This window comes from Achromobacter sp. MFA1 R4 (assembly GCF_900156745.1).
Classification (GTDB): domain Bacteria; phylum Pseudomonadota; class Gammaproteobacteria; order Burkholderiales; family Burkholderiaceae_B; genus Achromobacter.
In genome coordinates this window covers 2,381,809-2,493,887 of sequence record NZ_LT707065.1, presented here as the reverse complement: position 1 = coordinate 2,493,887, position 112,079 = coordinate 2,381,809, and the positions used below count along the sequence as shown (strand labels likewise).

Annotated in this window: 109 protein-coding genes (1 of these 109 running past the window's edge); 44 read left to right on the top strand and 65 right to left on the bottom strand. The window is 66.6% G+C overall.

What is annotated here, in order from left to right; all coding sequences use genetic code 11:
- Positions 1–64, top strand: the 3' portion of a protein-coding gene (gene dapD, locus BXA00_RS11415) for a 2,3,4,5-tetrahydropyridine-2,6-dicarboxylate N-succinyltransferase (protein ID WP_076518592.1). The gene continues 914 nt to the left of window position 1, outside the view; the window shows 64 of its 978 coding nt (coding positions 915–978); its start codon lies off the left edge, out of view; the stop codon is at positions 62–64.
- Between the two features lie 19 nt (positions 65–83).
- Here dapD and BXA00_RS11410 read toward each other — a convergent pair whose 3' ends face one another.
- From BXA00_RS11410 to BXA00_RS11330, 18 genes are all read right to left on the bottom strand, one after another.
- The gene (locus BXA00_RS11410; RefSeq protein ID WP_076518591.1) at positions 84–701 is read right to left on the bottom strand and encodes a hypothetical protein; all 618 of its coding nucleotides are present in this window, start codon (positions 699–701) and stop codon (positions 84–86) included.
- A 124-nt stretch (positions 702–825) separates the two neighbouring features.
- On the bottom strand, positions 826–1,680 hold the full coding sequence (locus BXA00_RS11405; protein ID WP_076518590.1) for a class II glutamine amidotransferase: 855 nt from the start codon (positions 1,678–1,680) through the stop codon (positions 826–828).
- A gap of 120 nt (positions 1,681–1,800) precedes the next feature.
- Positions 1,801–3,864 carry a UvrD-helicase domain-containing protein gene (locus BXA00_RS11400; protein ID WP_076518589.1) on the bottom strand — a complete coding sequence of 688 codons (2,064 nt, stop codon included), beginning with the start codon at positions 3,862–3,864 and terminating at the stop codon, positions 1,801–1,803.
- Positions 3,865–3,879: 15 nt separating this feature from the next.
- A complete protein-coding gene (locus tag BXA00_RS28830; RefSeq protein WP_156902788.1) occupies positions 3,880–4,032 on the bottom strand; it encodes a hypothetical protein in 153 nt (50 codons plus the stop codon).
- A gap of 40 nt (positions 4,033–4,072) precedes the next feature.
- On the bottom strand, positions 4,073–6,163 hold the full coding sequence (locus BXA00_RS11395; RefSeq protein WP_076518588.1) for a primosomal protein N': 2,091 nt from the start codon (positions 6,161–6,163) through the stop codon (positions 4,073–4,075).
- A gap of 351 nt (positions 6,164–6,514) precedes the next feature.
- Positions 6,515–7,588, bottom strand: coding sequence for a uroporphyrinogen decarboxylase (hemE, locus tag BXA00_RS11390; protein ID WP_076518587.1), 1,074 nt, complete (start codon positions 7,586–7,588; stop codon positions 6,515–6,517).
- 193 nt (positions 7,589–7,781) lie between these two features.
- Positions 7,782–8,642, bottom strand: coding sequence for a helix-turn-helix domain-containing protein (locus BXA00_RS11385; RefSeq protein ID WP_231952242.1), 861 nt, complete (start codon positions 8,640–8,642; stop codon positions 7,782–7,784).
- A 201-nt stretch (positions 8,643–8,843) separates the two neighbouring features.
- Positions 8,844–9,269, bottom strand: coding sequence for a F0F1 ATP synthase subunit epsilon (locus BXA00_RS11380; RefSeq protein ID WP_056327609.1), 426 nt, complete (start codon positions 9,267–9,269; stop codon positions 8,844–8,846).
- A gap of 9 nt (positions 9,270–9,278) precedes the next feature.
- Entirely contained in the window at positions 9,279–10,679 is a 1,401-nt protein-coding gene (atpD, locus tag BXA00_RS11375; protein WP_054455184.1) for a F0F1 ATP synthase subunit beta, read from the bottom strand.
- A 43-nt stretch (positions 10,680–10,722) separates the two neighbouring features.
- Complete coding sequence (atpG, locus tag BXA00_RS11370) at positions 10,723–11,628, bottom strand: F0F1 ATP synthase subunit gamma (protein WP_076518586.1); 906 nt, start codon at positions 11,626–11,628, stop codon at positions 10,723–10,725.
- Between the two features lie 98 nt (positions 11,629–11,726).
- A complete protein-coding gene (gene atpA, locus BXA00_RS11365; protein WP_076518585.1) occupies positions 11,727–13,268 on the bottom strand; it encodes a F0F1 ATP synthase subunit alpha in 1,542 nt (513 codons plus the stop codon).
- A gap of 28 nt (positions 13,269–13,296) precedes the next feature.
- Complete coding sequence (locus tag BXA00_RS11360) at positions 13,297–13,836, bottom strand: F0F1 ATP synthase subunit delta (protein ID WP_076518584.1); 540 nt, start codon at positions 13,834–13,836, stop codon at positions 13,297–13,299.
- A 12-nt stretch (positions 13,837–13,848) separates the two neighbouring features.
- Positions 13,849–14,319 carry a F0F1 ATP synthase subunit B gene (locus BXA00_RS11355; RefSeq protein ID WP_008167494.1) on the bottom strand — a complete coding sequence of 157 codons (471 nt, stop codon included), beginning with the start codon at positions 14,317–14,319 and terminating at the stop codon, positions 13,849–13,851.
- A gap of 144 nt (positions 14,320–14,463) precedes the next feature.
- The gene (gene atpE / locus BXA00_RS11350; protein ID WP_003815363.1) at positions 14,464–14,706 is read right to left on the bottom strand and encodes a F0F1 ATP synthase subunit C; all 243 of its coding nucleotides are present in this window, start codon (positions 14,704–14,706) and stop codon (positions 14,464–14,466) included.
- Between the two features lie 118 nt (positions 14,707–14,824).
- Positions 14,825–15,706: a F0F1 ATP synthase subunit A gene (atpB, locus tag BXA00_RS11345; protein WP_008167481.1), complete on the bottom strand. Its 882-nt coding sequence runs from the start codon at positions 15,704–15,706 to the stop codon at positions 14,825–14,827.
- Between the two features lie 83 nt (positions 15,707–15,789).
- Complete coding sequence (locus tag BXA00_RS11340) at positions 15,790–16,203, bottom strand: ATP synthase subunit I (RefSeq protein WP_369825611.1); 414 nt, start codon at positions 16,201–16,203, stop codon at positions 15,790–15,792.
- A gap of 428 nt (positions 16,204–16,631) precedes the next feature.
- A complete protein-coding gene (locus BXA00_RS11335) occupies positions 16,632–18,194 on the bottom strand; it encodes a DUF1254 domain-containing protein (protein ID WP_076518583.1) in 1,563 nt (520 codons plus the stop codon).
- 254 nt (positions 18,195–18,448) lie between these two features.
- The gene (locus BXA00_RS11330) at positions 18,449–19,225 is read right to left on the bottom strand and encodes an enoyl-CoA hydratase (RefSeq protein ID WP_076518582.1); all 777 of its coding nucleotides are present in this window, start codon (positions 19,223–19,225) and stop codon (positions 18,449–18,451) included.
- A gap of 27 nt (positions 19,226–19,252) precedes the next feature.
- On the opposite strand from BXA00_RS11330, the gene BXA00_RS11325 reads away from it, so the two are divergent.
- Positions 19,253–21,025, top strand: a complete 1,773-nt coding sequence (locus BXA00_RS11325; RefSeq protein ID WP_076521910.1) for a M61 family metallopeptidase — start codon at positions 19,253–19,255, stop codon at positions 21,023–21,025.
- A gap of 106 nt (positions 21,026–21,131) precedes the next feature.
- Here the strand turns inward: BXA00_RS11325 and BXA00_RS11320 are convergent, their stop codons facing one another.
- From BXA00_RS11320 to gpmA, 7 genes are all read right to left on the bottom strand, one after another.
- On the bottom strand, positions 21,132–22,544 hold the full coding sequence (locus BXA00_RS11320; RefSeq protein WP_076518581.1) for an FAD-binding oxidoreductase: 1,413 nt from the start codon (positions 22,542–22,544) through the stop codon (positions 21,132–21,134).
- Positions 22,541–23,260: a FadR/GntR family transcriptional regulator gene (locus BXA00_RS11315; protein WP_076518580.1), complete on the bottom strand. Its 720-nt coding sequence runs from the start codon at positions 23,258–23,260 to the stop codon at positions 22,541–22,543. The genes BXA00_RS11320 and BXA00_RS11315 overlap by 4 nt, the downstream gene beginning before the upstream one ends.
- A gap of 138 nt (positions 23,261–23,398) precedes the next feature.
- Positions 23,399–24,589 carry a GGDEF domain-containing protein gene (locus BXA00_RS11310; RefSeq protein ID WP_076518579.1) on the bottom strand — a complete coding sequence of 397 codons (1,191 nt, stop codon included), beginning with the start codon at positions 24,587–24,589 and terminating at the stop codon, positions 23,399–23,401.
- A gap of 104 nt (positions 24,590–24,693) precedes the next feature.
- Positions 24,694–25,452 (bottom strand): molybdopterin-synthase adenylyltransferase MoeB, encoded by a 759-nt coding sequence (locus tag BXA00_RS11305; protein ID WP_076518578.1) that lies wholly within the window; start codon positions 25,450–25,452, stop codon positions 24,694–24,696.
- Positions 25,449–26,894, bottom strand: coding sequence for a S41 family peptidase (locus BXA00_RS11300; RefSeq protein ID WP_076518577.1), 1,446 nt, complete (start codon positions 26,892–26,894; stop codon positions 25,449–25,451). The genes BXA00_RS11305 and BXA00_RS11300 overlap by 4 nt, the downstream gene beginning before the upstream one ends.
- Positions 26,895–27,012: 118 nt before the next feature.
- On the bottom strand, positions 27,013–28,614 hold the full coding sequence (locus BXA00_RS11295) for a murein hydrolase activator EnvC (RefSeq protein WP_076518576.1): 1,602 nt from the start codon (positions 28,612–28,614) through the stop codon (positions 27,013–27,015).
- A gap of 7 nt (positions 28,615–28,621) precedes the next feature.
- Positions 28,622–29,374: a 2,3-diphosphoglycerate-dependent phosphoglycerate mutase gene (gene gpmA, locus BXA00_RS11290; protein WP_076518575.1), complete on the bottom strand. Its 753-nt coding sequence runs from the start codon at positions 29,372–29,374 to the stop codon at positions 28,622–28,624.
- 188 nt (positions 29,375–29,562) lie between these two features.
- Here gpmA and BXA00_RS11285 point away from each other — a divergent pair, with 188 nt between their 5' ends.
- The 5 genes from BXA00_RS11285 (at position 29,563) to BXA00_RS11265 (ending at position 33,011) form a co-directional block, all read left to right on the top strand.
- The gene (locus BXA00_RS11285; protein WP_076518574.1) at positions 29,563–29,985 is read left to right on the top strand and encodes a rhodanese-like domain-containing protein; all 423 of its coding nucleotides are present in this window, start codon (positions 29,563–29,565) and stop codon (positions 29,983–29,985) included.
- Positions 29,986–30,038: 53 nt separating this feature from the next.
- Positions 30,039–30,296, top strand: a complete 258-nt coding sequence (grxC, locus tag BXA00_RS11280) for a glutaredoxin 3 (protein WP_076518573.1) — start codon at positions 30,039–30,041, stop codon at positions 30,294–30,296.
- A gap of 36 nt (positions 30,297–30,332) precedes the next feature.
- On the top strand, positions 30,333–30,869 hold the full coding sequence (gene secB / locus BXA00_RS11275) for a protein-export chaperone SecB (protein WP_076518572.1): 537 nt from the start codon (positions 30,333–30,335) through the stop codon (positions 30,867–30,869).
- Positions 30,870–30,886: 17 nt separating this feature from the next.
- The gene (locus tag BXA00_RS11270) at positions 30,887–31,954 is read left to right on the top strand and encodes an NAD(P)H-dependent glycerol-3-phosphate dehydrogenase (protein WP_076518571.1); all 1,068 of its coding nucleotides are present in this window, start codon (positions 30,887–30,889) and stop codon (positions 31,952–31,954) included.
- Between the two features lie 64 nt (positions 31,955–32,018).
- A complete protein-coding gene (locus tag BXA00_RS11265; RefSeq protein WP_076518570.1) occupies positions 32,019–33,011 on the top strand; it encodes a tripartite tricarboxylate transporter substrate binding protein in 993 nt (330 codons plus the stop codon).
- 31 nt (positions 33,012–33,042) lie between these two features.
- Here the strand turns inward: BXA00_RS11265 and BXA00_RS11260 are convergent, their stop codons facing one another.
- Both BXA00_RS11260 and BXA00_RS11255 read right to left on the bottom strand, forming a co-directional pair.
- The gene (locus tag BXA00_RS11260) at positions 33,043–33,513 is read right to left on the bottom strand and encodes a tRNA (cytidine(34)-2'-O)-methyltransferase (RefSeq protein WP_076518569.1); all 471 of its coding nucleotides are present in this window, start codon (positions 33,511–33,513) and stop codon (positions 33,043–33,045) included.
- A gap of 189 nt (positions 33,514–33,702) precedes the next feature.
- Positions 33,703–34,437 carry a ComF family protein gene (locus BXA00_RS11255; protein WP_369825605.1) on the bottom strand — a complete coding sequence of 245 codons (735 nt, stop codon included), beginning with the start codon at positions 34,435–34,437 and terminating at the stop codon, positions 33,703–33,705.
- Between the two features lie 90 nt (positions 34,438–34,527).
- Between BXA00_RS11255 and BXA00_RS11250 the strand changes: the two genes are divergently transcribed.
- A complete protein-coding gene (locus tag BXA00_RS11250; RefSeq protein WP_076518567.1) occupies positions 34,528–35,463 on the top strand; it encodes a methyltransferase domain-containing protein in 936 nt (311 codons plus the stop codon).
- 51 nt (positions 35,464–35,514) lie between these two features.
- On the opposite strand, the gene BXA00_RS11245 is transcribed toward BXA00_RS11250, so the two are convergent.
- The 7 genes from BXA00_RS11245 to rsmB form a co-directional block, all read right to left on the bottom strand.
- Complete coding sequence (locus BXA00_RS11245) at positions 35,515–36,753, bottom strand: YbdK family carboxylate-amine ligase (RefSeq protein WP_076518566.1); 1,239 nt, start codon at positions 36,751–36,753, stop codon at positions 35,515–35,517.
- A 373-nt stretch (positions 36,754–37,126) separates the two neighbouring features.
- Positions 37,127–38,596: a TrkH family potassium uptake protein gene (locus tag BXA00_RS11240; protein ID WP_076518565.1), complete on the bottom strand. Its 1,470-nt coding sequence runs from the start codon at positions 38,594–38,596 to the stop codon at positions 37,127–37,129.
- 53 nt (positions 38,597–38,649) lie between these two features.
- On the bottom strand, positions 38,650–40,029 hold the full coding sequence (gene trkA, locus BXA00_RS11235; protein WP_076518564.1) for a Trk system potassium transporter TrkA: 1,380 nt from the start codon (positions 40,027–40,029) through the stop codon (positions 38,650–38,652).
- Positions 40,026–40,721 (bottom strand): response regulator, encoded by a 696-nt coding sequence (locus tag BXA00_RS11230; RefSeq protein WP_076518563.1) that lies wholly within the window; start codon positions 40,719–40,721, stop codon positions 40,026–40,028. The genes trkA and BXA00_RS11230 overlap by 4 nt, the downstream gene beginning before the upstream one ends.
- 11 nt (positions 40,722–40,732) lie before the next feature.
- Positions 40,733–43,048 carry an ATP-binding protein gene (locus tag BXA00_RS11225; protein ID WP_076518562.1) on the bottom strand — a complete coding sequence of 772 codons (2,316 nt, stop codon included), beginning with the start codon at positions 43,046–43,048 and terminating at the stop codon, positions 40,733–40,735.
- Positions 43,045–43,635 (bottom strand): DUF4390 domain-containing protein, encoded by a 591-nt coding sequence (locus BXA00_RS11220; RefSeq protein WP_083714243.1) that lies wholly within the window; start codon positions 43,633–43,635, stop codon positions 43,045–43,047. The genes BXA00_RS11225 and BXA00_RS11220 overlap by 4 nt, the downstream gene beginning before the upstream one ends.
- A 39-nt stretch (positions 43,636–43,674) precedes the next feature.
- Entirely contained in the window at positions 43,675–45,012 is a 1,338-nt protein-coding gene (gene rsmB, locus BXA00_RS11215) for a 16S rRNA (cytosine(967)-C(5))-methyltransferase RsmB (protein ID WP_076518561.1), read from the bottom strand.
- Between the two features lie 96 nt (positions 45,013–45,108).
- Between rsmB and BXA00_RS11210 the strand changes: the two genes are divergently transcribed.
- Positions 45,109–45,741 carry a LysE family translocator gene (locus BXA00_RS11210; protein WP_076518560.1) on the top strand — a complete coding sequence of 211 codons (633 nt, stop codon included), beginning with the start codon at positions 45,109–45,111 and terminating at the stop codon, positions 45,739–45,741.
- Between the two features lie 94 nt (positions 45,742–45,835).
- Here BXA00_RS11210 and BXA00_RS11205 read toward each other — a convergent pair whose 3' ends face one another.
- Together BXA00_RS11205 and BXA00_RS11200 are read right to left on the bottom strand one after the other, a co-directional pair.
- Positions 45,836–46,261, bottom strand: coding sequence for a hypothetical protein (locus tag BXA00_RS11205; RefSeq protein WP_083714242.1), 426 nt, complete (start codon positions 46,259–46,261; stop codon positions 45,836–45,838).
- A complete protein-coding gene (locus BXA00_RS11200; RefSeq protein WP_076518558.1) occupies positions 46,249–46,986 on the bottom strand; it encodes a LysM domain-containing protein in 738 nt (245 codons plus the stop codon). The genes BXA00_RS11205 and BXA00_RS11200 overlap by 13 nt, the downstream gene beginning before the upstream one ends.
- Positions 46,987–47,262: 276 nt before the next feature.
- Here BXA00_RS11200 and BXA00_RS11195 point away from each other — a divergent pair, with 276 nt between their 5' ends.
- Positions 47,263–47,508: a DNA-binding transcriptional regulator gene (locus BXA00_RS11195; protein ID WP_076518557.1), complete on the top strand. Its 246-nt coding sequence runs from the start codon at positions 47,263–47,265 to the stop codon at positions 47,506–47,508.
- Positions 47,509–47,656: 148 nt separating this feature from the next.
- On the top strand, positions 47,657–49,003 hold the full coding sequence (gene rimO, locus BXA00_RS11190; protein ID WP_076521908.1) for a 30S ribosomal protein S12 methylthiotransferase RimO: 1,347 nt from the start codon (positions 47,657–47,659) through the stop codon (positions 49,001–49,003).
- Positions 49,004–49,095: 92 nt separating this feature from the next.
- Here rimO and BXA00_RS11185 read toward each other — a convergent pair whose 3' ends face one another.
- Positions 49,096–49,656 (bottom strand): bacterioferritin, encoded by a 561-nt coding sequence (locus tag BXA00_RS11185; RefSeq protein WP_076518556.1) that lies wholly within the window; start codon positions 49,654–49,656, stop codon positions 49,096–49,098.
- 236 nt (positions 49,657–49,892) lie between these two features.
- On the opposite strand from BXA00_RS11185, the gene BXA00_RS11180 reads away from it, so the two are divergent.
- The 5 genes from BXA00_RS11180 to BXA00_RS11160 all read left to right on the top strand — a co-directional run bounded on the left by BXA00_RS11180 (position 49,893) and on the right by BXA00_RS11160 (position 52,953).
- A complete protein-coding gene (locus BXA00_RS11180; RefSeq protein WP_076518555.1) occupies positions 49,893–50,483 on the top strand; it encodes a TIGR00730 family Rossman fold protein in 591 nt (196 codons plus the stop codon).
- Between the two features lie 35 nt (positions 50,484–50,518).
- Positions 50,519–51,085, top strand: coding sequence for a hypothetical protein (locus BXA00_RS11175; protein WP_076518554.1), 567 nt, complete (start codon positions 50,519–50,521; stop codon positions 51,083–51,085).
- Between the two features lie 67 nt (positions 51,086–51,152).
- Positions 51,153–51,779: an HAD hydrolase-like protein gene (locus BXA00_RS11170; RefSeq protein WP_076518553.1), complete on the top strand. Its 627-nt coding sequence runs from the start codon at positions 51,153–51,155 to the stop codon at positions 51,777–51,779.
- A 12-nt stretch (positions 51,780–51,791) separates the two neighbouring features.
- The gene (locus tag BXA00_RS11165) at positions 51,792–52,418 is read left to right on the top strand and encodes a pyridoxamine 5'-phosphate oxidase family protein (protein ID WP_076518552.1); all 627 of its coding nucleotides are present in this window, start codon (positions 51,792–51,794) and stop codon (positions 52,416–52,418) included.
- Between the two features lie 13 nt (positions 52,419–52,431).
- The gene (locus BXA00_RS11160; RefSeq protein ID WP_076518551.1) at positions 52,432–52,953 is read left to right on the top strand and encodes a class IV adenylate cyclase; all 522 of its coding nucleotides are present in this window, start codon (positions 52,432–52,434) and stop codon (positions 52,951–52,953) included.
- Between the two features lie 19 nt (positions 52,954–52,972).
- On the opposite strand, the gene fmt is transcribed toward BXA00_RS11160, so the two are convergent.
- Both fmt and def read right to left on the bottom strand, forming a co-directional pair.
- Complete coding sequence (fmt, locus tag BXA00_RS11155; protein ID WP_076518550.1) at positions 52,973–53,920, bottom strand: methionyl-tRNA formyltransferase; 948 nt, start codon at positions 53,918–53,920, stop codon at positions 52,973–52,975.
- Positions 53,921–53,936: 16 nt separating this feature from the next.
- Positions 53,937–54,449: a peptide deformylase gene (gene def / locus BXA00_RS11150; protein ID WP_076518549.1), complete on the bottom strand. Its 513-nt coding sequence runs from the start codon at positions 54,447–54,449 to the stop codon at positions 53,937–53,939.
- A 231-nt stretch (positions 54,450–54,680) separates the two neighbouring features.
- On the opposite strand from def, the gene dprA reads away from it, so the two are divergent.
- The 3 genes from dprA (at position 54,681) to BXA00_RS11135 (ending at position 57,279) form a co-directional block, all read left to right on the top strand.
- A complete protein-coding gene (gene dprA / locus BXA00_RS11145; RefSeq protein ID WP_076518548.1) occupies positions 54,681–55,793 on the top strand; it encodes a DNA-processing protein DprA in 1,113 nt (370 codons plus the stop codon).
- Between the two features lie 93 nt (positions 55,794–55,886).
- A complete protein-coding gene (locus BXA00_RS11140) occupies positions 55,887–56,795 on the top strand; it encodes a hydroxymethylglutaryl-CoA lyase (RefSeq protein ID WP_076518547.1) in 909 nt (302 codons plus the stop codon).
- Between the two features lie 10 nt (positions 56,796–56,805).
- Positions 56,806–57,279, top strand: a complete 474-nt coding sequence (locus tag BXA00_RS11135; protein WP_076518546.1) for a hypothetical protein — start codon at positions 56,806–56,808, stop codon at positions 57,277–57,279.
- 24 nt (positions 57,280–57,303) lie between these two features.
- On the opposite strand, the gene BXA00_RS11130 is transcribed toward BXA00_RS11135, so the two are convergent.
- Positions 57,304–58,320, bottom strand: a complete 1,017-nt coding sequence (locus tag BXA00_RS11130) for an amino acid ABC transporter substrate-binding protein (protein WP_076518545.1) — start codon at positions 58,318–58,320, stop codon at positions 57,304–57,306.
- Positions 58,321–58,523: 203 nt separating this feature from the next.
- Positions 58,524–59,765, bottom strand: a complete 1,242-nt coding sequence (locus BXA00_RS11125; protein ID WP_076518544.1) for a PLP-dependent aminotransferase family protein — start codon at positions 59,763–59,765, stop codon at positions 58,524–58,526.
- A gap of 226 nt (positions 59,766–59,991) precedes the next feature.
- Between BXA00_RS11125 and BXA00_RS11120 the strand changes: the two genes are divergently transcribed.
- The 3 genes from BXA00_RS11120 (at position 59,992) to BXA00_RS11105 (ending at position 63,192) form a co-directional block, all read left to right on the top strand.
- A complete protein-coding gene (locus tag BXA00_RS11120; protein WP_076518543.1) occupies positions 59,992–60,711 on the top strand; it encodes a YggS family pyridoxal phosphate-dependent enzyme in 720 nt (239 codons plus the stop codon).
- A gap of 161 nt (positions 60,712–60,872) precedes the next feature.
- Positions 60,873–61,841 carry a tripartite tricarboxylate transporter substrate binding protein gene (locus BXA00_RS11115; protein ID WP_076518542.1) on the top strand — a complete coding sequence of 323 codons (969 nt, stop codon included), beginning with the start codon at positions 60,873–60,875 and terminating at the stop codon, positions 61,839–61,841.
- 122 nt (positions 61,842–61,963) lie between these two features.
- Positions 61,964–63,192 (top strand): IS3 family transposase gene (locus BXA00_RS11105; RefSeq protein WP_092582907.1). Its coding sequence is split into 2 segments (ribosomal slippage): positions 61,964–62,311 and positions 62,314–63,192, totalling 1,227 coding nucleotides; the frame shifts between segments, so codons are not numbered across the junction.
- Positions 63,193–63,274: 82 nt separating this feature from the next.
- Here the strand turns inward: BXA00_RS11105 and BXA00_RS11100 are convergent.
- The 4 genes from BXA00_RS11100 to BXA00_RS11085 all read right to left on the bottom strand — a co-directional run bounded on the left by BXA00_RS11100 (position 63,275) and on the right by BXA00_RS11085 (position 68,963).
- Positions 63,275–63,670: an Hsp20/alpha crystallin family protein gene (locus tag BXA00_RS11100; protein WP_076518541.1), complete on the bottom strand. Its 396-nt coding sequence runs from the start codon at positions 63,668–63,670 to the stop codon at positions 63,275–63,277.
- A 29-nt stretch (positions 63,671–63,699) separates the two neighbouring features.
- Positions 63,700–64,143, bottom strand: a complete 444-nt coding sequence (locus BXA00_RS11095) for an Hsp20/alpha crystallin family protein (protein ID WP_076518540.1) — start codon at positions 64,141–64,143, stop codon at positions 63,700–63,702.
- 191 nt (positions 64,144–64,334) lie between these two features.
- Positions 64,335–68,294: an FAD/FMN-binding oxidoreductase gene (locus BXA00_RS11090; protein ID WP_076518539.1), complete on the bottom strand. Its 3,960-nt coding sequence runs from the start codon at positions 68,292–68,294 to the stop codon at positions 64,335–64,337.
- 132 nt (positions 68,295–68,426) lie between these two features.
- Positions 68,427–68,963: a YqaA family protein gene (locus BXA00_RS11085; RefSeq protein ID WP_076521907.1), complete on the bottom strand. Its 537-nt coding sequence runs from the start codon at positions 68,961–68,963 to the stop codon at positions 68,427–68,429.
- Positions 68,964–69,058: 95 nt separating this feature from the next.
- On the opposite strand from BXA00_RS11085, the gene ilvA reads away from it, so the two are divergent.
- The gene (gene ilvA, locus BXA00_RS11080) at positions 69,059–70,567 is read left to right on the top strand and encodes a threonine ammonia-lyase, biosynthetic (protein WP_076518538.1); all 1,509 of its coding nucleotides are present in this window, start codon (positions 69,059–69,061) and stop codon (positions 70,565–70,567) included.
- 161 nt (positions 70,568–70,728) lie between these two features.
- Here the strand turns inward: ilvA and BXA00_RS11075 are convergent, their stop codons facing one another.
- Positions 70,729–71,841, bottom strand: coding sequence for a porin (locus BXA00_RS11075; RefSeq protein WP_076521906.1), 1,113 nt, complete (start codon positions 71,839–71,841; stop codon positions 70,729–70,731).
- A 448-nt stretch (positions 71,842–72,289) separates the two neighbouring features.
- A complete protein-coding gene (locus BXA00_RS11070; RefSeq protein WP_076518537.1) occupies positions 72,290–72,676 on the bottom strand; it encodes a DUF4148 domain-containing protein in 387 nt (128 codons plus the stop codon).
- Positions 72,677–73,069: 393 nt separating this feature from the next.
- Between BXA00_RS11070 and BXA00_RS11065 the strand changes: the two genes are divergently transcribed.
- A complete protein-coding gene (locus BXA00_RS11065; RefSeq protein ID WP_076518536.1) occupies positions 73,070–73,960 on the top strand; it encodes a LysR family transcriptional regulator in 891 nt (296 codons plus the stop codon).
- Between the two features lie 50 nt (positions 73,961–74,010).
- Here the strand turns inward: BXA00_RS11065 and BXA00_RS11060 are convergent, their stop codons facing one another.
- The 8 genes from BXA00_RS11060 to purT all read right to left on the bottom strand — a co-directional run bounded on the left by BXA00_RS11060 (position 74,011) and on the right by purT (position 83,147).
- Entirely contained in the window at positions 74,011–74,565 is a 555-nt protein-coding gene (locus tag BXA00_RS11060; protein WP_056319625.1) for an adenine phosphoribosyltransferase, read from the bottom strand.
- 56 nt (positions 74,566–74,621) lie between these two features.
- Positions 74,622–76,319: a thiol reductant ABC exporter subunit CydC gene (gene cydC, locus BXA00_RS11055; protein ID WP_076518535.1), complete on the bottom strand. Its 1,698-nt coding sequence runs from the start codon at positions 76,317–76,319 to the stop codon at positions 74,622–74,624.
- Positions 76,316–78,073 carry a thiol reductant ABC exporter subunit CydD gene (gene cydD, locus BXA00_RS11050; protein WP_076518534.1) on the bottom strand — a complete coding sequence of 586 codons (1,758 nt, stop codon included), beginning with the start codon at positions 78,071–78,073 and terminating at the stop codon, positions 76,316–76,318. Before cydD ends, cydC begins: the two co-directional genes overlap by 4 nt.
- Positions 78,070–78,195, bottom strand: coding sequence for a cytochrome bd-I oxidase subunit CydX (gene cydX, locus BXA00_RS11045; RefSeq protein WP_043546919.1), 126 nt, complete (start codon positions 78,193–78,195; stop codon positions 78,070–78,072). The genes cydD and cydX overlap by 4 nt, the downstream gene beginning before the upstream one ends.
- Before the next feature lie 16 nt (positions 78,196–78,211).
- A complete protein-coding gene (cydB, locus tag BXA00_RS11040; protein WP_076518533.1) occupies positions 78,212–79,366 on the bottom strand; it encodes a cytochrome d ubiquinol oxidase subunit II in 1,155 nt (384 codons plus the stop codon).
- 14 nt (positions 79,367–79,380) lie between these two features.
- Positions 79,381–80,955: a cytochrome ubiquinol oxidase subunit I gene (locus tag BXA00_RS11035; RefSeq protein WP_076518532.1), complete on the bottom strand. Its 1,575-nt coding sequence runs from the start codon at positions 80,953–80,955 to the stop codon at positions 79,381–79,383.
- Between the two features lie 126 nt (positions 80,956–81,081).
- Positions 81,082–81,627 (bottom strand): GbsR/MarR family transcriptional regulator, encoded by a 546-nt coding sequence (locus BXA00_RS11030; RefSeq protein ID WP_076518531.1) that lies wholly within the window; start codon positions 81,625–81,627, stop codon positions 81,082–81,084.
- A 302-nt stretch (positions 81,628–81,929) separates the two neighbouring features.
- Positions 81,930–83,147, bottom strand: coding sequence for a formate-dependent phosphoribosylglycinamide formyltransferase (purT, locus tag BXA00_RS11025; RefSeq protein WP_076518530.1), 1,218 nt, complete (start codon positions 83,145–83,147; stop codon positions 81,930–81,932).
- 103 nt (positions 83,148–83,250) lie between these two features.
- On the opposite strand from purT, the gene BXA00_RS11020 reads away from it, so the two are divergent.
- The 9 genes from BXA00_RS11020 to BXA00_RS10980 all read left to right on the top strand — a co-directional run bounded on the left by BXA00_RS11020 (position 83,251) and on the right by BXA00_RS10980 (position 90,749).
- The gene (locus BXA00_RS11020) at positions 83,251–84,240 is read left to right on the top strand and encodes an SIS domain-containing protein (protein WP_076518529.1); all 990 of its coding nucleotides are present in this window, start codon (positions 83,251–83,253) and stop codon (positions 84,238–84,240) included.
- Positions 84,237–84,845, top strand: a complete 609-nt coding sequence (locus BXA00_RS11015; protein WP_083714241.1) for an HAD family hydrolase — start codon at positions 84,237–84,239, stop codon at positions 84,843–84,845. The genes BXA00_RS11020 and BXA00_RS11015 overlap by 4 nt, the downstream gene beginning before the upstream one ends.
- A 37-nt stretch (positions 84,846–84,882) precedes the next feature.
- Entirely contained in the window at positions 84,883–85,515 is a 633-nt protein-coding gene (gene lptC, locus BXA00_RS11010) for an LPS export ABC transporter periplasmic protein LptC (protein ID WP_076518527.1), read from the top strand.
- Positions 85,512–86,135: a lipopolysaccharide transport periplasmic protein LptA gene (gene lptA / locus BXA00_RS11005; RefSeq protein ID WP_076518526.1), complete on the top strand. Its 624-nt coding sequence runs from the start codon at positions 85,512–85,514 to the stop codon at positions 86,133–86,135. Before lptC ends, lptA begins: the two co-directional genes overlap by 4 nt.
- A 33-nt stretch (positions 86,136–86,168) precedes the next feature.
- A complete protein-coding gene (gene lptB / locus BXA00_RS11000) occupies positions 86,169–86,963 on the top strand; it encodes an LPS export ABC transporter ATP-binding protein (protein WP_076518525.1) in 795 nt (264 codons plus the stop codon).
- A gap of 229 nt (positions 86,964–87,192) precedes the next feature.
- Positions 87,193–87,531 carry a ribosome hibernation-promoting factor, HPF/YfiA family gene (gene hpf, locus BXA00_RS10995; protein WP_006216296.1) on the top strand — a complete coding sequence of 113 codons (339 nt, stop codon included), beginning with the start codon at positions 87,193–87,195 and terminating at the stop codon, positions 87,529–87,531.
- 343 nt (positions 87,532–87,874) lie between these two features.
- The gene (locus tag BXA00_RS10990; protein ID WP_076518524.1) at positions 87,875–88,330 is read left to right on the top strand and encodes a PTS sugar transporter subunit IIA; all 456 of its coding nucleotides are present in this window, start codon (positions 87,875–87,877) and stop codon (positions 88,328–88,330) included.
- A 21-nt stretch (positions 88,331–88,351) separates the two neighbouring features.
- Positions 88,352–89,278, top strand: a complete 927-nt coding sequence (gene hprK / locus BXA00_RS10985) for an HPr(Ser) kinase/phosphatase (protein WP_006216298.1) — start codon at positions 88,352–88,354, stop codon at positions 89,276–89,278.
- Positions 89,279–89,303: 25 nt separating this feature from the next.
- Positions 89,304–90,749 (top strand): PLP-dependent aminotransferase family protein, encoded by a 1,446-nt coding sequence (locus BXA00_RS10980; protein WP_076518523.1) that lies wholly within the window; start codon positions 89,304–89,306, stop codon positions 90,747–90,749.
- On the opposite strand, the gene BXA00_RS10975 is transcribed toward BXA00_RS10980, so the two are convergent.
- Together BXA00_RS10975 and BXA00_RS10970 are read right to left on the bottom strand one after the other, a co-directional pair.
- The gene (locus tag BXA00_RS10975) at positions 90,715–91,998 is read right to left on the bottom strand and encodes a cytochrome c (RefSeq protein ID WP_076518522.1); all 1,284 of its coding nucleotides are present in this window, start codon (positions 91,996–91,998) and stop codon (positions 90,715–90,717) included. The genes BXA00_RS10980 and BXA00_RS10975 overlap by 35 nt on opposite strands.
- Before the next feature lie 13 nt (positions 91,999–92,011).
- On the bottom strand, positions 92,012–92,770 hold the full coding sequence (locus tag BXA00_RS10970) for a c-type cytochrome (RefSeq protein ID WP_156902787.1): 759 nt from the start codon (positions 92,768–92,770) through the stop codon (positions 92,012–92,014).
- A 215-nt stretch (positions 92,771–92,985) separates the two neighbouring features.
- Between BXA00_RS10970 and rapZ the strand changes: the two genes are divergently transcribed.
- Together rapZ and BXA00_RS10960 are read left to right on the top strand one after the other, a co-directional pair.
- Positions 92,986–93,858, top strand: coding sequence for an RNase adapter RapZ (rapZ, locus tag BXA00_RS10965; RefSeq protein WP_076521905.1), 873 nt, complete (start codon positions 92,986–92,988; stop codon positions 93,856–93,858).
- Positions 93,855–94,814, top strand: a complete 960-nt coding sequence (locus BXA00_RS10960; protein ID WP_076518520.1) for a septal ring lytic transglycosylase RlpA family protein — start codon at positions 93,855–93,857, stop codon at positions 94,812–94,814. The genes rapZ and BXA00_RS10960 overlap by 4 nt, the downstream gene beginning before the upstream one ends.
- Before the next feature lie 12 nt (positions 94,815–94,826).
- On the opposite strand, the gene BXA00_RS10955 is transcribed toward BXA00_RS10960, so the two are convergent.
- Positions 94,827–95,411 (bottom strand): methylated-DNA--[protein]-cysteine S-methyltransferase, encoded by a 585-nt coding sequence (locus BXA00_RS10955; RefSeq protein ID WP_076518519.1) that lies wholly within the window; start codon positions 95,409–95,411, stop codon positions 94,827–94,829.
- Positions 95,412–95,414: 3 nt separating this feature from the next.
- A complete protein-coding gene (gene rsmI / locus BXA00_RS10950; protein ID WP_076518518.1) occupies positions 95,415–96,350 on the bottom strand; it encodes a 16S rRNA (cytidine(1402)-2'-O)-methyltransferase in 936 nt (311 codons plus the stop codon).
- 67 nt (positions 96,351–96,417) lie between these two features.
- Between rsmI and BXA00_RS10945 the strand changes: the two genes are divergently transcribed.
- From BXA00_RS10945 to BXA00_RS10930, 4 genes are all read left to right on the top strand, one after another.
- Complete coding sequence (locus tag BXA00_RS10945; protein WP_076518517.1) at positions 96,418–96,897, top strand: YraN family protein; 480 nt, start codon at positions 96,418–96,420, stop codon at positions 96,895–96,897.
- Positions 96,898–97,042: 145 nt separating this feature from the next.
- Positions 97,043–97,636 (top strand): phosphoheptose isomerase, encoded by a 594-nt coding sequence (locus tag BXA00_RS10940; protein ID WP_056319572.1) that lies wholly within the window; start codon positions 97,043–97,045, stop codon positions 97,634–97,636.
- A complete protein-coding gene (locus BXA00_RS10935; protein WP_076518516.1) occupies positions 97,633–98,370 on the top strand; it encodes a BON domain-containing protein in 738 nt (245 codons plus the stop codon). Before BXA00_RS10940 ends, BXA00_RS10935 begins: the two co-directional genes overlap by 4 nt.
- A complete protein-coding gene (locus tag BXA00_RS10930; RefSeq protein ID WP_076518515.1) occupies positions 98,367–98,861 on the top strand; it encodes a peroxiredoxin in 495 nt (164 codons plus the stop codon). Before BXA00_RS10935 ends, BXA00_RS10930 begins: the two co-directional genes overlap by 4 nt.
- Positions 98,862–98,962: 101 nt before the next feature.
- Here BXA00_RS10930 and BXA00_RS10925 read toward each other — a convergent pair whose 3' ends face one another.
- Complete coding sequence (locus tag BXA00_RS10925) at positions 98,963–99,751, bottom strand: MetQ/NlpA family ABC transporter substrate-binding protein (RefSeq protein ID WP_076518514.1); 789 nt, start codon at positions 99,749–99,751, stop codon at positions 98,963–98,965.
- Positions 99,752–100,037: 286 nt separating this feature from the next.
- Here BXA00_RS10925 and argB point away from each other — a divergent pair, with 286 nt between their 5' ends.
- The 5 genes from argB (at position 100,038) to BXA00_RS10900 (ending at position 105,212) form a co-directional block, all read left to right on the top strand.
- The gene (gene argB, locus BXA00_RS10920) at positions 100,038–100,940 is read left to right on the top strand and encodes an acetylglutamate kinase (RefSeq protein WP_076518513.1); all 903 of its coding nucleotides are present in this window, start codon (positions 100,038–100,040) and stop codon (positions 100,938–100,940) included.
- A gap of 26 nt (positions 100,941–100,966) precedes the next feature.
- The gene (locus tag BXA00_RS10915; RefSeq protein ID WP_076521904.1) at positions 100,967–101,713 is read left to right on the top strand and encodes a pyrimidine 5'-nucleotidase; all 747 of its coding nucleotides are present in this window, start codon (positions 100,967–100,969) and stop codon (positions 101,711–101,713) included.
- 55 nt (positions 101,714–101,768) lie between these two features.
- Positions 101,769–102,344 carry a nucleoid occlusion factor SlmA gene (gene slmA / locus BXA00_RS10910; RefSeq protein ID WP_076518512.1) on the top strand — a complete coding sequence of 192 codons (576 nt, stop codon included), beginning with the start codon at positions 101,769–101,771 and terminating at the stop codon, positions 102,342–102,344.
- Positions 102,345–102,656: 312 nt separating this feature from the next.
- Positions 102,657–104,150, top strand: coding sequence for a DASS family sodium-coupled anion symporter (locus tag BXA00_RS10905; protein WP_076518511.1), 1,494 nt, complete (start codon positions 102,657–102,659; stop codon positions 104,148–104,150).
- 9 nt (positions 104,151–104,159) lie between these two features.
- A complete protein-coding gene (locus BXA00_RS10900; protein WP_076518510.1) occupies positions 104,160–105,212 on the top strand; it encodes an Ldh family oxidoreductase in 1,053 nt (350 codons plus the stop codon).
- A 1,160-nt stretch (positions 105,213–106,372) separates the two neighbouring features.
- On the opposite strand, the gene rodA is transcribed toward BXA00_RS10900, so the two are convergent.
- The 5 genes from rodA to BXA00_RS10875 form a co-directional block, all read right to left on the bottom strand.
- Positions 106,373–107,509, bottom strand: coding sequence for a rod shape-determining protein RodA (gene rodA, locus BXA00_RS10895; RefSeq protein WP_076518509.1), 1,137 nt, complete (start codon positions 107,507–107,509; stop codon positions 106,373–106,375).
- Positions 107,506–109,434, bottom strand: coding sequence for a penicillin-binding protein 2 (gene mrdA, locus BXA00_RS10890; RefSeq protein WP_076518508.1), 1,929 nt, complete (start codon positions 109,432–109,434; stop codon positions 107,506–107,508). The genes rodA and mrdA overlap by 4 nt, the downstream gene beginning before the upstream one ends.
- Before the next feature lie 15 nt (positions 109,435–109,449).
- A complete protein-coding gene (gene mreD / locus BXA00_RS10885) occupies positions 109,450–109,956 on the bottom strand; it encodes a rod shape-determining protein MreD (protein WP_156902912.1) in 507 nt (168 codons plus the stop codon).
- Positions 109,957–110,005: 49 nt separating this feature from the next.
- Entirely contained in the window at positions 110,006–110,890 is an 885-nt protein-coding gene (gene mreC / locus BXA00_RS10880) for a rod shape-determining protein MreC (RefSeq protein WP_076518506.1), read from the bottom strand.
- A gap of 84 nt (positions 110,891–110,974) precedes the next feature.
- The gene (locus BXA00_RS10875; protein WP_006216320.1) at positions 110,975–112,018 is read right to left on the bottom strand and encodes a rod shape-determining protein; all 1,044 of its coding nucleotides are present in this window, start codon (positions 112,016–112,018) and stop codon (positions 110,975–110,977) included.
- Positions 112,019–112,079 lie beyond the last annotated feature (61 nt).

Genomic DNA, 112,079 nt, shown 5'->3' with positions numbered 1-112,079 from the left:
GGAGACGCTGGTGCGCACCGCGGCCTGGGGAACGCTGAATCCGGCACTGCACTCAGGCCACTGAACCCGCCGCAGCAGCCGCGTCAGGCGTATTCCGCGGTCTGTCCCAACTGGTCGTAGACCAGGTTGACGAACAGGTCTGAACTCAGGATCCGCGCGACCTGGCATGAGAAAACCGTCTTGCCGTTCTCGTCTTGCAGGCTGACGGTGTCGGTCCAGTCATCGAGGTCGATGGGACGGAGCGACTCGTAGGGCCAGGTGGCGCCGTCAATGTGCAGTCCCTTCGACGACAGCGACAACTCGCGCGTTTCCAGGTCCGGAAACTGGCCGCCGACGATATAATGGAACGTGACGCGGGCGCCTTGTTCGGTCAGCGCTTCCAGCACCGGCAGCCGCTGGGCGACATAGCGGGAACGGAACGCGTCCATGAACTTGCTGAATTCGTTGACGCCCGACGCGACGGTCCAGGCGCTGTCCGTGCGGCTGCGATAAGCCAGGCTGTCGGCCGGGCCCGCCGTGTTGTCCTGCGTGGACGGGTACAGGCAAAGATCCTGGATGTCCGCGAACGCGGTGTAGATACGGGTGCCGCCTTGCTGGCTGACAACGCCGTTTTCGTGCAATTCAAAGCTATCCGGGGCGCTCCCCGTGCGCGTAAACACCGCGAATGCGTCAGTGGCCTGCGGGGTTTGGCTATCAGTCATGCAACTTCCTTATTGAGTTGGGGTGCTTTCGCGGCCCAGGACGTCGCAAAGTCATGCGATCCGTATTCTCCCCTATATGCGAAATACGTGCTTGATGACCCTTATTTAGCGTATTGCAGGCGTTTCAGGCGCCCGGCGGAATCGGCGTGAACCGATGGTGGCTGACATCGCCGCGCCCCGCGATGATGGCGGTCGCCTCGGGCACTTCTTCCCATACGCCGGCCATGTCGGACAGCGGCTCGGACAGCAGCAGGAACGCGTCGTCGTCCAGCGCGGCGATCTGCGCGTTGTCGGGATAGAGCTCGCGCAGGTGGCGCACGCAGGTGTTGTGGAACAGCGTGCGCGAGTCGCCCTCGCTGGAATAGCGCACCGCGATGAGGCGCTCGCCGTCCAGCGCGCACACGGTCATGTTGATGGGATGGGCCACGCCATGGCGCCGCCCGGACGCTTCGACGGCGCCGACCATGCGCGCGATCGCGCCGATGGGGTCCTCGTCCAGCCCGAACGTGAGCGCCAAGAGGAACATCACCTCGGAATCGGTGGAGCCTTCGAGCGACCCGAAATACGCCGGCGCGATCATCAGCATCAGGTCGCGGCGCATCAGCGGATAGTCGCGGATGAGTCCGTTGTGGACGAAGAGCCATTGCCCGTGGCGAAACGGATGGCAATTGGTTTCCTGCGCGGGCGTGTCGGTGGCGGCGCGGATGTGCGCGACGAACAGGGGCGAATGGATGGCGCGGGCCGCCTCGCGCAGGTTGCGGTCGTTCCATGCCGGATGCACGCTGCGGTAGCGGAAAGGCGGTTCACTGGGCCGGCCTTCGACGTGACGGGCGTACCAACCCAGCCCGAATCCGTCCCCGTTCGTGGTGGTGGCGCCCAGCCGGGAATGCAGGCTTTGTTCGATGAGCGAGTGCTTGGCCTTGAACAGCACGCTCTCCATTTGCAGGGGACTACCGGTGTAAGCCAGCCAACGGCACATGATGCGCTCCTTCGATCCGGGCAGACCAGTGTAGGAGCGACTGGCGCGGTTCTTCAAGCCTGCGCGCGGCGTGGCGCGAATTTGGCGCCCAGCGGCCCGCTGCCCGTCCCCGCTATTTGCCTACTTGTTCAGCAGCGCCTTGAGCATGGCCATGCGCTCCTTGGGGCTCATGGCGGCCGTGGCGTCGTCTTCCTGGATGCGCACGTCGCCCAGCCCCATTTCCTCGATGAAGCGCGAGGGCTCGCGCACCAGGTCTTCGCGCGCGCGCCGGCGGCGCTTGCACCAGCTCAGGTGCAGGGTGCGCTGCGCGCGCGTGATGCCGACGTACATCAGGCGGCGTTCTTCCTGGATGCGGGTGGCGAGGTTCTCGGCGGCGCGCGCCGGGTCGCCGACTTCGTCGTCCTTGCCCAAGTGCGGCAGCAGCCCCTCTTCCACGCCCGCCAGGTAGACGTGCGGATACTCCAGGCCCTTGGACGCGTGCAGGGTCGACATTTTCACGGCGTCAGGCTCTTCTTCCTCGCCGCGCTCGAGCATGGTGACCAGGGCCACGTGCTGGACGAGGTCAAAGAGCGTCATGTTGTCTTCTTCGGCCTTGCGCTTGAGCCAGCCGGTCAATTCGAGCACGTTCTGCCAGCGCGTCTGCGCCGGCCGTTCATCGAACAGTTCGAACAGATGGCGCTCGTACTGGATGGCTTCGAGCAGATCGTCCAGGATCGCGCCGGCGGGTTCGGCGGGCGCGGCGTCCTTGTCCGAGGCCGCGCCGCGTCCGGCGCGCCACTGCATGCGCCGGATGAACTCCGCAAAGGTGCGAAGCTGCTCGATCTGGCGGGGCGCGAGCTGGCTTTCCAGACCGGTCTCGGCCACCGCCGCAAGCAAAGAGAGCTCGCGGCTGGCCGCGTACTGGCCCAGCGCCTGCAGCGTTGCCTGGCCGATGCCGCGCTTGGGCGTGGTGGCCGCGCGGATGAACGCGGGATCGTCATCGTCGTTGGCCAGCAGGCGCAGGTAGGCCAGGATGTCGCGCACCTCGGCCTTGTCGAAAAAGCTCTGTCCGCCCGAGATGGTGTACGGAATCTTCAGGTTGCGCAGCGCCTGCTCCAGGATGCGCGACTGGTGATTGCTGCGGTACAGGATCGCAAAATCCTTCCACTGCGCCTGGCGTTCGAAGCGCGCGGCCGACACCTTCATGGCGATGGATTCGGCCTCGTGTTCTTCGCCGTCCATGGGCGACACCGTGATGGGCTCTCCCACGCCCAGTTCCGACCAGAGCTTTTTCTCGAAGAGCTTGGGATTCTTTTCGATGACCTGGTTGGCGGCCGCCAGGATGCGCTGCACCGAGCGGTAATTCTGCTCAAGCTTGATGAGCTTGATGTTGGGGTAGTCGGTCGTGAGCTTGGCCAGGTTCTCGATGGTGGCGCCGCGCCAGGCGTAGATGGCCTGGTCATCGTCGCCCACCGCGGTGAACATCGCGCGAGGCCCCGTCAGCAGCTGCACGAGCCGGTACTGGCACACGTTGGTGTCCTGGTATTCGTCCACCAGCAGATAGCGCACGCGGTTCTGCCAGCGCGTGCGCACCTCTTCGTTGCTGGCCAGCAGCTGCGCGGGGATGCGGATGAGATCGTCGAAATCCACGGCCTGGTAGGCGGCCAGCGTCGCGGCATAGCTGCGGTAGACGTTGGCGGCTTCGACGTCGCCCGGCGTGATGGCCTCGCGCGCCGCGTCGTCCGGCTCCAGCAGCGCGTTCTTCCACAGCGAGATGATGCCCTGCACGTGGCGCAGGCGCGCCTTGTCGGTGGTCGCCAGCAGTTCCTGGATGATCGCCATGGCGTCGTCGGCATCCAGGATGGAAAACGTGGGCTTCAGGCCCGCGTTGCGCGCCTCTTCGCGCAGCATCTTCACACCCAGCGAGTGGAAGGTGCTGATGATCAGACCCTTGGACAGCTTGCGGTCCACCAGCGTCTTCACGCGCTCGTCCATTTCGCGCGCGGCCTTGTTGGTGAAGGTCAGCGCCACGACGTTGCGGCCCATGTAGCCGCATTCGCGCAGCAGGTAGGCGATCTTCTGCGTGATGACGCGCGTCTTGCCGCTGCCCGCGCCGGCCAGCACCAGGCAGGGGCCGTCCAGGTAGAGCGTCGCCTCCCGTTGCGCGGGATTCATGCCGTGGCCAATCGGTTCGCTTGCGGACATTGGAGAGTCAGGTGGTCATGCGTGCGTCGCGGCGGCCATGCCATGGCGGCCGGCAGGCAAAAGCCTTGCCGCCGCCCGCGAGCAGGCCGGAAAAACGCGGAAAAAAGGGGACGGGCGCAGCCGCCGCAGCGGGTCTGCCGCGCCGGCGCGATAGAGGAAGACGATCATAGAACAATCGGATCGATGGCGCATCGGCGCACCGACACGATCAGATCTCCAGCGGATCGACTTCCAGTTGCCAGCGCACGCGGGCCTCGTTGGCCAGGTACGGGAGATGGCGCGACCAGGACGCCAGAAACGCCTGCAGGGCCGGCCGGCTGCTGCTTTCGGCCAGCAGTTGGGCGCGCTCGATGTTGGCCACGCGCACCACGCGCAACGGCACGGGGTCATACAGCATGATCGCGTCCATGCCCGGAAAGTCGGCCGCCCATTCCCCCTCGGGCAGCGACCGGGCCTGCTCCAGGAACGCCTGGGCGACCTTGAGCTCGCGCGCCTCGGCGGTCAGCAGCGCCTGGTAGACGAAAGGCGGCAGGCCGGTGCTTTCGCGTTCGTGCAGCGCGTGGCGCGCGAAGCCGGCGTAATCGTGGCGCAAGAGGGCCTGGTAGACGGGCTGCTCGGGGTAGCCCGTCTGGATCAGCACTTCGCCATTGCCCTGATGGCGTCCGGCGCGGCCGGCCACCTGCATCAACTGCGCGAACAGGCGTTCGGGCGCGCGGAAATCGTGGGCGAACAGCATGGAGTCCGCGTTCAGCACGCCCACCAGCCCCAGGCGCGCGAAGTCGTGGCCCTTGGCCACCATCTGCGTGCCCACCAGGATGTCGACCTCGCCCGCATGCACCGACGCGAACAGCGCTTCGGCGCTGCCCTTCTTGCGCGTGCTGTCCGCGTCGATCCGCAGGATGCGCGCCTCGGGGAACAGCTCGGCCAGGTGTTCCTCGACGCGCTGCGTGCCGCGTCCCATGGGCGCCAGGTCCTGGTCGCCGCACTCGGGGCACGCACGCGGCACCGGGGCCTGGTAGCCGCAGTGATGGCACTGCAGGCGGTGGCCGCGGCCATCCGTGCGATGCAGCACGGTGAATGCCGTGCAGCGCGGGCAGTTGCTGACCCAGGCGCAGGACTGGCAGTGCAACACGGGCGAATAGCCGCGGCGGTTCAGGAAGATGAGCGACTGCTCCTTGCGCTCGAGCCGTTGCGCTACGGCGTCGATGAGCTGGGGCGACAGGCCTTGCTTTAGCTGCAGACGGCGCGTGTCCACCAGCCGGATCGCGGGCAATTCGCTCGAACGCGCTCGCCCCGGGAGCGTCAGGCGCAGGTAACGCCCGCGCTCGGCGTGCTGCCAGGTTTCCAGGGACGGCGTGGCCGAGCCCAGGACGACCGGAATGTCCAGGTCATGCGCCCGCCACACCGCGAGGTCGCGCGCCGAATAGCGCAGGCCGTCCTGCTGCTTGTAGGACGCATCGTGTTCTTCGTCGACGACGATCAGGCCCAGTTCGGACAGCGGCGCAAAAATCGACATGCGCGTGCCCAGCAGCATCCGGGCCTGGCCACGGTGGGCGCGCGTCCACGCTTGCAGGCGTTCGCCGTCCGACAGTCCGCTATGCATCACCGCGAGGCCCTCCGGCCCCACCAGCGATTCCAGGCGGGCTCGCAGCGCGGCTTCGAGCTGCGGCGTCAGATTGATTTCCGGGACCAGCAGCAGCACCTGCCGTCCGGCCGTCAGGACCTTTTCGGCGGCCCGCAGATAGACCTCGGTCTTGCCGCTGCCGGTCACGCCATGCAGCAGCACGGGCTTGAAACCGCCCAGCGCGGCGATGGCCTCCACGGCGGCGTGCTGGGCGTCGTTCAGCGGCGGCGGCTGGTCGGGCGTGGCCGGGGCGCGCGGCGTCTTGCGCTTGCGGGCATCCATGCGCGCCACCGGCCCTTCCCCGGATCGCTTGCCTTGGTATGACGTGGGCTTGCGCAGCGGCGGCGGCAGCGTGGGCAGCATCACCTCGCCCAAGGGGCGCTGGTAATAGTCCGCGGCAAACCGCGCCATGCGCAACCAGGCCGCGTCAAAGGGCGGCAGGTCGTCCAGCACGGCTTCGATGGGGCGGATCTGCTTGGGGTCGAATGACGGTTCGGCCGGATTGTCCACCACCACGCCGATCATCTTGCGCCGGCCGAACGGAACGATCACCCGCAGGCCGGCGGCAATCGGCGCGTCGCTGCGGTAATCGAAGGGGCCGGGCAAGGGCACGTCCAACGCCACGCGCACCCAGCACACCGCTGTGGTATCCGGGTTCGCGTCTGCGTCAGGCATGGGGGATGGGGACATGCATCTACTGAAAAAGGACTAGCCGAAAGAATGAGGAGCGGCAGGACCGGGATGACAGGATTGTCGCTTGTCGGAGCGTCAATCTTCCACCGGCTCCTGTGGATAACTTTGGGGAAAAGGCCAGGGCAACATCAGAAAATGGAATATGGCAAGAATGCACAAACTATTGCACCCTTGTTGATAAACCGCATTTCTCTATTTAAAACAAGCACTTGAAGCAAGTTTCAAGATTGTAAGCCAGCTTAGAGAGGGTTTTCCCTGGCCCTGAATTTATTGTGCACAAGTCGGCCGCGGGGCCCACTTGCTTCGGCCCTTGGGACCGAAGCGTTCACTTACTTACGCGTGGAGGGCGCGGCTGTACTGGTGGACTTCATCGACCAATTCAGCTACGGCTTCTGGCGGAGTGAAGCGGGAAATGCCGTGCCCCAGATTGAAGACATGGCCGCCCTTGCCCACCGGCCCGAAGGCGTCCAGCACGCGGCGCGCTTCCGCGCGGATGGCGCTTGCGCCGCCGAAGAGCGCCATCGGATCCAGATTGCCCTGGAACGCGACCGAGTCGCCGGTACGGCGGCGGGCTGCCGCCAGGTCCACCGTCCAGTCCAGGCCGACCGCGTCGCTGCCACAGGCCGCGATGTCTTCGAGCCACTGGCCGCCGCCCTTGGTGAACACAATGACCGGCACGCGCCGGCCTTCATGCTCGCGCGTCAGGCCCGCCACGACTTTCCGGGTGTACGCCAGCGAGAACTGCTGGAACAGGCCGTCAGCCAGCACGCCGCCCCAACTATCGAACAGCATCACGGCCTGGGCGCCCGCGGCGATCTGGCCGTTCAGGTATTGCAGGGTGGCTTCGGCATTGATCTCGAGGATGCGGTGCAGCAGATCGGGGCGCGAATACAGCAGGGTCTTGATCAGGCGGTAGTCGTCGCTGCCCTTGCCTTCGACCATGTAACAGGCGATCGTCCAGGGACTGCCGGCAAAGCCGATCAGCGGCACCTTGCCGTCCAGATCGCGGCGGATCACGCTGACCGCGTCAAAGACATAGCGCAGCTTGTCCATGTCGGGCACGGCCAGGCGCGCCACGTCCTCTTCGGTACGAATGGGATGCGCAAAGCGCGGGCCCTCGCCTTCGGCGAAGTCCAGGCCCAGGCCCATGGCGTGAGGCACGGTCAGGATGTCGGAAAACAGGATGGCCGCGTCCAGGTCATAGCGTTCCAGCGGCTGCAGCGTGACTTCCGAGGCGTAGTCCGGGTTCTGCGCCAGGCCCATGAAGGAGCCCGCGCGCGCGCGCGTTTCGCGGTACTCGGGCAGATAGCGACCCGCCTGGCGCATGAGCCAGATGGGGGTATACGGCACGGGTTCGCGCATCAGGGCGCGCAGGAACACATCGTTCTTCAAACGGGGAGCAGACACGGCTAACCTCGACGATCGGAAGCCGTGAGTTTACTTCCCCTGGCTGACAAGGCGGCCGAACCCGCCATGGCCGGCTTGACCGGACGCAACGGGGCCGGTCGGCATGCTGTGCTGCGGGCGCGCGGCGGGGGCCTAATGCGGTCGCACGTGACGGTCGCGGACGCCGCGCGGTCGGTATCGCGGCGAACCCGTATCAGTCCTCCATGCTGACGCGCCCCACTGCCAGCGCGGCCTGGCGATAAGGCGCGGCGTCGATGCCGTGCTTGCGCATCAGCGCCCAGAATGCCCGCCGGTGCTTGGCGCAGGCGCGCGCCGCCTGCGCGACGTTGCCCCCGTGGCGCGACAGCGCATGCCGGATGTATTCGCGCTCGAAGCCGTTCACGACCTGCGCCTTGGCCGCGCGGAATGTCTCCGGGGCGGATCTTCTGTATTGATGGCGCATGGTGTTCAACGCCTGCTCGACGATGTCGGCGGGCATCCGGGGCCGCGCATGCGGCGCGGCGGCCCAGGGCGTCGGGACGGCCCCCGCTGCGCGGTGGGCACGCATCGCATGGGCCGGCGCCAAGGCCGGCATGGCCCGGTCCGCCTCGACTGGGGCGCCCAGGTAGCTGACCTGGCGTTCGTGGACCCCGCCCGCCACGCTGCCTGGCCGGGCGGCGCCGGGGCGGGCCAGGCGGGCCAGCCGCACCCGCATGCTTTCCGGGCAGACCGGCTGACCGATGAAGTCCGCGGCGCCCAGGCTCAGCAGGTCCAGGATCGCGGGCGCCTTGACGTCGTGGATGAGGAGCAGGATGGGCGTCGTCAGCGCGTCCCGCGCTTGCTGCAGCGCCATGCGGGCCCAGGCGAGCGAGCACGGCGCCACGGGCAGGATGCAACCGTCGAAACGCCGCAGCGACAACGCGATGCGGGCCAGCGCATCGGGCGGCGGCGAGGGCAACGGCACCGGATGCAGCCGCACGCGCGTCAGCACCGCCTGATGGCCGGTGACCCAGGCGCCCATCGTCTTTTCGTGGCCGGGCGCCAGCAGCACCCCGCAATCCAGCACGTCTCGCATGCCTTCCTCGTCTGCATCGCAAAACCGCAGGCTACTTTTGGAGGCCGCGCCCGGCTATTCGTAGTGAACGCATTGCGGCGGGCCGCCGTCGGCGCGGCGATGCGGCGCGGCGGCCCTGCCGCGCTTTCTCCAGGCATGAAAAAAGCGACCCGCAGGCCGCCTTTTCCAGGTCCGGGACGCGCCCGGAGAGCATCTTGCCGCTTAGTGCGAGCGGCCGCCTTGGCGCAGCTTGCGCGCCGCGATGGCTTGCGCAGCCAGCATGGCGAGCTCGGCTTCGACGACAGCGATGTCAGCCTTGTCCTTGGCGTTGGCCAGGGCCAGTTCGGCCTTCTGGCGCGCTTCCAGGGCGCGGGCTTCGTCGAGGTCGGCGGCACGGATAGCCGTGTCGGCCAGGACCGTCACGCTGCCCGGCTGAACTTCCAGGATACCCCCGGCGACGAAGATGTTTTCCTCGCCTTGGTCGGCACGAACGATCTTGACCGTTCCGGGGCGTATGCGCGAGATCAGCGGGGTGTGACCGGGCAGAATGCCCAGCTCACCCGACTCGCCAGGCAGAACCACGAACTTCGCCTCGCCGGTGAAGATCGCTTCCTCTGCGCTGACCACATCCACATGCAGGGTAGCCATATCGGTTCCTTATTGCAGTTTCTTGGCCTTCTCGAAGGCCTCGTCGATCGAACCGACCATGTAGAAAGCCTGTTCCGGCAGCGCGTCGCATTCGCCGTTCACGATCATCTTGAAACCACGGATGGTTTCGGCCAGCGGAACGTACTTGCCGGGCGAGCCGGTGAACACTTCAGCAACGTGGAACGGCTGCGACAGGAAGCGCTGGATCTTGCGCGCGCGGGCCACGGCCTGCTTGTCTTCCGGCGACAGTTCGTCCATGCCCAGAATCGCGATGATGTCGCGCAGTTCCTTGTAGCGCTGCAGCGTCTGCTGCACACCACGGGCCACGGCGTAGTGCTCTTCGCCGACGACTTGCGGGTCGAGCTGGCGGCTGGACGAATCCAGCGGGTCCACGGCCGGGTAGATACCCAGGGCGGCGATGTCACGCGACAGCACGACGGTCGAGTCCAAATGCTGGAAGGTCGTGGCAGGCGACGGGTCGGTCAAGTCGTCCGCAGGGACGTACACGGCCTGGATCGAGGTGATCGAGCCGGTCTTGGTCGACGTGATGCGCTCTTGCAGCTTGCCCATTTCTTCGGCCAGCGTGGGCTGGTAACCCACGGCGGACGGCATACGGCCCAGCAGTGCGGACACTTCGGTACCGGCCAGCGTGTAGCGGTAGATGTTGTCCACGAAGAACAGGATGTCGCGGCCTTCGTCGCGGAACTTCTCGGCCATCGTCAGGCCGGTCAGCGCCACGCGCAGACGGTTGCCGGGGGGTTCGTTCATCTGACCGAACACCATGGCGACCTTGTCCAGAACGTTGGACTCTTCCATTTCGTGGTAGAAGTCGTTGCCTTCACGGGTACGCTCACCCACGCCGGCGAACACCGACAAGCCGCTGTGCTGCTTGGCGATGTTGTTGATCAGTTCCATCATGTTGACGGTCTTGCCCACGCCGGCGCCGCCGAACAGGCCGACCTTGCCGCCCTTGGCGAACGGGCAAACCAGGTCAATCACCTTGATGCCGGTTTCCAGCAGTTCCACCGACGGCGACAGTTCGTCGAAACGGGGAGCGGCTTGGTGGATGCCACGCTTTTCGTCGTGCTGGATCGGGCCGGCTTCGTCGATGGGACGACCCAGCACGTCCATGATGCGGCCCAGCGTGCCGGTGCCGACGGGCACCGAGATCGGGGCGCCCGTGCCGGTGACCTTCATGCCGCGGCGCAGGCCGTCGCTGGAGCCCAGCGCAATGGTACGCACCACGCCGTCGCCCAACTGTTGCTGCACTTCCAGCGTCAGACCCTTTTCGGCGAACGAGGAACCCTCGTCGGCCAGAGTAAGCGCTTCATAGATCTTGGGCATTTGATCGCGGGGGAACTGAATATCCACCACGGCGCCGATGCACTGAACGATGGTTCCGTTGCTCATGTCGATTCCTTGCTTGATAGCTTTTGACGGGATGCTGCCTGCCTCAAACGGCGGCAGCGCCCCCTACGATTTCCGAAATTTCTTTGGTGATCGCGGCCTGACGGGTCTTGTTGTAGACCAGTTGCAGATCGCCGATGACCTTCTTGGCGTTGTCCGACGCCGCCTTCATGGCGACCATCCGGGCCGACTGCTCCGAAGCCATGTTCTCGGCCACGGCTTGGTACAGCAGGCCTTCAACGTAACGCTGCAGCAGGTCGTCGATCACGCTACGGGCGTCGGGTTCGTAGATGTAATCCCAGCTGTATTCCGACTTCACTTCCGAGGTCTTGGCCAGGCTTTCGGCGCCCGTCTGGTACGGATCTTCCAAACCGCTGGCCAGGGGCAGCAGACGCAGGAACAGGGGCTCTTGCTTCATCGTGTTGACGAAGCGGGTCGAGGCCACGTACAGCGCGTCGATACGGCCTTCCAGGTAGGCGTCCAGCTGCACCTTGATCGCGCCCAGCAGGCGGTCCAGTTGCGGCTTGTCGCCCAGTTGCACTTCCTGGGAAACCAGTTTGGCGCCGATACGGGTCAGCACACCCACGCCCTTGTTGCCGAAAGCGGTCGCTTGCACGGCGACGCCGTTTTTCTCGAACTCTTTCAGCTTGGCCAACGTCACGCGGGTGATGTTGGTGTTCAAGCCGCCGCACAAACCCTTGTCGGTCGTCACCATGACCACGCCGACCGCCTTGATTTCGCGTTCGACCAGGTACGGGTGGCTGTACTCGGGATTGGCCTGCATCAGGTGCGCAGCAATCTCGCGCACCTTGGTGGCGTACGGACGGCCGGCACGCATCCGTTCCTGCGCCTTGCGCATCTTGGATGCGGCGACCATTTCCATCGCCTTGGTGATCTTGCGCGTGTTTTGCACGCTCTTGATCTTGGTTCGGATTTCCTTAATTCCGGGCATTGCGCTTTCCTGTGAAGACTGGCCGATGGGTTCCGCTGGCGCCTCATCCATCCGGTAAGGATGGGCGAGGCGTCGCGGACGCCTAACCCATCACTTTCTTAAAAAGCACCGTGCTTCTTGAATTCCTGGATGGTCGAAGCCAGTTCGGCCTCGTCGTCCTTGGACAGTTCCTTGGTGTCTTCGATGCGCTGGATCAGGGCAGCGTGCTTGGCCTTCAACTGATCCTTCAGCGACTTCTCGAACGACAGCACTTGGGCCACGTCCACGTCATCCAGGTAGCCGTTGTTGACCGTGTACAGCGTGACAGCCAGTTCCCACACTTGCAGCGGCTGGTATTGCGGCTGCTTGAGCAGTTCCACCACGCGCTTGCCGCGTTCCAACTGGCGACGGGTCGCGTCGTCCAGGTCGGAGGCGAACTGCGCGAAGGCGGCCAGTTCACGGTACTGCGCCAGGTCGGTACGGATACCGCCGGACAGCTTCTTGACGACCTTGGTCTGGGCAGCGCCACCGACGCGCGACACCGAGATACCGGCGTTGATGGCGGGGCGGACACCGGCGTTGAACAGGTCGGTTTCCAGGAAGATCTGGCCGTCGGTGATCGAGATCACGTTGGTCGGAACGAAGGCCGACACGTCGCCTGCCTGGGTTTCGATGATCGGCAGCGCGGTCAGCGAGCCGGTCTTGCCCTTGACGGCGCCGTCGGTGAACTTCTCGACGTATTCTTCGTTGACGCGAGCAGCACGCTCGAGCAGGCGCGAGTGCAGGTAGAACACGTCGCCCGGGTAGGCTTCGCGGCCCGGCGGACGGCGCAGCAGCAGCGAGACCTGGCGATAGGCCCAGGCTTGCTTGGTCAGGTCGTCATAGACGATCAGGGCGTCTTCGCCGCGATCGCGGAAGTATTCGCCCATCGTGCAGCCGGCGTAGGCGGCCAGGTACTGCATGGCGGCGGAGTCGGAAGCCGAGGCAGCCACGACGATGGTGTATTCCATCGCGCCGTGCTCTTCGAGCTTGCGGACCACGTTGTTGATCGTCGAAGCCTTCTGGCCGATGGCGACGTACACGCAGGTGACGCCCTTGCCCTTCTGGCTGATGATCGTGTCGACGGCCACGGCGGTCTTGCCGGTCTGGCGGTCGCCAATGATCAGTTCGCGCTGGCCACGGCCGATGGGAACCATCGAGTCGATAGCCTTGATGCCGGTTTGCAGCGGCTGCGACACCGAGCGGCGGGCGATAACGCCAGGCGCCACTTTTTCGATGATGTCGGTGGCCTTGGCGTTGACCGGGCCCTTGCCGTCGATCGGCTCGCCCAGCGTGTTGACCACGCGGCCTTTCAGTTCCGGACCGACCGGGACTTCCAGAATGCGGCCGGTCGTCTTGACCTGGTCGCCTTCGGAAACGCCGGTGTAGTCGCCCAGAATCACGGCGCCGACGGAATCACGCTCGAGGTTGAGCGCCAGACCGAAAACGTTGTTGGGGAATTCGAGCATTTCGCCCTGCATCACGTCCGACAGGCCGTGGATGCGGGTAATACCGTCGGTCACGGACACGACGGTGCCCTGAGTACGGACATCAGCCGAAGCGCCCAGGCCCTCGATGCGGCTCTTGAGCAGTTCGCTGATCTCGGAGGGATTGAGTTGCATATTGACTCCTGGAATCCTGTTAGTAGCCTTAAGCGGCGAGCTGATCGCGCATGCGGACCAATTGGGCTTGTACGGAAGTATCGAGCACCTGGTCGCCGACGGCCACGCGCACGCCGCCGATCAGCGACGGGTCGACGGTAACGCTGGGCTTGAGCTTGAGGCCGAATTTTTGTTCGAGCGCGACGATCAGGTCCTTGACCTGGGCATCGCTCAGCTCGAACGCGCTGGTGATTTCCGCCTGCGCCGTGCCTTCGTGACGATTCCGCAGCGCGACGAATTGCGAGGCGATCTCGGGCAGCAGCAGCAGCCGGTCGTTTTCGACCAGCAGCTCGATGAAATTGCGGGCGGCTTGCGGCAAATCGGCCTTGATCAGGCCGGTAAACAGGTCGACGCGCTGCTTGTCGCCCAGACGCGGGTCGGCCATGGCCTCGCGCACGTCGGGGTTGGAGGCGACCTGCGACATTTCGCTGACCAGGTCGGCCCACGCCGGCAGACCGGCCTTGTCGTCGCGCGCTGCGCTGAAGAGGGCTTCAGCGTAGGGCCGGGCAACAGTGGAAAGTTCAGCCATGACGGTCCCGGATTAGAGCTGCGCGCGGAGCTGGTTCAGCAGCTCGGCGTGTGCGCGGGCGTCAACCTCGCGCTTGAGGATCTGTTCAGCACCCTTGACGGCCAACGCGGCAACGTCGTCGCGCAGTGCTTCACGGGCACGCTGGACTTCCTGCGCGGCATCCTGGGCAGCCTGCGCCACGATGCGGGCACGTTCGGCTTCCGCTTCGCGGCGGGCCTGCTCGATCAGGGAGGCGGCTTGCTTCTCGGCCTCGATGATGCGGGCGTGGTTTTCGGACTTGGCAGAAGCCTCGATCAGACTGACGCGCGCCTGGGCTTGAGCCAGGTCGGCTTTGCCCTTCTCGGCGGCGGCCAGGCCGTCGGCGATTTTTTGGCGGCGCTCGTCCATCGCCTTCGTCAGGGGAGGCCACACGAATTTCATCGTGAACCAGCCCAGAACGAAGAACACGAGCATCTGGAAAATGATCGTCGCGTTCAGATTCACGGTCGTTCCTTTAACACCTTGCGGCTCCGACCGCTCCCGGAAAGGGGCGTCGCGGAGCACTCGATACTTTGCTGATCGGCGATGGAGCCGTTGCTCTCATCGCCGCCAGCGTCATGACCCACCTATTTGCCGGCGGGCGGTGCCTTAGCCGACGAACGGGTTGGCGAAGGCGAACAGCATGGCGATACCCACGCCGATCAGGAATGCCGCGTCGATCAGGCCAGCCAGCAGGAACATCTTCGTTTGCAGAGCGTTCATCAGTTCAGGCTGACGAGCCGAAGCTTCCAGATACTTGCCGCCCATCAGTGCGATGCCGATGCAAGCGCCGATAGCGCCCAGACCGATGATAAGACCGCAAGCGAGGGCAACGAAAGCGACGTTGGTCATGACAACTCCTTGGTTAGAAATCTGAAGTCAAAAATTGAAAAATAAGAGGTACAGCTCAATGCAAGATAATCTTGCTATCCCGCGCCGGCCGGGTGGCCGGCGCTGGAAATTCGGGGGATCAGTGGCCTTCGTGAGCCTGGCCGAGATACACCAGCGTCAGCATCATGAAGATGAAGGCCTGGAGCAGGACGATCAGGATGTGGAAGATTGCCCAGATCGAGCCAGCCAGGATGTGGCCGAAGCCCAAGCCGATGCTGGCGCCGTTAAAGCCGGTCCAGGCGCCGCCCAGGAGGGCGATCAGCATGAAGATCAGTTCGCCGGCGAACATGTTGCCGAACAACCGCATGCCCAGCGACACCGACTTGGCGGCGTATTCGATCAGGTTCAGCAGCAGGTTGAACGGAGCCAGGACGACGGCGCCCAGGCCATGCGCATGGAACGGCGCGGTGAACAGCTCCTTCACGAAACCGCCCGGCTTCTTGATCTTGATGCCGTAGTAGAACATCAGGAGCAGCACGCCCAGCGACATGCCCATCGGCACGTTCAGGTCGGCGGTCGGGAGGATGCGGTGGTAGTAGAGCGGATCGCCGTGCTCGGCGCCCAGGCCGGTCAGGCGCCAGATGGACGGCAGCAGGTCAACGGGCAGCAGGTCCAGCGCGTTCATCAGGATGATCCAGAGGAACACGGTGAGGGCCAGCGGGGCGATGAAAAGACGGCTCTTGGCGTTGTGGACGATGCCCTTGGCCTGGTCGTCGACCATGTCGACGATCATTTCCACGAAGGCCTGGAAGCGGGAAGGAACGCCGCTGGTGGCGCGGCGCGCGGCGCGCCACAGGAAGAAAATGACGATCAGGCCCATCAGGCCGGACCAGAACAACGAGTCGTAATTGATGATGTCGAACTGAGCAATAGCGCTCTGTTTCTCACCGGTATTGTTCAGATGCACCAGGTGATGCTGAATATACGCGGATTGAGGCGACACGTCGCTGGCAGCAGCCATTTGAATCCTACCCTATTTGCTGTATGCCCGGCCCTTGCGAACCGGACGATTCCACGATTTCGTTTGCCGCAACTTACTCGGCGCTAAGACAGCCTGCGGAACATCAGGAGCAGGAGATAGCCCTTCAATGTGAGTATCAGACCGAGCAACGCGGCGGGCCATACAAGCCAGTCCTGCGTCACACGCGAAAGCAGCCACAACAGCAACGCCGTTGCGAACAACTTGATCAACTCACCAGAGAGAAAGGTAAAGGGACTGGCTTTACCGGCCCGAACGCTGACAGCCAGGCGCAATGCGAACAACGCATTGGGTATGAAATACGCTCCTGCCCCCGCCAGCGCCGACCAACCAGCCGCCGCCCCTCCGACAACCCCCGCTATTACTGCTGCTGCGAACCCCATGGCGCCTTGCGCCGCCAATGCCAACAGAAGCCCGCGGCTAGCCTGAGCATCCAGCGCCGCGCGATCCGCGTCGCTGAGAACCAGAACCTTATCCACCATATCCGGATCGATCGAATCCTGATCCAGACGCGCCCCCAGACTTTGCCCAGGGCGCGGCCCTAAGCTTTGCTGTGGCTGCATGGAGTTCTGCTGCATCAAACTTCCCCGCCTAACGTGCCCATAAGGGTAACGTGACCCCTAAGGGTGACGTGCCCCCGAAGGGCTTGGCCCCTGAGGGAACCGACGCGCTTTTTTAGGCGCATGTTCTTATCCCGCAAGCGTCAAACCCGCAGAGTATAGCTTGATTCGTTTTACCCTAGCAAATGAACTTTCGGCCGTTTGTAAGGTGGCAACAACGCCTGCCGCGCGTTGAAAAAGGGGACGACCGGGCGGGCCGCCGGGGCGCCTGCATCTGCCTGCGCGGCCCATGAAAAGGCGCGCGGCCCCCTTGCCGGGGACCGCGCGCCCTGTGCACCCGCCTGGGCTCAGTCTTCCTTGACCGGCGGCGGCGCCCACTGCCCGTCCAGGGCGGTGTTCTGCGGCGAATACAGACGCATGCTGAGCACGAACGGACCGTCGGCGGCCGGCGTGCTGACCCAGTTGGCGCGCTTGGACTCGCCCGGGTCGCGGCGCTGGACGTAGATGTCGAGCGAGCCGTCGGCGTTGTACTTCAGGCCGTCGGTGCTGCGGATCACATAGCGGTTGGCCGGGTTTTCGGCAAAGCCGTATTTGTCGTTGTAGACATGCAGCGACCAGAACGCATTGGCCGGAGGCAGCTGGCCCTTGTCAAAGTGCAGCACGTAGTCTTCGCTGGCGTCGAGCATGCGGCCCTTGGAATCGGACACCGTGACCGGATACAGCACGTCTTCCGGCGTCGGCGCACCCAGGCCGGCATAGGCGATGGCGGCGCGGCGCGTGTAGTCGGTGCCGTAGGTGCCGATGCCCGTCAGCACCGTGTTCCAGCCGTTGATCGGCGTGCCCAGGCGCGAGACGTTGTCGGCGATGCGGCGGCCAGCCAGCGGCTGCGCGTCCGCCAGCGCCTGCTGCACGGCCGGGCTCAGGCGGCCATACGAGAACGGCTGGCGGTCGTCCAGGCCGATACGGCGCATGCGGTCGAGCATGGGCGTGTCGTTGGCGTGCGGCGGGTTGTTGCGCAGCGCGTCGAAGAACACGGCAAAGAAGCTGGCGGCATCCATGCCCGCGACCTGTTCGGCGGGCGTGCCGTCGGGCACCGTGGTGGCCGGGGCCGGCGTGGGCATGGGCAGGTTGCTGCCGATGGGCGCCGTTCCGACGCCCGTGCCGGTCTGCGGGAACGCGTTACCAGCGTTGCGGCCGCGCGGCGCGGTCATCGGCGTCACGGGCGCCAGCACGGGACGCGCCGTCATACCGGCCTGGATCTGATTGACCGCGGCGTAGTCCTGCGGACCGCCCGCTTGCGTCCAGCCGATGAGCCAGCCCATCGACGTCGGGCTTCGGATCACGTCGACACCCGCGGGCAGATTGCCCTGCCAGTGCGGTCCGACGATGGCGAACGACTGCGCGCCGGACCCGTTGGTGCGCGTGCCGCGCGACGCGAAGACGTCGCTCCACATATCCAGGGCCGACAGCACGGTGTAGCGGCCGCCGGTGTCGGGCAGGTTGATGATGAGCGGGGCGCGCGAGACATCGAACCACAGGCTGGAGTACAGCGCGTCGGCGCTGGGCCACGGCGCGTCGGTCGCGCGCGGATCCGGGAACGCCGCCTTGTGTCCGAACTGGTTCATCGGCGCCTTCCCGTCCAGCGGGCTTTGCACGGCGGTGGCCTGGCGACGCGCCAGCTCCATCAACACCATGGGGTAGGCATAGACATAGGCATCGATGGCCGTGTCGCGCAATTCCTGCTCGCTCATTCTCGGCGCGGCGGCCTGGGCAGCGGGGTACGGCGTCTCGGACACGAGGCGCAGCGTGGGTTGCGGCGATTGAGCCTGGGCGACATTGAGGAAGCAGACGCTGAGCGCGCCGGCGAGCGCAGCCGTTGACAGCCGGCGGGTAGCGGTAGATTTACGCATGCAAGGCTCCTTCTTGATTTTGTTTGCGAGCGAGCCGCCGCGCGACTTGCCAGCGTGGGCAAGCCGCTCTGGCGCGGCACCTCGGGATGACGCTTATTCAGGATAGGGGCGAAGTCTGCAACAAGGTGCTAGCCATACGTTTCAAGGCGAAACCCGCATGTTGCAGCGCGCATGCATGAAAAAAGGCGCGCCTTCATAGGGCGCGCCCGGCGTTGGCGGGCCTGCGTGGAGCGCAGGCCCGCGAGTAACAAGCCTTAACGGTGTTTGAAGTCGGGTTTGCGCTTTTCGGTGAAGGCGGCCATGCCTTCCTTCTGGTCTTCGGTGGCGAAGAGCGAATGGAACACGCGGCGTTCAAAGAGCAGGCCTTCGTTGAGCGAGCCCTCGAAGGCGCGGTTCACGCATTCCTTGGCCATCATGACCGAGGGCAGCGACATGGAGGCGATGACCGTGGCCGCGTCCATGGCTTCTTCGAGCAGCTTGTCGGCGGCGACCACGCGCGACACGAGGCCCGCGCGTTCCGCTTCCTCGGCGCCCATCATGCGCGCGGTCAGCGCAAGATCCATGGCCTTGGCCTTGCCGACGGCGCGCGGCAGGCGCTGGGTGCCGCCCGCGCCGGGGATCACGCCCAGCTTGATCTCGGGCTGGCCGAACTTGGCCGTGTCCGCCGCGATGATGATGTCGCACATCATGGCCAGTTCGCAGCCGCCGCCCAGCGCGTAGCCGGCCACCGCGGCGATCACGGGCTTGCGGATGCGCTTGAGCGTCTCCCAGTTGCGCGTGATGTATTCGCTGCCGTACACGTCCATGTACGACCAATCCTTCATGGCCCCGATGTCGGCGCCCGCCGCGAAGGCCTTTTCGCTGCCCGTGATGACGACGCAGCCGATGTCGGGATTGGACTCGAAAGCCAGCAGCGCGGCGCCGAGTTCGTCCATGAGCTGATCGTTCAGCGCGTTGAGCGCCTTCGGACGATTCAGCGTCAGCAGGCCGACTCGGCCCCGGGTTTCGACCAGTACAAACGACTCGCTCATGAATGTCTCCGGTAATAAGATATGAGCATGAAGAAAAATGATGACGTGCCTCCCATACTTTACCGCCTCGCGCCCCATGATCCCGCCGGACACCGCTACCGGATAACCCTTACCGTCGCCTCGCCCTCCCCCGCCGGCCAGCGCCTGTCATTGCCGGCCTGGATACCGGGCAGCTATCTGATCCGCGACTTTTCCCGCCAGATCGAGTCAGTGGCCGCCTATGCGGGGTCGCGGCGCGTGAATGTCGACAAAATCGATAACCACACGTGGCAGGCGGCGCCCTGCGACGGCCCGTTGCGCATCGAATACACGGTCTACGCGTGGGACCTGTCGGTGCGCGGCGCGCACCTGGACGAGACGCACGGCTTTTTCAATGGGACCAGCGTGTTCCTGCGCGTGCATGGCCAGGAGCACGCGCCTTGCCTACTGGACCTGGCGCCGCCGCGCGGCATCGAGGGCTGGAAGGTGTACACGAGCCTGCCCGAAGCCGTGGGCCACCGGGGCGCGGCCCGCCGCCACGGCTTTGGCCTGTACCTGGCCCCGGACTATGACGCGCTGATCGATCATCCGGTCGAGATGGGCACGCCGCAGGTGTCGCGTTTCGAGGCGCATGGCGCGGAACACGAACTGGTATTCACGGGCGTCGCGCCGAACCTGGATCTTGCGCGCATCACCGACGACGTGAAGAAAATCTGCGAAACCCAGATCGCGTTTTTCGAGCCCCGCACCAAACGCGCGCCGTTCCTGGACAGTACCGATCGCTATGTCTTCATGACGATGGTGACGGGCGACGGCTACGGCGGCCTGGAGCATCGCGCGAGCACGGCGCTGATGACCGCGCGCAAGGACCTGCCGGTGCTGGGCCAGCAAGGCCAGGGCGAAGGCTATCGCGGCTTTCTGGGACTGGTGAGCCACGAGTATTTCCACACGTGGAATGTCAAGCGCATCAAGCCGGACGCGTTCGCGCCGTACGATCTTTCGCAGCCGGACCTGACGCGCCTGCTCTGGGTGTTCGAGGGCTTCACGTCCTACTACGACGACCTGCTGCTGCTGCGTTCTGGCGTGATCGCGCGCGCCGATTATCTGCGCCTCTTGGCCAAGACGATCACCAGCGTGGCGCGCACGCCGGGCCGCCACAAGCAGTCGGTGGCCGAGAGCTCGTTCGATGCGTGGACGCGCTACTACAAGCAGGACGAGAACTCCCCGAACGCGCTGGTGAGCTACTACACGAAGGGCGCGTTGGTGGCGCTGGGGCTGGACCTGCTGATCCGCCAGACGTCTTCCGGCGCGCATTCGCTGGACGATGTGATGCGGCTGCTGTGGGACCGCTACGGCCGCGATTTCTACCGCGGCAATCAGCAAGGTCTGCCGGAAGACGGATTGCCGGCGCTGATCCTGGAGGCAACCGGCGTGGACACGCGCCGCTTCATCGACCGCCATGCCTACGGGACGGCGGATGTGCCGCTGGCGGCGCTGCTTGAACCCCATGGCGTGTCGCTGCAGTGGAAGGCCTCGGCGCACATTCCGTCGCTGGACGTGCGCACGCGCAAACAGGGCGATTCGCTGACGCTGGCAACCGTGCTGGAAGGCGGCGCCGGGCACAAGGGCGGATTGTCCGCGGGGGATGTGCTGGTCGCGATCGATGGGCTGCGCGTGGATGCGCCGGCGGGGCTCGATCTGCTGCTCGCGCAGTATCGGGCGGGGGACCGCGTGACGGTGCATGTGTTTCGGCGCGACGAACTGAGGGCGTTCCGGGTCCGGCTGAGTGGACCCGACGCGTCCGAGTGCGTGCTGACGTGAAGCTCGCCGGCTGACCGGCGACGGCCGGGAGGCCGGCTGCCGGAACCGCCGGGCCGGGGCGTCGTCTGGGACGCCCCGCGTCGCATGACGCCGGGCGGCGTGCAGCCTAGAGCAGTTTTCCGGGGTTCATGATGCCCGCCGGGTCCATGACCTTCTTGATTTCCCGCATCAGCCGCAACTCCACCGGATCCTTGCTGTGCAGGAAGTGATCGCGCTTTAGCTGGCCGATCCCGTGCTCTGCCGAGATGCTTCCCCCGTAGCGGTTGACCTCGTCCAGCACCGCGTCCGTGATCGCCGCGCCATGTTCGGCAACCCAGTTGCGGTCCGCGCCGGCGGGACGGGACAGGTTGTAGTGCAGGTTGCCGTCGCCGAAGTGCCCGAAGATGAAGGGGCGGATGTCAGGGTAAATGGCGCGCACGCGGGCTTCCGCGGATTGCATGAAGTCGGGAATGCGTTCGATGGGCAGCGACACGTCGTGCTTGAGGTGGGGGCCGTCGGCGCGCTGGGCTTCGGAGATTTCCTCGCGCAGTTTCCACAACGTCTGCAACTGGGCAAGCGAGGCCGAGACCGCGGCGTCCAGGCACAGGCCGCGCTCGAGCGCGGTGCCGATGACGTTTTCCAGCAGCGCGTTCAGGGCCTGTTCGTCGGCGGTGTCGGCCAGTTCCACCAGCACGTAGGCCGGGTAGCGCTGCTCGAAGGGTTCCTGCACTCCCTCGGCGTGCGTGAGCACCAGGTCCAGGCAATCGCCCGTGAAGAACTCGAAGGCCTGCAGCCGCGCGCCGCATTGCTCGAACAGGATATCGAACAACTGCAGGGCTTGCGCGGGGGATTCGACCGCGGCAAGCACCACCGAACGCACGTCGGTGCGCGGGAAGAGGCGCAGCGCGACGGCGGTGATGATGCCCAGCGTGCCCTCGGAGCCGATGAGCAGTTGCTTGAGGTCGTAGCCGGTGTTGTCTTTGCGCAGCGTGCGCAGGCCGTGGAAGATTTCGCCGGTGGGCAGCACCGCTTCCAGACCCAACACGAGTTCGCGCGCCATGCCGTAGCGCACGACGTTCACGCCGCCCGCGTTGGTGGCCACGTTGCCGCCGATCTGGCTGGAGTCTTCCGCGGCAAGGCTGAGCGGCAGCAGGCGGCCGGCGTCCTGCGCGGCGCGGCGCAGGTTGCCGAGGATGGCGCCGGCTTCGGCGACCAGGGTGTTCGCCACGGTGTCGATGGCGCGCACGGCGTTCATGCGGTCCAGGCTGATGACGACGTTGTGCGCGCCGCCATCGGGGGTGGCGCCGCCGCACAGGCCGGTGTTGCCGCCACGCGGAACCACGGGCACGCCGGCCTGCTGGCAGAGCGCCAGGCACGTTGCCACTTCCGCGGTCGTGCGCGGGCGCACGACCGCCTGGGCCTGGCCGTTGTACAGGCCGCGCCAGTCAGACAGCCACGGGGCGATGTCCGCCGGGGCGGTGAAGACGGTATCGGGGCCCAGGGCCTGGACCAGCCGTTGAGAAAAGTCGGATGCAGTCATGAGAGGTGGTTTGCGGCGGAAAAGGGAAGATCGAGTTGCAGGCGGCTGGCGGCCTGGCGCAGGTGGCCGATGGCGGCTTGCCGGGCGCGGTCGGGATCGCGCGCGCGGATGGCCTCGAACACGGCGACGTGCTCCTGATGCACGGCGAGCGTCAGGCCATCCTGCAGGCGGCTGTTGGACCGGGCCGTGCTGACGGCCAGGCGCAGCTGCAGGTTCAGGTATTGCAGCAGGTCCTGGTAATAGCTGTTGTGGGTGGCGGCGGCGATGGCGACGTGAAAGGCGATGTCGTGTTCGACGCCCTGTTCGGGATGTTCGAGGTTCGCTTGCAGGCGAGCGAGCGCCTCTTCCATGGCCAGCAGGTCCGATGCGGAACCGCGGACGGCGGCAAGCGCGGCGGCGCCGCCTTCCAGTTCCATGCGCAGTTCGTAGACGCTGGCCAGCTTTTCGCGGTTGACGGCAATTCCGGAGGACACCTGGAAGCCTTGCGCCCCGGTGCGCGAGACGACGGTGCTGCCGGAACCCTGGCGGCTCTGGATCAGCCCTTGCGCGCGCAGGCGTTCCGTCGCTTCGCGGATGACGGCGGCGCTGACGCCGTACTGCTCGGCCAGCAAACGGCCCGCGGGCAGCTTGGCGCCGACGGGATGGACGCCGTCCGCGATTTCGCTGGCGAGCTGGCGAGCGACCTGCTCGGTGAGGGTGAGGTGCTTGGTCAACATCGACGGATTATAGGCAGATTTTTCAGGTTATCTGATAACTTTGTTGTTACGGAGGATTGATGGGAGTTGTTCGTTCAGTGTGATTATTTCGGACTGATTCGGACAGCGGCGCACGCAGCCCGGCCGCGAAGCTTGCGCTCAAGCCGCCATTGAAGCGCCCGGCATGTCCTCGTTCACGTCGCAGGATGCCCCCTGGTCCACCACGCAGCAGCGTCCGCCCTGCGCCTTGGCGCGATACAGCGCCGCGTCGGCGGAGTCCAGCGCCCCCTGGGGTGTGCGGTTGGCGCCCGTCATGATGGAGATGCCGATGGACAGGCCGACGCAGACCCGCGTGCCATCGGCCAGGGTGATGGGCTGGGAGGCGTCGCGCAGCAGGTGGTCGCCCAGCCGCAGGGCGGCGGTGGCGTCGATGCCGGTGACCAGGACGATGAATTCGTCGCCCCCGATGCGGGCGGCCACGTCGTCCACCCGGAGCATCGCCCGCATGCGGTCTGCGATGGTCCGCAGCACCAGATCGCCCGCGGCGTGGCCGTAGCTGTCGTTGATGCGCTTGAAATCGTCCATGTCCATGTAGAGCAGCGCCGCCGCGCTGTCGTGGCCGCGCGCGCTGGAGCACACCCGCTCCAGCGCCGCCTGCAGGCCGGCGCGGTTGGCCAGGCCGGTGAGCGCGTCTTCGCTGGCGCGCCGGTCGCTGTCCCGTTCGGCCTGCATGGTCGACACCAGGATGCGGTTCAGCCGGTGCGAGGCGATGCTCATGCTGATCAGGTAGAACGGAATCTGGATGAAGACGATGACCATCACCCATTCGCCCGTGAAGAGCGCGCCCAGGCACATGGGCCCCAGGCTCAGGAAGATCATGACGCCCACCAGCCGCGGCGCGCCGTAATTGCGAAAGCAGATGCCCCCGGCCATGGCGCCGCAGGACACGCCGGCCAGCGTCGCGGCGAGCCAGTCGCCGTTCAGAAAGGTGACGAAGACGCCATAGCCCACGCTGAACGCCCACATCAGGGCCAGGACGATATAGATGTCGGTGTGGGTGTTGCCGCCCTTGGGCGCCGCGCGCAGGGCGGCACGCAGGATGGTGACGCGCACGATCGCGAGCACGACTTCCAGGATCAGCCAGGAGACATACAGCGGTTCCGGGCGGCGCCACGCGACGACGCCCGAGATCATCAGCGTGTTGATGACCCCGCCGGCAAAAATGGGAAGCGTGCCGAAGAGACTGGCGATGAGGGCCGCGCGGATGTCCGCCGGCGTGTCGTGCCCGGTATGTGTCAGCCAACGCGTGAGCCGCCACTTGGGCAGGCTGAACTTCAGTCCTGTATCCACGCCGTCATGTCCATGGCCATCTACCCGATTTCAGTAGGCTGGCTGGCGTTATAGCAGGTATCTCAGGCCTTTAGTATTGTCCCCAAGTGCAATACGGCCGCGTTTCAGGCCTGTCCGCGGTGGCCGCAAACGGCGCATTCCGGGTCCCGCTGCACGTTGACGCTGCGCCATTGCATGGTGCGCACGTCCAGCCAAAGCAGGCGGCCGGACAGGCTTTCGCCCACCCCGGACAGCAGCTTGAGCGCCTCGGCGGCCTGCATGCTGCCGATGATGCCGACCACCGGGGCGAACACGCCCATCGTGGCGCAGTTGGCTTCCTCGACCTCGTCGGCCTCGGGGAACAGGCAGTGATAGCACGGCGCGTTGTCGTCGCGCAGGTCGTAGACGCTGACCTGGCCGTCAAAGCGGATGGCGGCGCCGGAAACCAGCGGCTTGCGGTGCTGCACGCACGCGCGGTTGATCGCGTGGCGGGTGGTGAAGTTGTCGGTGCAGTCGAGCACCAGGTCCGCCTGGGCGACCGCGTCGGACAGGGCCTGGTCCTTCAGGCGCTCGACCCGGGCATGGACCCGGGTCTGCGGGTTGAAGGCGTGCAGCATGTCGCGGCCGGACTCGGCCTTGGGGCGGCCGACGCTGGCGGTGGTGTGCAGGATCTGGCGTTGCAGGTTGCTCAGTTCGACGACGTCGTCGTCGGCCAGCGTGATGTCGCCCACGCCAGCGGTGGCCAGGTAGAGCGCGGCGGGCGAACCCAGGCCGCCCGCCCCCACGATGAGCACACGCGCCGCCAGGAGTTTTTCCTGCCCTTCGATCCCGAGTTCGTCCAGCAGGATGTGGCGGGCATAGCGCAGCAGTTGCTCGTCGTTCATTTGTTCTTGCTGGGCTCGACTCCGGTCGGCGTGATCGTCATGCGCTGGGGCGTTCCGCCGCCGGCCTTGGCGTCGGCCTTGGCCTGGGCGCGGGCCGAGCCCTTCTGCACCGGCTTGCCGGCCAGCAGGTTCAGGGCCTGCTGCAACTGGAAGTCGTCCTTGCCGCCGAATTCGAAGACCTTGGCCGGCAGTTCGACGTTGTCCTGGTCGGCGCTGGATTTGACTTCGTTGGTGGTCTGCTGGTTGGACAGGTGGCGCTGCAGATCGGCTTCGCGCGGCAGGCGGAACAGGTCGCCATCGGCCGTGTCGGCCACGACGTAATCCGGTTCGATGCCGGTTGCCTGGATGGAACGGCCGCTGGGCGTGAAGTAGCGCGAGGTCGTGAGCTTGACCGCGGTGGTTTCGGACAGCGGCAGGATCACCTGCACGGAGCCCTTGCCGAACGTGCGGTTGCCCAGCACCTTGGCGCGCTTGTGGTCTTGCAGCGCGCCGGCCACGATCTCGGATGCCGAGGCCGAACCCACGTTGACCAGCACCACCATGGGCACGGTCTTGGTCCAGGCCGGCAGGCCGGACAGGTAGTTGCTTTCGCCGCGGGCGTATTCCGAAGGCGTCGCCAGGTATTTGTGGCGGGCGTCCGGCGTGCGGCCGTCGGTGGACACCACGAGCGTATCGGGCGGCAGGAATGCGCCGGACACGCCGATGGCGCTGGTCAGGAGGCCGCCCGGGTCGTTGCGCAGGTCCAGCACCAGGCCCTTGGGCGGTTCCTTAGCGCCCAGTTCCTTCAGTTGCTTGGCCAGGTCCGCGCCGGTCTTTTCCTGGAATTGGGCGACGCGCACGTAGCCGATGCCGTTGTCCAGCATCTTGCTGCGCACGCTGCGCACCTTGATGATGTCGCGCACGATCTTGACCACGATGGGCTGCGGGCGGTCGGCGCGCATGATCGTCAGGGTGATCGGCGACTTGGGCGCGCCGCGCATGAGCTTGACCGCGTCGTTCAAGGTCATGCCCTTGGTGGGCGTGTCGTCGATCTTGATGATGAGGTCGCCGGCCATGACGCCTGCGCGGGCGGCGGGCGTGTCCTCGATGGGCGAGATCACCTTGACGAAACCGTCTTCGGCGCCGACCTCGATGCCCAGGCCGCCGAACTCGCCCTGGGTGGCGGTCTGCATTTCGCGGAACGCATCGGCATCCAGGTAGGCGGAGTGCGGGTCCAGATTCGACACCATGCCGGAGATGGCATTGTCGATCAGGGTCTTGTCGTCGACGGCTTCGACGTAGTTGTTCTTGATGGCGGCAAAGACATTGCTCAGTTGCCTGAGCTCGTCCAGAGGCAGGGGACTGCCGCGCTGGGCGACGGCAGTCACGCCCACACTCAGCAACACACCCGCCACCGCACCGATGGCAATCAGACCGAAACCGCGAAACTTACGAGTGCCCATGCACACTTCCCGAATTGTGTTTTCGCCGATGGGTTTGGCAATGTGCCAACGGTTTTTACCAACGGTTTTTACCAACGACATATCATTTGCCGGCCGCGTCGAGACAGACGGCGTGAATCTACTGCGCCAGCCACTGGGCCGGGTCCACAGGAGCGCCACGATGGCGAATTTCAAAGTATAGGCCGGATTCCACTTGGCCGCCGGTTGCCCCTACCGTAGCAATAGTATCGCCGCCCGCCACCGCATCGCCCACCCGTTTGAGCAGGCTTTGGTTGTAAGCATAGACGGTCAGGTACTGCTGCCCATGATCCACGATGATCAGATTTCCAAAGCCGCGCAGCCAATCGGCGTAGACCACCGTGCCCGGGGCCACCACCTTGACAGGCGTGCCCTCGGCCGCGCGCAGCACCACGCCCCGCCACACGCCGCCATCCGGACGGTCCACCCCGAACCTGCCCTGGATCTGCCCGCGGACGGGCATGGCCAGGCCGTGGCGCAGCCCGTTGCCCGCGCCCACGGGGGCCGCCTTGGCTGACTGCTGCGACGAAGCACTGCGCGTTGGAGTGGCGCCGCCCTCGATCGGTTCCGCCTTTTTGGGGGGATCCGCGGGTTTTGCCTGAGTCGGCGTATCGGCCGGACCGCCGATGCGGGTCTGCCGCTGCTCGGCCGGACGCAATCCGGCGGCGTCGGGGTCGGCCACGGCCACCGGGCCGCGATTCTGGCGGGCCGCCGCCTCGACCTGCTCGCGCGCCTGGGCGGCCTCGCGGGCTTCGCTGTCGCGGCGCACGCCGTCTTCGGCGGCCTTGCGGTCCGCCTCGGCCTTGCGGCGGGCGTCCTGCGCACGGCGTTCGGCCTCGGCGCGCTTCTTGGCCTCTTCGGTGGCGCGGCGGGCCTCTTCGGCCGCGCGCCGCGCTTCCTCGGCCCGTCGGACCTCCTCGGCCCGCTTGCGCGCCTCTTCGGCCTTGCGTGCTTCCTCGAGCTGCTTGGCGATGGCCGCGTCCAGATCGGTGATGAGGCGAGACAGGCGCTGGTCGTCGCGCCCCAGCTTGTTGGCTTCGGCGCGCTGGGCGGCGATCTGTCCCTCAAGTTGGGCCAGCAGGGTCGCGCGCTCTTTCTGCTGCGCGACCAGGGCGGTTTTCTGTTCGGAGGTCTCGGCGACCACTTTTTCGATCTCGGCGCGGCGGTCGTCCGCGCGCGCCTGCAACGCGGCCAGCCGGTCGATGTCGGCCCGCAGCGCCTTCACGGCGTCCGCCCGGGCGCGAGACACGTAGTCCAGATAGCCGAGGTTGCGGCCCAGCACCTGGGGATCGTCGCCCGAGAGCAGCGCCGTCCAGGGCGACAGGCCGCTGGTGTATTGGGTGCGCAGCTGGTCGGCCAGTTCGACGCGGCGCTTGGCCAGCACGGCCTCTTGCACGGTGATCTGCTTTTCCAGCGACGCGAGGTCCGCCGTGGCCTGGCGGTTGGCGTCGGCCAGTTCCTTCAGGCGCAGGTTGATCCGGGAAATGGACGATTCCGACTGCTTGAGCGCGTCGGCAGCCTCTTTGCGGGCGGCCTCGCGCTGGTCGATGTCTTTTTGCAGGTTCTCGATGCGGTCGCGCAACGCGGCCTGCTGCTTTTCGGCGTCGGACTGGCGCCCGGCGAGGTCGCTGGGCGCGGCGCGCGCAGGCAGCGCCGCTCCGGCCAGCATGACCGCCAACAACAACCCCGCCGTGCGACGCATAGAGATATCAGTCCTTCTTGGCCTTGCCCTGGGCCGCCACCGCGGCCATGGCCGCCTCGATCTCGGCGGCATCGCCGAGATAATAGTGGCGGATGGGACGCAGGTCATCATCCAATTCATAAACCAGCGGCTGGCCGGTGGGGATGTTCAGGTTGACGATGTCGTCGTCCGAGACGTTGTCCAGGTGCTTGATCAGGGCGCGCAGGCTGTTGCCATGGGCGGCGATCAGCACCTTGCGGCCCGAGCGGATGGCCGGGGCGATGGATTCGTTCCAGAACGGCAGCACGCGGGCCACGGTGTCCTTCAGGCACTCGGTGGCGGGAAGCTGGTCGGCCGGAATCTTGGCGTAGCGGCTGTCGAAACGCGGGTGGCGTTCATCGTCCAGCGACAGCGGCTCCGGGGCGATGGCATAGGCGCGGCGCCAGATCAGCACCTGCTCGTCGCCATACTTGGCGGCCGTCTCGGACTTGTTCAGGCCCTGCAGGGCGCCGTAATGGCGCTCGTTCAGGCGCCAGTTCACGCCGACCGGGGTGTACATGGCGTCCATGGCGTCCAGCGCGATCCAGAGCGTGCGGATGGCGCGCTTGAGGACGGAGGTGTAGGCCAGGTCGAAGGTGTAGCCTTCCTTCTTGAGCAGTTCGCCGGCCTTGCGGGCCTGTTCGCGGCCCGTGTCGGTGAGATCGACGTCGGTCCAGCCGGTGAATCGGTTGTCCAGGTTCCACTGGCTTTCGCCATGGCGCATCAGTACGAGTTTATGCATGGTTTGGGGCGCCCGCCGCGCGGGTTAAAGTTGGAGGATGGTTAAGGAATGCGCTCATTTTATAATTGAGTGATTTTGCCCGTGATTTTGCCCCGGCGCACCGCGTCCACTTCCCGGACGCGGCGCATCAGGGTTCGCCCCTACCAGGCTGGCCGACGTACGCTGGCCGACGTACTACAGGAAACCCCGTGGATCTTCTGCAATTCTTGCTCGATAAAAACAACATTTTCATTGTCGCCGTCGCCGTGGTCTCCGGCGTGATGCTGATCATTCCCGCCCTGCGCAAGGGCCGGACGGGGTCCGCCATCAGCACGAATGAAGCCATCCAGATGGTCAACCAGCGCAATGCCGTGTGGGTCGACGTGCGTCCCGCCGAACAATTCCAGGCCGGCCACATCGCGCAGGCACGAAACGTGCCGGCGGCCGACATCGAGCAGAAGGCCAGCTCGCTGCCCAAGAACAAGCCGCTCGTGGTGGTCTGCGACAACGGCCGCGACTCGGCCCGCGCCGTCGCCAAGCTGCGCGCCCAGGGCTTTACCGACGTGGTGCCGCTCGAAGGCGGCATGCGCGCCTGGTCGGCGGCCAGCCTGCCGGTCACCCAGAAGGGTTGAATCGGGGCGACTCGCCCCCATCTTCCTTTTCTTGTACCCCCCAGGAGCGCCCTATGAACAAAGTTGTCATGTACAGCAAGGACTATTGCCCGTATTGCGCCCGCGCCAAGGCGCTGCTGGAGCAGCGCGGCGTGGACGATCTGGAAATCATCCAGATCGACCGGGAGCCGTCCCAACGCGACATCATGATCGAACGAACCGGCCGGCGCACCGTCCCCCAGATCTTCATCGGCGAAACCCATGTCGGCGGATGCGACGACCTGATGGCCCTGGACCGCTCGGGTGAACTGACGCCCCTGCTGAACGGCTAATCGCCCCTTTTTGCCCTCCCACCAACGGAAACACTCATGGCTGATCAAGACCAAAACACCCAGCAAGAAGGCGGCAACGACGCGCCCTCGTTCAATCTGCAGCGCGTCTACCTGAAAGACCTTTCGCTGGAAATGCCCAACGCGCCCCACGTGTTCCTGGAGCAGGAAGCGCCCCAGGTCGAGGTGAGCATCACCGTGGGCGGGCAGCGCCTGGCCGAAACCGTGTTCGAAACCACGGTCACCGTCACCGTCACCACGCGCATCAACGACAAGGTCGTGTACCTGGTCGAAGGCACGCAAGCCGGCATCTTCGAAGCGGCCAACATTCCGGAAGAGCAGCTCGACCCGCTGCTGGGCATTGTCTGCCCCACGATGCTGTATCCGTACCTGCGCGCCAACATCGCCGATGCGATCACCCGCACCTCGATGCCCCCGCTGCACCTGACCGAGGTGAACTTCCAGGCTCTGTACGAGCAGCGCATCGCCGAACTGCAACAGCAGCAGGCTGGCGCCGCCAACGGCAGCGCAGGCGACTCGGGCATCATCCTGCCCCCCGGCGCCACCCGCCAGTAAGCACGCTGCGGCGCCCCATGAACCAACCCGCCGAGCCGCGCCTGCGCGTCGCCGTCCTGGGTGCGGGCAGTTGGGGCACCGCGCTGGCGGCGGCCGCAAGCCGCCGCCACCCCACCCAGCTCTGGGCGCGTGAAGCCGCGCAAGCGGCCGCCATGGCCGCCACCCACGAGAATGCCCGCTACCTGCCGGGCATCACCCTGCCCAAGACGCTGCAGTTTTCCTCCGACCTGGACGCCACCCTGCGCACCCTGCAGGACGACGCCGCGCGCCGCCTGATCGTGCTGGGCGTGCCGGTCGCGGGCCTCACGTCTCTTTGCGAGGCGCTGTCGCAACGGCTGCCCGCGCTGGGTCTGCAGGACACCCCCATCGTCTGGACGTGCAAGGGCTTTGAAGCCGACACGGCCAGACTGCCCCATGAAATCATGCGCGAGGCGCTGCCCGGTGCGACCGGCGGCGCCTTGTCGGGCCCGTCGTTCGCGCGCGAAGTCGCGCAGGGCCTGCCCGTCGCCCTGACCGTCGCCAGCAGCAGCCCCGCCCTGCGCGACGCCACCACCGCCGCCTTCCACGGCGCGGCGCTGCGCGTCTACGCCAGCACGGACCTCATCGGCGTGGAGGTCGGCGGCGCGCTGAAGAACGTCATCGCCGTCGCCTGCGGCATCTGCGACGGCCTCGCGCTGGGCACCAATGCCCGCGCCGCGCTGATCACCCGCGGCCTGGCCGAAATGACCCGCTTTGGCGTGGCGCTGGGCGCGCAGGCCGAGACTTTCGCCGGCCTGACCGGCCTGGGCGACCTGGTGCTGACCGCCACCGGCGACCTGTCGCGCAACCGGCGCGTGGGCCTGGAGATCGGCGCGGGCCGCAAGCTGGCCGACATCCTGGCCAGCGGCGTGACGGCGGAAGGCGTGCGCTGCGCGCGCGCCGCCCTGGACCGCGCCCGCGCCATCAATGTCGAATTGCCCATTACCGAAGCCGTGTGCGCCGTGCTGTTCGAGGGCGTGGCGCCCATGACGGCGGTCTCGGCCCTGCTGGCGCGGGATGCCCGCTACGAAGGGTCCGGCTCGGACCAGGCGCCGGGCGCCGCCTGACGGGCGCGCCTCTCATCCATTACCGACAACAAGACACGACACCCACCCCGAGGAGACCTCCTTCATGACGCAAACCCGCAAGTTCCGGGTCGGCCCGCTGCTGCGTGGCCTGTGCCTGAGCCTGGCCGCCATCCTGCCCGCCGCCGCCCATGCCGACTGGCCCGAGCGGCCGATCCACATGGTCGTGCCCTTCCCGCCGGGTTCGTCCCCCGACATCCTGGCGCGCACGATCTCCGAGCCGCTGTCGCAGGCGCTGGGCCAGCCCATCGTCATCGACAACAAGCCGGGCGCGGGCGGCAACATCGGCACGCGTCTCGTGGCGCAGGCCAAGCCCGACGGCTATACGCTGCTTTATACGATCAACGGCCCGCTGGTCACCGCGCCCACGCTCTACAAGAAGACGCTGGGCTACGACCCGCTCAACGACCTGGAGCCGGTCTCGCTGGTGGGCACCAGCCCCAACGTGCTGGTGGTGCCGGGCAGTCTGAAGGTCGACAACGTCCAGGACTTCGTCAAACTGGTCAAAGGCCGCGGCAACTCGCTGAACTATGGATCGGTCGGCCCCGGCAGTTCGGCCCACCTGGCCATGGAGATGTTCAAGGAGAGCGCGGGCGTCGACCTGGCCCACATCCCCTACTCCGGTTTTCCGCAGGTCATCACCGCCATCATCGGCGGGGACGTGCAGGCCGGGTTCATGGTGCCCGCCATCGCCGTGCCCCAGGCGCGCGACGGCAAGGTGAAGCTGCTGGCCGTGACCAGCCTGAAGCCCAGCGACGCCCTGCCCGGCGTGCCGACCATGGCCTCGCAAGGCTACCCGGACTTCGAAGCCATCTCGTGGAACGCCGTGCTGGCGCCGGCCGGCACGCCGACGCCCATCGTCGAAAGGCTCAACAGCGAACTGGCGCGCATCATCAACAGCGACGCCGTCCGCAAGCAGTTCGCGCTGCAGTACTTCACGCCCGCGGCGTCCACGCCGGAAGCCCTGACCGCCCGCATCAAGAATGAAAAGGCGCGCTGGGATCAGGTGATCGACAAGCTGCAGCTGTCGCTGGACTGAGCCCGGGCCCGCGCCTGACCGGAGGTGGCGTCTACGCGCCGCCTTCGTAGCCTTGCTGGCGCCAGGCTTCGAATACCGTGACCGCCACGGCGTTGGACAGGTTCAGACTGCGCTGGCCGGCGCGCATCGGCAGCCGCAGCCGCTGCTGGGGCGGGAACATCGCCTGATGCGCGTCCGACAGGCCGGCGCTTTCGCGGCCAAACACGAACACATCGCCCGGCTTGAAACTGACGTCGGCCACGCTGCGCTGGGCATGGGTGGTCAACGCGTAGATGCTGGACGGGGCCGCCCCCGTATCCGCCAGCGCCTCCTGCAGCGTGTCGTGCACGCGCACCGGCTGCCACTCGTGATAATCCAGCCCGGCCCGCCGCATGCGGGCATCATCCAGTTCAAATCCCAAGGGACGCACCAGGTGCAACTGCGCCCCGGTATTGGCGCACAGCCGGATGGCATTGCCGGTGTTGGGAGGGATCTCCGGGCAGACGAGAATGACGTGGAACATGGCGGATGCAGACGTGAAATGGCCCGCGGCCAGGAAACGGCCGCAGGTGCGTGATTGTCGCCGATTTGCCGGCGGCGGCCACTGGGGCGGCCGGTGCGGATGCCTGCTCAGCGGCCGGCGCGGATGCCTGCGCAGCGGCCGGCGCGGAGGTACGAGCCGCGGCCCGTGCGCCCGCCCCGCCCGGCCGGCTCACGGCGTGCGCGCCGCCACCAGCACCGTCACGCTGGCAGCACCCGCGGCCAGCAGCGCGGCGGCCGCCGCGTCGGCCGTGCTGCCGGTGGTCATGACGTCATCCACCACCGCCACATGGCGCCCGGGCAGCGGATGCGGACAAACGAACAAGCCCGCCGTGCCTTGCTGCCGCGCCCGCCGATCGAGCGTGGCCTGGCGGGGCGTGTCACGCCGCCGCGTCAGCAGGTGGCGCGGCGGGGGCAGCGCAAGCTCGACCGCCAGGCTGCGGGCGATCTCGGCGGCCGGATTCATGCCGCGCTGGCGCAGCGACGCGCGGCTGGCGGGAACGGGCACGAGCAGCAGGCCGGGCGGCGGCAGGGCGTGCGCGCCTTCGGCCTGCAACACTTCGGCCCGCAACGCATCGGCCATCAACCGCGCCAGCACGGGCGCCATGCTGAGCCGCAATTGCGTCTTGAGCATCAGGATCAGCGTGTCGGCCGGCGGCGCATAGTCAAACGCGGCCACCGTGCGGCAAAAGGCCCGCGGCCGCGCCAGGCACGCCGCGCAAGCCGAGCCGCCCGCCTGCAGACGCAGCGCACACCGCGGACACCGCGCGCCGGCGCCCGGCGGGGCGGCCAGGATGTCGGCCTGGCACCCCGGGCACAGCCGCGCCCCCGCCACGCGGGCGCCGCACAGGGGACAGTCGCAGCCGGCGCGCGACAGCAGCCGTCGCCCCATGTCCAGTAGGGGCAATCGGAACCTGCCGCCGGGATGCGCAATAATGTGTGCCATCCCTCATCACACCATGCTCCGCCCCCGGGCGATCCCGCGGGCGCGACCGAAATGTCCCTGCCAGAAACCGCAACGCCCCCCTCCCTGCCCCTCGTCAGCGCCGACGTGCCGCGCCAGTTCGCGCGCCGCGGCGACCTGGCCGACGCCCAGTTCCTTTATGGCGAAGTGGCGCGCCGCATGCTCGGCCGCCTGCAGTACATCCGCGTCCAGCCCCAGGCCCTGCTGGATGCCGGCTGCGGCGCCGGCGACAACCTGCCGCTGCTGCGCGAACGCTATCCCGAAGCGGCCTACACCGGCCTGGACAACTGCGAGCCCCTGCTCGACCACGCGCGCAAGCGCCACGCGCCCGGCGGGCTCTCGGCCTGGATCGGCAAGCTGGCGCGCCGGGGCCCGCCCGCGCCCGCCTTCGTCAATGCAGACCTGGCGCGCACGGGCCTCGCGCCCGAATCGCTGGAACTGGTGTGGTCGAACATGGCCATGCACTGGCATCGCGAACCGCACGCCGTGCTGGCCGAATGGCGCCGCATCCTGAAGGTGGGCGGCCTGGCGATGTTTTCCTGTTTGGGGCCCGCCACGCTGCGCGAATTGCGCCAGGCGCTGGCCGACGCCGGCCTGCGCACCGCCACGCCCTCGTTCGTGGACATGCACGACTTCGGCGACCTGCTGGTGGAAAACGGGTTTGCAGACCCGGTCATGGACCAGGAGATCCTCACGCTGACCTACCGCAGCCCCGAAAAGCTGCTGCAGGACGTGCGCGCGCTGGGCGGCAACCCCGCCGAAGGACGCCGCGGCGCACTGGTGGGCCGGGACTGGCGCGACCGCCTGTGCGCGGCGCTGGAAGCGCAGCGCAACGCGGACGGCCTCATCCCCTTGAGCATCGAAGTGGCCTACGGCCATGCCTGGCGGGCGGCGGCCCACCGGACCGTGGCGGGCGAAACCCGCCTGTCCATCAGCGCGATCGGCGGCCGCCAGCGCGGAACCCCCTGAACAGGGGGCCGCGCCCGGCAGACCGGATACCTGCGACCTGAGGTGTGACCCCTAGTGCAGGCGTTCGGGCACGCTGACGCCCGGTTCGGACGCCGCCAGGCTCTGCATGGGCTCCGACGTGGCCCGGATACGGCGGCGCAGCACTGCCGTGGGCTCGGCCGGCGGCGCGACCGGCGCCGCCACGCCGCGCCAGGCGTTCGCCATGGCTTCCACCACCAGCGGCAGGTCGCGCAGCCGGTGGTACTGGCTGCGCAGCCAGCGGGAATCGTTGCCGGACCGCATGGCGTCGTCGCGCAGGTCGGCGATCATGTCGCCCGTGCCCAGCTCTTCGGCCACCGGCATCAGCCGCTGGAACAGCGCCCGCAGATGGTCCATCAGACGCACGCGCTGGCCATCGGGCATCACGTAGCTGCCCTGCAGGCCAAAGCGGCAGGCCTGGAAATGATTACTGCGATAGGACAGCCAGGCGCTGTCGCCGGGGTCTTCCTCGCGCATCAGCAGGACGGCCAGCGCCTGCGCAAAGGCGGCCACCTGGCAGGCCCGCTCGACCGTGAGCGGCGTGTCGCAGACGCGGATCTCGACCGTGCCGTACTCGGGCTTGGGACGGATGTCCCAGTACAGGTCCTTGATGCTTTCAGCCAGGCCGAACGCGCGCAGTTGCGAAATATGGGCTTCGAACTGGTACCAGTCCTTGACCTCGGGCGGCAGGTGGCCGGCGAGCGGGAAGCTGTTGACCGCGTTCAGGCGCGAGCACGAGAACAGGGTATCCACGCCCTCGCAGTAGGGCGAAGAGGCCGACAGCGCAATGAAATGCGGCACGTACGGCGACAGGCGGCGCAGCAGTTTGATGGAATCGTCGCCGCTCTTCACGCCCAGGTGGATGTGCTGGCCGAACACCGTGAATTGACGCGCCAGGTAACCATACATTTCGGCCAGGTACTGGAAGCGCGGGGTATCCGAGATGGACCGCTCCTGCCAGCGCATGAAGGGATGGGCGCCGCCGCCGGCCACGGAAACGCCGACGGCATCTGCGGCTTCGACCAGCGCATCGCGCATCTCGCGCATCTCGGCCAGCAGACCCATCGGGTGCTCGTGCACCGAGGAGTTCAGTTCAATCATGGACCGCGTGATTTCCGGTTTGACGCGGTCGGCAATGGGATGGTTGGCCATCTGGGCCAACAGTTCGTCAGAGGCTGCAGCAAGGTCAAAACTGCGGGGGTCGATCAGTTGCAGCTCGAGTTCGATGCCCAGGGTGTTGGGGGCCGACGAAATGAACGGGATCTGTTCCATCTCGGACTCCTTTGAATGTTTGATGAGGGTATGCGCCGTTCGACCTTGAAGCCCGGCAACTTCCCGGGGGGCACTAGACGGCGGCTTGTGAACGCATGATAGCCGCAGCTTTGTGGCAAAACGATTGAAAATCGTGACATTTGTGTGCAACATCGCGAATCATCCCGTTTTGCCCTCTGAAGAAAAGTGAGCAAGCGCTTACAACACAGGATTGGCGCGGGTTCCCGGCCGGCGAGGCGCCGCAGGCCAGTCTGCAAGGGGCTTTCGAGAGGGGATGGGATAACCCTTTATAGGGTTATCCCCTAGAAAATGGCGGGGCACCGGCGGGGCTACCGGCGGGGCTACACCCCGCTACCGGCGGCGCTACCCCCCATTACTTGCGCCAGAAAATCGGCGTGAAGAGCACCAGCACCGTCATCAGTTCCAGGCGTCCGATCAGCATGGCAAAGGTGCAGACCCAGATCTGGAAATCCGACAGCACCGCAAAGCTGCCCATCGGCCCGACGGGGCCCAGGCCCGGCCCGGTGTTGTTCACGGTGGCAAACACGGCCGAGAACGCCGTGATGGGATCCAGGCCCGACAGCAGCAGCAGGCTGGTGAACACGGCGATGGTCATGCCGTAGAACAGCATGAAGGCCAGCACCGACGACATGGTCCGCGCCTCCACCGCCCGGCCGCTGATCCGGACCGGACTGACGGCATGCGGGTGCAGCATGGTCACCAGCTCATTGCGGGCCTGCTTGACCAGCAGGATGGCCCGGATCATCTTGATTCCGCCCCCCGTGGACCCGGCCGACGTGGCGAACCCCGACAGCAACAGCATCGTCAGCGGCGCGAACAGCGGCCACTGCGCATAGTCCGTATTGGCGTAACCGGTCGTCGTCGCCACCGAGATGGTGTTGAACATGCCATAGCGCAGCGCCTCCAGCGGGTCGGCATAGACCCCCTTGAAGAACAGGAAGACCGAGATGACCAGGCCGGCCCCCAGCACGATGACCAGGTAGGGAATGGCCTCCGGGCAGCGCCAGTAGGCGCGCGGGCTGCGCTGGCGCAGGGCGTTGAAGTGCGTGGCGAAATTGATGCCGGCGATCAGCATGAAGGCCATGGCCACCATTTCCACCGCCACGGAATCGAAATGCGCGAAGCCGTCGTCCCAGGTGGAAAAGCCGCCCAGCCCCATGGTGGTGGCCATATGGCACCAAGCCTCGAACCAGGACAGCCCGGCAAGCCGGTAGGCCAGGAAGCACAGGATCGAAAACGCGAAATACACCGCGTACAGGGCCTTGGCCGTACTGGCGATGCGCGGCGTCAGCCGCTCGTCCTTCATGGGGCCCGGGGTTTCCGCCCGGACCACCTGGTGCCCGCCGACGCCCAGCAGGGGCAGAATGGCCACGGCCAGCACCAGGATGCCCATGCCGCCGATCCAGACCAGCGTGGCGCGCCACAGGTTGATCGACGGCGGCAAGGCGTCCAGGTTGGTCAGCACCGTGGCGCCGGTGGTGGTCAGCCCCGACATGGCCTCGAAATACGCGCTGGTGAACGACAGCGGCAGCCCGGCGCGATGGAAGTAGAGCATCAGCGGGATGGAGGCCAGCAACGGCAGCCCGGCCCACACCGCCGACACCAGGACAAAGCCGTCGCGCGCCCGCAATTCGCTGCGATGGGGCCGCGTCAACGCGACCAGGCCGCCGCCGATGCCGATCGAGATCAGGAACCCGTCGCGAAAGGCCTCGCGCGCCCCATCCGCCCCCATATAGGCGATGAACACCGGAATCAGCATGGTGAGGGCGAACATCACCATGGTGAGGCCCAGGATGTACAAGGTGGCCAGTACGCGCTTCATGGAGGCTTAGCCGGCTGCGCGGGGGCCGCGCATGGGTGGGAGCACGCGGCGCATCAGAAAAATGACGCCGAGACCTGGAACAGCTTTTCCACGCGCGGCATCTGCTGGCGCGAGGGCACGAAGACGATGACGTGGTCGTCGGTTTCGATCACGGTGTCGGCGTCAGGCAGGATGATTTCTTCGCCACGCACCAGCGCGCCGATGCTGGCGCCCTTGGGCAGGCTGATCTGACCCACCGCGCGGCCGACCACCTTGGAGGTGGAGCGGTCGCCGTGGGCGATGGCCTCCAGCGCCTCCGCGACGCCCTGGCGCAGCCGGTGCACCGCCACCACGTCGCCCCGGCGCACGTGCCGCAGCAGTTCGCTCATGGTGGCCTGCGAGGGCGACACGGCGATGTCGATATGGCTGCCCTGCATCAGTTCGCCGTAGGCCTGGCGGTTGATCAGCGCGATCACCTTGCGCGCGCCCAGGCGCTTGGCGAGCAGGGACGACATGATGTTGTCTTCGTCGTCGCTGGTCAGTGCCAGCCACGTGTCCATGTCTTCGATGTTTTCGCGCTCCAGCAGGGCCTCGTCGGTGCCGCTGCCGTGCAGGATCAGCACGCTGTCCGGGAGCTGGGTCGCCAGGTATTCGCAGCGCTTCAGGTCGTGCTCGATGATGCGGACGCTGTATTTTTCCTCGGCGAGCTGACGCGCCAGGCGCAGGCCGATATTGCCGCCGCCCGCGATCATCACGCGGCGCACCGCCCGTTCGGCGTCGCGCAGCTTCCTGACGGCGCGGCGGGCATGGTCCGAGTCCACCACCAGCACCACTTCGTCGCCCGGCGCGACGACCGTGCCGCTGCCCGCCCGCAGCGGACGCCCGCCACGCAGCACGTCGATCACGCGCGCCTTCACGTCGGGCCAGACATCGCGCAGCTTGTCGACGGACGAATGGGCCATCGGGCTGCCGTGCCCCACGCGCACGGTGACGACGCTGACGCGGCCCTCGGCAAATTCGACGACCTGCAGGGCTTCGGGGAACTCGATGAGGCTGTGCAGGTAGGTGGTGACGCTGCGCTCGGGACTGATGAGCGCGTCGATGCAGAAGCCCTCTTCGCTCATGAGCTCCGGATGCTCGGGGAATTCGGCCGAACGGATGCGGGCAATGCGGCGGGGGATGTTGAACAGCTGGCGCGCGATCTTGCACGCGACCATGTTGGCGGAATCGGAGGCCGCACAGGCGATGAGCAGGTCCGTGTCGGCGGCGCCGGCGTTTTCAAGCACCGACACCTGCGAGCCGTCGCCCCGGACGACGCGCAGGTCGAAGTGTTCTTGCAGGTATTTGAGCTGGACCGGATCGGAATCGATGACCGTGATGTCGTTCTGTTCGGACACCAGGTTCTCCGCCACGCTGGTGCCAACGCGGCCAGCGCCCATGATCAGGATCTTCATGTGCTGCGCTTGCGCGCGGACTCGATGCCCAATTGCTTGAGCTTGCGATAGAGGTGGGTGCGCTCCAGCCCGGTCCGCTCGGACACGCGCGTCATGCTGTGACTTTCCCTGACCAGGTGGTATTCAAAATAGATGCGTTCGAATTCGTCGCGCGCCTCGCGCAGCGGCTGGTCCAGCGAGATGCTGCCCAACTGGCCGTTCGAGGCGGCCGGCGCATCCGAGGCGGACACGGCAGCCAGGGCGGCGGGCGGATCCAGTTCGTCTTCCAGGGCCACCACCGGACTGGGCGCGGCCGGGTTGACGGCGGCAGGCGCGGGATGCGGCAGGCGGCCGCGCGCCAGGCCCGCGGCAACGGTCTTGAGCAGACGCTGCAGCGTGATGGGCTTTTCGAGGAAATCCATGGCGCCGATGCGCGTGGCTTCGACCGCCGTGTCGATGGTGGCATGGCCGCTCATCATGATGACGGGCATGTCCAGGAGGCCCTGCGAACCCCACTCCTTGAGCAGGCTCACGCCGTCGGTGTCGGGCATCCAGATGTCCAGCAACACCAGATCAGGACGCATGCGAAGGCGGGCAGCGCGCGCTTGCGCCGCGTTTTCGGCCAGCTCGACCGTGTGTCCCTCGTCGTAAAGGATTTCCGACAAAAGCTCGCGTATACCGACTTCGTCGTCAACCACCAGAATTCTGGCCATAAAGCATCCACCTATTGCGTAGCCGCATTATCCTTTTCTTGCGCGGTCGCGTCCATAGTGTCGGCCCCCGGCGCCAGCCGGGTCAACAGGATGGAAATCCGCGCCCCTCCTTCCTTGCGGTTTGCAAGGTCGATACGCCCGCCATGCTCTTCCACGATCTTGCGGACGATTGCCAATCCTAACCCAGTCCCGTGGGACTTTGTGGTTACGTAGGGCTCAAACGCGCGCTGCATCACCTGCGGCGGGAAGCCCGGGCCGGTGTCCGCCACCGTGAAACGCAGCGCCTGATGGGCCACGCGATCGGGCTGCTCGCTGCGCATGAGCTGGGTCGTGACGCTGACGCGGCCCTGCCCGCCCATTTCCGCGATCGCGTCGCGGGCGTTGGAAAGCAGGTTGTGGATCACCTGGCGAAGCTGGGTCGGATCGCCTTCGATGTCCGGCAGGTCCGCGCCCAGGCTCACATCCAGATTCAGGGCCTTTCCGGTCAGGCGCGGCGAGGCGCCGTCGGGCTCCCAGCCGTAGAGCGACAGCACGTCCGCCACCAGCGCGTTGAAGTCGATGCGCTGCATGACGGCGGGCGGCGTGCGGGCGTACTCGCGGAAGTCGTCCACCATCTGCTTGAGCGAAGCCACCTGATTGACGATGGTATTGGTGGAACGCTCGACGATCTGCGCCTCGGCGGGGGGCAGCTTGCCCTCCAGCTTCATGGCCAGGCGCTCGGCCGACAGCTGGATCGGCGTGAGGGGATTCTTGATCTCGTGGGCCAGGCGGCGCGCCACCTCGCCCCACGCCACCGTCCGGTTGGCGGAAATCACTTCGGTGATGTCGTCGAACACCACCAGATAGCCGTTGCCGCGCCCGTCCACGCGCAGATGCGTGCCCCGCGCGAGCAAGGTGAGCGGCTGGGAGGGCGCCGCCCCCTCGCCCTGCGCGGGCGCGATCTCGAACTGCTGCTGCCAGTGCTGGCGCTCGGAGCCGACCGCGGCGTGGGTGGAAAAGGCCTGCCGCACGATGTTGGCGAATTCCAGCATGCCGTCCGCGGTCTCGAGCGGGCGGCCGATGACCGAACGCAGGTCCGCGCCCAGAATGGTCTGGGCGCCCTGGTTGACCGTGGTGACGCGGAACGATTCGTCAAACACCAACACGCCGGAGGACAGGTTGGACAGCACGCTTTCCAGGTAGACGTTGGAACGCTCGAGCTGCTGGCGGTTGCTTTCGACCATGCGGCGCGCCTCGTCGAGCTGGCGCGTCATGGCATTGAACGAACGGGTGAGCTGGCCGACTTCGTCGCGTTCGGGGGGCTCGGGCAGGGGCCGGTAATCGCCCACGCCCACCGCCTGCGTGCCGCCCGCCAGGCTGAGCAGCGGGCGCACCAGGCGCTTGGACAGGGACAGCGCCACCGCGATGGCGCCAAAGGCCGCCAGCAGCAGCGCCAGCGTCAGCGTAATGCCGTAAAGCTTGCGCAGGCCCAGGCGCGACAGCGCCAGTTCCTGGTAATCGCGAAAGCCCTGCTGAACCAGGTTGGCATTGTGCGCGATCTGTTCGGGAACCGGCTGCAACAGTTGCAGCCAGCGCGGCTCGGAGGCCGGGCCGAGCAGGTTGTCGTAGCGGTCCGGGCCGTTCAGCGGAATCACCACGCGCAGGTGCAGGCCGCCTTCCGCGCCCGCCGTGACCGGATCGTCGGCTTCCGCCGCGGAATAGCCGCGCGCCAGCCGCAACTGGTTCATCACGGTGGGCGGCGGCGCGGCGGGCAAAAGCTGCCCGTACTGGCTGGTGGAAAACGCCACCATGCGCCCGCTGCCTGTGAACACCATGGCCTCCTGCACGCCATTGGCCTCGCGCAGCCGCGTCAGCGCCAGCGTCACGCCGCTGTCGGTGCTGCGGTTCAGTTCCATCGCCATCGAGCGGGCGCGCGCGTCCAGGTCCGCCAGCAGCGAGTCCAGGGCGGCCCGGCCCAGGTTCAGCCCGGCCTCCAGCGCGGTGTCCACACGGACGTTGAACCAGGACTCGATCGAGCGCGACATGAACTGCACCGACACGGTGTAGATGAGCGCGCCCGGCACCACGCCGATCAGCGCGAACGCCAGCGAAAAGCGCGCGGTGAGCCGCGCGCCGAATTGCCGGCGCCGGATCTGCCGCGCCAGCCGCACCGTCAGCGCGACCACCCAGACAAAGAGCGCCAGCGCGAAAATGCCGTTCAGGACCAGCAGCGTGTCGTAGTAGCGCGCAAAGCGCGAGGCGTTTCCGGTGGACCAGGCCAGCAGGCCCAGCAGCGCCAGTCCGCTCACGGCGCCCACCATCAGCGCCAGCCGAAGCAAAAGCCTCATGAGGGGTCTTTCTCCTTGTCGCCCAGCATGAACGAGAAGTCCATCCACGGGGTCGCCTGGGCCCAGGAACTGCTGTTCAAGGCGTTCACCTGGAACGGCCTGGGCAAGAGCGACGTGTCCAGCCGCAGGCGCAGCTGCCCATCGTATTGCACACCCACGTCGAAATCGCCGGCGTCCGCGACCCGCCAATTGCGGATGTGGCGGATGAGGCTCATGGCGTCGTCCAGCGAGGCCACCGGAAAGGACAGCTCGCCCACGCCCGCGCGCCACTGGCGGGTCAGCGCGTTATAGACCACGCGCCAGGTGCGGGAGGTGTCCACCAGCGACTTGTCGAACCAGTACCAGCGCTCCTGGGTGATGGTGAGGTCGGCCGTGAAATACAGGGCGACGCCGCGCTGGGCGGCATCCCGCAACTGCTGGTTGAGTTCGAACTCAATATCCGCATCGATTTCGAGGTTGCCGTCGCGCACCATCGGATCCACCCGCGTCACGCGGGCTTCCGAAGCATGAGCCAATCCACCCGGCGCGGAGGAAAGCAAGGCAGTTACCAGCAACAACCCAAGAAATAAGCGCGAAATAATGGACATACGGCACCGGAACTACGTCATGACCCTATTCTTGGGGATTCAGGACTGCTTGGCAAACAAGGCGTAGAAAAATCCGTCGTGTTGCGCCGCGGGTGTTGCATCGACAGCAACAGGCAGCAATTGGCCGGGGGCATCGAGCCGCGTCGCATCCGGGTGGCGCTGCAGGAACTCCAGGGCCTGGCGGGTGCCTTCGATGGGGAAAACCGAGCAGGTGACGTAGAGCAGCCGGCCGCCGGGGGCCACGGTGGTCCACAGCGCATCCAGGATCCGGGTCTGCAGGCTGGCGGTGCGGCGCAGGTCGCTTTCGCGGCGCAGCCAGCGGATGTCGGGGTGGCGGCGCACGATGCCCGACGCCGTGCACGGCACATCCGCCAGCACCGCGTCGAAGGGCTTGCCGTCCCACCAGGCGTCCAGGTCGGCGGCATCGGCGGCCTTCAGCCGGACATGCTCGCCGGCCAGGCCCAGCCGCGCCAGGTTCTGTTCCACGCGGACCAGGCGGTCGGCATCGGCGTCCAGGGCCAGCAGGTCGATGTCGGCGAGCTCCAGCAGGTGCGCGGTCTTGCCGCCGGGCGCCGAGCAGGCGTCCAGGACCCGCATGCCGTCGGCGGGCGCCAGCAGTTCGGCCGCGAGCTGCGCGCCCGCGTCCTGCACCGACCACCAGCCCTCGGCAAAGCCAGGAAGCTGCACCACGGGCTTGGGGGTGGCGAGCACCACGCCCGACTGGCCCACGGGCTGAGCCGCCAGGCCGGCATCCTCGAACGCGGCCAGCACCTGTTCGCGGGTCGCGCGCCGGCGGTTGACCCGCAGGGTCAGCGGGGCCGGGACATTGGCGGCCGCCAGGATCTCGCGCCATTCGCGCGGATAGGCCACGGCAAGCAGCTTGACCCACCAGCCGGGATGGTTCCATTGCGCTTCGGGGCTGTCGGCCACCGCGGCCTCCAGCGCGGCGCGTTCGCGCAGGAAACGACGCAGGCAGGCATTGAGCATGCCTTTATAGGACGCAAGGCTGCGCGAGCCGGCCGCCGCGGTCACCGCCTGGTCCACGACCGTATGCGGCGCGTAGACCGGCATGCCGGGCAGGCTTTCGGCCGCGCCGCCCGCTTCCTTAAGCAGCGTCAGCGACACAAGCAGCAGGGATTCGAAAAACACGCTGGGATAGCGCTGCACCATTTCGCGGCCGACCGCGTCGGCCCAGCCCAGATAGCGCATCGCATGGAACGACACGGCCTGCGTGGCCGGCCGCAAGGCCGGATCGACGTCGGCCAGCGCCTCCGTGAGCGACCGGCCATCCAGCACGCCCTCGACCACCCCCGCGCTGGCAAGAAGGACGGATGAGAGCGGAGGAGCCAGATGGGGAGTATCGGAACGCGTGGACATTGGTGCGAAATCAAAGAGTAAGACCGCTATGGTAGCCCGGACCTGGACGGACGGCGGCGGTCGCGGCACACTGGCTCCCTGTCCCGGAGGCCCTCCATGACCCTCGCCACCCTGCTGCTGTTCGTCCTGGCTTCGGCCGTCACCATCATCACGCCCGGCCCCACCGTGCTGCTCGCCATGAGCAACGGCTCGCGCCACGGCGTGCGGGCGGCCTGCTGGGGCATGGGCGGCGCGGTGCTGGCCGACCTGGTCCTGATCGGCGCGGTGGCCTGCGGCCTGGGCGTGGTGCTGGCCGCCTCGGAGGTCGCCTTCCAGATCATCAAATGGGCCGGCGCGGCCTATCTGGCGTGGCTGGGCTGCAAGCTCCTGCGGTCGGACGCGGCGCTCACGCTGCCTTCCGAGGCGCCCCGCGACGCCCGCCCGGCGGGCCTGGCGCTGGGCCTGCGCAGCTTCGTCGTCGCCCTGACCAACCCCAAGGCCCTGCTCTTCATGTCGGCCTTCCTGCCCCAATTCATCAATCCCGCCGCGCCCCTGCCCGCCCAATACGCCCTCCTGGCCGCCGTCATGGCGCTGATGAACATCGCGGCGATGCTGGCCTATGCGGCGCTCGGCGCGCAGATGGTGCGCGCCTTCCAGACAGGCGGCCTGCGCTGGCTGAACCGGGTCTGCGGGGGGCTGCTGATCGGACTGGCGGGGACGCTGGCGCTGTACCGGCGGGCGGCGCCCTGAGACCGGCTGGAAATTCCGATAAACCTTGCCCCAAGCGCCCGATGGGGCGGCGATCCCTGATGCCGCCCCCTGGGCCCGCGCAGTCGTCCCTCTGCTAGTCTGGCCCTGTCATCAGACAGGACAATACTTGGCGGTCCGGCAAAGAAGAATTTTTCCAGTCCGGCAGCTCCCGGTTGCGGAATCCTTCCAGGGACTGATAACCGCTCACATTCCAGTTGTATCGACCTGCCTGTTCCAGCTCAACGACGGAATAACGGCACAACCGGCTCCGCTCCTTCAAGCGCAAGACCACACGCCTCTGGCCATTGGAGGCGTTCTTCTCGAGAATCTCGTACTGGGTTGGCTTGCAGATTGAATAGGTCGAATTCCACTCGACGGTCCCGGCGCGCAGGAATAGCGCGCCGGAACAGGCTCTGCCGGTTCCTTGGAAAACGCCCGCCATGATTTCATCGGCAGCCATCGCCGGACCGGGCAGGTTTCCGATCATCAACCCAAGCATTAAGGCGGTTAATGCGCGCATACGGCTGCCTTTCCCTGCCTGATCAGCGCCAGGGCATAGTCAAGTTTCCTGGAATACATGGAATCGCCCACGTTGTAGTACGTTGCGATGCTTGATGTCGTGATCAATTTCCAGCCAATAATGACTTTCTTCATCGACGCCCGCTGATACTTCAAATATTGGCCTGGCATAAGAACCACAGCGGTGGGGTTTAGCTTGCGCATGATTTCTTCGGTACTTCCGTGTGCTTTGGCAAGCTTTGCCATGCTGTCGCCCGCCTTCACCCTCACTTCATAAATTGCCAAGTCAGGGCCGGGAACGCTCCTCATCGCGTAATTGGCGATACGCATCAACAAACAACCCGTTCCGGCCCGAATATTGTGTACCGGATCAGTCGTCGCGCTGCTTATTGACAATTGTTTCTGCCACGCGAGGGGCAATATCAGATCGCCGCCTTCGCGCCCGGACAATAGTGCTTTCAATCCCGGATCACCTGGATTTCCGATTTGCATCGGATTGGTCGCCCATTTTTTGCTTTCCGCACCCGTCTCGACCCAAATCATTGCTTTGATGAGCTGCCAATCGAGCGATCTGAAGCCAGGAGTGGTGGAAAGATGACGGTTGTACTCGTTGACGGCCCTTTGTACTTCGCAGTCCCATTCATTCCATTTGACGTCGCCCACCGCTCTATTGATGCCATCCTGCCATTTTTCCAGTCCACTCTTTCGTCGCGCAACCACCTTCATTTCAATGCCCCTATAGATGTAGGGCCAAATGTGATGGAAAAGAAAGCTCAGGTCGATCAGCGCCGTCCGAATTCGCCATCATCCGGCAACGCTCATGGCCCAGATGGTGACCGGCGTTCCTGCTTCCGGGCAGCGCGGCCCGAGCCGAGCCTGCTTCACCTGCCTACGGCAATGCCGTATAATCCCGCGCTACTGCGCCCTCGCCCACGGTGCGCCCGTCTGCCTGGAATCGGTGGGCGGAGAAATCGCCGCGCCGTCCATCCCATTGATTGAGTCATGAATAAGGCTGTCCAGCCTGCCCGGTCCGTCCGGTGGCAGGCATCGCATATCAGCGAAGCGCGCAATCGCGTCGGCCTGCCGCAGGCGGATTTCGCGGCGTTGCTGGGCGTGAGCGTGCGCACCTTGCAGGATTGGGAGCAAGGCCGGCGCAACCCCTCGGGCGCCGCGCAGACATTGCTGCGGGTGGCCATGCTGTATCCGGAAACGCTGCGCGACCTGACCTCGCAGGACGCGACGGCCTGATCCCGACCCTTTGACGATTACCCCGCCGCACCGCCTATGCCCGTGCGCGAACCTACGGTGAACCAGATTGGAAATTCTTGAACGATCCCGGCCCGGCAAAGGCGCCGGCAGCGCCGCCAGCAACGGCAACAGCTCGACCCTGGACGCGATCGCGACGGCGGCGCAAGGAGCGGCTCCCGGCCGCGCGCCCCGCGTGGGCTTCGTGTCGCTGGGCTGTCCCAAGGCCCTGGTCGACTCCGAACGCATCCTGACCCAGCTGCGCACCGAAGGGTACGAAGTCACGCCCGAATACAACGACGCGGACGTCGTCGTGGTCAACACCTGTGGGTTCATCGACAGCGCCAAGGCCGAATCGCTGGAAGCCATCGGCGAGGCCATCGCCGAGAACGGCAAGGTCATCGTGACCGGCTGCATGGGCGTCGAGGAATCGGTGATCCGCGACGTGCATCCCAGCGTGCTGTCGGTGACCGGTCCCCAGCAATATGAAGAGGTGGTGCGCGCCGTGCACAGCGCCGCGCCGCCCAACAAGGACCACAACCCGTACGTGGACCTGGTGCCGCCGCAGGGCGTCAAGCTCACGCCGCGCCACTATGCCTATCTGAAGATTTCGGAAGGCTGCAACCATCGTTGCAGTTTCTGCATCATCCCCTCGATGCGCGGCGACCTGGTCAGCCGTCCGGTGGGCGACGTGCTGAACGAAGCCGAGCGCCTGGTGAAGGCGGGCGTGAAGGAACTGCTGGTGATCTCGCAGGACACCAGCGCGTATGGCGTGGACATGAAGTACCGCAGCGGCTTCTGGAACGGCCGCCCGGTCAAGACGCGCATGACCGAGCTCTGTGTGGCCCTGTCCGAAATGGGCGTGTGGACGCGGCTGCACTATGTGTACCCGTACCCGCACGTGGACGAGGTGATCCCGCTGATGGCCGAGGGCAAGATCCTGCCCTACCTGGACATCCCCTTCCAGCACGCCAGCCCGCGCATCCTGAAGGCGATGAAGCGCCCGGCCTTCGAAGACAAGACGCTCGCGCGCATCAAGCGCTGGCGCGAGATCTGTCCGGACCTGACGATCCGCTCGACGTTCATCGTGGGTTTTCCCGGCGAAACCGAGGAAGACTTCCAGTACCTGCTGGACTGGATGCAGGAGGCGCAGCTCGACCGCGTGGGCTGTTTCCAGTATTCGCCGGTCGAGGGTGCGCCCGCCAATCTGCTGGACGATCCGGTGCCGGACGACGTCAAGCAGGACCGCTGGGAACGCTTCATGGCGTTGCAGCAGACCATCTCGACGCAGCGCCTGGCGCGCAAGGTCGGCCGCGAGATCGACGTGCTGATCGACGAAGTCGACGAGGACGGCGCCGTGGGCCGCAGCGCGGGCGACGCGCCGGAAATCGATGGCTGCGTCTACGTCAGCTCGGACCAGCCCCTGAAGGCGGGCGACATGGTGCGCGTGCGCGTCACCGATTCCGACGAATACGATCTCTGGGCCGACGCGATCTGACTTCGAAAAAAAACGCCGGCCGGCGCGTCAACACGCGCCGGCCGGCGTTTTGACCGGCGGCTCAAGCGGCCGCGCGGACGGTCACTGCCTCATCACGACTTGGCCAGGAAGTCCGACAGGTCGTCGGCGTGTTCCTCTTCCACCGCCAGGATCTCCTCCAGCAGGCGGCGCGTGGTGGAATCCTGTTCACCGATGTATTCGATCATCTGGCGATAGCTGTCGATGGCGATGCGCTCGGCGATCAGGTTTTCCTTGATCATCTCTTCCAGCGAATTGCCTTCGACGTATTCCGAGTGGCTGCGCTCCAGCAGGCCCTTGGGCGACAGGTTCGGCTCGCCGCCGAGCTGCACGATGCGCTCGGCCAGCTTGTCGGCATGTTCCTGTTCCTGCGCCGCGTGCTCGGCGAATTCCGCGGCGACGGGCTCGGCGTTCAAGCCGCGAGCCATGAAGTGGTGGCGCTTGTAGCGCAGCACACAGACCACCTCCGTGGCCAGCGCTTCGTTCAGCAGCTTCAGCACGGTTTCGCGATCAGCCCGATAGGTATCGGTGATGGCGCCGGACTCGATGTCCTTGCGCGCCTTGGCGCGGATCGCCTGCACATCCATATCGAAAGGACGCTTGGCCTGCTGCGGGGTGCGGGTTGCTTGTTCCATATCGTAGGCTCCTCATAGTCCGTGAAAGCAGCACGACGCTGGACTTCCAGTCGTATTAGCAATCCCCAGTCTACCGGCCGTGCCGGAACATGCTGTGTCCAAACATTGCCCGCATCGCGGGTTCGACGGCGCCGCGCCCGGGCAAGGGTCCCTCTCAACCTTGCGTAAACTATCGGCTTCGCGAAAAGGCGGCGTGACGCAATCTGTAACGCGGCCGGCCCTCTGACCCCTTGTTTATGAATCTCAAGAATATCTGCGTGTATTGCGGTTCCAACCCCGGCACCCGGCCGGACTACGTCGAGCAGGCGCGTGTGCTGGCCCGTGAACTCGTCAAGCGCGACCTGGGCCTGGTGTACGGCGGCTCGGTGGTCGGCATCATGGGCGTGGTGGCCAACGAGGTGCTGGCCGCCGGCGGCCGCGTGATCGGCGTGATCCCGGAACTGCTGCTCAAGAAAGAACAGGCGCACCTGGGGCTGACGGAGCTGCACATGGTGCAGAACATGCACGAACGCAAGGCGATGATGATGGAGAAGGCCGACGGCTTCGTCGCCCTGCCAGGCGGCGCCGGCACGCTGGAAGAGTTTTTCGAGGTGTGGACCTGGGCGCAGCTCAACATGCACCAGAAGCCCTGCGGATTGCTCAACATCGCGGGGTATTACGATGCCCTGATGCAATTCATCAACCACTCCGTGGAAGAAGCATTCATCCGTCCCCAGCATCGCGACATGCTGGTGGTTGAGGAAGACCCCGCCTTGCTGCTGGATCGCTATGCCATTTACGAGCCGCCCAACATCACGAAATGGTTCGATCCGGTCAGAAAGCCCTGACCCCTACTCCTGACACCTGAACGGAAGCCCTCGCAATGCCCACCGATTCGTTGTTCCCCGCCTGCACCGAGTCCGTATTGCGCGACTATTTTCACGCCAAGGACGAGAACCGCCCGCATTACATGGCCCGCGCCTTCGCGCCGGACGCCGTGCTGAAGATGGCGCTGCGCACACAGGCCATCGCCTTTCCGCCCGAGTCGCACGGCCTGGCCGCCATCACCGATACGCTGGTGCGCAAGTTCGGCCAGACCTACGACAACGTCTACACCTTCTTCCTGTCGCGTCCCGACGCGGACGCGCGCCTGCCCGATTACCAGTGCGACTGGCTGGTCGGCATGACGGAGAAGGCCACCGGCAACGTGCGCGTGGGCTGTGGCCGCTACGACTGGGTATTCCAGCCCGACCCGTACCGCGCCAAGCGGCTGACCATCACGATCGAAACCATGGTGACCCTGCCGCCCGGCGACACGGCGGCCGTGTTCGGCTGGCTGCTGGCGCTGGACTACCCCTGGACGAGCGCCGCGCGCGTGGTGGCCGGCGCGCCGCCGCTGGAAGGCCTGGCGCCGGTCGTGCACTATCTCCTTCACCCGCACGGCGTTTAGGGACTGCGCGGGGCGCCTGCCAGCGTGCACGGCCCCTGCCCAGCCTGCCGGCACTGGATTGCAAGAATTGAAATACGACATTGCTGCATTCGACTTCGACGGAACCTTGGCAGACACCATGCCGTGGTTCAACACCATCCTCAACACCGTCGCGGACAAATACCACTTCCGCAAGATCGACGCCTCGGAACGCGAAGCCCTGCGCAGCCGCGATGCCGGCGAAATCCTGAAGTACCTGAACATTCCGCTATGGAAGCTGCCGGCGATCATGACGCACGTGCGCACGCTGATGCAGGAGATCGATCCCAGCGTCCAGCTCTTCGACGGCATCCCGGAAGCGCTGGCCCGCCTGAAGGCGAGCGGCCTGCGGCTGGCGGTCGTCAGCTCCAATTCCGTCGAGAACGTCAAGCGCGTGCTGGGCGAGCCCACCGCGGCGCTGTTTGACGACTACGAATGCGGCACCGACCTCTTCGGCAAGGCTGCAAAGATCGACCGCCTGCTCAGGCAGCATGGCACGGCGCCCGAGCGCTTCCTGCTGGTGGGCGACGAAATGCGCGATATCGACGCCGCCCGCAAGGCCGGCGTGCGGGTCGGATCGGTGGCCTGGGGTTATAACCATGTCGACGCCCTGCGCGGCCGTGGCCCGGACGAGCTGTTCCTGACGGTCGCAGACCTTTCCAACGCCCTGGCATAACGCCCCGTACCCATGCACATCGACCCCGCCCATCTGATTACCGACGCCCTCGCCCTGCAAGCGCTTTACGGTTCGCCCGGCGAAGCCTCCCTGAAAAAGGAAGTGGACCATGTGCACCCGCACTACCGCGCGTTCATCGAGGCCGCGCCCTTCGCGCTGCTGGCCACGGCGGGACCGGACGGGCTGGACGCCTCGCCGCGCGGCGACCCCGCCGGGTTCGTGGTGGTGCAGGACGAAAAGACGCTGCTGCTGCCCGACCGCCGCGGCAACAACCGCGTGGACAGCCTGCTCAACGTCATCGCCGATCCGCGCGTGGCGCTGCTGTTCCTGGTGCCAGGCGTCGGCGAGACGCTGCGCGTCAATGGCACGGCGCGCATCAGCGTGGACCCGGCGCTGCTGGCGCGCTTCGAGATGGACGGCAAACTGCCGCGCTCCGTGCTGATCGTCGACGTGCACACCGTGTATTTCCAGTGTTCCCGGGCGCTGCTGCGCTCGCGCCTGTGGGATCCGCAGACGCAGATCGCGCGCACCGCGCTGCCCAGCGTGGGCCGGATCCTCTCCGACCTCACCGCCGGCACCTTCGACGGCGTCGCCTACGATCGCGACCTGCCGGCCCGCGTCGCCGGTTCACTCTACTGACCAGGAAACCGGCATGGCGCGCAATGTGGAAATCAAGGCGCGGGTCGATAGCCTGGAGGCCATCGTCCCCCTGGCTGCGGCGTTGTCCGGCAAGGAGCCCGCCCGCATCGACCAGGACGACACGTTCTTCGCATGCGCGACCGGGCGGCTGAAGCTGCGCGCCTTTGCGAACGGCACGGGCGAGCTGATCTTCTACCAACGCGCCGACGATACCGGCCCCAAGGAAAGCTTCTACGTCATCGCGCCCACGGACGCCCCCGACGCGTTGCGCGACACGCTTTCGCACGCCTATGGCGTGACCGGGCGCGTCAGGAAGCACCGGACGGTATTCATGGCCGGACGCACGCGCATCCACCTGGACCGGGTGGAGGGCCTGGGCGAATTCCTGGAGCTGGAAGTCGTGCTGCGCGAGGACGAGACCGTCGAGGCAGGAATGGAAGAAGCCCGCACGCTGATGGCCGGGCTGGGCGTCGCGCCCGAACAGTTGCTCTCGGGCGCCTACGTGGATCTGCTGGCGGCTACCCGCCAGGGGTGAGCCGGGCGGGCGGCACCGCTCAGGCCGGCTGCCAGCCGCGCACGAACACATCCACGGGCTGGCGCTTGCCGCCGGCCTTCTGCAGCTCCAGCAGGCGCAGCACGCCCTGGCCCGTGGCGATGTCGATCCCTGCCGCGTCCGCGCGCAGGACGCTGCCCGGCGCGGCCGTGGCGGTCTCGTCCAGCGCCTGGGCGCGCCAGACCTTCACGGCATCGGGCAGGCCGGGCAGGCGGATGCTGGCGCCGGGCACGGGATTGAAGGCCCGCACGCGGCGCGCCAGCAACGCGGCCGGCTGGCTGCAATCGAGCGCGGCTTCGGCCTTGTCCAGCTTGGCCGCGTAGGTCACGCCCGCTTCGGGCTGCTTGCGCGGGGTCAGGCCACGGCCACCTTCGGCCAGCGCGGCCAGCGCCTCGACGATGGCTTCGCCGCCCGCCACCGCCAGCGCGTCATGCAACTGCGCCGCGTTGGTCTCGTCCGAAATCGGCACGATGCGTTCGAGCAGCATGTCCCCCGTATCCAGCCCCTGGTCCATCTGCATGATGGTGACGCCGGTGCGCGCGTCGCCGGCTTCGATGGCGCGCTGAATCGGCGCGGCCCCGCGCCAGCGCGGCAGCAGGCTGGCGTGGATGTTCAGGCAGCCCAGGCGCGGCAGTTCCAGCACCCATTGCGGCAGGATCAACCCGTAGGCGGCCACCACCATCACGTCCGGCGCCACACTTTCCAGCAGTTGGCGGGCCTCGGCGGCCTCGTCGGGATAGCGGCCGTCCAGCCGCAGGCTGCGCGGCTGGGCGACGGGGATGCCCGCCTCCACGGCCGCCTGCTTGACCGGGCTGGGCGTGAGCTTCAGACCCCGCCCCGCGGGGCGGTCCGGCTGCGTCATGACGAGTGGGATTTCGTGGCCGGCCGCCCGCAGGGCGTCGAACGCGATACGGGCGAATTCCGGGGTACCGGCAAAGACGATGCGCATGGGGTTAAGGGCCGACCTACGCGCGCAGGGCTTCGCGCTCGGCCTTCTTGAGCTTGGTTTTGATGCGGTTCTGCTTGAGGTTAGACAGGTATTCCACGAACACCTTGCCTTCCAGGTGATCCAGCTCGTGCTGCACGCACACGGCCAGCAGGCCATCGGCCTCGAACTCGAACGGCTTGCCGTCGATGTCCAGCGCCTTGCAGCGGATGCGCGAGGCGCGTTCGACTTCGTCGTAGATGCCGGGAACGGACAGGCAGCCTTCTTCGTAGATCTTGTAGTCGTCGCTGCGCCAGGTGATCTCGGGGTTGATCAGGGTCAGCAGTTGATTGCTGTCCTCGGACACATCGATCACGACGACGCGTTCGTGCACGTCGACCTGGGTTGCGGCCAGGCCGACGCCAGGCGCGTCGTACATGGTTTCCGCCATGTCGCGCACGAGCTGCCGGATGCGGTCATCGACCTCGGCGACCGGCTTGGCCTTTTTGTGCAAGCGCGGGTCCGGGTAGCGAAGGATGGGAAGTAAAGCCATTGAAAGGGGATCGCCAGAGTGATGCGTACACGAGAGTTTAATTCATTAGAGTATTGATTTCTAATAGTTTTCGGCTAATTCGGGGATTGCGGACATTGCCTCGGCACGCTTTTTTTCACAGGCGGCGCCTTGCCTTGCCGGTCCCGCGCGTATCGATCCACCCCGCCGCCGCCGGCCTGCCCGGCACGTGCGACACTCTCGGACCCACGACGCCTTTCTCGCGCCCGTTCCATGCCGCTTACGCAATCCTCCGACGAACTGTCCGCCTGGCTGCGGCTGTCCCTCGAACCGAATATCGGTTCCGCCACCGCCTGCATGCTTCTGAGCGCGCTGGGCCTGCCCGAGCAGATCTACGCGCAACGCGCCACGGCGCTTGCGCGCCATGTGCCTGACGCGCTGGCGCGGCAATTGGCGGCGCCCATGCCGGCGGACATGGCCGAGCAGGTGGCGCGCGCGCTGGAATGGGTGCAGGCCCCCGGCCGCCACATCCTGACCCTGGCCGATCCCACCTATCCGCAAAGCCTGCTGACGATCGCCGATCCGCCGATCCTGCTCTACGTGGCGGGCGATCCCGCGTTCCTGCAGGGGCCGTCCCTGGCGGTCGTGGGCGCGCGCAATGCCACGCCGGGCGGACAGGAAAACGCGCGCGCCTTTGCCCGGCACCTGGCGGCGAACGGCTGGCGCGTCGTCAGCGGCCTGGCGCTGGGCATCGACGCCGCCGCGCATGAAGGCGCGCTGGATGCCGGCCCCGACGGCGCCGGCACCGTGGCGGTCATGGGCACGGGCATCGATCGCGTCTACCCGGCCAGCCACCGCGACCTGGCGCACCGCATCGCGGCGCATGGGGCGCTGGTGTCCGAACTGCCCCTGGGCACCGGCGCGCGGCCCCAGCACTTTCCCAAGCGCAACCGCATCGTCGCGGGCCTGGCGCGCGGCGTCCTGGTGGTCGAGGCCGCCAAGCAAAGCGGGTCGCTCATCACCGCCCGGCTGGCGGGCGAGAGCGGCCGTGAAGTCTTCGCCATCCCGGGCTCGATCCATTCGCCGCTGTCGCGCGGCTGCCATGCACTGATCCGCCAGGGCGCCAAGCTGGTGGAGACCGCCGCGGACATCACCGACGAACTGGGCGGCGGGCCATCGCCGGCGCAGGCCCCGCGCACCGAGCCGTCCCCCCCTCGCGCCGCCCATCCGGTGCTGGATGCGCTGGGCTACGACCCGCTGCACCTGGATGCCATCCAGGCGCGATGCGGGCTCGATACCGCCGTGCTGCAGGCGCAACTGCTCGACCTGGAATTGCAGGGCCGCATCGCCCGGCTGGACGATGGCCGCTACCAGCGTTTGCACTAGGGCCGCAGCGGCGCCGCATGCGATGGCGCTAATATGGGCGATGGCGCCGCGGCCTCGCCGCGCCGGTCATCCAATACCGAAACAGGAAGAGACATGGCATTGCCCTCCCGCGTAAAGATCGTCGAGGTGTCGCCTCGCGACGGCCTGCAGAACGAAAAGGAATTCGTCCCCACCGACATCAAGGTCGAACTGGTCAACCGCCTGAGCGCCGCGGGCTTTCCCAACGTGGAAGCCGCCTCGTTCGTCTCGCCCAAATGGGTGCCGCAGATGGCCGACGGCGCAGACGTGATGGCGCGCATCGAGCGCCGCCCCGGCACCATCTACTCGGTGCTGACCCCCAACATGAAGGGCTTCGAAGGCGCACTGGCCGCCCGCGCGGACGAAATCGTGATCTTCGGCGCGGCGTCCGAAGCCTTCTCCCAGAAGAACATCAACTGTTCCATCGCTGAATCCATCGCGCGTTTCGAACCCGTGGTCCAGGCCGCCCGCGAGGCCGGCATCCGCGTGCGCGGCAGCATCAGCTGCGCGCTGGGCTGCCCCTACCAGGGCGAAGTTCCCGTCGAAGCCGTGGTGGACGTGGCGCAACGCTACCTGGCGATGCAGGTCGACGAGATCGACGTGGCCGACACCATCGGCGTGGGCACGCCCAAGCGCGTGCGCGAAGTGATGGCCGCCGTGACCCGCGTGGTCGACCCGGCGCGCGTGTCCGGCCATTTCCACGACACCTACGGCCAGGCGCTGGCCAACATCCTCGCGGCGCTGGAGACGGACATTTCCATCTTCCACACCTCGGTGGCCGGCCTGGGCGGCTGCCCCTACGCAAAGGGCGCCACCGGCAACGTCGCGACCGAAGACGTGCTGTACATGCTGCGCGGCCTGGACATCGACACGGGTATCGACTTCGACGCCGTGGTCGACATCGGGCAATGGATGTCGGGACACCTGAACCGCAAGGGTTCCAGCCGCGCCGGCAACGCCATCGCCGCCAAGCGTGCCGCCTGATCCGGTCCGCATGACCACGCCCAATGCCGACCCCGCGCCCGAAGACCTCCCGGCGCTGCTCCGCGCCATCGGCCCGCTGCCCCTGTCGGGCCAGGCCTGGCCGGACTGGGTGCGCATCCTGACCTGGGTGCTGCTGGCGATCCTGGGCGTGCAGGTCGTAACCACCGCGATCCGCGCGCCCGCACAGCCCTTCGATACGCTGCTGGCGGTGGCGGTGGTGCTGTGCTTTGTTGCGCTGCTGTTTGTGTCCTGGCACATGCAGACGTCCATCACCACCATCGACGAACACGGCCTGCGCCAGACCTGGTTCACGCGGCGCGAAGTGGCATGGGAAGACGTGCGTTACGCGCGCTTCGTGCCCATGGTGTTTTCAAAGCGGCTGGTGGTGTTCACGCACCGCGGCAAACCGGTGATCTTCCAGGGCGGCACGCGGGAACTGCGCGCCGCCTTCGTGAAGATCGCGCAGGTTTATCGGCGCGGATAGGCAAAACGAAACGCCCCGGGTTCGTCAGCGGATCGGCAGCGCGTACATCAATCCGCCCTGCGTCCATTGCGCATTCAGGCCGCGCTTGATCTTGAGCGGACTGCCCTCGCCCACGTTGCGCTCGAAGCTTTCGCCGTAGTTGCCCACCTGCTTGACGATGTTGTAGGCCCATTTTTCATCCAGCCCCAGGTTGGCGCCGCTGCCGGGCGTCACGCCCAGAATGCGCTTGATGTTGGGGTTGGCGCTTCGGGTCTGCTCGTCGACGTTGCGCGAGGTCACGCCGTACTCTTCGGCTTCGATCATGGCCGACAGCGACCAGCGGACGATGTTGAGCCAGGCGTCGTCGCCCTGGCGAACGAAAGGCCCCAGCGGCTCCTTGGAGATGATCTCGGGCAGCACCACGTAGTCGTCCGGATTCTGCAGCTTGGAGATGCGGATCGACGCCAGGCCCGACGCGTCCGTCGAGAACACGTCGCAGCGCCCGGAGGCGAAGGCATTGACCACTTCGTTGAAGGTCTCGATGACGACGGGCTTGTACGTCACGTTGTTGGCGCGCGCCCAGTCGGCAAGGGTGTTTTCGTTGGACGTGCCGGTCTGCAGGCAGATCGTGGCGCCGTTGATCTCCTTGGCGCTCTTCACGCCCAGCGACTTCGGCACCAGGAAGCCCTGGCCATCGTAGAAATTGATGCCGGCGTGGATGATGCCCAGCGCCGTGTCGCGCTGCTGCGTCACGGTGGTGTTGCGCGTCAGCACGTCGATCTCGCCGGATTGCAGCGCGGTAAAGCGCTGCTGCGAATTGAGCGGCACCACCTTGATCTTGTCCGCGTCGCCGAAGACCGCCGCGGCCACCGCGCGGCACAGGTCCACGTCCAGGCCCTGCCACTTGCCTTGCGCGTCGGGCGCGGAGAATCCCGCGAAGCCCGTGGTCGTGCCGCAAGCCACGGCGCCGCGCTGCTTCACGACGTCCAGCGTCGCCGCCTGAGCGCCCTGCGCCGCCGCCAACAACAGCGCCGCGCCTACCCACCCTTTTGCAATGTTCATGACCTGGATTCCTGTTCTGCTACCGGGCGCGAACGCGCGCCGAGGCAAGCAGCTTATCGACATGAAGCGCCCCCGCCAAATAACAGGCGCTTATTTAGGTATGCCGGGGTATGCCGAGGCATGCCCAGCCACGCCGCCGGCTCGGGCCGGCGGGCATGATCAGGAAGGATAGCAATGCGAGGCAGGCGCGACGCTGCGCGAGGTCAAGCCGCCAGCGAAATGGACACCGGCTCGTTGGCCTGGCACGCGTCCAGCGCGCGGCCCAGACGCACCATGCCCTGCGCGATCTGGCTTTCGTTCATGGTCGCGAACGACATGCGCATGGCGTAGAGGTCCGCCTGCGCCGCGTCGGCGTAAAACGCCTTGCCGGGTACGTAGACCACTTCATGCTCGATGGCATACGGCAGCAGGCGCGTGGCGTCCACGTCGCCCGTCAGGCGCGCCCAGAAGAACATGCCGCCCTCGGGCTTGCTGAACGTGATGCGGCCGTCGAGCTCGCGCGCCAGGGCCTCGGCCATGGCCGTGCAGCGCAGTCCATAGGCGGCGCGGATGCGCGGCACGTGTTCGTCGTAGCGGCCATTGGCCAGGTACTGCGCCACGATTTCCTGGATCCAGGCCGAGGACGCCATGTCGTCGGCGGCCTTGGCGCCGACGCAGCGGCGGCGGATCTCCGGCGGGGCGACCAGCCAGCCGATGCGCAGCGCCGGGGCCATGGTCTTGGACATGCTGGCCAGGTACACGGCCCAGTGGCGCGCCTCGCCTTCGGCCAACGCCGCGATGGGCGGCACGGCTTCGCCGGCAAAGCGCAGCTCGCTGTAGGGATCGTCCTCGACGAGGAGGAAGCGATGCTTGACGGCCAGTTCCAGCAGGCGCAGGCGGCGCTGGCGCGAGATGGTGGCGCCGCAGGGATTGGAGAACGAAGCGACGACGCACACCATCTTGGGCTTCACGCGCGCAGCCAGCTCGTCCAGCGCATCCACGTCGATGCCGTCGGGGCCGGAGGGCACGGTGTGCACCGTGGCGCCCGTGTAGCGCAAGGCCTGCACGGAATTCGGGAAAGCCGGCGATTCGATGATGGCGTGGTCGCCGGGCTGCAGCATCACGCGCGTGAGGAGCGCCAGCGCCTGCTGCGATCCGCCCGTCACGGCGAGTTCCGTGTCGGCGTTGCAGACCAGGCCGCGCGCCGCGGACAGCCGCGCCAACTCATGCCGCAGGCTGGCCTGGCCGTCGATGTTGGAGTACTGCAGGCACGTGCCCAGCCGGGCCATGACCTGGGAGGACGCGATCGACAGGCCGTCGACGTCGAACAGCTCCTGCGCCGGATATCCGCCGGCCAATGAAATGGTGCCCGGACGCATGGCGTAGGGCATGAGCGATCGGATGGGCGAGGCGGGGGGATTCAGGAACGGCGTGGCAAAGGCGTATTCGGGCGCTGCACTGGACATGGCGGAAGGGCTGAGTAGGAGGGGGGGAACGTGTCGCCCGAATGGGCGGCGCCGGACGGCATAGAACTTTGAAATATAAACAAATCTCCGCAAATTCTAAGCCTGCCGCTCTGACAGGGTCAACGACAGGGTCACGGGCGCGGCCAGCGCCTGAAACCGCCCGCGTGGCGGGAGGTGCGGAGCACGTCCTACACTATGGGACATCCCGTTTTTGCCAGAGAGCTGCATGATCGCCGAAGACACCATGGCCGGGCGCCTCGCCCGGATCCAGCAACGCATCCGAGAGGCCTGCGAGCGCGCCGGCCGCCGTCCCGACAGCGTGACCCTGCTGCCCGTCAGCAAGACCTTCGGCGAGGACGCCCTGCGCGAGGCCATGGCGCTGGGCCTGACCCGTTTCGGCGAGAACAAGACGCAGGAGATCCGCCAGAAGGCCGTCGCGCTGGCGGGCCACGGGCTGAAATGGGTGCTGATCGGCCACCTGCAGACCAACAAGGCCAAGGATGCCGCCCGCGACGCCGCGGAAGTGCAGTCCCTGGACCGCGTCGAACTGGCCGAGGCCCTGCACCGCCGCCTGCAAAACGAGGGCCGGACCCTGGATGTGCTCGTGCAGGTCAAGACCTCTCCGGAACCCAGCAAATACGGCATGGCGCCCGAAGACGTGGCCCCCTTCCTGCGGCGCATCGCCGCGGACTTTCCCACGCTGCACGTGCGGGGGCTGATGACGCTGGCCATCAATTCTCCGGATCCGGCCCAGGTGCGCGCGTGCTTTCGCGCGCTGCGCGAACTGCGCGATCGCCTGGCGCAGGAGCGCATTGCCGGCGTATCGCTGGACCGCCTGTCCATGGGCATGAGCGGCGACTTCGAACTTGCCATCGAAGAAGGCTCGACCGAAGTGCGTATCGGCTCGGCCATTTTCGGCGCACGCAGCTATCCGGACCCGCAATAAGCGGCTTGCGCGGGCATGGGCATTTGACGGGGCCCAAAGCGCGGCCCCCTTTTTGCGTAGGCGCAAGGCATAATAGCGACGCAAAAAAATGCGGCGCAAAGTTGACGTCGATCAACGACGCGGGCGCCGCGCTCACGACACCCCGCACGAGGAGACACTCCATGCACAAGCATGCAAAGCGCCTGCTGGCGCTTGCCGCCCTGTCGCTGGCCGCCACCGCGGCCTGCGCCCAATCCTGGCCCACGCAACCGATCCGCTGGATCGTTCCCTATCCCGCCGGCGGCGGCACCGACGTGGTGGCGCGCACGGTGGCCAGCAGCCTGGAAAAGACGCTGGGCCAGACCATCGTGGTCGAGAACCGCCCCGGCGCGGGCACCATCATCGGCGCCACGGCCATCGCCCAGGCGGAGCCCAACGGCTACCTGGTCGGCACGGCCGACTCGGGCACGCTGGCCTTCAATTCGTCGCTGTACGCCAAGCTGTCCTACGATCCGGCCAAGTTCACCTATATCGGCGGGATCGCCAAGTTCCCGTTGCTCTTGGCCGTGAACGTCAACTCGCCGTACAAGACGGTCGAAGAGGTGATCGCCGCGGCCAAGAAAGACCCAGGCAAACTGACGTCGGCTTCGGCCGGCGCGGGCTCGCCGCATCACCTAGCGCTGGAACTCTTCAAGCAGCGCACGGGCGCCAACGTGCTGCACGTGCCGTACAAGGGCGCCGCGCCCGCCATCCAGGACCTGCTGGGCGGCCAGGTGGACATGATGTTCATCGACCTGGGCTCGGGCCTGCCCAACGTCAAGGCCGGCAAACTGCGCGTGCTGGCTGCCGCCACGCCGGATCGCGTGCCGGTGCTGCCGGACGTCCCGACCATGGCCGAACAGGGCGTGGCCAACTTCACGGCGTACGCCTGGCAAGGCCTGGTGGGCCCCGCCGGCCTGCCGGAAGCGGTGGTGAAGAAGCTGTCGGCCGACCTGGACGCCACGCTCAAGTCGCCGGCGGTGTCGCAGAAGATGCTGGACATGGGCGTCATTCCCATGCCGATGTCGGCCCAGGACTTCAAGGCCTATTCCGAACAGGAGCGCGCCGCCTGGGCGGACGTCATCAAGAAGGCGAACATCAAGCTGGAGTGACGCCCCCGGCGTCACCCTGCCTTTCGCGCAAAAGCCGCGGTCCGACGACCGCGGCTTTTTTTCGCAGGGTGACCCGTCCTGGAATTGGTTGACACCTTTTTGAGAGAAAAAGGGAGAGTCAATTGGAATCAAGGATCAAGCGCACCCAGCGGGACTACAGCCTGGCTTTTAAACTGTCCGTTGTCGAGCAGGTGGAAAAAGGCGAGCTGACGTACAAAGAGGCTCAGCGCCGCTATGGAATCCAAGGTCGGTCGACGGTGCTGGTGTGGCTGCGCAAGCATGGTCGGCCGGGACTAAGCGGCTGGAGCCTGCCGACGGTCAGAGGAGTGGACATGGATCGTCAAGGCAAAGTGCTTACCCCCGAGCAGCGGATCAAGGAACTGGAGATTCAGCTCAAGGAAGCCCGCGAGAAGGCGCAGTTGTTTGAGGCCGTGGTCAATGTGTTGGAGAAGGATTACGGGGTACGCGTCGTAAAAAAGCCTTTGGGCAAGTCCTCACGCAAAAGCTCGTCCAAGGGCTGAGCGTGGCAAGGGCTTGCCGTTACATGGGCCATAGCCGCCAGGCGTATTACAAGAGCAGGCATAAAGAGCGCGAGCGCCAGCAGCAGGCATGCCAAGTGGTATCAATGGTCACCGCGCTGCGGGTACGTCAACCGAAGTTGGGTACGCGCAAGCTGCATCACGTGCTGGGCCAGCCGCTACGCGAGGCGGGGATCAAGGCCGGGCGCGATGCGCTGTTCGACATCCTGCGCAGCGCCCGGATGCTGGTGCGGCCGCGCCGGGCGTATCACAAGACCACAGATAGCCATCACCGCTTCCGACGCCACCCGAACCTGCTCAAGGCAGGCGAAGGCCAAGTGGTGCCGACGGGCCCCGAGCAGGTCTGGGTAGCCGACATCACCTACCTGCCGACCGCCCAGCGGTGCACCTACTTGAGCTTGGTGACTGACGCCTACTCGCGCAAGATCGTGGGGTACCACGTGGCAGAGAATCTGCAAACCGAGGGGGTGCGCCGCGCACTGGAGATGGCGCTGCGCTCGCGGCGCTCGAGCCAATCGCTGGTGCACCACTCGGATCGAGGAATCCAGTATTGCTCAACGTACTACCAGCGCCTGCACGCGCGGCACGGCATCCGTTGCTCAATGACTGACGGCTACGACTGCTACCAGAATGCCTTGGCAGAACGGGTCAACGGCATCCTGAAGGGAGAGTTGTTGCTCCACAGGCCCGCTGATCTGGCCCAAGCCCGGCTCATGGTCAAGCAGTCCGTCGATATCTACAACACCGAGCGACCGCACCTGTCCCTACAATGCAAAACACCCGATGAAGTTCATCGGGTGTTCAGTCCGTAGCCTGCTACGGATACCGTGCCGTAGGTGTCAACCTATGGCAGGACGGGTCAGGGGCGCCGCCTCGCGGCGCCCCGCTCCGGGCTCAGCCCGCCACGACGGGAATTTGCCGCGGCTGCGCCTCGCGCACGCGCGGGATGCGCAGCGTGAGCAGGCCCTGTTTCAGGCTGGCGCTGATCTGCGCGCGATCGAACTCCTGTCCCAGGCGGAATGCCCGGCGAAAGAGCGGCGCGCGCATTTCGCCCAGCACCAGCCGCAGGTCGCTGGGCGTCTCCACCGACGCTTCGCCCTCGATCTGCAACACGTCGGCTTCGACGTTGATGCGCAGCCTCTCCTTGGATACGCCGGGCAGGTCCGCCAGCAGGGTGATGCCTTCCTTGTCTTCGTAGATATCCACGGCCGGCACGGTCACGCCGCGCGCATCGCGCTTTTCGGAAACCGCCCCTTCCGCGGGCACGGTCAGGTCTTTGCGTTCATTCATGATCGATACTCCTTTGCGGTTTTAGGGGGTTACTGGACGGCGACGGTACGGGGCTTGGCCGATTCCTTGCGCTTGATGGAAATGGCCAGGCAGCCGTCGGTGTAGCGCGCCTGCACGTTGTCGGGGTCCGCATCCGCGGGCAGTTCGATCACCCGCGTATAACGGCCCTGGGCGCGTTCCCGCGCGTAGTAACGGGCGCCCTCGGGCAGCTCCTGCGGCTTGCGTTCGCCGCTGATGGTGAGCAGGCTTTTTTCGATCGATACGTTCAGGGCGTCCGGCTCCATGCCGGGCACGAAGGCGACGACCTCGATGGAGTCGCCCGACACGCCGACGTTGACCGGCGGAAAGTAGGCCTGCGGCGTGGCGCGCAAGGCAGCGGGCACGCCCGCGCCGCGCAGCACGCGGCCCATGTGTTCCTGGATGGCGTCGAACGCGGTCGCAAAGCCGCTGTCGCTGAATGGAAAGTTGCTCATAAGGGTCTCCTCGAATGAAAAAAGGGACCGATACAGACACTAGGCAATCGCCACAATCACGACCGCAGGTCTGATCGCTTCAATCCCAGTATGGGATCGCTTTTTTGGGTTTCAAGAGGGGCGCGGAAGGGCGAAAAAAAACCGCGGCCATCGCTGGCCGCGGCTTCATTCGCACGAAAGACCTGTCGGGTTTAGACCAGGACCCGTTCGATCCCGCCCGCGTTGGCGCGGCGCACGTAGTCTTCCATCCAGCCTTCGCCCAGGATGTGGCGCGCCATCTCGACCACGATGTAGTCGGCTTCCATGCCGGTGTCGCCCTCGTAGCGCGACAGGCCCTGCAGGCACGACGGGCACGAGGTCAGGACCTTCACGTCGCCCGTGAAGCCGTCGCTGCGGATCGCGGCGTCGCCCTTGAGCAGCTCTTCCTGCTTGCGAAAGCGCACCTGCGTGGAGATATCGGGCCGGCTGACCGCCAGCGTCCCCGATTCGCCGCAGCAGCGGTCGCTCTTGACCGCGCCGTCGCCCACCAGCGCACGCACCGTCTTCATCGGCTCCTGCAGCTTCATGGGCGTGTGGCAGGGGTCGTGGTACATGTAGCGCACGCCCTTGGCCCCTTCCAGCTTGATGCCCTTTTCCAGCAGGTATTCGTGGATGTCGATCAGGCGGCAACCCGGGAAGATCTTCTCGAATTCATACCCCGCCAACTGGTCATAGCAGGTGCCGCAACTGACCACCACGGTCTTGATGTCCAGGTAGTTCAGCGTGTTGGCCACGCGGTGGAACAGGACCCGGTTGTCGGTGATGATCTGCTCGGCCTTGTCCGTCATGCCGTTGCCGCGCTGCGGATAGCCGCAGCACAGGTAACCCGGCGGCAGGACGGTCTGCACGCCCGCATGCCACAGCATCGCCTGCGTGGCCAGGCCCACCTGCGAGAACAGGCGCTCGGAGCCGCAACCGGGGAAGTAGAACACCGCTTCCGTGTCGGCCGTGGTGGCCTTGGGATCGCGGATGATCGGCACGTAGTTCGCGTCTTCAATGTCCAGCAGCTTGCGCGCGGCCTGCTTGGGCAGCCCGCCGGGCATCTTCTTGTTCACGAAGTGCACCACCTGCTCGCGCAGCGGCGGCTTGCCCACGGTGGCCGGCGGCTTGGCGGTCTGCTTTTTCACCAGGCCCGAGAACAGGTCGTGCGCGGCGCGCTGGACCTTGTAGCCCACGCCCACCATGGCCTTGCGGGTGGCGTTGATGGTGGCCGGATCCTTGGCGTTCAGGAAGAACATGGCGCTGGCCGTGCCCGGGTTGAACGACTTGCGGCCCATGCGGCGCAGCACGGCGCGCATGTTCATCGACACGTCGCCGAAGTCGATATCGACCGGACAGGGGTTGTAGCACTTGTGGCAGACGGTGCAGTGGTCGGCCACGTCCTCGAATTCTTCCCAGTGCTTCAGGCTGACACCGCGGCGGGTCTGCTCTTCGTACAGGAAGGCTTCCACCAGCAGGGACGTCGCCAGGATCTTGTTGCGCGGCGAATACAGCAGGTTCGCGCGCGGCACATGGGTGGCGCACACGGGCTTGCACTTGCCGCAGCGCAGGCAGTCCTTGATCGACTCCGAAATGGCGCCGATGTCGCTCTGCTGCATGATCAGCGACTCGTGGCCCATCAGGTTGAAGCTGGGCGTCCAGGCGTGGCGCAGGTCGGCGCCGGGCATGAGCTTGCCGGCGTTGAAGTGGCCGTTGGGGTCCACGCGCCGCTTGTAGTCCTGGAACGGCGCCAGCTCGGCCTCGGTCAGGAACTCGTACTTGGTCAGGCCGATGCCGTGCTCGCCCGAGATCACGCCGTCCAGGTCGCGGGCGATCTGCATGATGCGCTCGACGGCCGCGTGGGCCTCGCGCAGCATTTCGTAGTCGTCCGAGTTGACCGGGATGTTGGTGTGCACGTTGCCGTCGCCGGCGTGCATGTGCAGCGCGACGAATACCCGGCTCTTGAGCACGCGGCCATGGATGGCGACGAGCTCGTCGACGATCTGCTTGTAGGCGGCGCCCGAATAGGCGCGCTGCAGGCCGGCCAGGACCTCGGTCTTCCAGGAGACGCGGATCGTGCGGTCCTGCACCACTTCGAAGACGCGGGCCTCCGGTTGCGCCGCCAGGCGCGCGGTCAGCGTGTCGCGCAGGTCGCCCAGGCCCAGGCCGTCGAGCTGCGGCAGCGCGTCGCCCAACGGCAGGTCAAGGTTGTCCAGCAGCCACTGCCAGCGCTGGCGCGTGGCGGCCAGCAGTTCCATCGCCTGGCGCGTCCGCTCGGCCAGCGCTTCGGCGCGGGTGGCCTCGATGTCGGTGTCGTCCACCTTGCCCACGGGCAGGGGCGCGCACAGGTAGGCGTCCAGCTCGCCCAGGAGCTTGAGCTTGTTGCGGGTGGACAGCTCGATGTTGATGCGCTCGATGTGATCCGTGTATTCGCCCATGCGGGGCAGCGGGATCACGACGTCTTCGTTGATCTTGAAGGCGTTGGTGTGGCGGGCGATGGCGGCGGTGCGCGAACGGTCCAGCCAGAACTTCTTGCGCGCCTCGGGGCTGACGGCCACGAAGCCTTCGCCGTGGCGCGTGTTGGCCAGGCGCACGACCTCGCTGGCGGCCGCGGCGACCGCGTCTTCGTCGTCGCCGACGATGTCGCCGATCAGGACCATCTTGGGCAGGACGCCGCGCTTGCTCTTGGTGGCATAGCCCACGGCGCGCAGGTAGCGTTCGTCCAGATGCTCCAGGCCGGCCAGGATGGCGCCGCGCGCCTTGCCCTCGCCGTCCAGGTAGCCCTTGACCTCGACGATCGACGGGATGGCGTCGCGCGCCTGCCCGAAGAACTCCATGCAGACCGTGCGCGTGTGGCGCGGCATGCGGTGCAGCACCCAGCGCGCCGAGGTGATGAGGCCGTCGCAGCCTTCCTTCTGGATGCCGGGCAGGCCGGCCAGGAATTTGTCGGTGACGTCCTTGCCCAGGCCTTCCTTGCGGAAGACGCGGCCATGGATCTCCAGCGTCTCGGTCTTGAGCAGGCGTTCGCCGGGCTTGCCCTTGCCGTCGAACCACTTGAGCTCGAAACGGGCCACGTCCACGTCATGAATCTTGCCCATGTTGTGGTCCAGGCGCGTGACTTCCAGCCAGTTGCCGTCCGGATCGACCATGCGCCACCAGGCCAGGTTGTCCAGCGCGGTGCCCCACAGCACGGCCTTCTTGCCGCCGGCGTTCATGGCGATGTTGCCGCCCACGCAGGAGGCCTCGGCCGAGGTCGGGTCCACGGCGAAAACGAAACCGGCCGCCTCGGCCGCTTCGGAGACGCGCTTGGTGACTACGCCGGCGCCGGCATGGATGACGGCCACGGGCTCGGTGAGGCCGGGCAGGATACAGGACTCGACCTTGCCCAGCTTGTCGAATTTCTCGGTGTTGATGACCGCCGACTTCCAGGTCAGCGGAATGGCGCCCCCGGTATAGCCGGTGCCGCCGCCGCGCGGCACGATGGTCAGGCCCAGTTCGATACAGGCGGTGACCAGCGCGGCGATCTCGTCTTCGCTGTCCGGCGTCAGCACCACGAAGGGGTACTCCACGCGCCAGTCCGTCGCGTCCGTCACGTGCGACACCCGCGACAGGCCGTCGAACTTGATGTTGTCGCGCGCCGTGATGCGCCCCAGCACCTTCTGCGCCTGCTTGCGCATCATGGCGGTCTGGTCGAACTCGCCTTCGAAGGCGGCGATGGCGGAGCGGGCGCGGGCCAGCAGCCCGACGACCTTTTCGTCGCGATGCGGATCGTGGCCGGCTTCGGCGGGCGCGCCGGGCTCGCGGCGCTTGTCGATTTCGCCCAGGCGGTGATGCAAGGCTTCGATGAGCTGCTTGCGGCGCTTGGGGTTGTCGAGCAGGTCATCCTGCAGATAGGGGTTGCGACGCACGACCCAGATATCGCCCAGCACTTCGTACAGCATCCGGGCCGAACGGCCGGTGCGGCGTTCGCCGCGCAGGTCGGTCAGCAGGCTCCAGGCGTCTTCGCCCAGCAGCCGGCCCACGATTTCGCGGTCGGAAAACGACGTGTAGTTGTAGGGGATTTCGCGCAAGCGCGCGGGTGTTGCGGGCGGCATCGCCCCGTTCAAGATGTGGCTGGCGAGAGGGGCGTTCATGGCGGCAAGAGGGGGCCCTTAAAAAAGTATTTTATGCCATTGTCCCGACTTGACCCCTAATATCCCTGCCAAGCCGTCCAAAGGCGCTATCGGAACGGCATGCACCGTCCCCTTTTAAGCACGGCGTCAGCGCTAGATTTTTCCGGGAAAGAACCAGAGCAGTCCGGCCGTCATGAACAGATAGCGCATGAATTTGCCGATCGTCATGTAGAGCACGCAAGGCCAGAAGGACAGGCGCAGCCAGCCGGCGACCGCGCACAGGGGATCGCCCACCGCGGGCAGCCAGGACAGCAGCAGCGCGGGCGGCCCCATCCGGTGCAGGAGGTCGTGGGCGCGCTCGTGCCAGCGGCCGCGCATGCGCCCGCCTTCGGTCGCCTTGGGATGCGGATGGGGGTGCTTTTCCTTCCAGCGCTCGACCGCCTTTTCCGCGCCCAACCCCATGGCGTAGCTGATGGCCCCGCCCACGGTGTTGCCCAGGGTCGCCACGAGGATGGCGGGCCAGAACATGTCCGGCGAAAGCTTGATGTACCCGAACACCGCCGGCTCGGAGCCCAGCGGCAGCAGCGTCGCGGACACGAGCGAGACGGTGAAGATGGCCGGCAGGCCCACCGAGGGCAGGGCCAGCACGCCGAGGAGCCAATTGACTGCGGATAGGAGACTTTCTTCCATGGTGGCGGCAGTGTAGCCGCGGGAAACCGGGAAGGCGACACGCATTCCCTGCAATAATCTCGGCCAGTCCTCACTCTTGCCCAGTCGCGCGGCCCATGTCCACTGATTATCTGAAACGCATTCTGACTTCCAAGGTTTATGACGTCGCGGTCGAATCGCCGCTGGAGGTGGCGCCGCTGCTGTCCCAGCGGATGTCGAACACGATGCTGCTCAAGCGCGAGGATACGCAGGCGGTCTTCAGCTTCAAGCTGCGCGGCGCCTACAACAAGATGGCCAACCTGAGCCCGGCGGCGCGCAATCGCGGCGTCATCGCGGCCTCGGCCGGCAACCACGCCCAGGGCGTCGCCCTGGCGGCCAGCCGCCTGGGCTGCCGCGCCGTGATCGTCATGCCCACGACCAGCCCGCAGGTCAAGATCGACGCGGTGCGCCGGCTGGGCGGCGAGGTCGTGCTGGCGGGCGAGAGCTTCTCGGACGCCTACGCGCATGCGCAGGTGCTGGAAAAGAAAGAAAAACTCACCTTCGTCCACCCCTTCGACGACCCCGACGTGATCGCGGGCCAGGGCACGGTAGGCATGGAGATCCTGCGCCAGCACCCGGGCCCCATCGACGCGATCTTCGTGGCGATCGGCGGCGGCGGCCTGATCGCCGGCGTGGCGGCGTACATCAAGCAGCTTCGTCCCGAGATCAAGATCATCGGGGTGCAGACCGAGGACTCCGACGCCATGCTGCGCAGCGTGCGTGCGGGCCGGCGGGTGCAGTTGAACGACGTGGGCCTGTTCTCGGATGGCACGGCGGTCAAGATGGTGGGCGCCGAAACCTTCAAGCTGGCCCGCAAGTATGTGGACGATTACGTGGTGGTCAACACGGATGCGATCTGCGCCGCCATCAAGGACGTCTTCCAGGACACGCGCAGCGTGCTGGAACCGGCTGGCGCGATGGCCGTGGCCGGCGCCAAGCAATACGCGGCCGAGCACCACCTGAAGAACAAGACGCTGGTCGCCATCGCCTGCGGCGCGAACATGAACTTCGACCGCCTGCGCTTCGTTTCCGAACGCGCCGAGGTCGGCGAGATGCGCGAGGCCGTCTTCGCGGTCACCATGCCCGAGCAGCGCGGGAGCTTTCGCCGCTTCTGCGAACTGGTCGGCGAACGCAGCGTCACGGAGTTCAACTACCGCATCTCGGATGCGGACCGCGCCCACGTGTTCGTCGGCATCCAGGTCTCGTCCGCGTCCGAACCGGACAAGATCGCGGCCAACTTCCGCCGCCACGGCTTCGACACGCTGGACCTGACCCACGACGAAATGGCCAAGACCCACCTGCGCCACATGGTGGGCGGGCGGTCGGCGCTGGCGCGCAACGAACTGCTGTACCGCTTTGAATTCCCCGAGCGTCCGGGCGCGCTGATGCGCTTCCTGAACGCGATGAATCCCGACTGGAACATCAGCCTCTTTCACTACCGCAACCAGGGCGCGGACTATGGCCGCATCCTGATCGGCATCCAGGTGCCACCCGCGGACAAGAAACAGTTCCGCAGCTTCGTGGCCGAGCTGGGCTATCCGCACTGGAACGAGACCGACAACCCGGCCTACAAGCTGTTCCTGTAGCGCCGGCGCCAGAAAGCGAGAGGGCCTCCTTGCGGAGGCCCTTCCCTTCTGTGCTCAAGTCACGCCCGGCCGAACCCAATCAGGGGGGGGTTCGCTGTCACTCGGCGGCCCACGGAGAATGGGCCGCGCATTCAGCAAGGTCCAGCCGGACGTTCCGTCGCTTAGAAACGGTGGCGCACGCCGACGGCGACAGCGGTGTCGGTGGCGTCGTGCTGGAACGCGTAGTTGTCGCCGTAGGAGGCGTACGCGTACAGGTTGGTGCGCTTGGTGAAGTCGTAGGTGTAGCCCAGGCTGTAGACGTTGAACGTCGCATCGTCGCCCGTCAGCTTGTCGTTGCTGGCGGTCGCGCGCTGCCACGAACCGAACACGGCATGGCGGCCCATCGGCACGGTCGCGCCGATCATGTACGAATTGGCGCGGAAGCCATCAGCCAGCTTGAACGAGCCCAGGGTGTTCATGCCGTCGGGGGTGGTGCCCATGTTCTGGCCGACGAACCAGCCGTCGCGCGTCTGGCCGAAGGCGGCCGCGAGCTTCACCACTTCAAAGTCGTACGTACCGCCGACGATGTATTCCTGGATGCGCGCCGCATCCTTGCCGCCGACGCGGTTGTTGGACGGATTGAAGCGGTCATACGACGCGGCCAGGTTCAGCGGGCCGTTGACGTATTGCACGCCGGCGGTGATCACCCGGTTATTGTTGCCCGTGGCGAAGCCGGTCTGCGTCGTGTCGCTGACGGTGTCGTCGGCGCTGAACGAATAGCCGATGCCCGCCTTGAAGCCGCTCAGGCTGGGGGTCTGGTACAGCACCATGTTGTCCAGGCGCATCGTGTTGGCGCTGCCGAACGTGGTGCCCATGTTGGCGGTGTTGTAGCTGGTCGAGAACGGATCGATCGAGCCGAAGTACTTGGAGGCCAGGTTGGTCTGGCGGCCGAATTCCAGGCGGCCCCAGGAATCGCTGTCCAGGCCCACGGTGGCCTGCCGGCCGAACAGGCGGTTGCTTTGCAGCGACTTGCCGTTCATGGGTCCGAAGCCGCCTTCCAGGGTGAACACGGCGCGCAGGCCGTCGCCCAGGTCTTCCGTACCGCGCAGGCCAAAGCGCGAGCCGCTGCTCACGCCCTGCACGCCGCCGAAGCGGCTCTGCGAATCGCCCTTGAACTTCACTTTTTCGTAACCGACACCGGCGTCGATCAAGCCGTACAGCGTCACGGAATCGGCGGCTTGCGCGGCGCCGGCAAAGCCCGTCAGCAACGCGACGGCCAAAAACGTCTTCTTCATTTGAATCCCCAAAATGGCGAGATGAAAGGCACATTGCAGGGCGCCGCGACCCACGGCGCGATCCTGCATGCCGCTGCAATCGATCGAGCGGCGCATGCACTGAAGCTAGTGTCCAGCTTGCAGCGCGCCGCAGTAACCAGCATTTCGACGAACTACTTTCCACGGTTGGGATAATGACGGGTTGCTGAACGCGCCCCGTACTTGAAGAATCCAGCTAACGCGTTGATAACGAATACGAATTTTTACTCACAAAACCCGAAGCCTTGCCTGCAAGGATGCGCCGGGATCGTTCTGGCCGACAAGAGTAGTGCTGCCTGCGGAACAGTTTGTGCGGCGTAAAAGCCACACTGCCGTGGACGGGGCGAACCCGCGGGAACAAAAAACCCCTTGGCGTCACAAGGGGTTCGTGCGGTGACCTCTCCGGGCGTCTGGACTGCCGGCGCGTGGATCAGCGTCCTTGGGGCGGGTAGTCCAGCTCGCCGAACGTGTATTCGCCGCGCGCCTTGGCGTCGGCCAATTCCTGGAGGACCTGCTCGCGGCTCTTGCCGCCGGCCGGCGCCACGGTCTTGGGCGGATAGTCCAGTTCGGAGGACGTCACCTGGCCCGCGGCCTTGGCGCTTTGCAGCTCCTGCTGGACCTGTTCGCGCGACAGGCTGGTGGTCTGGGCCACGGCCGGCGGGTAGTCCAGTTCGCCAAACGTGACGGTGCCTGCCGCCTTGGCGGCCTGCAATTCCTGCTGCACCTGTTCACGCGTCTTGCCATCGGCGTGAGCGGCGGACATGCCTGCCAGAGTGGCGGTAACCATGAGTGCGGTAGCTAGGGCTTTCACTTTCATTGAGATGACTCCATCCTAAACGTGCGCATCGCCATCTGCCAGGCTGACAGCGCCGATGTGACAATTTGATTGCTGGGACGAAGTATCTGGCGATCCGGGCCTAGTAAAAACCCTTATTTTGGTGAACATATTTGCACGGATGGGACAATTTCAAGTCGTATCCGTCCCGACTTGCGCACTTCCTGCGCACTTCCCGGGCGCTTCCGCCTGGCGCCCCGTGGCGGCAAGCCTTGCCGGCGTTCAGTTTTCGGCAAGCTGGGTAACGGGAGATGACGCTGCCACGCGATGCAAGCGATATGCAGTGTGGAGAAATAGACATTTCTGCTGGCGGGACAATAATTCCATTTATCATACAAATCTGCCAGCAATGGAATTTTGAGTCTCGAGGGCCCCATGGACATTCAGCTTAACGACATCGCGCTATTCGTCGAGGTCGCCAAGCGCAAGAACTTCAGCCACGCCGCCGAGGCCCTGAATATCCCGACGTCCACGCTCTCGCGCCGCGTGAGCGAACTGGAACGCAGCGTGGGCATGCGCCTGCTCAATCGCAGCACGCGCAAGATCGATCTCACCGAGGCGGGCGCCATTTATTTCGAGCGCTGCCGGCACATCGTCGAAGAAGCGCGCATCGCGCACGACCAGTTGCTCGACATGGCGGTGCAGCCCAAGGGCCGCCTGCGCATCTCGCTGCCCAGCAGCCTGGCGCAATTGTTCCTGCCCGCCGTGATCCGCGAGTTCCGCGAACAGCATCCCGACATCGAGTGCGACTTCGATCTGAGCATGCGCCCGATCGACCCCATCAGCAATCCGTTCGACCTGATCCTGCGTTTCGGGCAGCAGCCCGATTCCAGCCTGATCTCGCGCAAGATCGTGCTGATGGCGCACCAGCTCTACGCCTCCCCCGACTACCTGGCCCGCCACGGCGAACCGCGGGTGCCGGCGGATCTGTCGCACCACGAATGCCTGCGGCCGACGATGCGCGAGGACTCCTCCTTCTGGATGCTCCATTCAGGCGACAAGGTTGAACGCGTGCAGGTATCGGGCCGCCTGTCGGCCAACAATGTGGGCATGCTGGGGCGCCTGGCCGGCCATGGGCTGGGCATCACGCCGCTGCTGGTGTTCGATGCGATGGAGCGCGCCATCAAGCAAGCGGGCCTGGTGCGCGTCCTGCCCGAATGGAGCCTGACTCCCCTGCCCCTCTTTGCGCTGCTGCCCTCGCGCATGCTGCCCGCCAAGACCAAGGCTTTCCTGGATTTCATCCAGCCCCGGCTTTCAGACGCATAAGCCATGCCCATGCGCATGCCGGCGCGGGGACGCTCCCCGTGCGCTACGCGCTACGGCGTCGTGTCCGCGCCGTACTGACAGACCGTGTAGAGCGGCGTGCCGGTGGCGGCCACCTTGGCGGAACCACCCAGGTCCGGCAGGTCGATGATGGCGGCGGCTTCCACCACGTTGGCGCCCAGGCGCTGCAGCAGCTTGATGGCCGCGAGCATGGTTCCGCCCGTGGCGATCAGGTCGTCCACCAGCAGGACGCGCTGGCCGGTGCGCACCGAATCCGTGTGCATTTCGACGGCCGCGTTGCCATATTCCAGCGAATATTCCTCGGCCACCGTGCGATACGGCAGCTTGCCCTTCTTGCGCACGGGCACGAAGCCCAGATTCAACTCATAGGCCAGCACGCTGCCGACGATGAAACCGCGCGCATCCACGCCCGCCACCAGATCCAGGCGCTGGCGCATGTAGCGATAGACGAAGAGATCGATCAGGACCCGGAACGCACGGGGATCCTGCAGCACCGGCGTAATGTCGCGGAAGGTGACACCGGGTTGAGGCCAATCCGGAACGCTGCGGATGGTGCGCCGGATGAACTCGGCGTTGTCGGTCTGCATGAAGTGCGTCCCTGAAGAGAATTGAAGCAAGGCGAACTATAACCGCGCCGCCCCGCTTAAGCCAGGATTGCCGCTTGCGATGACATGTCATGCAACGTTCCATCGCGCAGAACATGGCGACGATGCACCGCGCCGTCGGGCAGGGCCGCGTGCGTCGCCAGCACCACGGTGCGTCCGCGCACCGCATGTTCAAGGTCGGCGAAGAACGCGGACTCGGCCGCGGCGTCCAGCCCCGCGGTCGGCTCGTCCAGCACGAGGATGGCGGCCGGCGCCAGCAGCGCCCTTGCCAGGCACAGCCGGCGCGCCTGTCCGGCCGACAGCTGCGAACCGGTTTCGCCCGCCCAGGTGTCCAGGCCGTCAGGCAGGCCGCGCACGAAGTCGCCCAGCCTGGCCGCGTCCAGGGCGCGCCACAGCGTGGCATCGTCGGCGTCCGGGTCGCCGATCAGCAGGTTGGTGCGCAGCGTGCCCAGGAACAGCGGCGAATCCTGCGACAGCAGCGCGATCCGTCGATGCCAGTCCGCCTGCGCGCATTCGCGCGCATCGCAGCCACCAAACCTGACCTGCCCGGCCTGCGGATCCTCGAGCCGCAGGATCAGATGCAGCAGCGTGGACTTGCCCGCGCCGCTGGCGCCCAAAATGGCCACGCGTTCGCCCGGCTCGATGCGCAGGCTGATGTCATGCAGCACCGGGGTGCTGTCGCCCGGCGTGCGCGCCGGGTAGGCAAAGCGCACACCGTCCAGTTCCAGCGCGCCGCGGGCGGGCAGCGGACGCGGCACGGGCGGATCCTGCATGTCGGGCAGGCACTGCGTGATCTCGCGGATGCGCGCAGCCGCCGACATCGCCGACCCCATGCGGGAAGCGCCGCGCATGATGGGGCCGGCCACCTCGAAGATGCCGATGACAGCCAGCAGCAGGCCGGCCAGGATCGGCCCCTCGATGCGGCCCGCCTCGTGCGCGGCCAGGCCGAACCACAGCAGCGCCAGCACCGCAATGCCCGCGCACACCTGCAGGAACCATTGCCCGCGCACCGCCACCCGCGCCTGGCTGCGCCGCGCCCGGGCGCTCGCCTCGCACAGGCCATTGAAATGCGCCAGTGTCTGGTCCTGCGCATGCATCGCCACCATGTCCGCATGGCCATCCACGGCGTCCAGCGTGGCGGCGCGCAGCCCCGCCGCGCTTTCCTGCGCCGCCGCGCCCGGCTTGCGCGCCGCGCGCACCAGCCACAGGGGCACCGCCGCGCACGCCGTCAGCAGCGCCAGCGCGAAGACCAGCGCGGCGGCGGGCAGCCATTGCCCCAGCACGACCGTCAGCACGGCGCCCGCGAGGACCGCCGTCGCCAGCGGCGCCAGCACGAACAGGAACACCGTGTCCAGCGCGTCGACGTCGTTCGTCATGCGGGCGACCAGATCGCCGCTGCGATAGCGCGCGAGCTGGCGCGGTGTCAGCCGGATCAGCGCCGCGAACACCATGGCGCGCAGATCGGCCAAGAGGCGCAGCGTGGCCGAATGCCCGACCACCCGGTCCGCATACCGCGACACGATCCGTAGGAACGAGAGCCCACGCACCAGCGCCGAGGGCGCGAACAGATTGAAGACACTGCCGGCGCCGGCCAGGAACGCGCCCGTCAGGAACCAGCCCGACACGCCAAGCAGGCCCACACCCGCGGCCACCGTGGCGAGCGCGCAGAACAATGCGAGCAAAAGCCCGCTTTTACGGCGCGCGTACAGGGGCAGGAGCAGCAACAGGTTTTTCATGCGTCTTCCACAGCGCCGTGCGCAACGCGCGCCACCCGGCCGAACCGGGCGGCGACTGCCGGCGCGTGCGTGGCCAGCAGCAAGGTGCGGCCGGCGGCAAATTCCAGGATTTCGTCCAGGACGCGGGCCTGCGTGGCCTCGTCCAGGTGCGCGGTGGGCTCGTCCAGCAGGATCAGGCCAGGGTCGCGCAGGAACAGGCGGGCCAGCGCCACGCGCTGCGCCTGTCCGCCGGACAGGCCATGGCCGCGGCTGCCGAGCGGGGTGTCCAGCCCTTGCGGCAGGTCTTGCGCGAATTCAAGCACACAGGCGCGGCGCGCGGCGTCCTGCACCTGCAGGTCCGTGGCGCCGGGACGGCCCAAACGGATGTTGTCGGCGATGGACCCGGCCAGCAGTTGGGGCCGCTGGCCGATCAGCGCCACGCGCTGGCGCAAGGCGCCTTCTTCCCACTGCGCCAGGGGCAGGCCGTCGATGCGGATATCGCCGCCGGCCGGCCGCAGGCGCGCGATGGCTTCGATGAGCGTGGTCTTGCCGGCGCCGCTGGGCCCCATCAACGCCACGTGCTCGCCCGGCGCCAGCGTGAATGCGGCGTCGGACAGCACCGCGTGGCCGCGGCCCGGCGCCTCGACGCGCAGGCCGGTCATGACAAGGCCGGCGCCCTGGCTGGCGTGCACGGGCGCGGCGGTGGGCGCGGCCGCCTTGGCGGCCTCATCGCCGGCGTACTGGGGCAGGCCGTCGAACAGGACGGCGATCTGCGTGACGGCGGCAAGCGCCGTCTGGCGGTCGTGATAATGGGCCGCGAACTGGCGCAGCGGCGCGTAGACCTCCGGCGCCATCAGCAGGCAGAACAGCCCGGCCTGCAAGGTCAGCGGCGACCAGCGCACGTCCAGGAATCCCAGGTAGGTCAGGCCGATGTAGACAGCAACGCCCGCCACGCCCAGGGCGGCAAAGAATTCCAGCACGGCCGACGACAGGAACGCGATGCGCAGCACCGACATCGTGCGCTGGCGCAGCGCATCGCTGGCGGCCACGACGGACTGGGCCTCGGCCTGGGCGCGTCCATACAGTTTGAGCGTGGACAGGCCGCGCAGCCGGTCCGCGAAAAAGCCCGACAGGCGCGCGAAGGCGCGCAGGTGACGGCGGCTGGCGCCTTGCGCGCCCCACCCCACCAGCGCCATGAACAGCGGAATCAGCGGCGCCGTGATCAGCAGGACCAGGCCGGCGACGACATCCATGGGCAGCAGCACCACGGAGAACGCCACCGGCAGCATGGCGGCGGCGGCCATGGCGGGGAGATACTTGGCGAAGAAACCGTCCAGCGCCTCGACCTGGTCGACCACCGCGCTCGCCAGTTCGCCCGACGCCTTGCCCCGGCTCCAGTACGGTCCGCTGCGCACCAGCCGCTGGAACAGCGATTGGCGCACATGGCGCTTGATCCGTTCGGACGCATCGGCGCCGGCGCGCTCGCCCGCCCAGGCGATGCAGGCGCGCAGCAGCATCAGCGCCGCAATGCCGAGGATGCCGCCCAGCAGTTCATGCCTCGGCACCTGGCCGACGATCGCCGAATCGAGCACGCTGGCCAGCAGCCATGCCTGGACGACCAGCAGGGCCCCGCCGACCAGCGGCGCGGCGCCGGCCAGGATCAGCGGAAAGCGCGCTGTCCTGGCCAGTCCCATCAGCCACCGCGACTGCTCGCGCGGCGGCTTCTGCAGGGACGCGGACGGATCGTGCTCGAGGCTGCTTGCGCCGCCGCTCACTCGTCGTCGCGGCTGGCACGCGGGTCATGCGTATGACCCTCGCGCAGCTCGAACCACATTGCATTGAGGATGGCGAATGCGCACGCCAGGCCCAGGCCGAGAATCCACGAGAAATACCACATGGAGCAGGCTCCTTTATCAGTACGAGTTGGGCGTGTCGCCCACCGAATCATGGGTGACCTTGCCGCGCATGACGCGATACACCCAGCCGGTGTAGACGGTCACGATGGGCAGGAAGACGGCGACTGCGATCACCATGATCCACAGCGTCAGGTGGCTGGAAGATCCGTCCCAGATCGTCAGGCCGGCCTTCGGATTGGTCGACGAGGGCATGATGAACGGAAAGAGCGAGAAGCCCACCGTCAGGATCACGCCGGCGATCGAGGCCGACGACGACAGGAACGCCAGCACGTTGGCGCGCACGGTCAGCAGCAGGGCCGCAAGCACCGCGCCGGCCACGCCCAGGACGGGCGCGATCCACATCCACGGCCACTTCGCGTAGTTGGCCATCCAGGCGCCGGTCTGGACCGACACCGTCTTGAGCATGGGATCGGACGGCGCGGCCATGTCGACCGCGCTGGTGATCGCATGGCCCGGCACGCCGCCCGCCACCCAGAAGCCACCGGCCACGAAGAGCGCGGCGGTCAGCAAGGCGCACAGGCGCCCCCAGTTGCGGGCCCGCGACGAGACGGGATCGTCCGTGCGCCAGGCGAGCAGCACCGCGCCGTGCATCGCCAGCATGACCACGCTCAGCACGCCAGCGAGCAGCGCAAAGGGCATGAACAACTGGAAGAAGTGGCCTTCATAGACGGGGCGCAGGGTCAGCGCCTCGAATGTGAACGGCACGCCCAGGATGATGTTGCCCATGGCGACGCCGAACACCAGCGACGCCACCACGCCCGAGAAGCACAGCACGGCGTCCCAGCGGTTGCGCCAGCGGGTGCCTTCCATCTTGCTCCGGTACTTGAAGCCCACCGGCCGCAGGATCAGCGCAATGAGCACCAGCATCATCGCCAGATAGAAGCCGGAGAACGACGCGGCATACAGCAAGGGCCAGGCGGCGAAGATGGCGCCGCCCGCGGTGATCAGCCAGACCTGGTTGCCTTCCCAGACCGGCCCCACCACGTTGATGACGATGCGGCGCTCGGCGTCGGTCTTGGCGACCACCGGCAGCAGCGCGGCCACGCCCAGGTCAAAGCCGTCCATGACGGCAAAGCCGATGAGCAAGGCGCCCAGCAGCACCCACCACACGACGCGCAGCGTGCCGTAGTCGATAGGAATAAGGGTATCCATTTGCGTCTCTCCCTTCAGGCGCGCACGGCGGCGTGGACAGGATCGGCGGCGGCGGCGCCAGGCGCCGGTCCGTCGGATTTGGGTCCGGCCTTGATGGCATGCAGCATCACCTTGACGCCGATGATCAGCAGCACGGTGTACAGCACCAGGAAGATCGACAGGCTGACCACCAGGTCGGTCATCGTGAGGCCAGACGCCGCGTAGTAGGTCGGCAGCACGCCTTCGATCACCCAGGGCTGGCGGCCATACTCGGCGACGAACCAGCCGCTTTCAATGGCGATCCAGGGCAGCGGCAGGCTCCACAGCGCCACCTTCAGCAGGCCGGGCCGGCTGTCCAGGCGGCCGCGCGAGGCGAGCCAGAACGCCACGCCGAAGAACAGGATCAGGTACATGCCCACCGCGACCATGATGCGGAACGCCCAGAACAGCGGCGCCACGGTCGGCACGGTATCGATGGCGGCCTGCTTGATGTCCGCCTCGGTGACCTTGCTGATGTCAGGCTGGTGGCGCTTGACGAGCAGCGCGTAGCCCAGGTCCGGCCAGGTCCGGTCGAACACCATGCGCGCATCGATGTCCTTGGGATTGGCGCGGATCTTCTGCAGGGCCTCGTAGGCCACGATGCCGTCGCGGATGCGATTTTCGGCGCGCAGGATCAGGTCGTTGATGCCCAGGAGCGGCGTGGTCAGCGAACGGGTGCCGATGATGCCCATCACGTAGGGAATCTCGATGGCGAAGTCGTTACGGCGCTCGGCCTGGTTCGGGATCGCGATCAGGTTGAAGGACGCGGGCGCGGGCTCGGTGTGCCACATGGATTCCATGGCCGCGATCTTCATCTTCTGGTGCTCGGTGGTGAGGTAGCCGCTTTCGTCGCCCAGCACCACCACCGACAGCGCGCCGGCCAGGCCGAAGCTGGCAGCCACCGCCATGGAGCGCTTGGCCAGGTCGATATGGCGGCCGCGCAGCAGATACCACGCGCTGATCGACATGACGAACATGGCGCCCGCCACATACCCGGCGCTGACCGTATGCACGAACTTGGCCTGCGCGACGGGGTTGAAGATGACCGCGGCGAAATCGGTCATTTCCATCCGCATGGTGTCGGGATTGAAGACGGCGCCGACCGGGTTCTGCATCCAGCCGTTGGCGATCAGGATCCACAGCGCGGAGAAGTTGGTGCCGAAGGCCACCAGCCAGGTCACCACCAGGTGGCTGACCTTGGACATGCGGTTCCAGCCAAAGAAAAACAGGCCGACGAAGGTGGCTTCCAGGAAGAACGCCATCAGCCCTTCAAGCGCCAGCGGCGCGCCGAAGATGTCGCCCACGTAGTGGCTGTAGTAGGACCAGTTCATGCCGAACTGGAACTCCATCACCACGCCGGTCGCCACGCCCAACGCGAAGTTGATGCCGAACAGCGTGCCCCAGAACATCGTCATCTTTTTCCAGATGGCGCGGCCGGTCATGACATACACGCTTTCCATGATGGCCAGCATGAACGACAGGCCAAGCGTGAGGGGGACGAAGATGAAATGGTAGAGCGCGGTCGCGGCGAACTGGAACCGCGACAGGTTCACGACATCGAGATCAATCATGAGGCTGCTCCCAAAGCGTCGACGCGCTGCGGCAACCGGCATGGTTCCCAGGCCGTCTACCGCGCCATGTTAGGGGCGATGCATACAACTTCATAGGGGTTTCCTGAAAAATCGAGGGGTGGCGGGTCAGCCCTTGCCTCGCAATTTGCCGGCAAAGCCCAGCACCTTCTGCACCTTGGAACCAAGTTTCATCAGGCTTTGGAGGGTTTCTGGCGGCAGTCGTTGAACCTCGTCGAACCACCCGGTGGACAGTTCGATGAGCTCCAGCATTTCGGTCATTCGTTGTTGCGCGTAGGCCTCGTCCGCGCCGGACGGCGACTCCAGCAGGGTGTCGCGCAGCAGGGTCAGGGTGGGATCGACTTCGCGCTTGCGCTTTTCTTCCATCAGGATGCGGAAGATCTCCCAGACGTCCTTGGGAGTCTCGAAGTAGTCGCGGCGGTCGCCCACCTGGTGGATCAGTTTGACCAGGCGCCAGGATTGCAGCTCTTTCAATCCGAGGCTGACGTTCGAGCGCGAGAAGCCCAGGCCCTCGGCGATGTCGTCGGCGTTGAGCGGCTTGGGCGCCAGGAACAGCAGGGCGTAGATCTGGCCGACCGTGCGATTCACGCCCCAGCGGCTGCCCATTTCACCGAAGTGCAGGACAAAACGTTCGATCTGGGGGGAAAGCGCCATGAGGGTCAACCTGTAACACGATGAATCGCGGAACGACACATGCCGTTACGTTGATTTCAGGAATTTCTGAAATTATCGAACAAACGATGAGAAAGCGCAAACCACACTGCGCACAGGGGCAAGCACGCAAGCGACGGCGATTCAGGCGGCAGGCAGCCCAAATTAGCCGTCGAACGTGACAGGCTTACAACACATTCCGGGGGAAACGGGCGCAAAAAAACGCCACCGGCCGGCGGGCGGGTGGCGTTATCGCGGGATCAGGGCGGGCTTTTGCCCCCCTCCCGGCGGGTGCGGACTGGGGTTCAGCCGGCCTTGACGGTCACGGCGGCGGACACGCGCTTGGCCTTGGCGCGGGCGGCGGCGACGTCTTCGGCCACGGCCAGGCCCACGCCCATGCGGCGCTTGACGAAGGATTCGGGCTTGCCGAAGAGCCGGATGTCGGTGCCCGGCTCGGCCAGGGCTTCGGCCACGTTGTGGAACGAGACCGCGGCAGCCTCCACGCCCCCGTAAATGACGCTGCTGGCGCCCGGCTGGCGCAGGCTGGTATCCACCGGCAGCCCAAGCAGGGCGCGGGCGTGCAGCTCGAATTCGTTCTGCACCTGGGTAATCATGGTGACCATGCCGGTGTCGTGCGGACGGGGGCTGACCTCGGAGAACCAGACCTGGTCGCCGGCCACGAAGAGCTCCACGCCAAAAATGCCCAGCCCGCCCAGTTCGGACGTCACGGCCAGCGCGATTTCCCGGGCACGCTGGAGCGCCGCGGGCGACATGGGGTGCGGCTGCCAGCTTTCGACGTAATCGCCGTCGACCTGCTTGTGGCCGATGGGCTCGCAATAGCGGGTCTCGACCTGGCCGTCGGCGCCCCGGGCGCGCACGGTCAGGAGCGTGATTTCGTAGTCGAAGCGGATGAAGCCCTCGACGATGGCGCGGCCGCCCCCGACCCGCCCCCCTTCCTGGGCGTAACGCCAGGCGGACGCTACGTCGTCGGCGCTCTTGATGACGGACTGGCCCTTGCCCGAGGACGACATGACCGGCTTGATGACGCACGGATAGCCAATGTCGCCTTCGGTGGCCTGGCGCAGTTCTTCCTCGGTATCCACGAAACGGTACGGCGAGGTGGGCAGGCCCAGGGTCTCGGCCGCCAGCCGGCGGATGCCCTCGCGGTTCATGGTGAGCTGGGCCGCGCGGGCGGTCGGGGTGACCCGCGCCACGCCGGCCGCTTCCAGTTCCACCAGCAGGCTGGTGGCAATGGCTTCGATTTCGGGGACAATAACGTGCGGCTGCTCCTGCTCGATGATCTGCCGCAGGGCCTGCGGGTCCGTCATCGAGACCACATGCGCCCGATGCGCCACCTGGTGGCCAGGGGCGTCGGCATACCGATCCACCGCAATGACCTCCACGCCCAGCCGCTGCAGGGCGATGATGACCTCTTTGCCCAATTCTCCGGAACCCAGCAACATGACGCGGGTAGCCAGGGGGGACAGTGGCGTGCCAAGGACGGGACTGGGAATGCTGGACATGGAGCGGGCCTGGAAAGAAAGTTTGAAAGCCGTTGAAAGACTCGCCAGCATGCCATACGCCCCTGGCCGGGGCAAACTAGCATACTGCGATTAAAATCCGCCCATGACCGACCATCCCACCCCATCGTCCGCCACCGCGCTGGCATCTGCGCGCAGAACGCTCCAAATTGAAAGCCAGGGCCTGCAGGACCTGTCCGCCAGGCTGGATGACAGCTTCACGCAGGTCGTGGACATGCTGCTGGCGTGCCGCGGCCGCGTGGTGGTGAGCGGCATCGGAAAAACGGGACACATCGCCCGCAAGATCGCCGCGACGCTGGCCTCCACGGGCACCCCGGCCTTCTTCGTGCACGCCGCCGAAGCCGTGCATGGCGACCTGGGCATGATCACCCGCGACGACGTGCTGATCGCGATTTCGTACTCCGGCTCGGGCGAGGAACTCCTCACCATCCTGCCGGTGGTGCGCCGCATGGGCGCCGGGCTGGTGGCGATCACCGGCAACCCGCAGTCCGAACTGGCGCGCCAGGCCGACATCCATCTGGACGCCAGCGTGGCCCAGGAGGCGTGCCCGCTCAACCTGGCGCCCACCGCAAGCACCACGGCCGCGCTCGCCCTGGGCGACGCCCTGGCCGTCGCCTGCCTGGAGGCGCGCGGTTTCGGGCCGCAGGATTTTGCCCGCTCGCACCCGGGCGGCGCGCTCGGCCGCCGTTTGCTCACCCACGTGCGCGACGTCATGCGCCAGGGCAATGCGCTGCCCATCGTCCTGGCCGGCACCCCGGTGTCGCAGGCGCTGGAAGTCATGTCGTCCAAGGGCATGGGCATGACGGTCGTGACCGACGCGCAGCACCATCCCCTGGGCATCTTCACCGACGGCGACCTGCGCCGTCTCATCGCGCGGCATGGCGACATCCGCAGCCTGACCGTCGAGTCGGGCATGACGCGCTCGCCGCGCAGCATCAATCCCGAGGCGCTGGCCGTCGAAGCCGCCCGGCAGATGGACGAACTACGGCTCAATCACATGCTGGTGATGGACAATGACGGCGCGCTGGTCGGCGCGTTGCACATGCATGATCTGATGGCCGCTAAAGTGGTATGACTATGAACCTCTCTGCTTCCGTGAATCACCCGGCCGAAGCGCTGGTGCTTGCCCGTATCCCCGCCATCGTGCGCGAACGCGCCGCGGCCGTGCGCCTGATGGTGTTCGACGTGGATGGCGTCCTGACCGACGGCAGCCTGTATTACGGCGAAGGCGGCGAACTGCAAAAACGTTTTCACGCCCTGGACGGCCACGGGATGCGGCTGCTGATGGAAAGCGGCCTGAAGGTGGCGCTGATCACGGGCCGCTCCGGCCCCATTGTCGCGCGGCGCGCGGCCGAGCTCGGCATCGCCGAGGTCATGCAGGGGGTGCGAGACAAGGGAACCGCCCTGACCGAACTTGCGCAGCGTTCGGGTGTCCAACTGAATCAAACCGGCTACATGGGCGATGACATCATCGACCTGCCGGCCTTGCAGCGCGCGGGCTTTGCGGCCAGCGTGCCGAACGCCCCCGGCTACGTCAGCCAGGCAGCCCACTGGGTCTCGACCCTGCCGGGCGGAAGCGGGGCCGTTCGTGAATGCTGCGATCTCCTGCTGGCCTCGCAAGGACGCCTTGGCGCGTTCCTGGCCTCGCCCGGGCTGCTGGGCCCCGGGGCCATCCAGTGATCGCACCCACCAGGACTACGCCCTCGCGGCGCACCCGATGAAAGAACGTTTTCCCTCCCTGATTGCGCTGTTCCTGCTGCTGGTGCTGGTCACCAGTTCGTGGTGGGCGGCCGATTACGCGCAACGGGCCATCCAGGTCGACCCGCCGCGCCGCGTCACCCATGAAATGGACTCCTGGTCGCGCAATTTCGTGATGCTGCGCACCGATCCCACGGGCAAGCCCATCAACCGCCTGGAAGGCGAGTACATGGAGCACTTCCCCGACGACGATTCGTATCACGTCACGACGCCGCGCGCCGTGGGCCAGCGCGAAACCAACCCGATCACCGTGGCCGTCTCCAAGACGGCCGTGATGGAGCAAGGCGGCAAGCGCATCGTCATGGACGGCGATGCCCATGTGCTGCGCCAGCCCGATGCCGAAAACGACATGCTGGACGTGCGCAGCCAGCAGCTCATCATCCTGCCCGATGACGACGTCGTCTATACCGACCTGCCGGCGGTGGTCCTGAAGGGCCGTTCGCGCATGACGGGCACGGGCATGCATTACAACAACAAGACGCGCCAATTGCAGGTTTCGGCATCGACCGATGTGGAAATCGCCGGTTCGGAAGGCAGACAGCAGCGCCGCACCGAGATTCCAGCCAACAACACTGACCAGAAAAAACCATGACCGACCTCCGGACCCTCCTTGCCCCGACGACCCGCCTGATGGGCGCCGTGCTGTTGACGGCCGGCGCGCTTGCGCCCGCATACGCGGCGGAACCGAAGGCGGCCACGCCGGCCGAAGAGCCCAGCACGCTCATCCTGTCGGACACGCTGCACTACGACGACGTGAAGAAGCAAAGCGTCTTCACCGGCAACGTCAACATGACGCGCGGCCTGATGACGCTGACGTCCGACACGTTGCAGATGAACGAAGATGCGCAGGGCAACCAGTACGGCACGGCCACCGCCAACAAGGGCAAGGTGGTCACCATCCGCCAGGAACGGCCGGAGAACTTCGAACTCATCGAAGGCAAGGGCCTGCGCGCCGAATACGACGGCACCAAAAGCACTTTCGACCTCATCGGCCAGGCGGTGGTGATCCGCTACGTCTGTGGGAAACCGTTCGATACCATTCGGGGCGAGCGGGTACGCTACAACGAGAAAAGCGGCACCTATGAAGCGCAGGGCGGTCCCAACTCCGCCGCGGCGGGCGGACGGGTGCGATCCCTGGCCGAACCCCGCGCCAAGCTGGACGCCGCCGTCGCCGAATGCCGCAAGCAGCAGGCAGCCAAGAAAGGGCGCTGAAGCGCTTCCCACGCAACACCAATCGCAGCCACGATGAACCAACCTTCAGTGCCGACCCCCGTGACCTCCGCCCCTTCGGGCGTCAAGCAGGGCAGCCTGCGCGCAACCGGACTGCGCAAGACCTATAACGGCCGCACCGTCGTGCAGGACGTGTCCCTGTCCGTGGTCAGCGGCGAAGTCGTCGGCCTGCTGGGTCCCAACGGCGCGGGCAAGACCACCAGTTTCTACATGATCGTGGGCCTGGTGCCGGCCGACGCCGGCCGGATCGAAATCGACGGCGCCGTCATCACCGCGATGCCGATCCACAAGCGCGCGCGCATGGGCCTTTCGTACCTGCCGCAGGACGCCTCGGTATTCCGCCGCCTGACGGTGGAACAGAACATCCGCGCGGTGCTCGAGCTGCAAGTCGGCCCCGATGGCCGCCCCCTGTCGACCGCAAAGATCAACGAGCAGATGGAGTCCCTGCTGGAAGAGCTGCAGATCGGGCACATCCGCAGCAACGCCGCGATCTCGCTGTCGGGCGGTGAACGACGCCGCGTGGAAATCGCGCGCGCGCTGGCCACCAGTCCGCGCTTCATCCTGCTGGACGAGCCCTTTGCCGGCGTGGACCCCATCGCCGTCATCGAGATCCAGCGCATCGTGCGCTTCCTCAAGGGCCGCGGCATCGGCGTGCTGATCACCGACCACAACGTGCGCGAAACGCTGGGCATCTGCGACCGCGCCTACATCATCAGCGAGGGCAAGGTGCTCACCGATGGCCATCCCGAGGAAATCGTGGGCGATCCTGCGGTTCGCCGCGTGTACCTGGGCGAACACTTCCGTATGTAACCGCCCATGAAAGACCCCGTAACGCACGCCCGGCGCCGCGGAGAACCGGGGCCATACGCCCTAGGGGTTCAGCCATAAAAATGCCATGGTCTTGCGGTAGGTCAGCTTGTTTTATCGGCCCGAGTCTATACACTAGTACTAAACGAACCTGCTTATTGAAGGAGAACGCCTAACGACCTCACCGCGCCTTTTGCGCACCTTTTTTCCTCTTTCAGAAGGAGAGCACACTATGAACCTGAGCATCTGCGGTCGTCACCTCGACGTCACCCCGGCCATCCGGGAATATGTCATGAACAAACTGGCGCGAGTGCTGCGGCATTTCGATCACGTCATCGATACCCAGGTCATGCTCTCAGTAGAGCCCCTGCGGCATAGAGCCGAAATCACCATGCGCCTGAGCGGCAAGGACATTCATTGTGAAGCAACCGATGAAAACCTCTATGCGGCCATCGATCTTCTTGCCGACAAAGTCGACCGTCAGGTCATCAAGCACAAGGACAAGGTCAGAAGTCATTCAGCAGAGTCCGTGAAGCGGCAAGCGGCGAGCCTCTCGCCACCCCAGCAGTAACGCGCCTCACGACCGCTCACCTGAGCGACTAGCAGTACAGCGATCCAACGATCCTGCCTAAGTCCCGGTGTCCCGCTCGACTTCGCGTCCAGCCGGGGCATCGGCAAACTCCCCCCTGCACTACCCCCTCCCCCCTGTTTTTCGTCCCATCCCGCGTTCCTGCGTGCACGGGCGGATCAGCGTTTTCCCTGGCTTTGCCGCGATGGGACCGCCGAGCGGCCCGGAATGCCCACAACGCCCCGCGATCGGTCTATGCTGTCGGTCTTGTGGCCCGGGCGTCGCGTCGTCCGACATGCCGGGCCGTTGATTGTTGCAGTGCGTCATATCACCCTATAATGACCCGATGAATCATTTGTCGCGCATCCTACCCGCCGGCAACGTCGTGCTCGATCTGCTCGCCACCAGCAAGAAGCGCGCGTTCGAACAGGCCGGCCTGCTTTTTGAAAACAACAACGGCCTGGCACGCGCGCTCGTGTTCGACAGCCTGTTCGCCCGCGAGCGTTTGGGGTCCACGGCGCTTGGCCAGGGCGTGGCCGTGCCGCACGGCCGCGTGAAAGGCCTGGAACAGGCGCTGGCGGCGTTCATCCGCCTGGCCCAGCCCATCACCTTCGACGCGCCCGACGGGCAACCCGTTTCGATGCTGTTGTGCCTGCTGGTGCCGGAAACGGCCACGCAGCAGCACCTGGACATCCTCGCCGAACTCGCCCAGCTCATGTCCAACAAGGCATTGCGCGAGGCGCTGGCCACCGAGCCCGATCCGGCGATCGTCCACAAGATGCTCACGACCGGCCAACTCTGATCCCACGCGAAAGTCGCTGCCATGCTCACGGTGCAGGAACTCGTCGACGACAACGCCGACAAAATCCCCTTCAACTGGATCTCGGGCCAGGGCGCGGCGGACCGCGCGATTCCCGATGACGGCATGGCGGCCGCCGACCTCGTCGGCCACCTGAACCTCATCCACCCGTCGCGCATCCAGGTGTTCGGCCAGGAAGAACTGGCGTATTACACGCGCTTCGACCTGCGCCGTCGCATGCACCACATGGACGAGCTGCTGATCGGCGGCGTGCCCGCCATCCTGCTGGCCGACGGACTGACGCCGCCGCAAGACCTGGTCGACCAGTGCGATCAGCACCAGGTGCCGCTCCTGTCCACGCCGGTCGCCGCCGCGCAGCTCATCGACCTGCTGCGCATCTACCTCGGCAAGAAGCTGGCGCCCACCACCACGGTGCATGGCGTCTTCCTGGACGTGCTGGGACTGGGCGTGCTGATCACGGGCGAATCGGGCCTGGGCAAGAGCGAACTGGCCCTGGAACTGATCTCGCGCGGGCACGGCCTGGTTGCCGACGACGCGGTCGAGTTCTCGCGCACCGCCCCCAACATGATCGAAGGCCACTGTCCGCAACTGCTCCAGAACCTGCTGGAAGTCCGTGGCCTGGGCCTGCTCGACATCCGCACCATCTTTGGCGAAACGTCCGTGCGCCGCAAGATGCGGCTCAAGCTCATCGTGCACCTGGTGCGCGCCACCGCGCAGGACAAGTTCGAACGCCTGCCGCTGCAGGACATCACGCAGGACATGCTGGGTCTGCCCGTGCGCAAGGTGATGCTGCAGGTGGCCGCGGGCCGCAACCTGGCCGTGCTGGTCGAAGCCGCGGTGCGCAACACCATCCTGAAGCTGCGCGGCATCGATACGCTGGGCGAGTTCATGGAACGCCAGGCCATGGCGATCCTCCAAAGCAGCAAATGAGCCCGCGTCGTCGCCCTGCGGCATCGTGAGCCTTTACGAGACCCTGGCCGACGAGATCGCCACGTCGATCGCCAGCGGCGTGCTGCGCGCCGGCGACAGACTGCCCTCGGTGCGCGATGCCTGTTCCGCGCGGGGCGTCAGTCCCTCCACGGTATTCCAGGCCTATTACCTGCTTGAAGCGCGCGGCCTCATCCGCGCCCAGCCGCGCTCGGGCTATTACGTCAACGCGCCGGCCGAATCGCTGCCGCCCGAACCCGGCGCTTCCTGTCCCGACGGCGAATCGACGGCGCTGGCCATCAGCGAACGGATCTTCGACATCCTGGGCTCGGTGCGCAACCGCGACGTCACGCCGCTGGGCTCCGCGTTCCCTTCCCCGCTGCTGTTTCCGCTGCCGCGCCTGGCGCAGGCCATGGCCACGCACCTGAAACGCCAGGATCCGCGCGACACCGTGGACGACCTGGCGCCTGGCAACCCGCGCCTGCGCCGGCAGATCGCGCTGCGCTACCTGATCGGCGGCATCAACCTGCCCGCCAGCGACATCGTCGTCACCAATGGCGCGCTCGAGGCGCTCAATCTCTGCCTGCAGGCGGTCACGCAGCCGGGCGACACCGTCATGGTCGAGGCGCCGACGTTCTACGGCGCGCTGCAGGCCCTGGAACGCCTCGGCCTCAAGGCGCTGGAAGTGCCCACGCATCCGCGAACCGGCATCGACCTGGACGCGATGCAGGCCGCCATCCTGCGCCATTCGCCGCGCGCCTGCTGGCTGATGACGCAATTCCAGAATCCGCTGGGTTGCCTGATGCCCGACGACAGGAAACGCCAACTCGTCGAGCTGCTCGCGCGGCACGACATCCCGCTGATCGAGGACGACGTCTACGGCGAACTGTATTTCGGCGCGGCGCGGCCCGTGCCCGCGAAGGCCTACGATACGCGTGGGCTGGTGCTGCATTGCTCGTCGTTCTCGAAATGCCTGGCGCCGGGCTACCGCATCGGCTGGGCCAGCGCGGGGCGCTACACGCAGCGCGTGCAACGCCTGAAGCTGTCGTCGACGCTGTCGGCGTCCGGTCCCGCGCAGGGCGCGATCGCCGAATACCTGGAACAAGGCGGCTACGATCGCCACCTGCGCCGGCTGCGCCAGACCCTGCAGGCGCAGCAGGAACGCATGGCCGACGCCATTGCGCAGGCCTTCCCCGCGGGCACGCGCGTGACGCGGCCGCAGGGCGGATTCTTTCTGTGGCTGGAGCTGCCCGCCGCCGTGGACGCGCTGGCGCTGCACCACCAGGCGCTGGCCCGCGGCATCAGCGTCGCGCCGGGCCCGATCTTCTCGGCCAGCGGACAGTTCGGCAGCGCGCTGCGCCTGAACTACGGCCACCCCTGGGATGCGGGCATCGACGCCGCGATCCGCACGCTGGGCGACCTGGCGCGCGCGGCGTGCGCTAGTTCAAGGTCGACGCCGCCCGCGCGCGCTTGACGTCCAGGGCGCTCACCGCGCCCGCCTCATTGCCCCAGCTATTGCGGATGTAGGTCACGACCATCGCGATGTCGTCGTCGTTGAGCACCTGTCCGAACGGCGGCATCCCGTGGGGACGCGGGTTCGCGGCCGTGGCGGGCGCAAAGCCGCCGTCGAGCACCATGCGGATGGCGTTGACCGGCGAAGGCGCGGTGACCGTCGGATTGCCCGCCAGCGCCGGCCATGCCGTGCCGCTGCCCGTGCCATCCGGCTGGTGGCATTGCGCGCATTGCTGGAGATAGCGCTTGCCGCCCAGTTCCATCGCCGCGGGCGCCGCGCTGGCGGTCCGCGCCGTCGCCGCCGGTGGCGTGGCGGGCAACGATTTGAGGTACACGCCGATGGCCAGGGCGTCCTCATCGCTCAGGTGCTGGGTGCTGCCCAGCACGACCTCCGCCATCGGCCCGCTGACGGTCGAATGCGCGGAGATGCCCGTCTTGAGCAGGGTGGCGATATCCTGCGCCGTCCAGCGCCCCATGCCGGTCTGCATCTCGTTCGTGAGCGGCGGCGCATACCAGTCAAGCACCGGGATCACGCCGCCCGCCAGCGCGTCGCCCGCGCGCGAGGCGCCCAGGCTGTTGCGCGGCGTGTGGCAGGCGGCGCAATGGCCTAGGCCGTCGACCAGGTAGCGGCCGCGATTCCACTGGACCGACTGGCCGGGATCGGGTTCCTGTACGCCGGGCTTGAAGTACAGCGCGCGCCAGGCGGCCAGCAGCACGCGCTGGTCGTAGGGGAAGTCCAGGTCGGCAGGCCGGCTGGCCTGTTTGACGGGCGAGACGCTGCGCAGATAGGCATACAGGGCATCGGAATCGCTGCGCGTGACGCGCGTGTATTCGGTGTACGGAAACGCCGGATACAGCAGCGTGCCATCTTTGGATTTGCCGTTGTGCAGCGCCTGCCAGAAGTCGTCGGCCGACCAGGCGCCGATGCCCGTCTCGGGGTCCGGCGTGATGTTGGGGCCGTAGACCGTGCCGAACGGTGTGGGAATCGGCGTGCCGCCGGCATACGCCTTGCCGCCGCGACTGGTGTGGCAGGCCATGCAGTTGCCGGCCAGCGCCAGATAGCGGCCGCGCTCGATGAGGGCCGTGCCGTCGGCCACCGCCGCGGCGGATCCGGTGCTGGCGTCGTCGCGCGTGCCCAGCCAGTACAGCCCGCCGGCCGCCGCGACGGCAGCCAGCAACAGGACGGCGAGGAGTCTTTTCATCAGCTTCATGTGCGCCCCCGTCTCAGCGCTGCGCCTGGCTGCCGCATTGCGCGGGAAGCCGGACCGAATCCGCGGCGTCGGGCACGTAGGGCTCGACGACGGGTTGCGACGACAGCCACGCCGCCAGGGCGCCGATGTCGGTGGGGGTAAGCGTGTTGGAAATGTCCGCCATGCAGTCCGGCGCCGCGGCCCGGCGCAGGCCGTTCTTCCAGCCGCCGATCTGCGCGCCGATATAGTCGCGCGGCAGTCCCAGCAGGCCGGGAATGGCTGGCAGCATGCCGCTCAGGGCCGCGCCGTGACAGGACGCGCAGGCGGGCAGGCCGCGCGCCGCGTCGCCCTCCATGGCGAGCCGGCGGCCGGCCTCCAGCGTGGCGGCGGACACGTCCGCGCGCGCGGGCGCCGGATACGGCACGTGCTGCTCGGAAAAGTAGGCGGCCATTTCGCGCAGGTAGTCGTCGGGCAGACCGGCCAGCAAATGCGTCATCGGCCGGTACTGCCGCCGCCCATCGCGGAAATTCAGGAGCTGGTGATAGAGATAGTCCTGCGGTTTGCCCGCCAGCCGCGGATAGTAGCCGTCGGCCCCCGCCCTGCCCTGCGCGCCGTGACAGGCCGTACAGGCCGCGACGCGCGCCGCCATGGTGTCCGGCTGCAGGCTTGGCTGCGCGGCCTCCTGCGCCGACGCGGGCGTAGCGATAAAGACAACAAACGCGGCTGCCAGAGTCCGGTGGAACGCCCAAAACCGCGGCAGTGAAACACGACGAGAGGAAATGAGGGCTAACATCTAGGTCGAATTCCAATCCCCGAATCGTGACGGCGGGGCGCGTAAAGTAGAACTGCGGTAGAACTGCGGTAGAACTGCGGTGGACCTGCTGAATCTCCGGCCCCAAGCTTACGTCAGGGCGCGCGGGGGGCAACAGGCGCAGATCTCGAGTTTATGGCCATATCAGATGCTATCCCGCCGGCATCGTCCTGGAAAAGCGTGCCACAATCATGTCCATGTTGAAAGTCGTCCTCGTCACCGGCATTTCCGGCTCCGGCAAATCCGTCGCGCTGCGCATGCTCGAAGACGCCAGCTACACCTGTGTCGACAACCTTCCCGTCCGCTTCCTGACCGAATTCATTGCCCAGGCGCGTGACGACGGCATGGAACGCGTGGCGGTCGCCATCGACGTGCGCTCTCCGGGCGAGCTGGCCGAACTGCCCGACGTGGTCACCGCGCTGCGCGCCATGGGCACCAGCCTGCGCGTGGTCTTCCTGGATGCCAACACGGCCACGCTGGTGCAGCGCTATTCGGAATCGCGCCGCCGCCATCCGCTGACCGACCGCCTGCAGCGCGGCGGGACGGCCCCGTCGCTGACCGAGTGCATCGCCCTTGAAAGAGAGCTGCTGGCGCCGCTGCGCGAACAGGAGCACGTCATCGACACGTCGGACCTGACGCCCGGTCAGTTGCGCGCCTGGATACGCGACCTGATCAAGGCCGACCGCGCGCCGCTGGTGCTGACGTTCGAATCGTTCGCCTACAAGCGCGGCGTGCCGGGCGACGCGGACCTGGTGTTCGACGTGCGCTGCCTGCCCAACCCCCACTACGACCGCAACCTGCGTCCGCTGACGGGCCGCGACGAACCCGTGGCGACGTGGCTGGCCGGGTACGCGCAGGTGGGCCAGATGATCGACGACATCGCCGGCTTCCTGAACCGCTGGCTGCCCATGTATACCCAGGACACCCGCAACTACCTGACCGTGGCCATCGGCTGCACCGGCGGCCAGCACCGCTCGGTCTACGTGGTGGAGCAACTGGCGCAGCGCTTCGCCGACCACGATCCCCTGCTGGTGCGCCACCGCACCCAACTGCCCGACGAATCCGCATGACGCTCTCCCGCCCACTGCATCTGATTTTCGTGCTGCTGCTGGCCATCGCCGTGGCAGGCTGCTCCACCAGCGGCGGACGCAAGAAGGGCGGGTACTACAAGGACGACGGTCCCGACGCCAACCCGCCATCCAACCTGGACCAGATCCCGGACGCGGTGCCCAAACTGGAGCCCTACGCCAGCGGCGCCAACCGGCCGTACGTCGTGTTCGGCCAGCGCTACGTGCCGGACACCAGCGGACAGCCCTACAAGAAGCGCGGCATCGCCTCGTGGTACGGCAAGAAATTCCACGGCAACGCCACGTCGATCGGCGAGACCTACGACATGTACGCCATGACCGCCGCGCACACCACGTTGCCGATCCCCAGCTACGCGCGCGTGACCAGCCTGGTCAACGGCAAGACGATCATCGTGCGGGTGAACGATCGCGGCCCCTTCCACAGCGACCGCATCATGGATCTTTCCTACGTCGCGGCCTACAAGCTGGGCATCATCGGCCCGGGCAGCGGCCAGGTGATCGTGGAAGCCATCCAGCCCGACGAGATCCGCCGCCTTGCCTCGCAAGGCGCACCGGCCGCGCCCGCGCCGGAACCGGCATCCGCGACGGGCTCGACGCCCGTGCTGACTCCCGTTGCCGCGACGCCCGTCGCGCTGACGCCCGCGCCGCTGGCGCCCGCGGCGCCCGGCCCCGCCCCGATGCGTCCGGCGCCGGGTATCGCCAGCGGCAGCGTCTACCTGCAGGTGGGCGCGTTCAGCCAGCCGGCCAATGCGCAGTCGCTCGTCAGCCGCATCAATACCCAGCTGGGGGCCGAAGGCGCGCCGCCGGCATCCGTCGAACAGGCCAACAATCTGTACCGTGTGCGGATCGGCCCGTACCCCGACCGCCAGAGCGCGCTGAACGCGGTGCCGCTCGTGTCGGACCGCATCGGCATCCTGCCGACCATCGCGTCGCAATAAGCGGCTAAGGCGCTACCAGGGCAGCTCGGCCTGTCCGTCGCACACGCGGCGGGCGCGCGGGCTGCGGCTAAGGTAGCGATTGCCTTCGTGCGCCAGCAGCGCCTGCTTGCGCGGCAACCCGCCGCCGAAACCGGTCAGCGACGTGTCCGCGCCGATCACGCGGTGGCAGGGAATGATGATGCTGACTGGATTGCGGCCCACGGCGCCGCCCACCGCCTGCGCGCCCTTGGGCCGGTTCACCGCGCGAGCCAGCTCGCCATAGCTGGTGAGCGTGCCGAAATCCAGCGCGCACAGCGCACGCCAGACCTCGTGCTGGAACGGCGTGCCCACCGGGTCGAGCGCCACGTCGAACGCACGGCGCCCGCCGGCAAACCACGCGTCCAACTCGCGCCGCGCCTGCTCCAGGATGGGATCGTCCTCTGTCAGCGTCCAGCCTTCCGGCGGCGGCAGCAGCGCCTGATCGGTGAACCACGCGCCGCGCAGACCCGCCGGGCTGGCGACCAGGCGCATTTCGCCCAGCGGCGTGGACATGTCGCGGTAGGTCAGGGGCGCCTGCGGATCGGCCGGCTTGTCGGTCACGAGGGTCGAATACGCCATGACTCAGTCCTGCGCCTTCTTGCGCGACAGCGCCCGGTTGTACAGCACGTCGCGCGGCTGGCCGGTGACCTTGGCCGCGACGCGTGCGGCATCGCGCACCGACAGCGATTCCAACAGCGCATCGAGCAGCACGTCGTGGGCCGGATCCGCCTCGTCGTCCGGCGCCTCCTGGACTTCGGCATGGACGATCAGCACGAATTCACCCTGTTCGCGGTGCGCATCCGCGGCCAGCCAGGCCGCCGCCTCGCCCAGCTTGACGGTAGCGATCTCTTCGAAACGCTTGGTCAGCTCGCGCGCCACCGTGAGCTCGCGATCCGGCCCGCAGACCGCGAGCAGGTCGGCGAAAGCGGCCGCCAGCCGGTGAGGCGACTCGAACATCACGACGGGCGCGGGCAAGGCGCACCACTGGCGCAGCCAACGCTGCCGGGCCGCCGCCTTGGACGGCGCAAAGCCCGCGAAGGCGTAGGCGGGGTTCTCGTCCGTCGTCACGCCGCTGCCCATCAGGGCCGCGATCACGGCGCTGGGGCCGGGCACCGGCACCACCGCGTAGCCGGCGGCGCGCACCGCGCGGACCACGCGCGCGCCAGGATCGCTGACCGCGGGCGCACCGGCATCGGACACCAGGGCCACGCGCTGGCCTTGTGCCAGGCGCTCGCAGATGGCCTGCGCCGCCGCGGCCTCGTTGTGCCGATGCGCGGCCATGAGCGGCGTGCCGACGCCCCAGGCGTCCAGCAGGGTGCGGCTGGCGCGCGTGTCTTCGGCAGCGATCACGTCGGCCCGCTGCAAGGCGTGCCACGCGCGCAGGCCCAGGTCGCCCAGGTTGCCGATGGGCGTGGCCACCACGTACAGCGTCGAGGCGGGCCAATGCTGCCCCGCCACGCGTTCGGCAACGCGGGACCAGGCATCGCCGGCCATGGGGGGTGAGACGTTTTGATTCATTGCAGCCTGCTGACACGGAGAAACCATGTCAGTGTAGCCGCCTACGCCCGCTGCCCTTTGGACTCCCATGACGGACGACACCCTGCGCCTGGCCTGCGAACTCGCCCTTGCCGCCCGCCGCCGCGCCGCAAAGCGCCGGCGACGGACCGGCCGCGCGGCCGCCGACCGGCCGCCCCCGCGCCGCTCCCCCACGCAGCGCCGCGGCGACCTTCACGAGGCCGCCGCGCTGCGCCTGTTGCAGCAACATGGACTGGCCCTGCTGGCGCGCAACCTGGCCTGCCGCGCCGGCGAGATCGACCTGGTCATGCGCGAGGGCGACACCCTCGTCTTCGTCGAGGTCCGGGCGCGCGCCCGCAGCCGCTTCGGCGACGCCGCCGCCAGCATCGGACGCGACAAGCAGGCGCGGCTTGCCCGGGCGGCGGCCCACTGGCTGCCCGAGCTGGCCCGGCGGCACTGGCGGGGCGTGCCCCCGCCCGCCCGCTTCGATGCCGTGGTGTTCGACGACGGCCAGCCGACCTGGCTGCGGGGCGCGTTCTGGCTGCCCTGACGGGCGGTGCCGGACGGTGATGGTCCATGGCGGGCCGCGGGGATCCGCGACGGCCAGATGTGGCGCGGATCCGCCTCGCCCGCCAGGCCCGCCCTCGTTGCGCCAAGACAGAACGGCGGCCTTGCCCCGTGAGATAATCGCGGCCATGGATATGACCTCTCGTATGACGTCGCACTTTCGCGACGCCATGGCCGCTCACGAACAAAGCATGAACGTCCTGGCCGAACCGCTGGCCGTGGCGGTGGACGTGCTGTTCGGCGCCCTGGCGAACAACGGCAAGATTCTGGCTTGCGGCAATGGCGGCTCGGCCGCCGACGCGCAGCATTTCATCGCGGAACTGGTGGGCCGCTTCGAACGCGAACGCCTGCCGCTCGCGGGCATCGCGCTCAACACCGATACCTCGATCCTCACGGCGGTCGGCAATGACTACGGCTTCGACGAGGTCTTCGAACGGCAGGTCAACGCCTTCGGCCAGGCCGGCGACGTGCTCGTGGCCATCTCCACCAGCGGCAATTCGCCCAATGTGGTCCGCGCCATGGAAGCCGCCAGCGCGCGCGAAATGCACGTCCTGGCCCTAACGGGCAAGGGTGGCGGCGTCATGGGGGAACTCATTACCCCGATGGACGTCCATCTATGTGTTCCCAGCGATCGCACCATGCGCATCCAGGAAGTCCATATTCTGCTGCTGCACGCGCTGTGCGACGGCATCGACGCTCTTCTGCTTGGAGACACCGAATGATTCTTGACGCCAGACCCGCAGTCCGCCCGCTGATGCTCGCCGCCGCGCTGTCCACCGCGGCGCTGTCGCTGTCGGCCTGCGCGCCTTTGATCGTGGGCGGCGCCGCCGCCACCACGGCGGTCGTGGTGACCGACCGCCGCACGTCCGGCGTCCAGCTCGAAGACCAGAACATGGCGTTCAAGGCCCAGAACCAGATCTCCCAGAAACTGGGCGAGACGGCGCGTGTCAATGCCATGGCCTACGGCGGCCACCTGCTGCTGACCGGCGACGTGCCCACCGAAGAAGCCAAGAACCAGGCCACGGCCATCGCCCAGAGCGTGGAAAACGTGAAGCAGGTCATCAACCAGCTTTACGTCGGCCCGATCGCCTCGTTTGGCGTGCGCTCCAACGACACCTGGCTGACCTCCAAGGTCAAGACCGCCCTCCTCAACACCAAGTACGTGCCCTCGGGCACCATCGCCGTCACGACCGACCGCAGCGTCGTCTACCTGATGGGCAAGGTCACGCAGACCGAGGGCGAATACGCCGCCAACGCCGCCGCGGATGTCAGCGGCGTGGCCAAGGTGGTCAAACTCTTTGAAACCATCAGCCGCGAAGAAGCCATCCGCCTGTCGGGCAGCGGCACCAAACCCACCACCACGGAAACCAAGGCGCCCATCGAAAGCGGCGCCGGCGCGGGCGGCGACGCCCCGACCGGCACCAGCAGCGGCGTCGAGGCGATGCCCATCAAATGAAAAAAGCCATCGTAGCCCTCGCAGTCCTCGTGGCCGTCGGCATCGGCGCCTGGTTCGTCATGCGTCCGGCCCAGACCGCCCCCGACGTCACCTTCACCACTCTGGAAGGCAAGACTTTCTCGATGCAGGACCTGCGCGGCAAGGTCGTGCTGGTCAAGTTCTGGGCAACCAGCTGCGTGACCTGCGTCAAGCAGATGCCCGACACCATCTCGGCCTACAACGAGTACGCCGACAAGGGCTACGAAGCCATCGCGGTCGCCATGAACTACGACCCGCCCAACTTCGTGCTGAACTTCGCCGAAACGCGCAAGCTGCCCTTCCCCGTGGCGCTGGACACCAAGGGCGACATCGCGCGCGCCTTCGGCGACATTCGCCTCACGCCCACGGCGTTCCTCATCGACAAAGAGGGGCACATCATCAAGCGCTATCTCGGCGAATACGACAAGGCGGAATTCCACGCCACCGTCGAAAAGGCGCTGGCCGCCGGCTGAACCGGCCGGGCCAACCGCCTCGAACGACCGCCCGGCAGTTCACAGGGCGGTTTTTTTACGCCCGGCCGCGGGCGGCAGGCAAGCCGCCCACGGCCCGTGCCTCAGAAGGCCGGAACGACCGCGCCCTTGTACTTTTCCTGGATGAACGTCTTGACTTCCGGCGAGTGCAGCGCCTGGACCAGCTTCTTGATCCCGGGCGCATCCTTGTTGTCGCTGCGGGTCACGAGGACGTTGGCATAGGGCGAATCGGCGCCTTCGATGAAGAGGGCGTCCTTGGTCGGCACCAGGCCGGCTTCCAGCGCATAGTTGGTGTTGATCAGCGCCAGGTCCACGTCGTCGAGCGCGCGCGGCAGCATGGCGGCTTCCAGTTCGCGGAACTTCAGCTTCTTGGGATTTTCAACGACGTCCGCGGCGGTCGCCAGGATGTTGGACGGGTCCTTGAGCTTGAGCAGGCCCTGCTTCTGCATCAGGACCAGCGCCCGGCCGCCGTTGGACGGGTCGTTGGGAATGGCCACGGTCGCGCCGTCCTTGAGCTCGGACAGGCTCTTGATCTTCTTGGAGTAGCCGCCGAAAGGCTCGACGTGGACCAGCGCCACCGGCACCAGCGTGGCCTTGCGGTCCTTGTTGAAGGTCTCCAGGTACGGCTTGTGCTGGAAGAAGTTGGCGTCGAGCTGCTTGTCCGCCAGTTGCAGATTGGGCTGCACGTAGTCGCTGAACACCTTGATGTCGAGCTCCACGCCTTGCTTGGCCAGCCCGGGCTTGACCACTTCCAGGATCTCGGCGTGGGGCACCTGCGTGGCGCCCACCACCACTTTCTCGGCGTGGGCCGCGTTGGCGGCGGCCAGCAACACCGACGCCGCCAGGACGGAACGGACGAAGTTCAAACGCATGTCTTGCCTCTTTTATGGGTAAAAAACGGGGATCGATGCCCGCGGGGTCGTGCGGGCCCCCTTTTGCGGGGCGCGCCGTTGTGAAAACGCCCCCAATTTACCTGAATGCCTGTTATTTGTCGGGCATATGGACATGGGTTTGCAGCATAAGAAACCTGTGGGGACTACAATCCGTCGTATGCTTGCGCCAGCGCGTCCCAACCGCGATTTTGTGCAGGCATTTTTTTAACGCCCGCTTTTCAACGCCCGCTAACTTATCTGTTATTTATCTGCCGACTTAGCTGCCATGACCGACACCCCCGACCCTGCCGCCGTTTCGTCTCCTGCCGTCAAAGCCGCCGTGCTGTCCGAGGCTCTGCCGTATATCCGACGATTTCACGGCAAGACCATCGTGGTCAAGTACGGCGGCAACGCCATGACGGAAGAACGCTTGCAGCGCAGCTTCGCGCACGATGTCGTGCTGCTCAAGCTGGTGGGTCTGAACCCGGTGGTGGTGCACGGCGGCGGTCCGCAGATCGATGACGCCCTGCGCCGCATCGGCAAGCAAGGCACCTTCATCCAGGGCATGCGCGTCACCGACGCCGAAACCATGGAAGTCGTGGAATGGGTGCTGGGCGGCCAGGTCCAGCAGGACATCGTCATGATGATCAACGAGGTCGGCGGCAAGGCCGTCGGCCTGACCGGCAAGGACGGTGGACTGATCCAGGCCCAGAAAAAACTGATGGCCAACAAGGACAATCCGTCCGAGCCCATCGACATCGGCTTCGTCGGCGACATCACCATGGTCGAGCCGGCCGTCGTGAAGGCGCTGCAGGACGACCAGTTCATCCCCGTCATTTCGCCCATCGGCTATGGCGACGACGGCACGGCCTACAACATCAATGCCGACGTGGTCGCCGGCAAGATGGCCGAAGTCCTGGGCGCCGAAAAGCTGCTGATGCTGACCAACACCCCGGGCGTGCTGGACAAGAGCGGCAAGCTGCTGCGCAGCCTGTCCGCGCAGACCATCGACGAGCTCTTCGCCGACGGCACGATCTCCGGCGGCATGCTGCCCAAGATCTCGTCCGCGCTGGATGCCGCCAAGAACGGCGTGAACTCGGTGCACATCGTCGACGGCCGGGTGCCGCACTGCCTGCTGCTGGAAATCCTGACCGACCAGGGCGTCGGCACGATGATCAGCTCGCACTGATGGAGGCCGCGTCCGCGGCGCTTCCGATGCGAATCCATCGACAATTGCTGCGGCCGGCGGTGCGCCTGCGCCGCTCGCGCAGCCTCGCCACGGGCGATTCCGAACGCCTGTGGCTGTTCGACCTGGACAACACGCTGCACGACACGTCGCACGCCATCTTTTCCAGGATAGACCACGGCATGACAATGGCCGTGGCCGAAGCGCTCAACGTGGACGTGGATGCCGCCAACGTGGTGCGTTCGCAGTACTGGAAGCGCTACGGCGCCACCATGATCGGCATGGTGCGCCATCACGGCGTGGACGCCCACGAATTCCTGCATCGCAGCCACGACTTCGACGTCAAGCCACTGGTGCGGTCGGAAAAGGCGCTGGCCTACAAGCTGCGCCGCCTGCCCGGCCGCAAGGTGCTGCTGACCAACGCACCGCTGCATTACGCGCGCTCGGTGCTGTCGCACCTGGGCATCCTGCGCCAGTTCGACAGCCTGTGGGCCATCGAGCACATGCGCCTGCACGGCGAATACCGGCCCAAGCCTTCGGCTGCCCTGCTGCGCTACGTGCTGGCGCGCGAGGGCGTCCCCGCCCACCGCGCCGTGCTGGTGGAAGACACGCTGGCCAACCTGCGCGGCGCCCGCCTCGCGGGGCTGCGCACGGTTCACGTCTACCATCCCGGCACCCCCTTCGGCCGCGGACGATCGCACCGCCCGGCCTACGTCGACTTGCGGGTAAACTGCGTCAGTGATTTATTGTTACGCCGACGCCCCCTGCGGGGCTGACGGCGCGCTCCATCCCCCCTTCCCACCCGTCATCCTGCGCGAAGCAGTCCCTTCCATGGCGAGCAAACCCGGCGAGCGCAAGACCCAGATTCTGCAGACCCTGGCCGAGATGCTGGAGCAGCCGCACGCCTCCCGCATCACGACGGCCGCCCTGGCCGCGCGCCTGGAGGTCTCGGAAGCGGCGCTCTACCGGCATTTCGCGAGCAAGGCGCAGATGTTCGAAGGGCTGATCGAATTCATCGAGACCAGCATCTTCACGCTGGTGAACCAGATCGCCACCGCCGAACCCTATGGCGTGCCCCAGGCCCACAAGACCGTCGCGATGCTGCTGACCTTCTCGGAACGCAACAAGGGCATGACGCGGGTGCTGACCGGCGACGCGCTGGTCACGGAAGACAACCGGCTGCAGGAACGCATCAATCACATCAACGACCGGATCGAAGCGTCGCTCAAGCAGTCCCTGCGCATCGCCATCACCGACGGCGGCCTGCCCCAGGAAGCCAATGTCGCCGCGCACGCCAGCCTGCTGACGCACCTGGTCCTGGGCCGCTGGCTGCGCTATGCCCAGAGCGGCTGGCGCGTCGCCCCGACGCTGCATCTGGACGAACAGCTGCGGCTGGCCCTGGGCTGAATCGCCCGCATTCTTGTCGTTTCGCGCCGTTTCGCGCATCAATCGGCGCCGCTCCGGCGGCTTGATGGGCGCGTCGCGCCCTGATTCGTTTGCGCGAATGCAACAGTCTTGCGCTTGCGGCGCCCGAAGGGCGACGAGCATAATGCCCATGACAAGTTTTCCACAAGCGCTGATCCCAATCCGTTTGCGCAACATCAATACGGGTTTTCCTCAATGCCGTCACGATCATCCTGTAGCGTCGACACACCGAATTGATTGACTCCCGTGCTCGCGGGCGGTGTTTCGTCAGTTTGACCACAACCGGAGAAGGATATGGCCGCGGAAACCGCTGTCCCCGCCTCGCAAGCCCCAAAGAAAGCCAAAGTTCCCATCGGCCTGATCGCCGGCATCCTTGTGATGATCGGCGTGTTGATGATGCCCCTGCCCGCAGACCTGCCCGTGGCCGGGCACCGCATGCTGGCCATCCTGGCATTCGCCGTGGTGGTCTGGATCACCGAAGCGGTTTCTTATGAAGCCAGCGCCATCATGATCACGACGCTGATGGCGTTCCTGCTGGGCACGGCGCCCACCATCAAAGACCCCAACGTCCTCTACGGCACCTCGGCCGCCATCAGCATGGCGCTGACCGGCTTTGCAAACTCGGCGCTGGCGCTCGTCACCGGCGCCTTGTTCATTGCCGCCGCCATGACCTTCACGGGGCTGGACCGGCGCATCGCGCTGGTGACGCTGTCCAAGGTGGGCACCAGCACCCGGCGCATCCTCATCGGATGTATCGCGGTCACCATCGTGCTCAGCCTGGTCGTGCCCAGCGCCACCGCGCGCAGCGCGGCCGTGGTGCCCATCATGATGGGCGTGATCGCGGCCTTCGGCGTGGACAAGCGCTCGAACATCGCGGCCGGCATCATGATCATCGTGGCGCAGGCCACGAGCATCTGGAACGTCGGCATCCAGACCGCTGCGGCGCAGAACCTGCTGACGGTCGGCTTCATGGAAAAGATGCTGGGCGAACGCGTGGCGTGGTCGGACTGGCTGATCGCCGGCGCCCCCTGGTCGCTGATCATGTCGGCGGTGCTGATCGTCATCGTGCTCAAGCTGCTGCCGCCCGAAAGCAACAGCATCGCCGGCGGCAAGGAAGCCGTCGAGAAGTCGCTGCTTGACCTTGGCCCCATGACCGGCGCGCAGAAGCGCCTGATGGCGGTGTCGATCATGCTGCTGCTGTTCTGGTCGACGGAAGGCAAGCTGCACAAGTTCGACACCACGTCGACCACTTACTTCGGCCTGGTGCTGCTGATGCTGCCGCGCTTTGGCGTGATGACGTGGAAGGACGTGCAATCGCGCATTCCATGGGGCACGGTGATTGTGTTCGGCGTGGGCATCAGCCTGGGCACCGCCCTCCTGACGACGCAGGCCGGCCAATGGCTGGGCAACCAGGTGGTGCAGCACACCGGGCTGGACCATCTGGGACCGCTCGCGATCTTCGCCATCCTGGCCGCTTTCCTCATCGTCATCCACCTGGGTTTTGCCAGCGCGACCGCGTTGACCTCGGCCATGCTGCCCATCCTGATTTCGGTGCTGGCGACGCTGCCGGGCGATTTCAGCCGACTCGGCATGACGATGCTGCTGGGCTTCGTGGTCAGCTATGGCTTCATCCTGCCGATCAACGCGCCGCAGAACATGGTGTGCCTGGGCACGGAGACTTTCAATGCCAAGCAGTTCGCCAAGGTCGGGATCATCGTCACCATCGTGGGCTATCTGCTGATGCTGCTGATGGGCATGACCTACTGGCGCTGGCTGGGCTGGCTGTAAGGAGTTGCCATGAGAATCACCATCGCCCAAGCCAATGAGTACGGCCGCCGGGTGCTGATGGCGCAAGGCGTGCCCGAGGATATCGCGCGGGACGTGGCCGAGCACCTGGTCGAGTCCGACCGGGTGGGCTACACCAGCCACGGGCTGTCCATCCTGACGAATTACCGCCGCGTGCTGTCCGAGGGACTGGCGCAGCCCGATGGCCGCCCCGAGCTGGTCAACGACCGCGGCGCGATGCTGGCGTACGACGGCCACCATGGACTCGGGCAGTACGTGGGCAAGGTCGTCATCGAGAAGGCGATCGAGCGCACGCAGGAACACGGACAGTGCATCCTGACGCTGCGCCACAGCCATCACCTGGGCCGCATGGGCCATTTCGGCGAGATGGTGGCGGCCAAGGGGCTGATCCTGCTGGCGTTCACCAATGTGATCAACCGCTCGCCGACCGTCGCGCCTTTCGGCGGCGCGCAGGCGTGCCTGACCACGAATCCGCTGTGCTTCGCCGGGCCGCTGCCGGGCGGGCGTCCGCCCTTCATCGTGGACATGGCCACCAGCTCGATCGCCGTGAACAAGGCCCGCGTGCTGGCCGCCAAAGGTGAACAGGCGCCGCCGGGGTCGCTGATCGACGCAGAAGGCAACCCGACCACCGACCCGGGCGCGCTGTTCACCGATCCGCCGGGCGCGCTGCTGCCGTTCGGCGGGCACAAGGGGTATGCACTGGGCCTGGTGGCCGAACTGCTGGCCGGCGTGCTGTCGGGCGGCGGCACGATCCAGCCTGAACATCCGCGCATCGGCGTGGCGACGAACAACATGTTCGCGCTGCTGCTGGATCCGCAGGTCGACTTCAATACGGACTGGCGGTCGATGGAGGTGGGCGCATTCATCGACTACCTGCATGCCTGCAAGCCGCAGCCGGGGGTTGAATCGGTGCAGTATCCGGGTGAATACGAGGCGCGGAACCGGGCGGTCAATGCGGATTCGGTGGAGTTTGATAGCCGGATCTGGGATGGGCTGACGAAGCTGGCTACGGAATTGGGGGTGCCGGAGGTGCTGCCGGGGTAGGTTTTTTTTGCTGGCGGGTTCGTGGGTGGGGTTGTTGCTGCTGGCGTTGAGGTGGGTTCTTTTGACGCCCGGCGCGGCGTGGGCCTGGGGCGGGCGGGGCTCCGGTTGCGGTCCGGAGCCTTCGCTCCGGACTGCCCCGTGCTCATCCTCGTTGCCGCCTACGGCGGCTGCCTTCGGATTCCGCCGGGCGCACCTAAACGCCCCGCCCACCCCAGGCCCACGCCACACCGGGCTCGGGTGCATTCAGCTTTTCGGGCGCTGGGGCGAATGGGGTTCTTTAGCTTCTTGCCGGCACGGGTTAGGGGTTGGAGCGTCTTGCGGGGCCCGCCCCCGGCCGGCCGCGCGGGCGGCCTTTGGGGGCTTACGCGGCGTCTTGCGTCGTTGCCATGACGCTTCGCGTGTGGGTGCGCTGTGTCTGGGTTTTTTGTCGATGCTTGCGTCCGTACGGGCAGGCGTTGTCGGGTCTTTCGTCGGGTGTCTGACACCCTCGTGCAGCTTCGGGTGTCGCATCTTCCGGTCGCTTCCGGTGTCTGACACCCGCCAGAAGTGCACTTGGTATGTAGCCGATCTCACGAGGGTGTCAGACACCGGAAGCGACCGGAAGCACGCAGTCGCCACCATTCGTCATTTCAAATCCAGTGCCCGATGGGCGGCGCGTAAAGGTCGACAAGCTCAAGACGCACGCCGCCGCGCCGCCCATCACCACCCCCCCCACCCGACGGGCGCCATCAACAAGACCGTCTGCGCCAGCGCGAAGCGCACACGACCTCAACGACCACACGCCCAAATGCCGACGAGCCGCCGCCCGCGCGGCAGCTCGTCGGCGACCCCGCAAATCCCCTTCCCTGACCACAGGTCTTGTAGCGCCCCATACCCAGACACGCGCAGCACGGCGTCGCGGTCGCCGGGGACGCGAGCGCCGTCGATGCGCCCGAGGGAATCCGTAGGAGTCGCCGAAGGCGAGGACGAGGATGACGAGGGGGAAGTCCGGAGCGAAGGCTCCGGACCGCAATCGTGGGCGCTCGCGGCCCCGGCGACCGCGGCGTCGGGCGACCTACGAAGATCTGATGTGACCTACGAAGTACAGAAGCAACCAATGGACATCAGGTGCGACCTACAAAGATCGGTGCAACCCTACGAAGACAGCATCAACGCCGCAATCACGTCTTCACCGACCGATGCCGGCTGATACTCATCATGATCCCGAACGCAATCCCCATCGTGAACAACGCCGTCCCCCCGTAGCTCATGAACGGTAACGGCACGCCCACCACCGGCAGGATCCCCGTCACCATCCCGATGTTCACGAATACATAGATGAACATCATCATCGTCAGCGCCCCGGCCAGCAGCCGGCCGAACTGGGATGAGGCCCGGGAAGCGATCGTCAGGCCGCGCGCCATCATCAGGCCGTACAGCACCAGGATCGCGATGCCGCCATACAGGCCGAATTCCTCGGCGTACACGGCAAAGATGAAGTCGGTCGTGCGTTCGGGGATGAAATCCAGGTGCGTCTGCGTCCCTTTCATATAGCCCTTGCCGTACACACCGCCCGAGCCCACCGCGATCATCGACTGGATCGTGTGGAAGCCCTTGCCCAGCGGGTCCGAGCTGGGGTTGAGCAGCGTGCAGACGCGGTGCTTCTGGTAGTCGTGCAGCACGACCCAGTCCACATCGGGTTCGCAGAGCTGATCTTCGTAATAGACCAGCGTGCCGATGCCGATGACGCCGGCCAGCAAGACCGGCACCAGCAGCTTGAACGACAGCCCGGCGAAATAGATCACGAAGAAGCCGGCGCCGAAGACGAGCAGCGCCGTGCCCAGGTCGGGCTGCAGCACGATCAGGCCGAAGGGCGCGGCCAGCATTGCGGCGGCGGCCAGGAAGTCGCGTACGCGCACGGCGCCTTCGTGGCGCTGGAAGTACCAGGCCAGCATCATGGGCACCGCGATTTTCATCATTTCCGAAGGCTGGATGCGCGTGACGCCCAGGTTCAGCCAGCGGGTCGCGCCCTTGCTGGTCTCGCCGAAGAACTCGACGCCCAGCAGCAGCACGACGCCCACCACATAGAAGGGCAAGGCCAGCTTCATCAGGAGCTTGGGCGGTATCAGCGCCATCGTCCACATCGCGAAGAACGCGATGATGAAGTTGCGCGACTGTTCCGCGAAACGCCAGTCGGTGCCGCCGACGGCCGAATGCATCACCGTCAGGCCCAGCGCCGCGAACATCAGCAGGATGGCCAGCAGCGGCCAGTCGAAGGCCGTGAAGACGCGCAGCAGGATGAGGCCAAGACGCTTCATTGTTGGCGCACCAGATCGGAGGTGATGGTGTCGACGGTCGCCATGGCATCGGCGGCCTCGGGCCGCACGATCTTGTCCTGGCGGTCCTTGGCCAGCCAGTAGTCGAACACCTTGCGCGCGACGGGGGCTGCCACGCTGGCGCCCCAGCCCGCGTTCTCGACGATCAGCGCCACGGCGATGCGCGGGTGTTCCAGCGGGGCGAAGCCCATGAAGAGCGCGTGGTCGCGCAGGCGCTCATCGATGGCGCTGGCGCGGTAGTGGCCGCCGCGCAGGCTGAACACCTGCGCGGTGCCGGTCTTGCCGGCGGCCTGGTAGGGGGTGTTGGCGAACGCGCGGCGCGCCGTGCCGGCCTTCACCACGTCGGCCATGGCGTTCTTGATCACGTCCACATTGGCCTGCTTGAGCGGAATGCGGTAGTCGGGCGGCGCCTCGGTAGGCTTGGCCACGCCCGTGCGCGAGTCGCGCACCGCGTGCACCAGATGCGGGCGGCGGTACAGGCCGTTGTTGGCCAGCGTGGACGTGCCCTGCGCCAGCTGCAGCAACGTGAAGGCGTTGTAGCCCTGTCCGACCGCCACGGAGATCGTTTCGCCTGCGTACCAGCGCTGGCGCTCCTTGTCCTTGTAGGCCGCGCGCTTCCAGTCGGTGGACGGCAGCACGCCGCGCTTCTCGCCTTCCAGGTCGATGCCGGTGATCTGGCCGAATCCGAACTGCTTGGTGAAGTCGTGCAGCGCGTTCACGCCGATCTCGGGGCCGAGCGAGTAGAAATAGGTGTCGGAGGACACGACAATGGCCTTGTGCATGTCCGTCATGCCGTAGGCCGCGCCCCCCGCGTTGCGGAATTTCTGTCCGCCGAATTCGTAATAGCCGGGGTCCGAGATGCGGTCGGTCGCGCGGCGCTTGCCCAGCTCCAGCGCGGCCAGGCCCACGAACGGCTTGTATGTGGACCCGATGGGGTACGTGCCGTACAGGGGACGGTTGATCAGCGGATGGTCCGGCGATTCGTTCAGCATGCGCCAGTTGTCCACGTCGATGCCGTCCACGAACAGGTTGGGGTCGAAGGACGGCTGCGACACGAAGGCCAGGACCTCGCCCGTGTCCGGATCGATGGCGACCAGCGCGCCGCGCTGTCCCGCGAACGCCTCTTCGGCCACCTTCTGCAGGCCCATGTCGATGGACAGCATGATGTCCGAGCCCGGCACCGGATCGATGCGGCGCAACGTGCGCATGGGGCGGCCGCCGGCGGTGACTTCGACTTCTTCCAGGCCCGTGCGTCCGTGCAGTTGTTCTTCCCAGGTCTTCTCGATGCCCTTCTTGCCGATGACCTCAGTGCCGCGATAGTTGCCGAGCTGTCCGGCGCGGTCCAGCTCTTCGATGTCGTTGTCGGCGATGCGGCCGATGTAGCCCACCACGTGCGCGGCGGACACGCCTTGCGGGTACTCGCGCACCCAGCGGGCGCGCAATTCCACGCCAGGGAACTGGAACGCGTGCGCGGCGAACCAGGCCGCCTCGGTGTCGTTCAGGTTGTTGCGCAATTGCAGGCTGGCGTAGCGGCTGGACTCGGCCGCGCGGCGCTTGAAGCGGCGCTGGTCGGACGGGCTGATGTAGACGACCTGGGTCAGGCGCTCGAAGAGTTCGTTCATGTTGCCCGCCTGCGCGGGCACGACTTCGAGGGTGTAGGTGCGATAGTTGCGGGCCAGGACCTCGCCGTTGCGGTCCAGGATCTCGCCGCGGCGGGGCGGGATCGGCACGACCGCGATGCGGTTGCGGTCGGCGCGTTCGGACAGGCCTTCGTAGCGGTCGACCTGCAGGTACCAGAACCGGCCCACCAGCACGCCAAAGCAGACCAGCGCAAAGGCGCCGCCCACCCAGGCGCGCAGGCGGAAGCGCTGCTTCTGCTGCTGGCCGGTTTTCTTGAATTCAAACATGACGCAACGCCGCGGTCAGGCGGAGGAAGATTCGGCGTCGTCGACACCGCGTTGCGGCAGGTGCAGCACCCAGCCCGCCAACGGCCACAGGGCGGTCGTCAGCAACACGCTGATGCCCCACTCCCAGCCCGGCCATTTTCCGGCCAGCCACGCGTGGATGATCTGGGTCAGGAAACGGGCGATGAAGAACACAGGCAGCATGTGCATCGCCTGGCTCCAGAGATCGAACCGCTGCAGGCGGCGATGCAGGACGACGGCGCCGTAGGCCACGAGCGTGTAGGACAAGGCATGCTCGCCCAGCAGGCCGGCATCGTGCACGTCCATCAGCAGGCCGAAGAAGAAGGCCGTGAACAGGCCGACGCGGCGCGGCTCGTGGACGCACCAGAAGGCGATGATGAGCAGCAGCACGTCGGGCGCGCCCTGCCACAGGCGCCACGGCAGCAACGACACCAGCCATGCGAGGAGCACGGTGCCCCACACGAACACGGCGTGCGCCGGGCCGGACAGCCTGTCGGGATGCACGTTGCTGGGCGTGCCCAGCCGGCGCGCGGACTGGCCAGCAGCTTGTTGGTTACTCCGATCCACCGGAATCGACCTCCTGACGGTTGGATTCGGCGCGATCCACATCCACCTGTAGAACCAGGAAGTGGCGATAGCGTTCGGGGTGGGCCAGCGGTTCACACACGGCGCGCGCGAAGCCCGATGCGGTATCGCGTTCCACCGAGGTCACCTTGGCCACGGGCAGGCCGGCGGGGAACAGGCCGCCGACGCCGCTGGTGACAATAGTATCCCCTTCCTTGATGTCGGCATTGGCCGCCAGGTAGCGCACTTCCATCTTGCCGGGCGAATTGCCGCCGAACGCGATGAGGCGCAGTCCGTTGCGCAGCAGTTGCACGGGAATGGAGACCTGCTCGTCGGTGACGAGCGCCGCCTCGGCGGTCATGGGCGTCACGCGCACGATCTGGCCGACCACCCCGCCTTCGTCGATCACGGGCATGCCCGGGGCGAGCCCGTCCTTGCTGCCCTTGTTGAAGACCAGGCGCTGGGTGAAGGCGTTGGTGGGCTCGTACATGACTTCGACCACCACGGCGGACTGCGCCACGGTGTCGGTCACGCCCAGCAGGCGACGCAGTTGGGAGTTTTCGGCGGCCAGTTGGGCCGCATGGGAGGCCACCTGCGCCAGTTCGATGCGCTGGCGCTGCAGGGCCTCGTTTTCGCTGCGGATGAGATTGGCCGCGTTGACCCACTCATTGACTTGCTGGACCAGGTCGCGCGGCGCCATGACGGCGCGCTGGAAAGGATAAAGCGCCACGGAAATCGCCCGGCGCGCCGGTTCCAGCATGCGCCATTGCGAATCCATGACGATCAGAGCCAGGGCCAGGACGACCAGAACAACGAGCCGCACCTCGGCTGGTGGGCCGCGCCTGAATAGGGGGGGAGTCCCTTGTCGTTGCATGAATCTCAGCCCGGGCGCCCGCGTCCGAGGCCCCCGCAGCGGCCGGAGCCAGAAAAAAGCGGGGCTCCGGGCTGGCGGGCAATATTAGTCGTTGATAAAGATGGCGCCCAGTTTCTCAAGGTGTTCGAGCGCCTCGCCGCAACCGCGCACGACGCAGGTCAGGGGATCGTCGGCCACCACGACCGGCAGGCCGGTTTCTTCCTGGAGCAGGCGGTCCAGGTCGCGCAGCAATGCGCCGCCGCCGGTCAGGGCGATACCCTTGTCGGTGATGTCGGCGCCCAGCTCGGGCGGCGTCTGTTCCAGGGCGATCTTGACGGCGGACACGATCTGGTTGAGCGGATCGGTCAGCGATTCCAGGATCTCGTTGGACGACACCGTGAAGCTGCGCGGCACGCCTTCGGCCAGGTTGCGGCCCTTGACTTCGATTTCGCGGACTTCGGAACCCGGGAACGCCGAGCCGATTTCCTTCTTGATCAGTTCGGCCGTGGGTTCGCCGATCAGCATGCCGTAGTTGCGGCGGATGTAGTTGACGATGGCTTCGTCGAACTTGTCGCCGCCGACGCGCACGGAACCCTTGTAGACCATGCCGCCCAGCGAGATGACGGCCACTTCGGTGGTGCCGCCGCCGATGTCGACGACCATCGAACCGCTGGCATCGGACACGGCCAGGCCGGCGCCGATGGCGGCGGCCATGGGTTCTTCGATCAGGAAGACGTGCGAAGCGCCGGCGCCCAGCGCCGATTCACGGATGGCGCGGCGTTCGACCTGGGTGGAGCCGCAAGGCACGCAGACGATGATCCGCGGGCTGGGGGCCAGCATGTTGCGGGGGTGCACCATGCGAATGAACTGCTTGAGCATCTGCTCGGTCACCGTGAAGTCGGCGATCACGCCGTCCTTCATGGGCCGGATGGCCTCGATGTTGCCGGGAACTCGGCCGAGCATCTGCTTGGCTTCGTGCCCGACGGCCTGGATGATCTTCTTGCCGTGGGGGCCGCCTTCATGACGGATTGCGACCACGGACGGTTCATCGAGCACGATGCCCTTGCCGCGGACGTAAATCAGCGTATTGGCGGTACCGAGGTCAATCGCCATATCGCTGGAAAAATAACTGCGCAGGAATCCGAACATGGGAGCTCAGCTAAATTCTGGGGGGAATTGGGGTCAAGCCGCGGGGCGTCTGGCCCGCAAA

What these genes read in the sequence shown, in the direction of transcription:
- BXA00_RS11410 (WP_076518591.1), bottom strand. Translation starts at nt 701, where the DNA reads ATGACTGATAGCCAAACCCCGCAGGCCACTGACGCATTCGCGGTGTTT.
- BXA00_RS11405 (WP_076518590.1), bottom strand. Translation starts at nt 1,680, where the DNA reads ATGTGCCGTTGGCTGGCTTACACCGGTAGTCCCCTGCAAATGGAGAGC.
- BXA00_RS11400 (WP_076518589.1), bottom strand. Translation starts at nt 3,864, where the DNA reads ATGTCCGCAAGCGAACCGATTGGCCACGGCATGAATCCCGCGCAACGG.
- BXA00_RS28830 (WP_156902788.1), bottom strand. Translation starts at nt 4,032, where the DNA reads ATGATCGTCTTCCTCTATCGCGCCGGCGCGGCAGACCCGCTGCGGCGG.
- BXA00_RS11395 (WP_076518588.1), bottom strand. Translation starts at nt 6,163, where the DNA reads ATGCCTGACGCAGACGCGAACCCGGATACCACAGCGGTGTGCTGGGTG.
- BXA00_RS11385 (WP_231952242.1), bottom strand. Translation starts at nt 8,642, where the DNA reads ATGCGAGACGTGCTGGATTGCGGGGTGCTGCTGGCGCCCGGCCACGAA.
- BXA00_RS11380 (WP_056327609.1), bottom strand. Translation starts at nt 9,269, where the DNA reads ATGGCTACCCTGCATGTGGATGTGGTCAGCGCAGAGGAAGCGATCTTC.
- atpD (WP_054455184.1), bottom strand. Translation starts at nt 10,679, where the DNA reads ATGAGCAACGGAACCATCGTTCAGTGCATCGGCGCCGTGGTGGATATT.
- atpG (WP_076518586.1), bottom strand. Translation starts at nt 11,628, where the DNA reads ATGCCCGGAATTAAGGAAATCCGAACCAAGATCAAGAGCGTGCAAAAC.
- atpA (WP_076518585.1), bottom strand. Translation starts at nt 13,268, where the DNA reads ATGCAACTCAATCCCTCCGAGATCAGCGAACTGCTCAAGAGCCGCATC.
- BXA00_RS11360 (WP_076518584.1), bottom strand. Translation starts at nt 13,836, where the DNA reads ATGGCTGAACTTTCCACTGTTGCCCGGCCCTACGCTGAAGCCCTCTTC.
- atpE (WP_003815363.1), bottom strand. Translation starts at nt 14,706, where the DNA reads ATGACCAACGTCGCTTTCGTTGCCCTCGCTTGCGGTCTTATCATCGGT.
- atpB (WP_008167481.1), bottom strand. Translation starts at nt 15,706, where the DNA reads ATGGCTGCTGCCAGCGACGTGTCGCCTCAATCCGCGTATATTCAGCAT.
- BXA00_RS11335 (WP_076518583.1), bottom strand. Translation starts at nt 18,194, where the DNA reads ATGCGTAAATCTACCGCTACCCGCCGGCTGTCAACGGCTGCGCTCGCC.
- BXA00_RS11330 (WP_076518582.1), bottom strand. Translation starts at nt 19,225, where the DNA reads ATGAGCGAGTCGTTTGTACTGGTCGAAACCCGGGGCCGAGTCGGCCTG.
- BXA00_RS11325 (WP_076521910.1), top strand. Translation starts at nt 19,253, where the DNA reads ATGAAGAAAAATGATGACGTGCCTCCCATACTTTACCGCCTCGCGCCC.
- BXA00_RS11320 (WP_076518581.1), bottom strand. Translation starts at nt 22,544, where the DNA reads ATGACTGCATCCGACTTTTCTCAACGGCTGGTCCAGGCCCTGGGCCCC.
- BXA00_RS11315 (WP_076518580.1), bottom strand. Translation starts at nt 23,260, where the DNA reads ATGTTGACCAAGCACCTCACCCTCACCGAGCAGGTCGCTCGCCAGCTC.
- BXA00_RS11305 (WP_076518578.1), bottom strand. Translation starts at nt 25,452, where the DNA reads ATGAACGACGAGCAACTGCTGCGCTATGCCCGCCACATCCTGCTGGAC.
- BXA00_RS11300 (WP_076518577.1), bottom strand. Translation starts at nt 26,894, where the DNA reads ATGGGCACTCGTAAGTTTCGCGGTTTCGGTCTGATTGCCATCGGTGCG.
- BXA00_RS11295 (WP_076518576.1), bottom strand. Translation starts at nt 28,614, where the DNA reads ATGCGTCGCACGGCGGGGTTGTTGTTGGCGGTCATGCTGGCCGGAGCG.
- gpmA (WP_076518575.1), bottom strand. Translation starts at nt 29,374, where the DNA reads ATGCATAAACTCGTACTGATGCGCCATGGCGAAAGCCAGTGGAACCTG.
- grxC (WP_076518573.1), top strand. Translation starts at nt 30,039, where the DNA reads ATGAACAAAGTTGTCATGTACAGCAAGGACTATTGCCCGTATTGCGCC.
- secB (WP_076518572.1), top strand. Translation starts at nt 30,333, where the DNA reads ATGGCTGATCAAGACCAAAACACCCAGCAAGAAGGCGGCAACGACGCG.
- BXA00_RS11270 (WP_076518571.1), top strand. Translation starts at nt 30,887, where the DNA reads ATGAACCAACCCGCCGAGCCGCGCCTGCGCGTCGCCGTCCTGGGTGCG.
- BXA00_RS11265 (WP_076518570.1), top strand. Translation starts at nt 32,019, where the DNA reads ATGACGCAAACCCGCAAGTTCCGGGTCGGCCCGCTGCTGCGTGGCCTG.
- BXA00_RS11260 (WP_076518569.1), bottom strand. Translation starts at nt 33,513, where the DNA reads ATGTTCCACGTCATTCTCGTCTGCCCGGAGATCCCTCCCAACACCGGC.
- BXA00_RS11250 (WP_076518567.1), top strand. Translation starts at nt 34,528, where the DNA reads ATGTCCCTGCCAGAAACCGCAACGCCCCCCTCCCTGCCCCTCGTCAGC.
- BXA00_RS11245 (WP_076518566.1), bottom strand. Translation starts at nt 36,753, where the DNA reads ATGGAACAGATCCCGTTCATTTCGTCGGCCCCCAACACCCTGGGCATC.
- BXA00_RS11240 (WP_076518565.1), bottom strand. Translation starts at nt 38,596, where the DNA reads ATGAAGCGCGTACTGGCCACCTTGTACATCCTGGGCCTCACCATGGTG.
- trkA (WP_076518564.1), bottom strand. Translation starts at nt 40,029, where the DNA reads ATGAAGATCCTGATCATGGGCGCTGGCCGCGTTGGCACCAGCGTGGCG.
- BXA00_RS11230 (WP_076518563.1), bottom strand. Translation starts at nt 40,721, where the DNA reads ATGGCCAGAATTCTGGTGGTTGACGACGAAGTCGGTATACGCGAGCTT.
- BXA00_RS11225 (WP_076518562.1), bottom strand. Translation starts at nt 43,048, where the DNA reads ATGAGGCTTTTGCTTCGGCTGGCGCTGATGGTGGGCGCCGTGAGCGGA.
- BXA00_RS11220 (WP_083714243.1), bottom strand. Translation starts at nt 43,635, where the DNA reads ATGTCCATTATTTCGCGCTTATTTCTTGGGTTGTTGCTGGTAACTGCC.
- rsmB (WP_076518561.1), bottom strand. Translation starts at nt 45,012, where the DNA reads ATGTCCACGCGTTCCGATACTCCCCATCTGGCTCCTCCGCTCTCATCC.
- BXA00_RS11210 (WP_076518560.1), top strand. Translation starts at nt 45,109, where the DNA reads ATGACCCTCGCCACCCTGCTGCTGTTCGTCCTGGCTTCGGCCGTCACC.
- BXA00_RS11205 (WP_083714242.1), bottom strand. Translation starts at nt 46,261, where the DNA reads ATGCGCGCATTAACCGCCTTAATGCTTGGGTTGATGATCGGAAACCTG.
- BXA00_RS11200 (WP_076518558.1), bottom strand. Translation starts at nt 46,986, where the DNA reads ATGAAGGTGGTTGCGCGACGAAAGAGTGGACTGGAAAAATGGCAGGAT.
- BXA00_RS11195 (WP_076518557.1), top strand. Translation starts at nt 47,263, where the DNA reads ATGAATAAGGCTGTCCAGCCTGCCCGGTCCGTCCGGTGGCAGGCATCG.
- BXA00_RS11185 (WP_076518556.1), bottom strand. Translation starts at nt 49,656, where the DNA reads ATGGAACAAGCAACCCGCACCCCGCAGCAGGCCAAGCGTCCTTTCGAT.
- BXA00_RS11180 (WP_076518555.1), top strand. Translation starts at nt 49,893, where the DNA reads ATGAATCTCAAGAATATCTGCGTGTATTGCGGTTCCAACCCCGGCACC.
- BXA00_RS11175 (WP_076518554.1), top strand. Translation starts at nt 50,519, where the DNA reads ATGCCCACCGATTCGTTGTTCCCCGCCTGCACCGAGTCCGTATTGCGC.
- BXA00_RS11165 (WP_076518552.1), top strand. Translation starts at nt 51,792, where the DNA reads ATGCACATCGACCCCGCCCATCTGATTACCGACGCCCTCGCCCTGCAA.
- BXA00_RS11160 (WP_076518551.1), top strand. Translation starts at nt 52,432, where the DNA reads ATGGCGCGCAATGTGGAAATCAAGGCGCGGGTCGATAGCCTGGAGGCC.
- fmt (WP_076518550.1), bottom strand. Translation starts at nt 53,920, where the DNA reads ATGCGCATCGTCTTTGCCGGTACCCCGGAATTCGCCCGTATCGCGTTC.
- def (WP_076518549.1), bottom strand. Translation starts at nt 54,449, where the DNA reads ATGGCTTTACTTCCCATCCTTCGCTACCCGGACCCGCGCTTGCACAAA.
- dprA (WP_076518548.1), top strand. Translation starts at nt 54,681, where the DNA reads ATGCCGCTTACGCAATCCTCCGACGAACTGTCCGCCTGGCTGCGGCTG.
- BXA00_RS11140 (WP_076518547.1), top strand. Translation starts at nt 55,887, where the DNA reads ATGGCATTGCCCTCCCGCGTAAAGATCGTCGAGGTGTCGCCTCGCGAC.
- BXA00_RS11135 (WP_076518546.1), top strand. Translation starts at nt 56,806, where the DNA reads ATGACCACGCCCAATGCCGACCCCGCGCCCGAAGACCTCCCGGCGCTG.
- BXA00_RS11130 (WP_076518545.1), bottom strand. Translation starts at nt 58,320, where the DNA reads ATGAACATTGCAAAAGGGTGGGTAGGCGCGGCGCTGTTGTTGGCGGCG.
- BXA00_RS11125 (WP_076518544.1), bottom strand. Translation starts at nt 59,765, where the DNA reads ATGTCCAGTGCAGCGCCCGAATACGCCTTTGCCACGCCGTTCCTGAAT.
- BXA00_RS11120 (WP_076518543.1), top strand. Translation starts at nt 59,992, where the DNA reads ATGATCGCCGAAGACACCATGGCCGGGCGCCTCGCCCGGATCCAGCAA.
- BXA00_RS11115 (WP_076518542.1), top strand. Translation starts at nt 60,873, where the DNA reads ATGCACAAGCATGCAAAGCGCCTGCTGGCGCTTGCCGCCCTGTCGCTG.
- BXA00_RS11100 (WP_076518541.1), bottom strand. Translation starts at nt 63,670, where the DNA reads ATGAATGAACGCAAAGACCTGACCGTGCCCGCGGAAGGGGCGGTTTCC.
- BXA00_RS11095 (WP_076518540.1), bottom strand. Translation starts at nt 64,143, where the DNA reads ATGAGCAACTTTCCATTCAGCGACAGCGGCTTTGCGACCGCGTTCGAC.
- BXA00_RS11090 (WP_076518539.1), bottom strand. Translation starts at nt 68,294, where the DNA reads ATGAACGCCCCTCTCGCCAGCCACATCTTGAACGGGGCGATGCCGCCC.
- BXA00_RS11085 (WP_076521907.1), bottom strand. Translation starts at nt 68,963, where the DNA reads ATGGAAGAAAGTCTCCTATCCGCAGTCAATTGGCTCCTCGGCGTGCTG.
- ilvA (WP_076518538.1), top strand. Translation starts at nt 69,059, where the DNA reads ATGTCCACTGATTATCTGAAACGCATTCTGACTTCCAAGGTTTATGAC.
- BXA00_RS11075 (WP_076521906.1), bottom strand. Translation starts at nt 71,841, where the DNA reads ATGAAGAAGACGTTTTTGGCCGTCGCGTTGCTGACGGGCTTTGCCGGC.
- BXA00_RS11070 (WP_076518537.1), bottom strand. Translation starts at nt 72,676, where the DNA reads ATGAAAGTGAAAGCCCTAGCTACCGCACTCATGGTTACCGCCACTCTG.
- BXA00_RS11065 (WP_076518536.1), top strand. Translation starts at nt 73,070, where the DNA reads ATGGACATTCAGCTTAACGACATCGCGCTATTCGTCGAGGTCGCCAAG.
- BXA00_RS11060 (WP_056319625.1), bottom strand. Translation starts at nt 74,565, where the DNA reads ATGCAGACCGACAACGCCGAGTTCATCCGGCGCACCATCCGCAGCGTT.
- cydC (WP_076518535.1), bottom strand. Translation starts at nt 76,319, where the DNA reads ATGAAAAACCTGTTGCTGCTCCTGCCCCTGTACGCGCGCCGTAAAAGC.
- cydX (WP_043546919.1), bottom strand. Translation starts at nt 78,195, where the DNA reads ATGTGGTATTTCTCGTGGATTCTCGGCCTGGGCCTGGCGTGCGCATTC.
- cydB (WP_076518533.1), bottom strand. Translation starts at nt 79,366, where the DNA reads ATGGATACCCTTATTCCTATCGACTACGGCACGCTGCGCGTCGTGTGG.
- BXA00_RS11035 (WP_076518532.1), bottom strand. Translation starts at nt 80,955, where the DNA reads ATGATTGATCTCGATGTCGTGAACCTGTCGCGGTTCCAGTTCGCCGCG.
- BXA00_RS11030 (WP_076518531.1), bottom strand. Translation starts at nt 81,627, where the DNA reads ATGGCGCTTTCCCCCCAGATCGAACGTTTTGTCCTGCACTTCGGTGAA.
- purT (WP_076518530.1), bottom strand. Translation starts at nt 83,147, where the DNA reads ATGTCCAGCATTCCCAGTCCCGTCCTTGGCACGCCACTGTCCCCCCTG.
- BXA00_RS11020 (WP_076518529.1), top strand. Translation starts at nt 83,251, where the DNA reads ATGACCGACCATCCCACCCCATCGTCCGCCACCGCGCTGGCATCTGCG.
- BXA00_RS11015 (WP_083714241.1), top strand. Translation starts at nt 84,237, where the DNA reads ATGACTATGAACCTCTCTGCTTCCGTGAATCACCCGGCCGAAGCGCTG.
- lptC (WP_076518527.1), top strand. Translation starts at nt 84,883, where the DNA reads ATGAAAGAACGTTTTCCCTCCCTGATTGCGCTGTTCCTGCTGCTGGTG.
- lptA (WP_076518526.1), top strand. Translation starts at nt 85,512, where the DNA reads ATGACCGACCTCCGGACCCTCCTTGCCCCGACGACCCGCCTGATGGGC.
- lptB (WP_076518525.1), top strand. Translation starts at nt 86,169, where the DNA reads ATGAACCAACCTTCAGTGCCGACCCCCGTGACCTCCGCCCCTTCGGGC.
- hpf (WP_006216296.1), top strand. Translation starts at nt 87,193, where the DNA reads ATGAACCTGAGCATCTGCGGTCGTCACCTCGACGTCACCCCGGCCATC.
- BXA00_RS10990 (WP_076518524.1), top strand. Translation starts at nt 87,875, where the DNA reads ATGAATCATTTGTCGCGCATCCTACCCGCCGGCAACGTCGTGCTCGAT.
- hprK (WP_006216298.1), top strand. Translation starts at nt 88,352, where the DNA reads ATGCTCACGGTGCAGGAACTCGTCGACGACAACGCCGACAAAATCCCC.
- BXA00_RS10975 (WP_076518522.1), bottom strand. Translation starts at nt 91,998, where the DNA reads ATGAAGCTGATGAAAAGACTCCTCGCCGTCCTGTTGCTGGCTGCCGTC.
- BXA00_RS10970 (WP_156902787.1), bottom strand. Translation starts at nt 92,770, where the DNA reads ATGTTAGCCCTCATTTCCTCTCGTCGTGTTTCACTGCCGCGGTTTTGG.
- rapZ (WP_076521905.1), top strand. Translation starts at nt 92,986, where the DNA reads ATGTTGAAAGTCGTCCTCGTCACCGGCATTTCCGGCTCCGGCAAATCC.
- BXA00_RS10960 (WP_076518520.1), top strand. Translation starts at nt 93,855, where the DNA reads ATGACGCTCTCCCGCCCACTGCATCTGATTTTCGTGCTGCTGCTGGCC.
- BXA00_RS10955 (WP_076518519.1), bottom strand. Translation starts at nt 95,411, where the DNA reads ATGGCGTATTCGACCCTCGTGACCGACAAGCCGGCCGATCCGCAGGCG.
- rsmI (WP_076518518.1), bottom strand. Translation starts at nt 96,350, where the DNA reads ATGAATCAAAACGTCTCACCCCCCATGGCCGGCGATGCCTGGTCCCGC.
- BXA00_RS10945 (WP_076518517.1), top strand. Translation starts at nt 96,418, where the DNA reads ATGACGGACGACACCCTGCGCCTGGCCTGCGAACTCGCCCTTGCCGCC.
- BXA00_RS10940 (WP_056319572.1), top strand. Translation starts at nt 97,043, where the DNA reads ATGGATATGACCTCTCGTATGACGTCGCACTTTCGCGACGCCATGGCC.
- BXA00_RS10935 (WP_076518516.1), top strand. Translation starts at nt 97,633, where the DNA reads ATGATTCTTGACGCCAGACCCGCAGTCCGCCCGCTGATGCTCGCCGCC.
- BXA00_RS10930 (WP_076518515.1), top strand. Translation starts at nt 98,367, where the DNA reads ATGAAAAAAGCCATCGTAGCCCTCGCAGTCCTCGTGGCCGTCGGCATC.
- BXA00_RS10925 (WP_076518514.1), bottom strand. Translation starts at nt 99,751, where the DNA reads ATGCGTTTGAACTTCGTCCGTTCCGTCCTGGCGGCGTCGGTGTTGCTG.
- argB (WP_076518513.1), top strand. Translation starts at nt 100,038, where the DNA reads ATGACCGACACCCCCGACCCTGCCGCCGTTTCGTCTCCTGCCGTCAAA.
- BXA00_RS10915 (WP_076521904.1), top strand. Translation starts at nt 100,967, where the DNA reads ATGCGAATCCATCGACAATTGCTGCGGCCGGCGGTGCGCCTGCGCCGC.
- slmA (WP_076518512.1), top strand. Translation starts at nt 101,769, where the DNA reads ATGGCGAGCAAACCCGGCGAGCGCAAGACCCAGATTCTGCAGACCCTG.
- BXA00_RS10905 (WP_076518511.1), top strand. Translation starts at nt 102,657, where the DNA reads ATGGCCGCGGAAACCGCTGTCCCCGCCTCGCAAGCCCCAAAGAAAGCC.
- BXA00_RS10900 (WP_076518510.1), top strand. Translation starts at nt 104,160, where the DNA reads ATGAGAATCACCATCGCCCAAGCCAATGAGTACGGCCGCCGGGTGCTG.
- rodA (WP_076518509.1), bottom strand. Translation starts at nt 107,509, where the DNA reads ATGAAGCGTCTTGGCCTCATCCTGCTGCGCGTCTTCACGGCCTTCGAC.
- mrdA (WP_076518508.1), bottom strand. Translation starts at nt 109,434, where the DNA reads ATGTTTGAATTCAAGAAAACCGGCCAGCAGCAGAAGCAGCGCTTCCGC.
- mreC (WP_076518506.1), bottom strand. Translation starts at nt 110,890, where the DNA reads ATGCAACGACAAGGGACTCCCCCCCTATTCAGGCGCGGCCCACCAGCC.
- BXA00_RS10875 (WP_006216320.1), bottom strand. Translation starts at nt 112,018, where the DNA reads ATGTTCGGATTCCTGCGCAGTTATTTTTCCAGCGATATGGCGATTGAC.